General features: G+C 59.6%; 106 protein-coding genes and 2 tRNA genes (2 of these 108 cut by a window edge). 65 read left to right on the top strand and 43 right to left on the bottom strand.

The features are described from left to right. Window positions 1-732: the 5' portion of an FAD-binding oxidoreductase gene (locus tag DCC24_RS01120; protein ID WP_110098060.1), read on the bottom strand. 576 nt of this gene lie to the left of the window's left edge; 732 of the gene's 1,308 nt are visible here — the first part of the coding sequence; the start codon lies at window positions 730-732; its stop codon lies off the left edge, out of view. Between the two features lie 209 nt (window positions 733-941). Beyond that, window positions 942-1,856 (bottom strand): pyridoxal 5'-phosphate synthase lyase subunit PdxS, encoded by a 915-nt coding sequence (gene pdxS, locus DCC24_RS01115; RefSeq protein ID WP_110098059.1) that lies wholly within the window; start codon window positions 1,854-1,856, stop codon window positions 942-944. Window positions 1,857-1,954: 98 nt separating this feature from the next. On the opposite strand from pdxS, the gene DCC24_RS01110 reads away from it, so the two are divergent. Then, entirely contained in the window at window positions 1,955-3,346 is a 1,392-nt protein-coding gene (locus tag DCC24_RS01110; RefSeq protein ID WP_146206242.1) for a PLP-dependent aminotransferase family protein, read from the top strand. Window positions 3,347-3,453: 107 nt separating this feature from the next. On the opposite strand, the gene DCC24_RS01105 is transcribed toward DCC24_RS01110, so the two are convergent. Both DCC24_RS01105 and DCC24_RS01100 read right to left on the bottom strand, forming a co-directional pair. Further along, window positions 3,454-5,769 carry a LamG-like jellyroll fold domain-containing protein gene (locus DCC24_RS01105; protein ID WP_110098057.1) on the bottom strand — a complete coding sequence of 772 codons (2,316 nt, stop codon included), beginning with the start codon at window positions 5,767-5,769 and terminating at the stop codon, window positions 3,454-3,456. Window positions 5,770-6,447: 678 nt separating this feature from the next. Next, window positions 6,448-6,518, bottom strand: a tRNA-Gly gene (locus tag DCC24_RS01100). 150 nt (window positions 6,519-6,668) lie between these two features. Here DCC24_RS01100 and dcd point away from each other — a divergent pair. From dcd to mnhG, 8 genes are all read left to right on the top strand, one after another. Beyond that, complete coding sequence (dcd, locus tag DCC24_RS01095) at window positions 6,669-7,250, top strand: dCTP deaminase (protein WP_110098056.1); 582 nt, start codon at window positions 6,669-6,671, stop codon at window positions 7,248-7,250. Between the two features lie 14 nt (window positions 7,251-7,264). Then, complete coding sequence (locus DCC24_RS01090; RefSeq protein ID WP_110098055.1) at window positions 7,265-8,617, top strand: MFS transporter; 1,353 nt, start codon at window positions 7,265-7,267, stop codon at window positions 8,615-8,617. 289 nt (window positions 8,618-8,906) lie between these two features. Beyond that, the gene (locus tag DCC24_RS01085) at window positions 8,907-12,065 is read left to right on the top strand and encodes a Na+/H+ antiporter subunit A (protein WP_110098054.1); all 3,159 of its coding nucleotides are present in this window, start codon (window positions 8,907-8,909) and stop codon (window positions 12,063-12,065) included. Further along, window positions 12,065-12,571 carry a Na(+)/H(+) antiporter subunit C gene (locus tag DCC24_RS01080; protein WP_110098053.1) on the top strand — a complete coding sequence of 169 codons (507 nt, stop codon included), beginning with the start codon at window positions 12,065-12,067 and terminating at the stop codon, window positions 12,569-12,571. The genes DCC24_RS01085 and DCC24_RS01080 overlap by 1 nt, the downstream gene beginning before the upstream one ends. After that, the gene (locus DCC24_RS01075) at window positions 12,556-14,295 is read left to right on the top strand and encodes a Na+/H+ antiporter subunit D (RefSeq protein WP_110098052.1); all 1,740 of its coding nucleotides are present in this window, start codon (window positions 12,556-12,558) and stop codon (window positions 14,293-14,295) included. The genes DCC24_RS01080 and DCC24_RS01075 overlap by 16 nt, the downstream gene beginning before the upstream one ends. After that, the gene (locus DCC24_RS01070) at window positions 14,288-14,932 is read left to right on the top strand and encodes a Na+/H+ antiporter subunit E (RefSeq protein WP_110098051.1); all 645 of its coding nucleotides are present in this window, start codon (window positions 14,288-14,290) and stop codon (window positions 14,930-14,932) included. Before DCC24_RS01075 ends, DCC24_RS01070 begins: the two co-directional genes overlap by 8 nt. Beyond that, window positions 14,932-15,339 carry a monovalent cation/H+ antiporter complex subunit F gene (locus tag DCC24_RS01065; protein ID WP_110098050.1) on the top strand — a complete coding sequence of 136 codons (408 nt, stop codon included), beginning with the start codon at window positions 14,932-14,934 and terminating at the stop codon, window positions 15,337-15,339. Before DCC24_RS01070 ends, DCC24_RS01065 begins: the two co-directional genes overlap by 1 nt. Window positions 15,340-15,345: 6 nt before the next feature. Then, a complete protein-coding gene (gene mnhG, locus DCC24_RS01060; protein WP_110098049.1) occupies window positions 15,346-15,765 on the top strand; it encodes a monovalent cation/H(+) antiporter subunit G in 420 nt (139 codons plus the stop codon). On the opposite strand, the gene DCC24_RS01055 is transcribed toward mnhG, so the two are convergent. From DCC24_RS01055 to DCC24_RS01045, 3 genes are all read right to left on the bottom strand, one after another. Next, on the bottom strand, window positions 15,762-16,067 hold the full coding sequence (locus DCC24_RS01055) for a DUF4235 domain-containing protein (RefSeq protein WP_158278442.1): 306 nt from the start codon (window positions 16,065-16,067) through the stop codon (window positions 15,762-15,764). The genes mnhG and DCC24_RS01055 overlap by 4 nt on opposite strands. A 113-nt stretch (window positions 16,068-16,180) precedes the next feature. Beyond that, window positions 16,181-17,359, bottom strand: a complete 1,179-nt coding sequence (locus DCC24_RS01050) for a glycerate kinase (protein ID WP_110098047.1) — start codon at window positions 17,357-17,359, stop codon at window positions 16,181-16,183. A gap of 129 nt (window positions 17,360-17,488) precedes the next feature. Then, window positions 17,489-20,113 (bottom strand): MMPL family transporter, encoded by a 2,625-nt coding sequence (locus DCC24_RS01045; RefSeq protein ID WP_110098046.1) that lies wholly within the window; start codon window positions 20,111-20,113, stop codon window positions 17,489-17,491. Between the two features lie 238 nt (window positions 20,114-20,351). On the opposite strand from DCC24_RS01045, the gene DCC24_RS01040 reads away from it, so the two are divergent. Next, window positions 20,352-20,891 carry a TetR/AcrR family transcriptional regulator gene (locus DCC24_RS01040; protein ID WP_158524562.1) on the top strand — a complete coding sequence of 180 codons (540 nt, stop codon included), beginning with the start codon at window positions 20,352-20,354 and terminating at the stop codon, window positions 20,889-20,891. A 101-nt stretch (window positions 20,892-20,992) separates the two neighbouring features. Next, a complete protein-coding gene (gene cls, locus DCC24_RS01035) occupies window positions 20,993-22,492 on the top strand; it encodes a cardiolipin synthase (protein WP_183145593.1) in 1,500 nt (499 codons plus the stop codon). A gap of 48 nt (window positions 22,493-22,540) precedes the next feature. Here the strand turns inward: cls and DCC24_RS01030 are convergent, their stop codons facing one another. The 3 genes from DCC24_RS01030 to DCC24_RS01020 all read right to left on the bottom strand — a co-directional run bounded on the left by DCC24_RS01030 (window position 22,541) and on the right by DCC24_RS01020 (window position 24,081). Continuing rightward, complete coding sequence (locus DCC24_RS01030; protein WP_146206241.1) at window positions 22,541-22,735, bottom strand: hypothetical protein; 195 nt, start codon at window positions 22,733-22,735, stop codon at window positions 22,541-22,543. Between the two features lie 5 nt (window positions 22,736-22,740). Beyond that, window positions 22,741-23,355, bottom strand: a complete 615-nt coding sequence (locus DCC24_RS01025) for a hypothetical protein (RefSeq protein ID WP_110098043.1) — start codon at window positions 23,353-23,355, stop codon at window positions 22,741-22,743. A gap of 207 nt (window positions 23,356-23,562) precedes the next feature. Next, window positions 23,563-24,081 carry a Dps family protein gene (locus DCC24_RS01020; protein WP_110098042.1) on the bottom strand — a complete coding sequence of 173 codons (519 nt, stop codon included), beginning with the start codon at window positions 24,079-24,081 and terminating at the stop codon, window positions 23,563-23,565. Between the two features lie 506 nt (window positions 24,082-24,587). Between DCC24_RS01020 and dnaK the strand changes: the two genes are divergently transcribed. From dnaK to DCC24_RS00990, 6 genes are all read left to right on the top strand, one after another. Next, window positions 24,588-26,447 (top strand): molecular chaperone DnaK, encoded by a 1,860-nt coding sequence (gene dnaK, locus DCC24_RS01015; protein ID WP_110098195.1) that lies wholly within the window; start codon window positions 24,588-24,590, stop codon window positions 26,445-26,447. Between the two features lie 124 nt (window positions 26,448-26,571). Further along, entirely contained in the window at window positions 26,572-27,234 is a 663-nt protein-coding gene (locus tag DCC24_RS01010; RefSeq protein ID WP_110098041.1) for a nucleotide exchange factor GrpE, read from the top strand. A 121-nt stretch (window positions 27,235-27,355) separates the two neighbouring features. Next, window positions 27,356-28,336: a DnaJ C-terminal domain-containing protein gene (locus tag DCC24_RS01005; RefSeq protein WP_110098040.1), complete on the top strand. Its 981-nt coding sequence runs from the start codon at window positions 27,356-27,358 to the stop codon at window positions 28,334-28,336. After that, on the top strand, window positions 28,336-28,959 hold the full coding sequence (locus tag DCC24_RS01000) for a heat shock protein transcriptional repressor HspR (protein ID WP_110098039.1): 624 nt from the start codon (window positions 28,336-28,338) through the stop codon (window positions 28,957-28,959). The genes DCC24_RS01005 and DCC24_RS01000 overlap by 1 nt, the downstream gene beginning before the upstream one ends. After that, a complete protein-coding gene (locus DCC24_RS00995) occupies window positions 28,932-29,879 on the top strand; it encodes an alpha/beta hydrolase (RefSeq protein ID WP_110098038.1) in 948 nt (315 codons plus the stop codon). Before DCC24_RS01000 ends, DCC24_RS00995 begins: the two co-directional genes overlap by 28 nt. A gap of 90 nt (window positions 29,880-29,969) precedes the next feature. Further along, on the top strand, window positions 29,970-32,834 hold the full coding sequence (locus tag DCC24_RS00990; protein ID WP_110098037.1) for an ExeM/NucH family extracellular endonuclease: 2,865 nt from the start codon (window positions 29,970-29,972) through the stop codon (window positions 32,832-32,834). A gap of 186 nt (window positions 32,835-33,020) precedes the next feature. Here the strand turns inward: DCC24_RS00990 and trmB are convergent, their stop codons facing one another. Then, complete coding sequence (gene trmB / locus DCC24_RS00985; protein WP_158524561.1) at window positions 33,021-33,872, bottom strand: tRNA (guanosine(46)-N7)-methyltransferase TrmB; 852 nt, start codon at window positions 33,870-33,872, stop codon at window positions 33,021-33,023. A 122-nt stretch (window positions 33,873-33,994) separates the two neighbouring features. Between trmB and DCC24_RS00980 the strand changes: the two genes are divergently transcribed. Then, entirely contained in the window at window positions 33,995-34,642 is a 648-nt protein-coding gene (locus DCC24_RS00980; protein ID WP_110098036.1) for a hypothetical protein, read from the top strand. A gap of 78 nt (window positions 34,643-34,720) precedes the next feature. Here the strand turns inward: DCC24_RS00980 and DCC24_RS00975 are convergent, their stop codons facing one another. Beyond that, window positions 34,721-35,422 (bottom strand): bifunctional 2-polyprenyl-6-hydroxyphenol methylase/3-demethylubiquinol 3-O-methyltransferase UbiG, encoded by a 702-nt coding sequence (locus DCC24_RS00975; protein ID WP_110098035.1) that lies wholly within the window; start codon window positions 35,420-35,422, stop codon window positions 34,721-34,723. Window positions 35,423-35,425: 3 nt separating this feature from the next. Beyond that, window positions 35,426-36,721 carry a YihY/virulence factor BrkB family protein gene (locus DCC24_RS00970; protein WP_110098034.1) on the bottom strand — a complete coding sequence of 432 codons (1,296 nt, stop codon included), beginning with the start codon at window positions 36,719-36,721 and terminating at the stop codon, window positions 35,426-35,428. A 111-nt stretch (window positions 36,722-36,832) separates the two neighbouring features. On the opposite strand from DCC24_RS00970, the gene DCC24_RS00965 reads away from it, so the two are divergent. Continuing rightward, complete coding sequence (locus DCC24_RS00965) at window positions 36,833-37,720, top strand: hypothetical protein (protein WP_146206240.1); 888 nt, start codon at window positions 36,833-36,835, stop codon at window positions 37,718-37,720. A 99-nt stretch (window positions 37,721-37,819) separates the two neighbouring features. Next, entirely contained in the window at window positions 37,820-40,411 is a 2,592-nt protein-coding gene (clpB, locus tag DCC24_RS00960) for an ATP-dependent chaperone ClpB (RefSeq protein ID WP_110098032.1), read from the top strand. A gap of 125 nt (window positions 40,412-40,536) precedes the next feature. Here the strand turns inward: clpB and DCC24_RS00955 are convergent, their stop codons facing one another. Then, on the bottom strand, window positions 40,537-41,298 hold the full coding sequence (locus DCC24_RS00955; protein WP_110098031.1) for a septum formation family protein: 762 nt from the start codon (window positions 41,296-41,298) through the stop codon (window positions 40,537-40,539). A gap of 264 nt (window positions 41,299-41,562) precedes the next feature. Here DCC24_RS00955 and DCC24_RS00950 point away from each other — a divergent pair, with 264 nt between their 5' ends. Both DCC24_RS00950 and DCC24_RS00945 read left to right on the top strand, forming a co-directional pair. Further along, window positions 41,563-41,787, top strand: coding sequence for a DUF3073 domain-containing protein (locus DCC24_RS00950; RefSeq protein WP_110098030.1), 225 nt, complete (start codon window positions 41,563-41,565; stop codon window positions 41,785-41,787). Between the two features lie 54 nt (window positions 41,788-41,841). Beyond that, window positions 41,842-42,840, top strand: coding sequence for a Sir2 family NAD-dependent protein deacetylase (locus DCC24_RS00945; RefSeq protein ID WP_110098029.1), 999 nt, complete (start codon window positions 41,842-41,844; stop codon window positions 42,838-42,840). Here the strand turns inward: DCC24_RS00945 and purM are convergent. The 5 genes from purM to DCC24_RS00920 all read right to left on the bottom strand — a co-directional run bounded on the left by purM (window position 42,837) and on the right by DCC24_RS00920 (window position 46,381). Beyond that, a complete protein-coding gene (gene purM, locus DCC24_RS00940; protein ID WP_233242949.1) occupies window positions 42,837-43,997 on the bottom strand; it encodes a phosphoribosylformylglycinamidine cyclo-ligase in 1,161 nt (386 codons plus the stop codon). The genes DCC24_RS00945 and purM overlap by 4 nt on opposite strands. Window positions 43,998-44,023: 26 nt before the next feature. Continuing rightward, window positions 44,024-44,482 carry a hypothetical protein gene (locus tag DCC24_RS11920; protein ID WP_146206239.1) on the bottom strand — a complete coding sequence of 153 codons (459 nt, stop codon included), beginning with the start codon at window positions 44,480-44,482 and terminating at the stop codon, window positions 44,024-44,026. A gap of 110 nt (window positions 44,483-44,592) precedes the next feature. Beyond that, window positions 44,593-44,997, bottom strand: coding sequence for a sterol carrier family protein (locus DCC24_RS00930; RefSeq protein WP_110098026.1), 405 nt, complete (start codon window positions 44,995-44,997; stop codon window positions 44,593-44,595). Next, on the bottom strand, window positions 44,997-46,055 hold the full coding sequence (locus DCC24_RS00925) for an asparaginase (RefSeq protein WP_110098025.1): 1,059 nt from the start codon (window positions 46,053-46,055) through the stop codon (window positions 44,997-44,999). The genes DCC24_RS00930 and DCC24_RS00925 overlap by 1 nt, the downstream gene beginning before the upstream one ends. Continuing rightward, a complete protein-coding gene (locus DCC24_RS00920) occupies window positions 46,052-46,381 on the bottom strand; it encodes a hypothetical protein (RefSeq protein ID WP_110098024.1) in 330 nt (109 codons plus the stop codon). Before DCC24_RS00920 ends, DCC24_RS00925 begins: the two co-directional genes overlap by 4 nt. 147 nt (window positions 46,382-46,528) lie before the next feature. On the opposite strand from DCC24_RS00920, the gene purD reads away from it, so the two are divergent. Both purD and DCC24_RS00910 read left to right on the top strand, forming a co-directional pair. Further along, the gene (gene purD / locus DCC24_RS00915; RefSeq protein ID WP_110098193.1) at window positions 46,529-47,815 is read left to right on the top strand and encodes a phosphoribosylamine--glycine ligase; all 1,287 of its coding nucleotides are present in this window, start codon (window positions 46,529-46,531) and stop codon (window positions 47,813-47,815) included. Window positions 47,816-47,883: 68 nt separating this feature from the next. Then, window positions 47,884-48,819: a phosphoribosylaminoimidazolesuccinocarboxamide synthase gene (locus DCC24_RS00910; protein ID WP_110098023.1), complete on the top strand. Its 936-nt coding sequence runs from the start codon at window positions 47,884-47,886 to the stop codon at window positions 48,817-48,819. Here the strand turns inward: DCC24_RS00910 and DCC24_RS00905 are convergent. Continuing rightward, the gene (locus DCC24_RS00905; protein ID WP_369859658.1) at window positions 48,797-49,765 is read right to left on the bottom strand and encodes a metallophosphoesterase; all 969 of its coding nucleotides are present in this window, start codon (window positions 49,763-49,765) and stop codon (window positions 48,797-48,799) included. The genes DCC24_RS00910 and DCC24_RS00905 overlap by 23 nt on opposite strands. Before the next feature lie 18 nt (window positions 49,766-49,783). Then, window positions 49,784-51,976 carry a transglycosylase domain-containing protein gene (locus tag DCC24_RS00900; protein ID WP_110098022.1) on the bottom strand — a complete coding sequence of 731 codons (2,193 nt, stop codon included), beginning with the start codon at window positions 51,974-51,976 and terminating at the stop codon, window positions 49,784-49,786. Between the two features lie 158 nt (window positions 51,977-52,134). On the opposite strand from DCC24_RS00900, the gene DCC24_RS00895 reads away from it, so the two are divergent. Both DCC24_RS00895 and DCC24_RS00890 read left to right on the top strand, forming a co-directional pair. Beyond that, window positions 52,135-52,335 carry a hypothetical protein gene (locus tag DCC24_RS00895; RefSeq protein ID WP_110098021.1) on the top strand — a complete coding sequence of 67 codons (201 nt, stop codon included), beginning with the start codon at window positions 52,135-52,137 and terminating at the stop codon, window positions 52,333-52,335. Window positions 52,336-52,394: 59 nt separating this feature from the next. Further along, on the top strand, window positions 52,395-52,859 hold the full coding sequence (locus DCC24_RS00890; RefSeq protein ID WP_110098020.1) for a RidA family protein: 465 nt from the start codon (window positions 52,395-52,397) through the stop codon (window positions 52,857-52,859). 100 nt (window positions 52,860-52,959) lie between these two features. On the opposite strand, the gene DCC24_RS00885 is transcribed toward DCC24_RS00890, so the two are convergent. Further along, on the bottom strand, window positions 52,960-53,637 hold the full coding sequence (locus tag DCC24_RS00885) for a Crp/Fnr family transcriptional regulator (protein WP_110098019.1): 678 nt from the start codon (window positions 53,635-53,637) through the stop codon (window positions 52,960-52,962). A gap of 384 nt (window positions 53,638-54,021) precedes the next feature. Between DCC24_RS00885 and DCC24_RS00880 the strand changes: the two genes are divergently transcribed. The 13 genes from DCC24_RS00880 (at window position 54,022) to DCC24_RS00820 (ending at window position 65,014) form a co-directional block, all read left to right on the top strand. Further along, complete coding sequence (locus DCC24_RS00880) at window positions 54,022-55,203, top strand: MarP family serine protease (RefSeq protein ID WP_110098018.1); 1,182 nt, start codon at window positions 54,022-54,024, stop codon at window positions 55,201-55,203. A gap of 156 nt (window positions 55,204-55,359) precedes the next feature. Next, window positions 55,360-56,970 (top strand): sodium-dependent transporter, encoded by a 1,611-nt coding sequence (locus tag DCC24_RS00875; protein WP_110098017.1) that lies wholly within the window; start codon window positions 55,360-55,362, stop codon window positions 56,968-56,970. After that, window positions 56,967-57,128 carry a methionine/alanine import family NSS transporter small subunit gene (locus DCC24_RS00870; RefSeq protein WP_110098016.1) on the top strand — a complete coding sequence of 54 codons (162 nt, stop codon included), beginning with the start codon at window positions 56,967-56,969 and terminating at the stop codon, window positions 57,126-57,128. The genes DCC24_RS00875 and DCC24_RS00870 overlap by 4 nt, the downstream gene beginning before the upstream one ends. A gap of 228 nt (window positions 57,129-57,356) precedes the next feature. Further along, window positions 57,357-58,715 (top strand): hypothetical protein, encoded by a 1,359-nt coding sequence (locus DCC24_RS00865; protein WP_110098015.1) that lies wholly within the window; start codon window positions 57,357-57,359, stop codon window positions 58,713-58,715. Continuing rightward, window positions 58,712-59,509, top strand: a complete 798-nt coding sequence (gene nth / locus DCC24_RS00860) for an endonuclease III (RefSeq protein ID WP_110098014.1) — start codon at window positions 58,712-58,714, stop codon at window positions 59,507-59,509. The genes DCC24_RS00865 and nth overlap by 4 nt, the downstream gene beginning before the upstream one ends. A 53-nt stretch (window positions 59,510-59,562) precedes the next feature. Beyond that, window positions 59,563-60,372, top strand: coding sequence for a CoA pyrophosphatase (locus tag DCC24_RS00855; RefSeq protein ID WP_233491931.1), 810 nt, complete (start codon window positions 59,563-59,565; stop codon window positions 60,370-60,372). Between the two features lie 117 nt (window positions 60,373-60,489). Next, complete coding sequence (locus DCC24_RS00850; protein ID WP_110098013.1) at window positions 60,490-61,548, top strand: hypothetical protein; 1,059 nt, start codon at window positions 60,490-60,492, stop codon at window positions 61,546-61,548. Next, window positions 61,545-62,750 (top strand): CpaF family protein, encoded by a 1,206-nt coding sequence (locus DCC24_RS00845; RefSeq protein ID WP_110098012.1) that lies wholly within the window; start codon window positions 61,545-61,547, stop codon window positions 62,748-62,750. The genes DCC24_RS00850 and DCC24_RS00845 overlap by 4 nt, the downstream gene beginning before the upstream one ends. Further along, a complete protein-coding gene (locus tag DCC24_RS00840; RefSeq protein WP_110098011.1) occupies window positions 62,747-63,406 on the top strand; it encodes a type II secretion system F family protein in 660 nt (219 codons plus the stop codon). Before DCC24_RS00845 ends, DCC24_RS00840 begins: the two co-directional genes overlap by 4 nt. Then, window positions 63,399-63,848, top strand: coding sequence for a type II secretion system F family protein (locus DCC24_RS00835; protein WP_110098010.1), 450 nt, complete (start codon window positions 63,399-63,401; stop codon window positions 63,846-63,848). The genes DCC24_RS00840 and DCC24_RS00835 overlap by 8 nt, the downstream gene beginning before the upstream one ends. 62 nt (window positions 63,849-63,910) lie before the next feature. After that, a complete protein-coding gene (locus DCC24_RS00830; protein WP_110098009.1) occupies window positions 63,911-64,126 on the top strand; it encodes a DUF4244 domain-containing protein in 216 nt (71 codons plus the stop codon). A gap of 160 nt (window positions 64,127-64,286) precedes the next feature. Continuing rightward, entirely contained in the window at window positions 64,287-64,616 is a 330-nt protein-coding gene (locus DCC24_RS00825) for a TadE family type IV pilus minor pilin (protein WP_110098008.1), read from the top strand. Continuing rightward, window positions 64,613-65,014 (top strand): Rv3654c family TadE-like protein, encoded by a 402-nt coding sequence (locus DCC24_RS00820; protein ID WP_110098007.1) that lies wholly within the window; start codon window positions 64,613-64,615, stop codon window positions 65,012-65,014. Before DCC24_RS00825 ends, DCC24_RS00820 begins: the two co-directional genes overlap by 4 nt. On the opposite strand, the gene DCC24_RS00815 is transcribed toward DCC24_RS00820, so the two are convergent. Next, window positions 64,908-67,265, bottom strand: coding sequence for a DEAD/DEAH box helicase (locus DCC24_RS00815; protein WP_233491930.1), 2,358 nt, complete (start codon window positions 67,263-67,265; stop codon window positions 64,908-64,910). The genes DCC24_RS00820 and DCC24_RS00815 overlap by 107 nt on opposite strands. Window positions 67,266-67,399: 134 nt before the next feature. Further along, a complete protein-coding gene (locus DCC24_RS00810; RefSeq protein ID WP_158278511.1) occupies window positions 67,400-68,158 on the bottom strand; it encodes a GNAT family N-acetyltransferase in 759 nt (252 codons plus the stop codon). 92 nt (window positions 68,159-68,250) lie between these two features. Between DCC24_RS00810 and DCC24_RS00805 the strand changes: the two genes are divergently transcribed. The 6 genes from DCC24_RS00805 to proC all read left to right on the top strand — a co-directional run bounded on the left by DCC24_RS00805 (window position 68,251) and on the right by proC (window position 76,574). Then, window positions 68,251-69,189 (top strand): rhodanese-related sulfurtransferase, encoded by a 939-nt coding sequence (locus DCC24_RS00805; protein WP_110098004.1) that lies wholly within the window; start codon window positions 68,251-68,253, stop codon window positions 69,187-69,189. Continuing rightward, window positions 69,186-70,865 (top strand): methyltransferase, encoded by a 1,680-nt coding sequence (locus DCC24_RS00800; protein ID WP_233487900.1) that lies wholly within the window; start codon window positions 69,186-69,188, stop codon window positions 70,863-70,865. The genes DCC24_RS00805 and DCC24_RS00800 overlap by 4 nt, the downstream gene beginning before the upstream one ends. An 88-nt stretch (window positions 70,866-70,953) precedes the next feature. Continuing rightward, window positions 70,954-73,704 (top strand): type I DNA topoisomerase, encoded by a 2,751-nt coding sequence (gene topA / locus DCC24_RS00795; protein ID WP_110098003.1) that lies wholly within the window; start codon window positions 70,954-70,956, stop codon window positions 73,702-73,704. Window positions 73,705-73,761: 57 nt separating this feature from the next. Then, entirely contained in the window at window positions 73,762-74,799 is a 1,038-nt protein-coding gene (locus DCC24_RS00790; RefSeq protein WP_110098002.1) for a Ppx/GppA family phosphatase, read from the top strand. 1 nt (window position 74,800) lies between these two features. Next, the gene (locus DCC24_RS00785) at window positions 74,801-75,733 is read left to right on the top strand and encodes a sugar phosphate isomerase/epimerase family protein (RefSeq protein WP_369859708.1); all 933 of its coding nucleotides are present in this window, start codon (window positions 74,801-74,803) and stop codon (window positions 75,731-75,733) included. Then, a complete protein-coding gene (proC, locus tag DCC24_RS00780; RefSeq protein ID WP_208392142.1) occupies window positions 75,726-76,574 on the top strand; it encodes a pyrroline-5-carboxylate reductase in 849 nt (282 codons plus the stop codon). The genes DCC24_RS00785 and proC overlap by 8 nt, the downstream gene beginning before the upstream one ends. Window positions 76,575-76,615: 41 nt before the next feature. Here the strand turns inward: proC and DCC24_RS00775 are convergent, their stop codons facing one another. Together DCC24_RS00775 and DCC24_RS00770 are read right to left on the bottom strand one after the other, a co-directional pair. Further along, window positions 76,616-77,290, bottom strand: a complete 675-nt coding sequence (locus tag DCC24_RS00775) for a TrkA family potassium uptake protein (RefSeq protein ID WP_110098001.1) — start codon at window positions 77,288-77,290, stop codon at window positions 76,616-76,618. Next, window positions 77,290-78,714 carry a TrkH family potassium uptake protein gene (locus DCC24_RS00770; RefSeq protein ID WP_110098000.1) on the bottom strand — a complete coding sequence of 475 codons (1,425 nt, stop codon included), beginning with the start codon at window positions 78,712-78,714 and terminating at the stop codon, window positions 77,290-77,292. Before DCC24_RS00770 ends, DCC24_RS00775 begins: the two co-directional genes overlap by 1 nt. Window positions 78,715-78,816: 102 nt before the next feature. Between DCC24_RS00770 and DCC24_RS00765 the strand changes: the two genes are divergently transcribed. The 4 genes from DCC24_RS00765 (at window position 78,817) to DCC24_RS00750 (ending at window position 81,247) form a co-directional block, all read left to right on the top strand. Beyond that, window positions 78,817-80,070 carry an acetoin utilization protein AcuC gene (locus DCC24_RS00765; RefSeq protein ID WP_110097999.1) on the top strand — a complete coding sequence of 418 codons (1,254 nt, stop codon included), beginning with the start codon at window positions 78,817-78,819 and terminating at the stop codon, window positions 80,068-80,070. A gap of 226 nt (window positions 80,071-80,296) precedes the next feature. Then, window positions 80,297-80,512 carry a helix-turn-helix domain-containing protein gene (locus DCC24_RS00760; RefSeq protein ID WP_110098187.1) on the top strand — a complete coding sequence of 72 codons (216 nt, stop codon included), beginning with the start codon at window positions 80,297-80,299 and terminating at the stop codon, window positions 80,510-80,512. Between the two features lie 190 nt (window positions 80,513-80,702). Next, window positions 80,703-80,798 carry a 30S ribosomal protein bS22 gene (locus tag DCC24_RS00755; RefSeq protein ID WP_110097998.1) on the top strand — a complete coding sequence of 32 codons (96 nt, stop codon included), beginning with the start codon at window positions 80,703-80,705 and terminating at the stop codon, window positions 80,796-80,798. 140 nt (window positions 80,799-80,938) lie between these two features. Beyond that, window positions 80,939-81,247 (top strand): glutaredoxin family protein, encoded by a 309-nt coding sequence (locus DCC24_RS00750; protein ID WP_110097997.1) that lies wholly within the window; start codon window positions 80,939-80,941, stop codon window positions 81,245-81,247. Between the two features lie 23 nt (window positions 81,248-81,270). Here the strand turns inward: DCC24_RS00750 and DCC24_RS00745 are convergent, their stop codons facing one another. Beyond that, complete coding sequence (locus DCC24_RS00745) at window positions 81,271-82,224, bottom strand: hypothetical protein (protein WP_110097996.1); 954 nt, start codon at window positions 82,222-82,224, stop codon at window positions 81,271-81,273. A 108-nt stretch (window positions 82,225-82,332) separates the two neighbouring features. On the opposite strand from DCC24_RS00745, the gene DCC24_RS00740 reads away from it, so the two are divergent. The 7 genes from DCC24_RS00740 (at window position 82,333) to DCC24_RS00715 (ending at window position 89,128) form a co-directional block, all read left to right on the top strand. After that, a complete protein-coding gene (locus DCC24_RS00740; protein ID WP_110097995.1) occupies window positions 82,333-82,998 on the top strand; it encodes a histidine phosphatase family protein in 666 nt (221 codons plus the stop codon). Window positions 82,999-83,133: 135 nt separating this feature from the next. Beyond that, window positions 83,134-83,748, top strand: a complete 615-nt coding sequence (locus DCC24_RS00735) for a TlpA disulfide reductase family protein (RefSeq protein ID WP_110097994.1) — start codon at window positions 83,134-83,136, stop codon at window positions 83,746-83,748. 17 nt (window positions 83,749-83,765) lie between these two features. After that, the gene (locus DCC24_RS00730; protein ID WP_110097993.1) at window positions 83,766-84,572 is read left to right on the top strand and encodes a cytochrome c biogenesis CcdA family protein; all 807 of its coding nucleotides are present in this window, start codon (window positions 83,766-83,768) and stop codon (window positions 84,570-84,572) included. Continuing rightward, a complete protein-coding gene (locus tag DCC24_RS00725) occupies window positions 84,572-86,251 on the top strand; it encodes a cytochrome c biogenesis protein ResB (RefSeq protein WP_110097992.1) in 1,680 nt (559 codons plus the stop codon). The genes DCC24_RS00730 and DCC24_RS00725 overlap by 1 nt, the downstream gene beginning before the upstream one ends. A gap of 83 nt (window positions 86,252-86,334) precedes the next feature. Then, entirely contained in the window at window positions 86,335-87,507 is a 1,173-nt protein-coding gene (ccsB, locus tag DCC24_RS00720; protein WP_110097991.1) for a c-type cytochrome biogenesis protein CcsB, read from the top strand. 144 nt (window positions 87,508-87,651) lie between these two features. Next, on the top strand, window positions 87,652-88,053 hold the full coding sequence (locus tag DCC24_RS12250) for an alanine:cation symporter family protein (protein WP_233242919.1): 402 nt from the start codon (window positions 87,652-87,654) through the stop codon (window positions 88,051-88,053). Continuing rightward, window positions 87,971-89,128, top strand: coding sequence for an alanine/glycine:cation symporter family protein (locus DCC24_RS00715; protein WP_233242918.1), 1,158 nt, complete (start codon window positions 87,971-87,973; stop codon window positions 89,126-89,128). Before DCC24_RS12250 ends, DCC24_RS00715 begins: the two co-directional genes overlap by 83 nt. 19 nt (window positions 89,129-89,147) lie before the next feature. On the opposite strand, the gene DCC24_RS00710 is transcribed toward DCC24_RS00715, so the two are convergent. Further along, a complete protein-coding gene (locus tag DCC24_RS00710) occupies window positions 89,148-89,618 on the bottom strand; it encodes a PLD nuclease N-terminal domain-containing protein (RefSeq protein WP_110097990.1) in 471 nt (156 codons plus the stop codon). An 80-nt stretch (window positions 89,619-89,698) separates the two neighbouring features. Here DCC24_RS00710 and DCC24_RS00705 point away from each other — a divergent pair, with 80 nt between their 5' ends. Beyond that, a complete protein-coding gene (locus tag DCC24_RS00705; protein ID WP_110097989.1) occupies window positions 89,699-90,043 on the top strand; it encodes a DUF4229 domain-containing protein in 345 nt (114 codons plus the stop codon). Window positions 90,044-90,055: 12 nt separating this feature from the next. On the opposite strand, the gene DCC24_RS00700 is transcribed toward DCC24_RS00705, so the two are convergent. The 3 genes from DCC24_RS00700 to DCC24_RS00690 form a co-directional block, all read right to left on the bottom strand. Further along, window positions 90,056-90,925 (bottom strand): 1,4-dihydroxy-2-naphthoate polyprenyltransferase, encoded by an 870-nt coding sequence (locus DCC24_RS00700; protein ID WP_110097988.1) that lies wholly within the window; start codon window positions 90,923-90,925, stop codon window positions 90,056-90,058. Window positions 90,926-91,012: 87 nt separating this feature from the next. Next, window positions 91,013-92,233 (bottom strand): AMP-binding protein, encoded by a 1,221-nt coding sequence (locus tag DCC24_RS00695; protein WP_233487898.1) that lies wholly within the window; start codon window positions 92,231-92,233, stop codon window positions 91,013-91,015. 29 nt (window positions 92,234-92,262) lie between these two features. Then, window positions 92,263-93,270 (bottom strand): 1,4-dihydroxy-2-naphthoyl-CoA synthase, encoded by a 1,008-nt coding sequence (locus DCC24_RS00690; RefSeq protein WP_110097987.1) that lies wholly within the window; start codon window positions 93,268-93,270, stop codon window positions 92,263-92,265. Between the two features lie 99 nt (window positions 93,271-93,369). Between DCC24_RS00690 and DCC24_RS00685 the strand changes: the two genes are divergently transcribed. After that, window positions 93,370-94,071 carry a tyrosine-protein phosphatase gene (locus DCC24_RS00685; protein ID WP_110097986.1) on the top strand — a complete coding sequence of 234 codons (702 nt, stop codon included), beginning with the start codon at window positions 93,370-93,372 and terminating at the stop codon, window positions 94,069-94,071. On the opposite strand, the gene DCC24_RS00680 is transcribed toward DCC24_RS00685, so the two are convergent. The 5 genes from DCC24_RS00680 to DCC24_RS00660 all read right to left on the bottom strand — a co-directional run bounded on the left by DCC24_RS00680 (window position 94,068) and on the right by DCC24_RS00660 (window position 101,689). Beyond that, window positions 94,068-95,426 (bottom strand): MFS transporter, encoded by a 1,359-nt coding sequence (locus DCC24_RS00680; protein WP_110097985.1) that lies wholly within the window; start codon window positions 95,424-95,426, stop codon window positions 94,068-94,070. The two genes, DCC24_RS00685 and DCC24_RS00680, sit on opposite strands and share 4 nt — an antisense overlap. Window positions 95,427-95,581: 155 nt before the next feature. Next, window positions 95,582-96,541 carry a diaminopimelate dehydrogenase gene (locus DCC24_RS00675; protein ID WP_110097984.1) on the bottom strand — a complete coding sequence of 320 codons (960 nt, stop codon included), beginning with the start codon at window positions 96,539-96,541 and terminating at the stop codon, window positions 95,582-95,584. Window positions 96,542-96,709: 168 nt separating this feature from the next. Further along, window positions 96,710-98,911, bottom strand: a complete 2,202-nt coding sequence (locus tag DCC24_RS00670; protein ID WP_110097983.1) for a S9 family peptidase — start codon at window positions 98,909-98,911, stop codon at window positions 96,710-96,712. A gap of 40 nt (window positions 98,912-98,951) precedes the next feature. Continuing rightward, on the bottom strand, window positions 98,952-100,475 hold the full coding sequence (locus DCC24_RS00665) for an NCS2 family permease (RefSeq protein WP_110097982.1): 1,524 nt from the start codon (window positions 100,473-100,475) through the stop codon (window positions 98,952-98,954). Between the two features lie 41 nt (window positions 100,476-100,516). Next, the gene (locus DCC24_RS00660; RefSeq protein WP_110097981.1) at window positions 100,517-101,689 is read right to left on the bottom strand and encodes a phosphatase PAP2 family protein; all 1,173 of its coding nucleotides are present in this window, start codon (window positions 101,687-101,689) and stop codon (window positions 100,517-100,519) included. A 52-nt stretch (window positions 101,690-101,741) separates the two neighbouring features. On the opposite strand from DCC24_RS00660, the gene DCC24_RS00655 reads away from it, so the two are divergent. Then, entirely contained in the window at window positions 101,742-102,857 is a 1,116-nt protein-coding gene (locus DCC24_RS00655; RefSeq protein ID WP_110097980.1) for an o-succinylbenzoate synthase, read from the top strand. Window positions 102,858-102,876: 19 nt separating this feature from the next. Then, on the top strand, window positions 102,877-104,634 hold the full coding sequence (menD, locus tag DCC24_RS00650; protein ID WP_233491929.1) for a 2-succinyl-5-enolpyruvyl-6-hydroxy-3-cyclohexene-1-carboxylic-acid synthase: 1,758 nt from the start codon (window positions 102,877-102,879) through the stop codon (window positions 104,632-104,634). On the opposite strand, the gene DCC24_RS00645 is transcribed toward menD, so the two are convergent. Continuing rightward, window positions 104,621-106,024 carry an isochorismate synthase MenF gene (locus DCC24_RS00645; RefSeq protein ID WP_110097978.1) on the bottom strand — a complete coding sequence of 468 codons (1,404 nt, stop codon included), beginning with the start codon at window positions 106,022-106,024 and terminating at the stop codon, window positions 104,621-104,623. The two genes, menD and DCC24_RS00645, sit on opposite strands and share 14 nt — an antisense overlap. A 190-nt stretch (window positions 106,025-106,214) precedes the next feature. Between DCC24_RS00645 and DCC24_RS00640 the strand changes: the two genes are divergently transcribed. Continuing rightward, complete coding sequence (locus DCC24_RS00640; RefSeq protein WP_110097977.1) at window positions 106,215-107,267, top strand: polyprenyl synthetase family protein; 1,053 nt, start codon at window positions 106,215-106,217, stop codon at window positions 107,265-107,267. 9 nt (window positions 107,268-107,276) lie between these two features. Here the strand turns inward: DCC24_RS00640 and DCC24_RS00635 are convergent, their stop codons facing one another. The 3 genes from DCC24_RS00635 to DCC24_RS00625 all read right to left on the bottom strand — a co-directional run bounded on the left by DCC24_RS00635 (window position 107,277) and on the right by DCC24_RS00625 (window position 110,267). Beyond that, window positions 107,277-109,058, bottom strand: coding sequence for an HNH endonuclease signature motif containing protein (locus DCC24_RS00635; protein WP_110097976.1), 1,782 nt, complete (start codon window positions 109,056-109,058; stop codon window positions 107,277-107,279). 173 nt (window positions 109,059-109,231) lie between these two features. Next, window positions 109,232-109,750, bottom strand: a complete 519-nt coding sequence (locus tag DCC24_RS00630) for an HIT family protein (protein WP_110097975.1) — start codon at window positions 109,748-109,750, stop codon at window positions 109,232-109,234. After that, window positions 109,743-110,267: a hypothetical protein gene (locus DCC24_RS00625; protein ID WP_110097974.1), complete on the bottom strand. Its 525-nt coding sequence runs from the start codon at window positions 110,265-110,267 to the stop codon at window positions 109,743-109,745. The genes DCC24_RS00630 and DCC24_RS00625 overlap by 8 nt, the downstream gene beginning before the upstream one ends. Window positions 110,268-110,526: 259 nt before the next feature. Between DCC24_RS00625 and DCC24_RS00620 the strand changes: the two genes are divergently transcribed. Both DCC24_RS00620 and htpX read left to right on the top strand, forming a co-directional pair. Then, window positions 110,527-111,978 carry an FAD-dependent oxidoreductase gene (locus tag DCC24_RS00620; protein WP_110097973.1) on the top strand — a complete coding sequence of 484 codons (1,452 nt, stop codon included), beginning with the start codon at window positions 110,527-110,529 and terminating at the stop codon, window positions 111,976-111,978. Between the two features lie 97 nt (window positions 111,979-112,075). Then, on the top strand, window positions 112,076-112,972 hold the full coding sequence (gene htpX, locus DCC24_RS00615) for a zinc metalloprotease HtpX (RefSeq protein WP_110097972.1): 897 nt from the start codon (window positions 112,076-112,078) through the stop codon (window positions 112,970-112,972). A gap of 35 nt (window positions 112,973-113,007) precedes the next feature. On the opposite strand, the gene DCC24_RS00610 is transcribed toward htpX, so the two are convergent. Next, complete coding sequence (locus tag DCC24_RS00610) at window positions 113,008-113,514, bottom strand: hypothetical protein (protein ID WP_110097971.1); 507 nt, start codon at window positions 113,512-113,514, stop codon at window positions 113,008-113,010. Window positions 113,515-113,566: 52 nt separating this feature from the next. Continuing rightward, window positions 113,567-114,055, bottom strand: a complete 489-nt coding sequence (locus DCC24_RS00605) for a YajQ family cyclic di-GMP-binding protein (protein WP_110097970.1) — start codon at window positions 114,053-114,055, stop codon at window positions 113,567-113,569. Between the two features lie 140 nt (window positions 114,056-114,195). Between DCC24_RS00605 and DCC24_RS00600 the strand changes: the two genes are divergently transcribed. Together DCC24_RS00600 and trxA are read left to right on the top strand one after the other, a co-directional pair. Continuing rightward, window positions 114,196-114,280 (top strand) — tRNA-Tyr (locus tag DCC24_RS00600). Between the two features lie 132 nt (window positions 114,281-114,412). Next, a complete protein-coding gene (gene trxA / locus DCC24_RS00595) occupies window positions 114,413-114,772 on the top strand; it encodes a thioredoxin (RefSeq protein ID WP_110097969.1) in 360 nt (119 codons plus the stop codon). Here trxA and DCC24_RS00590 read toward each other — a convergent pair. Then, window positions 114,769-115,343, bottom strand: the 3' portion of a protein-coding gene (locus DCC24_RS00590; RefSeq protein WP_110098185.1) for a DNA-3-methyladenine glycosylase. 412 nt of this gene lie beyond the right edge of the window; the window shows 575 of its 987 coding nt (coding positions 413-987); the start codon falls outside the window, past its right edge — the gene reads right to left on this strand; it ends in the stop codon at window positions 114,769-114,771. The genes trxA and DCC24_RS00590 overlap by 4 nt on opposite strands.

Here is a 115,343-nt window from a genome sequence, read left to right as displayed (position 1 = left end):
GGATACGGTGGCAGTACCGTCCGAGATAGTGGTCAAGGTGGCGTGTTCGTGGATGGTGACCGACGACTTGCGCAACCAGCCGATCAACGAGTCGACAAAGATGTCCGGGTCCAAGAACCGTTCTGTTTCGGCCACGAATCCGGCACGCACCGAGGTTTTCAGGAAGGGCTCGTAGTCGTGAAGTTCGTCATCGAGCATGATCGGGCCCGGCTCGGGCGTGCCCAAATGGCGAGCCCGTGCCGCCTGGGCATCCCGGGCATCACGCAGTGCGTCGACGGAGTTGTGGGTGTTGAGGAAGCCGGTGCCACCACCGCCTAAGTCGATACCGTCTGTGGCCATAGAATCGAACGCGGCGATCATGCCGTTGACCAGCTGGTCCAAGTCCCGGGTGTTCCGTCGGACTGCTGCCGGAGTGCAGTTGGACATGAAGCCCAGACCGAAAGCAGACAACCACGGCAGAGCGGTGGGGTCAATCGACAAATAGTGCCTATTGGATGCCACGCCCCGGAAGATCTCCTTTAACTGCTTCGGCTCGGGCATGGGCAACACCTGCAGGGGCGTGACTTCACCGGCGTTACCACGGGCTGCGCCGGAGCCCAACGTCTCGTGATCAAAAAGTGTGACCTTATGTCCCGCGCGGGTGAGCTCAAAGGCGGTGCACAGGCCGATAAGACCGGCCCCAAAAACGGCGACATCCACGGAACGGGGTGTTGATGTAGCTGATTCAGCCATGAAAGACTTCAACCTCTCGTGCTCAGTGAGTGAAACCACCTCGTTGTTGTTTCACTCGTACCAGGTACCAGTTCTTCCACCATAGAACACCCACACCACCACCAGGGATGATCCGGGTGAGATGACCTGACACGGCACATCGGACCGGAGAGCCATTAGTGACTCCGGTCCGATGTGAGCAGTGCCAGGGTGCAATGGTGGTGAGGTTTTTACCAGCCACGTTCGGCTAAACGGTGCGGAGCCGGTAGGTCGGCGACGTTAATGCCGACCATGGCTTCACCCAGTCCGCGAGAGACCTCAGCAATCACAGAAGGGTCGTTGTAGTTCTGAACGGCCTTGACGATCGCTTGGGCGCGAGCCTCAGGGGTGCCGGACTTGAAGATCCCGGATCCGACGAAGACGCCGTCAGCGCCGAGCTGCATCATGAAGGCAGCATCGGCAGGAGTGGAGACCCCGCCGGCGACCAACAGCGGAACCGGCAATTTGCCGGTGGCGGCGACTTCTTGGACCAGGCTCAACGGAGCCTGCAGGTCCTTGGCTGCCGCGTAGAGTTCTACCTCAGGCAGGGCGGCCACCTGGGCAATTTCTCCGCTGATCTTGCGGATGTGTTTGGTGGCTTCGGAAACATCACCGGTGCCGGCTTCCCCCTTCGAACGGATCATCGCTGCTCCCTCAGCGATTCGACGAAGGGCTTCACCCAGGTTGGTGGCACCGCAGACGAACGGGGTCTTGAACTGGTGTTTATCAATGTGGTGGGAGTAGTCAGCGGGGCTGAGGACCTCGGACTCGTCAATGAAGTCGATTCCTAAATACTCCAGAACCTGAGCCTCAACCTGGTGACCGATACGCGCCTTGGCCATCACTGGGATGTCGACGGCTTCGATGATGCCGGTAATCAAGTCGGGATCCGACATGCGGGCTACGCCACCTTCGGCGCGAATATCGGCCGGGACGCGTTCCAAGGCCATGACGGAGCTGGCTCCTGCGTTGGCGGCGATGGTGGCCTGTTCGGGGGTGACGACGTCCATGATGACGCCACCGATGAACTGGTCAGCCAGGCCTCGGCGGACAGTGGCGGACGAAAAGGTCTGAGCATGGTGCTGTGTGGTGTTAATGTCAGTCATGATTCCTTACTGTAGGACCGTTACCGGACCAATCGTAGGTCCAGTTTTGTGTCAATTTTTCAGACCAGTTTGCGGGAAGGCGCTTAGACTGGGTGGTGATGACAGCCTTCCCGAGCCTGCAGATCGCATCCGATACCGCTGAATCCATCCCAGTTCAGCTCACCCGGCAACTGCGTGATCTCATCCTGTCCGGGGTGCTTCGCGCCTCCGATAAATTGCCCTCGACCCGACAGTTGGCTGGGGATCTGAACATCTCTCGTGGAAGCGTCGTGAGCGCCTATGAACAACTCGTTGCGGAAGGCTACTGCGCGAGCAGGCAAGGGGCCGGTACGGTGGTGCATCCGGATTTGCCACCGATGCCGGCCCGGCAGGTTGGTGCCGGGACCCAGCCTTCACAGCCGACGCTCCATCACATCTTGCCGCTGACTCCCGGCGTGACCCTCAGCGAGCTGTCGCACCGGCGCAGTTGGATACAAGCCTGGCGACAAGCGGCGCACGCTGCACCGGTCGGCGTGCACGGAGATCCGGGATTGCGCCATGCGCTCGCGGAATATCTGCGGTTGTCTCGAGCCACCGTTGTCGATCCTGACCGTTTGTTCGTCAGTGGTGGGGCTCGAGAAGGTCTCCTTTTGGTTTTGGCTGCCCTGGAAGACCGGCCCCGTCTCGGCGTGGAATCCCCGGGCTATGCTTCCCTACATCACCTGGCGGCGCGTTTCGGAGCTGAACTGACCGGGCTGGAGGTAGACCAGCAGGGGCTGGTCACCTCCCGGCTGCCCGACAACCTCGACGCGGTGATCGTCACGCCAAGTCACCAATATCCCTCCGGGGCATCTCTTCCGCTACAACGTCGTCTCGAACTGGTGGAATGGGCTCGTGCCACCGGGTCCTGGGTCATCGAGGACGACTACGACGCTGCGTTGCGCTACACCGGGGAACCGCTACCGCTGTTGAGTTCCTTGGACTCTGAACGGGTGGTGACCTTGGGATCGTTTTCCTCGACAGCTCCACAAGCGCTAGGTGGAGGCTTCGTGGTGGCTGGAAGTGGGCTGGCCGAAGAACTTCGGCGTGCCCGCCAAGATATTGGTCCTGCTCTAGGGTCCGGTATTCAAACCATCTGGCGGATTTTGCTCGATAGCGGAGAGTACTCTCGCGATCTGGCGCACCAGCGAAACCGAGCCATGAGACGCCGTGAGATCCTCGGGGCAGAACTACCTGTTACTGCCACCATGGACGAGCGACATGGTGGCAGTAACGCCATGGTTTACCTGGACGATGGTCTGCCCCTTACCTCTCTGGAGCTGACCGAACAATTCCGTCGCGCGCACCTAGGGGCGGTGGTGGACCCAGAGTACTGGAGCATTTCCGACCACAGAGGCAAGCCTTTACACGCCGATGTGTCCTCCAATATGGTGTTGGTCGGTCTCGGGGGAGGTCGTGATGAGAACTTTCACCAAGCCTGCCACGCCTTTGGGCAGATCCTGCGGGGATGAGGGCGACATGACGCTCTAATCACAGAGAAGGCGTCAGGCTACGGAGCAAGGGCTCCGTAGCCTGACGCTGATGAGATCACCGCGGTGACCTCACACGGGGGTGGCTTTTAGGAGACGTTACGACGACGCAATACCACCGTCAAAATGATTCCCAGAGCAATCGCAACAACACCTGCTCCAATGAGCCAGAACACGTTGGCACCGGTTCGGGCTAGATTGTCGCTAGTTGCTACCTCTTCAGTTGCGTCGGCCTCAGGTGATTCTGTCGCTAGGGACTCGGCGCTGGTTGGTTCAGCGGTCGGCTCAGTGGTGCTGTCGGTGGGTTGTTCGGACGGAGTGTCACTGTCACTGGGCTCTAGGGTTGGTTGTCCAGTACTGTTGGTGGGTTCTTCAGCGGGTTCCTTGGTGCCTTCAGATGGCTCCTCCGAGGGCTCCTCGCTCGGAGCAGGCGCCGAGGTTGCGGCGCGTGCCGTCAACCACTGGCGCTCTTCAAGGGGTTTGGTGACCAGACGCGTTTCGCCAACGCAACCGTTCCATCCGTCGGTCAGCTCCTCGCCCCATAGGCCAGCTCCCAGAATCCAGGGTTTGCCGTCATCGTGCTGAATACCGGTGGCGTTGATGACGTTACGCAGAATCGGTGCACCATCGACATACATCGTCACGGTTTGCTCAACCGGGTCATTGACCACAGCCACGTGGACCCACTCAGCTTTGGGTACTTCGTGGGACCAATTCGATGAGCTGTCGAGCTGGTTGGACATGGAAGACCACTGCAACTCCTGCAGATCGGAGAATGCCAGGTTGACGGGCATGTCCATGCCACCGCCTTGGGTGATGTTGTTACGCTCGCCCATGCGGCCGAACGCCGTCATGGAAGGGTTTCGGTCGGCAGACCAGGTTTCGTCGACGCGAATGAAGGTTTCGGCGGTATAACCGTTGTCGAAGGTTTCGCTGTTGATCGTAGCGTCATCGTCGGTGGTGAAGTAATTCAGTCGTGAGACGTCACGTCCACCAAAGTGCTTATCGGCGTTAGCAAAACACACCGCGGCACCGTCAGAGGACAGCGGGTGCGTGCTTTTGCTAAGGGTGACATCTAATTCTGTTGCCCCATTAATGCCTCTTTGACGGGTGAAGTGCTGGTCAGCGGTGATATCGGGAATAACGCCCCCAATACCAATGACGCTGCCATCTTCCTGATCGATGTCACCGGGTCGCCAGTGCGCCACCGTACCGTCAACCTCGGGATAGTCGTTCCGGTTGTCTGGCAGATCTGCTTCTCCCGGCTCATAGGGGACGTAGCCTTGAGAAACCAACGACACCGCGCGGTCAGCCAGAGGTTGCTCGTCGGGGGTGCCAGCGGTGAAATCAGGATTGAATCCTGCAAACCTCTCTGAAAAATCGAAGTCGAGGGTCCAGCTATCCGGTTCATCAGGAAGCAAGAGGTCGTCGAACGATGTCAGCGTCTCGTACGGCTTCACACTGACCCAGGGCGAAAACGCCTCGAGCTGGAGACGGTTATTGGTCAGGTCGAATTCCAGCACGCCCATCAAACCGTTGCCACCCTGGTAGGCCATCTGGTAGTCCATTAAGATGTCCACGACATCGTGGCCGGCATTGTTCTGCTGAACCCGGTAACCGGCACCGTGATTATGACCGGAGAGGGTCATAAAGATCTGATCGTGGTCAGCAATGAGAGTGTTCCAGAGGTGCTGACCGTACTCCGTATCGGTGACCTGGGTGCGTTCTTCGTCGAGTCCCAAGTACTCGTGGGTGGTCAGGATTGTTGGCAAATCTGGGTGTTGGTCGAGGACTTCAGATGCCCACTCCAACGTGGCATCATCAGCGTGATACATCAGGGCGAGGACCAAAAACTTTTGGCCTTCAGCTTCGAAAATGTGGTATTCGCTGTGTTCGTCCGGGGAGCGTCCGGCGAAAGTTTCCTGTTCAGCTGCGCGAGAGGTGGGGAAATGATCGAGATAGGGGGTTGACCCGTCAGAAGTCAGATCATGGTTGCCCGGAAGAACAGAATATGGAACGTTGGCATCTTCCAGGTTTTTCATCGCCGCGTCTGCGACGTCCCATTCTGCAGGAACATGGGCCTGGTCTACCACGTCGCCCAAATGGGTGACCAGTGGCATGTTGAGTTCATTGGCGTGCTCGGCCAACCATGCGGTCTGGACATCGTAGGGTTCGGACCCAAAACGGGCGTTGAATAGGTCTCCCGTTTCCTCAGTGGCGTAGCGTGAGTAAAACTGGGTGTCGGGAAGGATCCCGAGACTAAAGCGGGAAGCCAGGTCTTCGGACGCTGGTTCCTCAGAGGTGGTGGCGGTGGCGTGCGGAATGGCGATCAGGGACGCAGCGACAATGCTGATGCTTGCGCCGGCTACTGTCAGCCAGCGAGGCAACGCGTGATTCAACGGCACAGTACTCCTTAGGTGTGAGTAATTTTTGGGTACGTGTGCACTGTGGTCCGGGTACGTAAATACGAGGTAACGCCGGCCCTCCGAACACCGGAACTCTGATAAAACTCCTTGTCAGGCCGATGTGGTTTTGGTCATTGTGGACCTTGCATTGTGCGGTGCGGCCGTTAGCACGAGGTGCGAACAGCGGTGCTTCAAGCCCGGTCATTGGTTGAACGCGACACCGTCAGCGACTCTTCATCCCAGTGTCGAGTTCACGGATGGTATGCGCCACGAGGATCGGTCTGGACGTGATGAGTGTTTGTACATCCCGAAATTCCGGTAGTCCACTGGCGAGCAAAAGCCCCGGGCCAGGATGCGTCGGTGCCTCGATCAGTTCGTGATTTGCTCGTCAAACATCGCGTAGCATCGCGAAGAACTGATCAGCGACACCCCGCATTTATCGGGGTTCGGGTGTATCGAGCGACCCGGGGGATTGGTTGTCATTTCTAACTGCCCCGGAAAAGTTCCGGAACAAAAGTCCCGGCCACCTCGCCACCGGCAGGGACAACATGGTCGGCATAACCTTATTGTGAAGGGCGCAGGGCTCTCCGGGCCATCAATCGCTGTGGGTACCTATCGCGTCCGAGCAGATCTACCGCATTTTTTCTGCGTGCCCGGTGGCGACGGGAACGTTGAACGAGCGGGCGACGGGAATCGAACCCGCGTATCTTGCTTGGGAAGCAAGCGCTCTACCATTGAGCTACGCCCGCAGATCTCACATCAGAGACATATAGAGGGTACCAGATGTTGCCTTTCGATGTGCCATCACCCCGGTGTGGCAAAACCTGACATTGACCCGTGATATTGACATTGACACGTGCCATTAAGTCTGAAGTTGCTAACTGAGATAGGTTAGATTCGTGCTTCTCTCTGATCGCGATATTAAGGCCTCCTTGGATTCTGGCCGTATTCAACTCGATCCGCTGGACCGTGACATGGTCCAGCCGGCCAGTATTGATGTGCGCTTGGACCGATTCTTTCGTCTCTTTGATAATCACCGCAATGTGCACATCGATCCCTCGGTAGAGCAACCAGATCTGACCCGTTTGGTCAGCGTAGACCCGGATGAGCCGTTCATTTTGCACCCGGGGGAGTTTGTGCTGGGTGCGACCTACGAGCAAGTCACGCTCGCCCACGACGTGGCAGCGCGACTCGAAGGGAAGTCGTCACTGGGACGGCTCGGGCTGCTCACGCACTCCACCGCCGGATTTATCGACCCGGGCTTTTCCGGTCATATCACCTTGGAACTGTCCAATATGGCCACCCTTCCGATTAAGCTTTGGCCGGGGTCAAAGATTGGCCAACTGTGCTTCTTCAACCTCTCCTCGCCGGCCGAGGAGCCCTACGGTTCCGGCGGAAATCTCAACCGTTACCAAGGTCAGCGTGGGCCGACCGCGTCGCGGAGCCATCTGAATTTCTACCGCACCACGATCGAACGCTGACAGGATTCCAGACCATGAGCTCCGCCAGCCTCCAACACGTTCCTGACGGGTCCCGCCAAACGTCGCGGCGTCTGCGTGTGGTGGCGTGGTCGCTGTGGGATTGGGGGTCGGCGGCCTTCAATGCCGTGATGGTGACCTTCGTCTTCGGCACGTATCTGAGCTCTGAGGTTTTCGGTCCCGATGGCAGAGGCACCTCGTGGTTGGCAGCCGGCAACGCGGTCGCCGGCGCACTAATTGCGGTGACCGCACCGGTGATTGGCCAGCGGGGCGACCGCGGCGGGAAACGAACGCTCTGGTTAGGCATGAACACAGCGCTCGTGGTGGCGTGTATGGCGAGCTGTTTCTTCGTCCAACCGCAGGAAACCTACCTGGTGCTGGGAGTCATTCTGCTCTCAGCCGGCAACGTGTTCTTCGAATACGCCGAAGTCCACTACAACGCGATGCTGGTCGATATTTCCACGCCGTCCACGATCGGACGCATCTCGGGTATTGGCTGGGCTTGCGGATACCTCGGTGGAATAGTGCTTTTGGGTCTGCTCTACCTGGGCTTCATTTCCGAGGGGCCACACTGGTTCGGGGTCCCTGATGAGCAGATGCTCAACATTCGTATCGTGGCAGTCATCGCGGCCGGGTGGTTTCTCCTGTTTTCCTTGCCTGTGCTCTTCGCTCAACGGCGTGGCGTCGGGGCTGACCTCACCAACTCGGCTGAGTCGGCTCAGAAGAACGCACACGAACCCTCTCCTAGCGTGGTGGAATCCTACCGCCAACTCTGGGGCACTCTGGTGCGTATGTGGCGTGAAGACCGCAACACCTTAGCTTTCCTGATCTCCTCGGCGGTCTTTCGCGACGGCACCGGTGCAATCTTCGCCTACGGCGCAGTCTTGGGCACCACGGTCTATGGCATCAGCGCCAGCGACGTGTTGCTGTTCGGTATTGGCGCCAATGTTGTCGCAGCCATCGGCGCTTTTTCCGGAGGGTTCCTGGATGACAAGCTCGGGCCTAAGTGGGTCATCTGGATCTCACTGGCCGGTCTCTTGGTCTTGGCCGGAACGATTTTCTTCCTCGACGGTGCGGGAGCGTTCTGGGGCGGTGGACTATTGCTGTGTTTCTTCGTGGGCCCGGTGCAGTCGGCATCCCGCGGTTTTCTGGGAAGACTGGTGACTCCTGACACGGCCGGTGAAATCTACGGGTTATACGCCACCACCGGGCGGTCGGTTTCCTTCCTCTCACCCGCACTCATCACTTTGTTCGTCGGGATCGTGGGAGACTCCCGCGCCATGATTCCTGCCATCATGCTGGTTCTGCTAGCCGGAGCCTTGTTGCTGATTTCGGTCCGGGATCCGAAGGTGACTTCACGGACCCTGTGAAATTTTTCATAACCGTGAATTGGCAACCAGCGGTACTGGAACCTGAATGAAAGATGTATTTTTCAAGGCGATATGGCCGAGTTAATGGCGGTGCTACCCCAAAATGCCGGGGAACCCCGGGGTCTGTTCTGATGCTGTGGGCTGACTCGTTACGACCGGAATAACGTCTCTGTGGGCAGATTTAAAGCCCTCTGGCATCGTCGGTGACGACGTCCTGTGACAATCCACCACACCGAAAAGCGCTAAAGTAAGAAGGGTGCCTGCCCCATAATTGCTCTGGAGGACGACCGTGCTTATTGTGCTGATTGCACTGTTCGCCGTCGCATTGGTCGCGCCCTGGATTTTCCGAGTTACCGATCGGGCTGGTTTCTTTGTCTTGGCTGCGGTCCCAGCCGCAGGTTTCATCTGGGTTCTCACCCAGATGCCACATATTCTCCACTCCGAGCAACTCTTAGCCTCCGGAGCAGCCGCCGATGCCGCCAATGACCCGCTGGTGCGCACCTACCCGTGGTTAACCGAGATCGGCGTTGAACTCTCCTTCCGGATGGATACCCTGGCGGCACTGATGTCGCTGATCGTGCTCGGTGTGGGCGCTCTGGTGCTGGTCTACTGCTCTCGGTATTTCAGCGCCGGCGACCCGCGCAACGGTACCTTCGGTGCTCAACTTTTGGCTTTCGCCGGCGCCATGTTCGGGCTGGTCACCACCGATGATCTATTGGTGCTCTACATCTTCTGGGAAATCACCTCGGTGCTGTCCTTCCTGCTGATCGGTTACGCCGGGCAACGAATCTTCGCCCGTCGCTCCGCGATTACCGCGCTGATAGTGACCACTTTCGGTGGTCTGGCCATGCTGGTCGGACTGATGATGCTCGGTGAATCAGCCGGCACCTACCGGATTTCCGAGGTTGTCAACCGTTCCGAAGAACTTTTGACTGGCCCCTACTCGGGAGCCTTTATGGGCTGGGCCATCAGCCTGGTGCTACTGGGTGCGTTGACTAAATCCGCCCAGGTGCCTTTCCACTTCTGGCTGCCCGCGGCTATGGCAGCCCCCACCCCGGTTTCGGCTTACCTGCACTCGGCTGCCATGGTCAAAGCCGGTGTTTATCTGGTGGCACGACTAGCCCCCGGATACGCCGACATGCCAGTCTGGCAAGTGATGGTGCTCGGGGTCGGAATGTGGACCATGCTTGTCGGCGGCTGGCGAGCCCTACGTCAAACCGATATTAAACTCGTCCTGGCCTTCGGCACCGTCTCCCAGCTGGGATTCTTGATGATCGCCAACGGGTTGGGTGACCGCGACGCCGCCATGGCAGGACTGGCCATGCTGATGGCCCACACGCTGTTCAAAGCACCCCTGTTCATGCTGGTGGGCCTCATCGATAAGATGGCCGGAACGCGCGATGTGAACCGCCTGTCCGGGTTGGGCCGAAACCACCCGTGGCTTTTTGCCTTCGCCCTGCTGGCCTCGTTGTCGATGGCCGGTATCCCACCGTTCTTTGGTTTCGTGGCCAAAGAATCCGTGCTGGAATCAGCCCTGCACTGGGGCGAGGTCCACTCACAAGTCGCCACTGACGCGTATGCGGCCCCGAGCTTCTGGGGTATCGTCTGGGCGTGGCTGCCACTCGCCGTGGCGGTACTGGGTTCGGTCTTCACCGTAGCCTACACTGCACGGTTCCTCTGGGGTGGTTTCGCCACCAAAACCACCGTGGACGACCAGGGCGTTACCCAGCAGATGGACGACACCCCGGTCGAAAAGTCGGCCTCGATCCTGGGTACCACCCCAGCAGCGGTGCTGAGCGTGATCAGCCTGGTCGCCGCCTTCGTTCCCGGATTGATGGGTGCCCTGCCCGAGGCCTATGGCCAAACCGCCGAACCGTTAGCCGGTTTTGAGAACGATCCGGCCTACCTGGCGCTGTGGCACGGATTCACCCCGGTGCTGGCAATTTCTATCGCGATCATTCTCGTCGGTCTGGTGCTCTATGCCTTCAAAGACCGGGTCTGGCATGCACAAGATGCCGTACCGTCCTGGGTGGATTCGGCCAAAGTCTATCGTTGGACCCTGCAGCGTCTAGATGCCTTTGCCGTCTGGGTCACCGGTCGCACCCAGCGCGGTGACCTGGCTTTCTACCTGTTCATCATTCTTACCGTGGCCACCGTGGGACCGTTGCTGGCCATGCTGTTCCCGACCAATAACGATCCCACCACTGTCAGCCTGCCCAACGTGGCCTTCTTCGGCGACTGGCGACTGGAGCAATCACCGGGTCTGGTGCTGGCCTCGATTTGTATGATCATTGCCGTGGCTGGTGCCGTCTGGGCCCGTCGTCGTTTCATGGCCGTCATGCTGGTCTCAGCCACCGGCTACGTGCTGGCCGCCATCTTCGCGCTCCGCGGATCTCCGGATCTGGCCCTGACTCAGTTGCTGGTGGAATCCATCGTGCTGGTGGCCATGGTGTTGGGCCTGCGGGTGCTGCCACCGCGGGTTCCCACCGGGCTACATGGACGCAATAACCGCTGGGCGCGCGCGCTCTTGTCGATCGGATTCGGTCTGGTGATGATGTGGTTGGCTGCTACCGTGCTGGCCTCCCGTGTGCAGGACCCCATTTCACTGAAAATGCCGGAACTGGCCGCCGAAGAAGGCGGTGGCTACAACATCGTCAACGTCACCCTGGTCGATATGCGCGCCTGGGATACCTTCGGCGAAATCACGGTGCTCACCGCGGCCGCCACCGGTGTGGCCTCGCTGGTCTTCATCGCCACCCGGGAGCGTTTCCGCCACCACTCATTGGCCGATGTGGAACCCGGCTCGGTGGGACGTTATAACCATAAAGCCGCGTCGCTGAGCACCGGCGAAATCTCGGTGGTGCGTGGGTTCTCGACGGTTTCGCGTGACCCGTGGCTGATCGCCGGTCGGACCCTGGCGCCGGAACGTCGCTCCATCATCTTCGAAGTCGTCACCCGCCTGATCTTCCACATCATCATCCTGATTTCGATCTACCTGCTACTGGCCGGACACAACGTCCCCGGCGGTGGCTTCGCCGGTGGTCTGCTGGCCGGTCTGGCGCTGACCATTCGGTACCTGGCCGCTGGCCGCTATGAGCTGGCCCAAACCGTGCGCATCCCCGCCGGTGTGGTGCTGGGCTCCGGACTGGCGCTGGCCGCCATCTCCGGGATCATCCCGCTGTTCTTCGGCGGTGAGGTCTTCCAGCAGGTCGACTTTGAATTCACGCTACCGGTCTTCGGTTACGTCCACGCGGCCTCGGCATTGATCTTCGATATCGGGGTCTACCTCGTGGTGATCGGCCTGGTCATCGACGTATTGCGTTCCCTGGGTGCAGAGGTCGACCGTCGGTACGAAAAGGAATTGGCCGTCCGCGAAGAAGCTGAGGCCCGTCGCAAGCAGGTCAGTACTCAGTCCACAGCACAACCGCGAACCGGAGGTGGTCGCTGATGACGATCGATGCGATCTTGCTGATCATCATGGGAGCACTGTTCGCCGGTGCGGTCTATATGGTCATGGAACGGACCCTGACCCGCATTATGCTCGGACTGGTCATGTTCACCAACGGAGCCAACCTGTTGATCATCATCATGGCCGGCCCCGCCGGTTGGCCCCCGATCGTGCGCGACTCGGTCAGTGCCGATGAATACGCCGATCCGTTGCCACAAGCTCTCACGTTGACCTCGATCGTGATCTCATTTGCCACCACCTCCTTCTTGCTGGCGATGATCTACCGCTCCTGGGTGCTGGCCCGTCGCGATGAAGTCTCCGTTGACGTCGAAGACGTCAAGGTGGCCGAGCAACCCACCTACGACGCCGAAGATGATGCCGAGCTACGCGAGGAAGAATCCGAGTTTATTGACGACGACCAGGACCCGAACATGGCCTACGACGCGCCCTCGGCCGAGTCCGGCTCCACCACAGCAGGAGATGATCGCTCATGCAGCTCGATGTGATCTCCATGGCCCCGCTGGCCGTCGTGCTGCCCATCCTGGGCGCCGCGCTCGCCTTCACGTTGGTCCGACGTCCGCGTGGCCAAATCCTGGTGACCGTGCTGACCATTGTGGTTACCCTGCTCTTGGAGGTCGCGCTACTGATTGCCACCTGGAACGAGGGCGCCAACGCCGTCTTCCTCGGCGGCTGGGAAGCCCCCTGGGGCATCGTGATGGTGGTCGATCGGTTCTCGGCGCTGATGCTGGTGGTTGCCACCACTGTGGTGCTCGCGGTGTTGCTCTACGCCTCCGCACAGGGTATCGGCGATGACGACACGCCCCGGCCGGTCTCGATCTTCCACCCCACCTACCTGATCCTGACCGCCGGGGTGTCCAACGCGTTCTTAGCCGGAGACCTCTTCAACCTCTATGTGGGCTTCGAAATCCTGCTGACGGCTTCCTACGTGTTGCTGACCATGGGCGGGACCGGCCCACGGATCCGCGCCGGTGTCACCTACGTCGTGGTCTCAGTGATCTCCTCGGTGATCTTTTTGATCGCGATCGCGATGATCTATGGCGCGACCGGAACCGTGAACCTGGCCGATTTGGCGGTCAAACTCGCCGAACTCGACCCCGACCTGCAACAGGTGCTACACATCATGTTGTTGGTTGGGTTCGGGATTAAAGCCGCCGTGTTCCCGCTGTCGTTCTGGTTGCCTGACTCCTATCCCACCGCCCCAGCCCCGGTCACCGCGGTGTTCGCCGGCTTACTGACCAAGGTCGGTGTCTACGCCATCGTGCGCACCGAAACCCTGCTGTTCCCAGGCAACCGGCTCAACGATCTGTTGCTGGTGGTCGCCGGGTTGACCATGGTGATCGGTATCCTCGGTGCCCTGGTGCAGTCGGATATCAAACGTGTGCTGTCGTTTACTTTGGTCTCCCATATCGGCTACATGATCTTTGGGCTGGCCCTAGCCAATGTGGTGGGGCTGGGCGCCACCGTGTTCTACGTGGTCCACCACATCACCATCCAGACCTCGCTGTTCTTGGTCACCGGGCTCATTGAATACCGGGCCGGTACCGCCAATATCGACCGCCTGGGCTCGATGCTGAAGATTTCACCGTTGATCGGGGTGCTCTACATCATTCCGGCCCTGAACCTCGGGGGTATCCCGCCGTTTTCCGGATTTATCGGCAAGGTCGGTCTGCTACAGGCCGGTGTGGGGGAGGGCTCCCCGTTGGCCTTCGCCCTCGTCATTGCCTCGGTAGTCACCTCCCTGTTGACCCTACTGGTGATGGTCCGGATCTGGGCCCGCGTGTTCTGGCGCCGAGCTGAGGACGTCGAAGATGCCACCTTGCGCGTGTCCGAAGAAGCCGAAGCCGCCGAGAATAACCAGCCACCCATCCGCAAAAACCTAGCCGGCCTGGTGGCCCCCACCATCGGACTGGTCGCCGTGGGTGTAGGCCTTACCGTGGTCGCCGGCCCACTGTATAGCTTCGCGGACCAGGCCGCCGAAGATATGCTCGCTCGCACCCCGTATATTGAATCCGTGCTCGGCGATGAGGCAGCCGCCCAAGCCGCCGAAGACCTCCAGGAACTCAACGGATATGGCATCGAATTAGCTTCCGAGTCCTCGAATGGTGCCGGTGAAGACGACAATGACCCCGAAGAAGCCACCGATGTTGCCACCGGCGCATCGGATGCTACATCAGAGACTCTGGGCAGGAAGGAGGCTCGCGATGACTGATCAGGCACCCCCCGCGTCGACACCCAAGAACGACTCGGACGCGCGCGTCATTGAAAATAAGCCACCCTGGTGGACCCAATGGCCCATGTTCTTGCTCCTGGTGTTGATCTGGTGTGCGCTGTGGCAAGACTTCCGCATCGGACAAATCATCATGGGCGCGATCACCGCGGTGCTGGTGATGTTCATTTTCCGCCTGCCACCGATTCCCTTCGGCGACCGGTTCAACTTCTACTACGCGGTGAAATTCCTGTTCATCTTCCTGTGGAAGATCACCTGGGCCTCGATCGATGTGGGGATTAAAGCCATCGTCCGAGGCCCGCGGATCACCAATTCGGTGCTCGCCGTCCAGCTACGGAGCCACGACGACCTCGTGGTTACCCTGGTGGCTCACGCCTACGCGCTGATCCCCGGGTCCTTGGTCATTGACGTGGACCGGACCACCTCTACCCTCTACTTACACGTGCTGGATGTGCCCAATGATCAAGCCGCTGAAGACTATAAACGCGACTCACGCAATATCGAGAGCCACATCATCCGAGCCATCGGGTCTAAGAAGGACTACGCCTTGATTCGTGGGGAACACGAGGCCAGTGAGCGTGCTCCAGACCAAACGCAACACCGGGGAGGTGAGCGTTGATGCATGTCCTTCAGTTGGCAGGCTGGATTTGCCTGGTTTTCTTGGCGATCGGTGCGCTGGCCTCGGTCTACCGCATCGCGCGCGGGCCGGCGACCTTGGACCGTGCCATTGCCACCGACGTGCTACTGATTACGGTCTCTTCAGCGCTGGTGGTCATCATGGCCCTGACCGGGCTGACTGACTACATCATGTTTGTGGTTGTTGCTAGTGTGATTGGCTTCGTCGGATCGGTGACCCTGTCCCGCTTCACCGTGGACGGTACCACCGCCAACCCGGGGGCCTCCGAAGAACGGCTGGAGTCCCAAGACCACAAAGACACCTATGTCGGTCACGCACAGGGGCCGGGCCGACGCGCTTCCAAGATCGGGCCCCAGCAGTCGAAGCCACAGCAGGGAAAGGGGGAGTGATCGACTATGATCGAATTTGAGTCAGGGTGGGAGATCGCCGGCGCGATTCTCATTGTGGTGGGCTGTTCCCAGTCAGCCACGGCAGGAATCGGTCTGTTGCGCTTCCCGGATGTGCTCTCGCGTATTCACGCAGCAACCAAGCCACAGGTATTCGGTCTGTTAACGGCATTGGCCGGCCTGGGATGCATTTGGCAGTCGTGGTGGTGGGTTCCCGTCTTGGTCGTCGCCTGGGTACTACAGCTGGTGACCGCACCGGTCTCGGCGCACCTGGTGGGTCGAGCCACCTACCGTTCCCGGCATCTGGACCCGGAGTTGCTCTATGTGGATGAACTGGCTGAAGTGATTACTCGCCAGGATGAAAAAGATCAGCGCGCTGATCACGATCAACCTGACGAGTCAGCCCAGAAGCCAGCCCAGAACTCCTAGACTTCGGCGTCGCCGACTCGACGCGCGGTCCGCTTGGTTTTCTCCTGCTTCTTGGCGCGGGCTTCCATGGCCTTGCGGACACCGCGCTGAGAACCGGACGTAATCAGCGACGAGATCGCTGCCGAGATCGCCGCGAACGTCACGATTTTCGCGATCGAGGTTTGTTGCTCATCGTCTTCCGACGGAGCTTTCTCACCGGTCATAGCCTTCCAGCCCAGATCGACGATCTTGGTGCCGAGATAACCGCCGGCCAGCGAGACACCGGTGGTCAGAACCTTTTGCATTAGCTTATTGCTATCCATCACTCCTGCTTTCTTCTGTGTTGATGACCGGGTCCAGCGCATCCGGACCGAGCTCTCCTGCGGGAGAGGGTTGCCGACTACCAGCTTAGCGAGTCCACGGCCTTTTGAGACAACTACTGGCTTGCTTGCGGAACGCCGATCGTCCCGACGCGACGCAACAGCCGGAATAAGTTCTCACTTTCTCGTGTGAGATCATCGGTGGTCTGACGTATGGCCGCCTGCAGGCTCTGGGGACCGGAACCAATGGGGAACACCGCCGTCAGACCCTCGGCATAGAGGTCCTCGAGCTCATCGCCCAGTGCCCCAGCTAGGGCAATCACGGGGATAGCCCGGCCGGTACGTGCAGCCACGGTACGCGTCGCGCGAGCCACCCCGACCGGGACCTTACCGGACAACGACTGGCCATCAAGACGTCCCTCACCGGTGAGCACCACATCGCAATCGGTCAGCTGGTCTTCAAAAGCCAGCAGATCGAGCAAGGTTGCAATGCCCGAGACCACGCTCGCCCCGGCCACACTTGCTAACCCTGCGGCGAGACCTCCGGCGGCCGCAGCACCGGGCAGCTGAGCCACGGACACGCCGGTGTCGCGGGCGATCACCGCCTCGGCGTGAACCATTCCGGCTTCCAGGTCGATCAGTTGGCGGTCGGTGGCGCCTTTCTGTGGGGCAAATATCGCAGTCGCCCCCTGCGGTCCGGTCAGCGGGTTGTCAATATCGCACAGCACCTGCAACCGGGCGGAACCGAGAGTGTCGGCCACCGCCGAGACATCAACACGATCGAGCTCGCGCAATCGTGACCCGGTGGGGATGAAATCCTCGCCCTCAGCGGTATAAAACCGGGCCCCTAACGCCCAGGCTGCACCAAGTCCCAAGTCATGCGTCGCCGAACCGCCGGCACCGATCAGTAACTCAGTTGCCCCAGACTCGATTGCGTGCCGGATGAGCTCGCCCACGCCCCGGGTTGTGGTAGCTCCCGGATCCAGATGTCCGGCAGCCAAGGGTAGCCCGGCCGTGGCGGCCATCTCGATCACCGCGGTGGTCTCCGTTAGCAGCGCATAGCTGGCCCTGACAGTATCGCCGGGGAAGACTCCGGTGACCGTTGCGGTGACCCGTCGGCCACCTCGAGCAGCCAACACAGTCTCTACGGTGCCCTCTCCGCCGTCGGCCAGCGGAAGCTGGCGCACGACAATCGAGGGATCAGCACGGTGGATACCGGTAGCAATGGCGTGGCAGACCTCCGCAGCGGTGGCGGCTCCCTTATACGAATCGGAGGCAATCAGCACAGTTTTCATCCTGAGGTCCACAGTACTGGATACCGCGTGTCTAGATACCCCCTGTGCCCTTAAACGCCGGTGGCCCGGTAATTCCCCACAGAGGAACCACCGGGCCACCGGAAGAAAACGTGCTGACCGGATCAGTGCTTAGGCCTGAGCCGTTGCGTCGTCCTTTTCCTTGCGACTGATCTCTTCGTCCAGGGACGAGCCCTCGACGTCAACGTTCGGCACGATCTTGTCCAGCCACTTCGGGAACCACCAGGCACCTGCACCGACCAGGTGCATCAGAGCCGGCATGAGCAACAGGCGGACCACGAAGGCGTCCAGCAATACACCGAAGGCCAACGCGAAACCGATCGGGCGGATCATCACATCATCGGCGAAGATGAAACCACCGAAGACCGAGATCATAATGATCGCCGCTGCAGTGACCACCGAGCGGCCGGACTTGAAGCCCTGCATGACCGCGGTGCGTGCGTCAGATCCGTGGACGTAGGCTTCACGCATACCGGTAGAGATGAACAACTGGTAGTCCATGGCCAAACCGAACAACACACCGATCAGAATGGTCGGCAGGAAGCTCAGCACCGGGCCGGGGGTCGAGACCTGGAAAATGGTATCTAGCCAACCCCACTGGTAGATGGCGACCACGCCACCCATACTGGCCAAGCAGGAAAGCACGAAACCACCGGTGGCGATCAACGGGACCACCAAAGAGCGGAAAACCACGATCATGATCAGCAAGCTCAGACCCACCACGACTGCCAGGTAGACGGGCAGAGCTTCGGCGAGTTCATCGGAGATGTCGATGAACCCGGAGGTCATACCAGCCACACCCAGGTCGGAGGCATTGGTTTCCGGAGTGGTGTCGCGCAGTTCGTAGACCAAGTCCTCCGTGGAAGGCTCGTTCGGGCCTTCTTCGGGGACGACCTGCAGGGCCAAGATGGAGTTGTCATCATTGGTTCCCGCCGGAACTACCTGGTCCACCCCATCCATCTCGGAGATTTGGGTGGCCAATTCCGCGGTAATAGTCATCGCATCATCATCCGAGGTGTCCTCTTCCAGATCCGCGGTAACCACCAACGGGCCGTTACGTCCGGGACCGAAGGCATCATCGATGGCCATGTAGGACTCATACGCGGCCGATCCTTCAGGTTCAGCCGAACCGTCGGGAAGGCCCAGTCGCATCTGGGAAGCCGGGATGGCCAAGATGCCCAGCACAGCGATCGAAGCCACAGCGGTGACGATCGCACGAGTCCACGACATGGGCTGGGTTTGGGGGTCATGGTGACCGGTAATCTGCGAGGAGGAGCCTTCATCAGATTCCTCGGCAGAGTGCTTGGCTTGGCTTGAGTGCTGTTCGTCTCGCTTCCGGCGTTCCTTCTTGCTCAAGGCACGCGGGCCGATGAAGGACAGCATTGCCGGGGTCAGCGTCAGAGCCACCAGCACAGCCAGTAGCACACAGACCCCACCGACAAGACCCATCAGGCCCAAGAACGGAATACCCGTAATGCCCAGGGCTAGCAGGGCGATGACCACGGTCGACCCAGCAAACAGCACTGCGGTACCAGCAGTTCCGTTGGCCAAACCAATCGAGGTACGCACATCCATGCCGGATTTGAGCTGTTGGCGGTGCCGGTTGATGATAAACAGCGCGTAGTCGATACCCACGGCCGAGCCGAGCATGATGCCCAGGACAGGGGTGATGGAGACCATCTCCACCACGGAGGAGAAGGCCAGGGAACCGACGGCACCCACACCGACGCCGACCAGTGCGTTCAGCAACGGCAGACCTGCGGTGACGAAAGTACCCAACATAATGAACAGCACAATGGCCGCCACCACCATACCGACGATCTCAGTCGGGCCAATAATTTGCGGGATCGTCTGGGACACCTGCTGAGTGGGAAGGATTTCCACCCCGTCAATCTCGGCTTCCTCGAGGGCGGCCATGACGCCCTCGCGGTCCTCCTCTTCAATATCGAGCGGAGGCTTATTGAACATGATGATCGCTTCAACGGTGGTACCGTCTTCTGAGACCAGTGAGAAACCTTCTGAGGCATCGAGAAGGTCTTGGGCATCCTGAAGTTGGTCGCGATTGGTCTCGATCTCTTGCTCCGCCTCGTCCAGCTCGTCCTCTTGAGTCGCTAACTCAGAACGGGCTTGTTCGAGCTGTTCGCGGCCCTGATCAATCTGCTCTTGCAGCGGGGCAGCCTGTTGCTCGGCGGCTTCTTGCGGAATGCCTTGAGCCACGGCCTGCTCGATGCCGGCGTCAACCTGTTCTTGGCCTTCGTCCAGCTCCTGTTCAGTCGCACTCAGTTGCTCGCGAGCGTCGTCAAGCTCCTGGCGACCGGTGGCCAGCTTCTCCTCGCCGTCGTCGAGCTGTTGTTGACCATCTTCGATTTCTTGAATCTGGTCCTGTCGTTGCTCTTCGGTGTCGAAAGGATTCACCGTTTCGTTCACCGCGTCGAGCTCATCGAGATCAGTGAGCAGGTCCCCGATCTCGTTCTTTTGCTCGTCGGTAAATTCCGAACCATCCTCGGTGCGGAACACGACCGGCCCGGTGCCCTTGGCGGCATCGGGGAATTCTTCCTCGAGTCGGTCGGTGACCTGCACGGTCGGAGTATCGGGAATGGTGATGGTCGATTGTAGCTGACCACCAAAAGTGAAAAAGCTAATCACGGCAATGGCGACAAGCGCCAGCCAGGATATTAAGACAGTCCACGGGCGAGCGGCGGCGCCCAGCCCAAGTTTGTTCAGAAGTTTAGCCACAGTACATAGTCCTCAAGTTCGAGATATTTAGGCTCGATCGCTACTATAGTTGACGGAGCGTCTCGAAACTAATGGTGAGACTCTTTTCGGCACCGTAAAGATCATCACCTCGGCTCATTCAAAGTCCTGCTTTCGCTTGGGGAGCGGGCAGAATAGGGCTGATGGCCATCCATCTGGTCCGGAAGCAAGTAGGAATATGACCGAAGAACAGAAATCGCGAGGCGGCAGACCACGGTCAGTGGCATCGCATGAAGCGATCTTGCAGGCGACATCCGAACTGCTGGCTGAAGGCGGACACCATCAAGTGACGATGGAAAGCATTGCCGCCCGCGCCGGGGTGTCCAAACAGACCATTTACCGCTGGTGGTCGTCCAAAAATGATGTGGTCCTGGAAGCGATCTCGCAGGGAAAGGTCACCTACTATCCGGCACCGGCTCCTCACACTGATCAGCTCAAAGCCGATCTGCTCGCGTGGATGTCCACAGAGTTGGACAAAATCTTCGACGATGCCGATACCCCGCAACTCGTCCAAAACCTGATCTCGATGGTCGCTGCTGCCGGAGAAGATGCTGAACAACTCTTCCGTCCGATCTCCGATCCACTGATGAATGTGCTGATCGGTCGGCTCCGACATGCTGAGCGAGAGCAACCCGGAACCTTGCGATCCAGCCCCGAGATCATCGCTGAAATGGTGGCCGGAGCACTGCTCTGGCGACTTCTGATCAAACGCCCGGTCCCCGAGCACTGGGCTGAATCCATCCTTGATGCGGTCCTGTAGGTTGAGTGCCTGTAGGTTGAGTGTTATTGACTGTTGACCGACCGCCGTTTCCGAGCTGGCGTCACGGTACTGAGCCCGCTCGATGAGTAGAATGTCACCCTATGTACTGGACCCTTTCCGAGATTGCTGATTGGCCGATCTGGCTTGCGATCCTCGTGGTGATTCTCGACCTGGGCATTCGTATTTTGCTGCTGGGAATTGTTCCGGGTAATCGGCGTCCCGCGGTGGCGATGGCCTGGCTGTTGGTGATTTTCTTCCTGCCCTGGATTGGGGTCTTGCTCTTCTTGTTGCTGGGCTCGTTCAAACTCGGCGGTCAGCGACGCTCGCGCCAGAAAGCCGTTAATGAGGAACTCCGGCGTGCTACCGCGCACTGGACGCTCCCTGACCAGATCCACGAGGTACCCCAGTACGTCGAGTCCTCGGCTGCGTTGACCCGTCAGCTGACGGGGTTCCCCATGCTGGATGGCAATAGCTTCCAGTACTACACCGACTACCGCAATTCCTTGCACGCCATGGCCCAAGATATCGACCGGGCCCACGACTATGTGAACATGATGTTCTACATCTGCGCGGTAGACCCCGTAGACCGACAGGGTTATAGCTCAGTGGTTTTTGATGCGTTGATCCGTGCTAAACAACGTGGCGTGACGGTGCGCGTCTTATTTGACCATATTGCCTCGCTACGCGTGCGCGGCTATCGGGACTTGTTGAAACTCTTGCGGGAGCACGACATTGAGTATTACCGGGCCATGCCGGTGCGTCCCCTACGCGGCCAGTATCAGCGACCCGACCTACGCAATCATCGAAAGTTGATGGTGATTGATGGAACCGTGGCCTACACCGGATCTCAGAACCTGATCGAACCCGGGTATAAGAGGGCCTCGGCTCACAAAATGGGTCGAGAATGGGTCGATGTCATGGCCCGGATTACCGGGCCGATCGTGGCTTCACTGGACATCGTTTTCGCCACCGACTGGTACTCCGAGACCGGACAACCCACTCAAGAAAATCTGCGTGATCTCACCACCGAAGAGATTGAAGATCACCGGGGTATCTCCGCGCAGGTTATCCCCTCCGGCCCGGGTTTTGCGAACGAAAACAACCTGCGGGCCTTCAACCATCTGTTCTACTCCGCCACCCGCACTCTGCGGGTGGTGACCCCTTACTTGGTGCCGGATGATTCCATGCTTTACGCGCTCACTACCGCAGCCCAGCGCGGAGTGGATGTCGAGATGATCGTGTGTCGTCGCGCGGACCAGTTCATGGTTCACCACGCCCAGCAGTCCTACTACGAGGCGCTCCTACGCTCCGGGGTGCGGATCTTGCGCTATCCCGACCCCAATGTCTTGCACTCGAAAATGTTCACGGTCGATGACGATGTGGCCGTGTTTGGATCGTCGAATATGGATATGCGCTCGTTTTCGCTCAACGTGGAAGTTACTGTGCTGGCAGTGGGCGCGGAGATCGTAGCGGCGACCGAACGTGTCATGGACGAGTATCGGGCCGAGTGCGAGGAACTCACCTTAGAACAATGGTTGGCCAGGCCACGATATAAACGATGGTTGGATAACGTCTTCCGCCTGACCTCGGCCTTGCAGTAACGCTAGGTCGCCACGTATTTTGTGCTGGTCCTCGCTGGTCTCAGCTGGCTAGTCTAAGTCGGAATCCACGTCGTCTTGTTGGTGTTCCTTGCTCAAAGCCGGCCACAGCAGGATGATGAAACCGATGGCCAACAGAGCAAACCCCAGCGGATAGCTAAACGGCGTTGAGGGTGCAAAATTCAGCACCGACATGCCGAGGGCGATAATGAGTAATCCGCCGTAGATCTGCAACTGAGTCATCACGGGAGCTAGTTTAGTCCCTGTGCTGAGGAGCTAGCGGCTCCGTTGGTGGAGATTTCAAGGCGCAACATCGTATAGGCGGCCTCTTGGACCGACTCGGCGGGACCTGAGGTGTCTAGGACCAAATCGGCAACCGATTCGACTCGGTCGCGGTCGGTAAAGTCTTGCTCTTGAGATGACCACCGTTCCCAGTTTGGCCCGTAGTTCTCCCCGCCTCGACCCACAGCGCGGTCCCGGCGGGATAGTTCGGGGGCATTCAACCAGATCAGAGAGTTGAGATGTTCCCGGGCCGCGCGAGCGCCGGTTCCAAAACCCTCAATAATGGTGATCTGGCCTGGAGCGAAGGTCCTCTCCGGCCCCAATGCTCCGTCGGGGGCATTACTTGACCAGTCCCAGTCTCGGTAGGTGACGGTTTCACCCTGTGCCAGGGCTGGGAGCAATTCGTGGGTATACAGGGTAACTCCAGCCTCCAACCCGTCCCAGCCACGGTAGAGCTGGTCGAGGCCGAACACCGCAACGGAGAGTTCGGGGTGTTCCGCGTGGATCCGTTGTTCCAAGGCGTCGGCGAGTTCGGTCTTGCCGGCCCCGGAACGGCCGTCGATACCAAGAATCAGGGGTTTCATGGCTCCATCCTAGTCTCCGGGCTGAGAACAACCCAGAGGTTACTTCTGAGCCGTTCACATCAGCAGGCCACCGGGTGCGACCTCCGATATGACAGACGTGACGCCAAGCGATCATCGCTTGACGACACGTCGTCGAGTCGTGTCTCAGTGCGCTAGGCCCTCACGGTAACTTGCGCACCGGCCGGTGGCAACCGACTGAGCGGGTCATTAGTCCTGCACGTGTTCGATGTCGCCCTGGGGGGAGGTGATGAACGAGCGCAGGAACCAGTGGAATAGCTCTAGGCCACGTGCCTGCTCGATCAGGATGTCCTCGGACATCGGGTCAACCTTGCCGACCTCGGAGATCGCAGCGCGCAGGTCAGCGATAATTCCGGTGTAGACCTCGTCCAGAGCGGAGATATGAGCCAGGGTCGAACCGCGCAACAGGGAGTAGTCTTCCCAGGTACGCTCGGAGACGATCGCGCCCGGGGTGCCCTTCGGAGCAACACCCAGGGTGGCGATGCGCTCAGCGAGGGTGTCGGCGTAGTCGCGGACCAGGTCGATCTGCGGGTCCAACATTTCGTGCACGGAGATGAAGTCGCGACCCACAACGTTCCAGTGAGCCTGCTTCAGGGTCAGCTGCAGGTCGTTCATTGCGTGCAGACGAGTCTGAAGAACCTCAGCGACGCGGTGGCCTTCTTCAACTTCCAGGCCGGGGGTGGTGTAGTTTGCGTTTGCTTCAGTCATGTTGCTCCCTTTCTTCAGAAAGTGCCCGGTGAGTGCATCTCACTCACGGCGGTTTCTCCGGTCGGGGCCACGATTCCGGCGGAATCCTGGTGCTCCCTGCGACCTTGGTTATAACTAAACCGTGTTCTCAGATCGCCGGCAAGGTACGTAAGGCTACCCTAGGTAATTATGAATGGCTCAAAATAAGGGCTGTTGCGAAATCCTCAGATCTAAGTTCACTCCCGGCGAAAAAAGAGGCGCAACGAGAGGGCTCCAGCTAGTTTTCTGCGGGTTTTCTGCGCGCACTCCAGGTGTTAGGGGCCGTGATGTCGGGCCTCTGGTCCGTTTCTCCAAAAAATTTTCCCACCCGGGAATGTTTTTCGAGATGGCATGGTTGCACAGAATAAGAAAACTTGAGTCTCTGTCGCTCAAGGTTATTTGACCGGATGAGCGATGATGGTTATCTTGAGTGGAGAAGGCTCAAGGAGCCACAAGGGATTGATAATCCGATGGAAAGGATGACTGGAATGGCACGTGCAGTAGGTATTGACCTCGGAACGACGAACTCTGTCGTTGCCGTGTTGGAAGGTGGCGACCCCACCGTTATCGCAAACGCTGAAGGCGCTCGCACTACCCCGTCGGTGGTGGCGTTCTCCAAGTCTGGTGAAGTTCTCGTCGGTGAAATTGCCAAGCGCCAGGCTGTGAACAACCCCGATCGCACCATTTCCTCGGTCAAGCGTCACATGGGGACCGACTGGACCGTCGATGTTGACGATAAGACCTACACGCCGCAGGAAATTTCAGCGCGCATCCTGATGAAGCTCAAGCACGACGCTGAAGAGTACTTGGGCGAAGACGTGACCGAGGCCGTGATTACGGTTCCGGCGTACTTCAACGACGCAGAGCGTCAGGCCACCAAGGAAGCCGGTGAAATTGCCGGGATGAAGGTCTCACGCATTATTAACGAACCGACCTCGGCAGCTTTGGCCTACGGTCTGGACCGCGGTAAGGAAGAAGAGCAAATTCTGGTCTTCGACCTCGGCGGTGGTACCTTCGACGTCTCCCTGCTGGAAATCGGCAAAGATGAAGACGAGTTCTCGACCATTCAGGTTCGGGCTACCGCAGGCGATAACCGCCTGGGCGGTGACGACTGGGATCAGGCCATCGTGGACTGGTTGCTAGAGAAGGCCAAGGCCTCTGGTGCGGATCTGTCCAAGGACAAGATCGCTTTGCAGCGTCTGAAGGAAGCCGCTGAGCAGGCCAAGAAGGAACTGTCCTCGGCTACGTCAACCAATATCTCCCTGCAGTACCTCTCGGTCAACGAAAACGGTCCGGTGCACTTGGACGAGCACCTGTCTCGGGCGAAGTTTGAAGATCTCACCTCGGACTTGTTGCAACGGACCAAGAAGCCCTTCGAAGATGTCATCAACGAAGCCGGCATCACCGTGGGCGATATCGACCACGTGGTGCTGGTTGGTGGCTCGACCCGTATGCCCGCGGTGGCCGATTTGGTCAAGGACCTAACCGGTAAGGACGCCAACAAGGGTGTCAACCCCGATGAGGTCGTAGCGGTCGGTGCTGCGATCCAGGCCGGCGTGCTCTCGGGTGACCGCAAGGATGTGTTGCTGATCGACGTCACCCCGCTGTCGCTGGGTATTGAAACCAAGGGCGGCGTGATGACCAAGCTGATCGAGCGCAACACCGCCATCCCGACCAAGCGGTCCGAGACCTTCACAACCGCTGAGGACAACCAGCCTTCGGTGTCCATTCAGGTCTTCCAGGGTGAGCGGGAGTTCACCGCCGACAACAAGCCACTGGGCACCTTCGAGTTGACCGGTATTGCTCCGGCTCCGCGGGGGATGCCACAGATTGAGGTCACCTTCGACATCGACGCCAACGGTATTGTCCACGTCTCGGCGAAGGACAAAGGTACTGGCACTGAGCAGTCGATGACCATCACTGGCGGTACCTCGCTGTCGGATGAGGACATCGACCGCATGGTCAAGGACGCGGAAGCTCACGCTGAGTCCGATAAGAAGCGTCGTGAAGCAGCGGAGCAACGCAACGCTGCCGAGCAGAGCGCCTACTCGGTTGACAAGCTCATCAAGGATAACGACGAGAAGCTTCCGACCGATGTGAAGGAAGAAGTCCAGGCCGACGTCGATGCGCTGAAGGCCGCATTGGAGAAGGAAGACAACGACGACGAGGTCAAGGCTGCCTTCGAGAAGTTGCAGGCTTCCCAGACCAAGCTGGGTGAAGCGCTGTACGCTTCCAGCCAGGATGAAGCCGGCCAGGCTGCCGGTGGTGAGGATGCAGGATCCTCCGACGATGAGGATGTTGTAGATGCCGAAGTTGTCGACGAAGATGACGACAATAACAACAAGTAAATCCTGCGCCCAATCACTAGCGGTGTCAGTCCATCCGGGCTGAGGCCGTGTGAGCCAGCGATGGGCCGGCCAACCGGCCGGCCCATCGCGCTACCGCCCCGGCTTTGTAGAAAAGGAATGTGTGATGACAGACCAGCACAACTCCCAGGATCCAGACCCAGACAAGGGTCGCGACGAGGAAATCCGTTTCACCGATAAGCGCAAAATTGACCCGGAGACCGGAGAGGTTCGTGACCCGGTCACCCAGGCAGAAGACATTCTCAGCCAGGCCACTGACCAGCAAGGCACCGATGCGGGACAGGGCATCGACAACGAGCACAGCGAGCCGGCAGACAGCTCTGGCGAGGCCTCAGCTGAAGCCGCCGAGTTGCGCGACGATCTGCAGCGTTTACAGGCGGAGTTTATTAACTACCGTCGTCGTGTCGAACGGGATCGGGACGTGGCGAGGGATAACGCCACGGTGGCCATGCTTGAAGCGCTGTTACCAGTGCTTGATGACCTCGATGCGGCCCGTGAGCACGGTGATCTTGTTGACGGCCCCTTCGCCGCGATTGCCCAAAAACTAGACTCAGTGTTGAGCCAGTTTGGCCTCCAGCGCCAGGACCAGCAGGCTTTGGCAGGAGAAGAGTTCAATCCCGCGCACCACGAGGCCATGTTGCGGCAACCCTCCGACGAGGTACCTGCCGAACACATTGTGCAGGTCTTCCGTAACGGCTACGTGCGCCATGATCGAGTGATTCGGGCAGCGCAGGTGATGGTTTCGGCCGGACCGGCCGACGAACAGTAGGGCGCGCAGTAGGACGCGCAACAGGACGAGACGACAACGATTCGAGACCACATCGAGACCGGCCGGAGGTGACAGCATGGTCGGTCGTGATGGTCACTGATGATGAGCGAAAGGAGGCACCATGGCCTCACAGGATTGGGTGGATAAAGACTTTTACGCCACCCTGGGTGTCTCCAAAGACGCCTCTGAATCCGATATTAAAAAGGCCTACCGGAAACTGGCCCGCAAATACCACCCGGATCAAAACCCCGGTGACGAAACCGCGGAGAAAAAATTCAAGGACATCACCGAGGCCAACGCGGTCTTGAGTGATCCGGAGCAACGTCAACAATATGATGCGATTCGGGCCATGGGCTCTGGCGCTCGGTTTACCGGCGGACCGGCCGGTGGTACCGGTGCCGGAGGAGCCGGGACTAGTGGTGCTGGATTCGAGGATATCTTTGGCGGCCTGTTCAATCGTGGCGCTTCGGGAGGATTCTCCCGGGGCGGGGCACAGGGCCCGGACTTTTCGGACCTCTTTGGTGGATTTGGAAATTACTCGCCACCCCGGCAAAAAGGCGCTGACCGCAAGGCCGAGACCAGTATTTCCTTTGGCGGAATGGTGCGTGGCACCACCGTGCAACTACGGGCCGCCGACGGGGAAATCACCGAGGTTAAAATTCCCGCCGGCATTAAGGATGGGCAGACGGTGCGCGCTCGCGGTAAGGGCCAGCCGGGCTCGGGCGGACGCGGGGACCTGTTGGTCACCGTCCACGTCACATCTCACCCCTATTTTGTCCGCGACGAGCGACACCCGGAAAACGTACGCGTGAGGGTACCGATCTCCGTGGACGAAGCGATCCTCGGGGCGACCGTGGAAGTACCGACTCTGGATTCTTCCGTGAAGGTGAAAGTCCCAGCCGGATCGTCCTCGGGTAAAATTCTGCGACTGAAGAAGCGCGGTATTAAAACCAAGAAGACGGAAGGTGACTTGCTGGTCGAGCTGGAGATCGCCGTTCCGGATCAGCCCAACGATGAGGTTAAGGCCGCCGCTGAGGCCTACGCGCAAGCAACCCAGGGCAATAATCCCCGAGCCGGGCTAGCACAGAAAGCGAGCCTGTGATGACAGCCCGCTCCGGACGGAAAGATTGGGAGAACCTGTTCGCAGAGTTTGAACAATTCGACCCCGACCACCCGGCAGCCGCCGACCCGATCTTTGTAATCTCGGTGGCTGCCGAGCTGGCTGATATGCATCCCCAGACCCTGCGCCAATATGATCGTCTGGGATTGGTGGTCCCGCACCGCCAGGGTGGGGGACAGCGCCGCTACTCGGTGAGCGATGTGCACCGGTTGCGTCGCATTCAACAGCTCTCCCGCGATGGTATTTCGCTGGAAGGCATTCGTCACGTAGTGGAGTTGGAACGTGAAGTCCACTCGCTCCGGCAAACCATTTCCCACCTGGTTGATCAGGTGAACCTCTTGCACGCCTACGGTCGTGTTCCCCGGACTTTCACTGCAGCGGCCGGGGGAGACGTTGTGACAGACTTCCGCTCGGCAAACATGGATGTGGAACCGGAACAAACCCAGTCTCCACCAGCACACCGGCAGTCGCCACAGCGTCGCGGTGATCACGATCAGCGACGCGAAGTGACAACCGTGCAACGCGCTCGCGTTTTGCGGGCCCTGGATTCCCGCCTCTCCAGCTCTAAAGCACTGCCATGGCGCCCCGTGGATTACGTGGATTAATAGAGCGCCACGAGCAGGCCTCAGCCCGGCTCAAGACCATTCAGCGTCACCGGGAACGCCTCTCGCCCGAGGAACGGCGCGTCCTGGACGGAATCGTCCACGCACTGAAACCGGACTCCATGAAAGACCTGCTCGCCCCGCGCCATCTGCTGGACTTTGACCTGGCCCGGGAACGGGTGCTGATCGGGGTTGGCGAGCTCGACGAGCCCACCCACGTCAGTTGGCAAATCTCCGGGATGAGAATTAGCGCCTCGAACAACACCTGGGGTGCTGCGCGGGAGGCGGCCCAACTGCACCTAGCTCAAACCATGGTGTTACCCCATGCTCGTCCCCTGGTGATTAGCTGGCTGGGGCACCCGGCCACCTCGGCGGTCGATGTGCTCGGGGTGCGGGCGGCCTATACCGTCGCGGACCATCTCGCCACGGACTTATGGGACTATCTGGGATACTGCCCACAGATCACTCCGGATGTTCACATCGGGTTAGAAGCCCACTCCTACGGTGGATTATTCACACTGAAGGCTGTCCACCGCATCGCGTTGTGGGCACAAACTCGTAGCGACCGAATTCACCCGTGGTACTGGTGGAGAATCAATAGCGTTATCTTTTCCGGCCCGGTGGGTATTCCTCAGTCATTACATGTGCAATTGAAAAGACTCCGAGAACTTCAGGTGCCGGTGATTCAACAGGCCTGGCAAATCCGTGCTCGCGGCGACTGGCTGTCAGTCATTGGCCGGGTATTCTCGGGACGCCGACGCCTGAAAGTGCCCTCACTTTCATCCGGCGCAGCTCGCGAGGTTCCCGAACTGGTCGTGGCCACCGGGCATAACACCACCAGTGGGACCGGGTATCGAGATCTGGGGACTAGCACGCTATACCGGCTGGCACAGGCCAGCCTGGGAATTGTTGAGAAGACTTAATCCGTTGTTCAGTGAAACTTCTGTCGCCGTCTAGGTGTCCCTCCTAAGGTCGGTATGTCTCAACACCATTACTTGCCTTGAGGAGGGTACATGAGCGTGCGCAACAAAGTTGTTGCTGTTCTGACAGCATCAGCACTGAGCGCCTCGGCACTGGTGGGGTTATCCCAGATCAGCCAGGCAGCCGTCGTTGACGAACCGGTGATCAATGAATTTGTCACCGATGAACAGGGAACAGATACCTACGAGTTCGTTGAAATCCTGATCCCTGAAGGATTCGACACGACCGAGCTACGCATCCTGGGCGTTGAGGGCGATAGCAATAATAACCAGGGCAACGTCGTGCACAACTACGACGCCAGTGGTCTTGACTATGACGCCGACGGCCGCGGGTTGCTCACCGTTCCGCAGAATGGCTTGCAGAACGGGTCACTGAGCTTGTTGCTGGTACGCGGCAACCCGGGCACCAACGCTGTGGTCGACGCTGACCGCAACGGTGAGATTGACGCCGACGTCAACTTTGAGGTTCTGGACGCTGTCGGAATCCACGACGGAGATCATGGCGACTTGGCCTACGGAACTGAATTGCGCGCCTCGACCTTCGAGGGCTACACCGGTGCACTGGGTGGCGCCTCCCGGGTTCCTGATGGATCTGACACCTGGGTGCCGAACGCCTACAACGGTGCTGGTCTGCCCGGTAACACCGACCAGCCTCGGGGTGACTTTGAAGTGGCCAGCACCCCGGGTGAACCAAACGGTGAACAACCCTCCGAAGACCCGACGGAAACTTCGACGCCGACCCCGACCGATCAGCCCACCGAGGTTTGCCAGGCGGAGGCCACCCCGATTAACCAAGTGCAGGGTGAAGGCACGGAAACGCCGCTCAAAGGCCAGAACGTGACCGTCCGTGGTGTGGTTATCGGTGACTTCTGGAATAAATCTGGGGGTTCCAACGGTTTCTGGATCCAGTCGCTCCCCGATGATGTCGATGACAACGACCAGACCTCCGAGGGCCTGTTTATTCACAATCCCGGTCACGATGCACCCGAGAACGGCACCGTGGTGACTGTGGCCGGCACCGCCGGTGAGTACTATGAGCAGACCCAGCTCTCGAAGACCACTGTCACCGAGTGCGATACCGCTGAGCTTCCCGAGCCGGTCGAGATCACCTTCCCGGTGGAAGACGACCTGGAGCACCTGGAGGGCATGCGTGTCAATGTTGCTGAATCGGTCGTACTGGAGACCTACCAGTTCGCTCGGTTCGGTGAGATCGTCGTGGGACCGCAGCGCCAGTATACGCCGACCGCTATTCATGCCCCGGATTCTGCCGAGGCCGAAGAGCTGTACGAATCCAACCAGGCCAACCGCCTCACCATTGATGACCGCAACTCGATCCAGAACGTGCACCCGGCTATGCACCCCAATGGCGAGCCCTTCACCGTGGACAACATCTTCCGCGGTGGGGATCAGTTCAACAACATCACCGGTGTGATGGATTACCGCAACAACAGCTGGAAGATTCAGCGCACCGAGGCTGCCGAGCACCTTGCCGCGAACCCGCGTGACACCGAGGTACCCGAGGTGGGTGGAGACATCAAGGTTGCTGCCTTCAACGTGCTGAACTACTTCACCACCTTCAATGAACGTGGGGCTCGCAACGAGGAAGAGTTCCAGCGCCAGAAAGAAAAGCTGGTAACCGCTATCGCCAAGATGGACGCCGACGTTGTGGGCTTCATGGAAATCGAGAATAACTCGAATGTGGCATTGCAAAATCTTGTTGACGGTGTCAACGAGTACTTGGGCGAAGAGCGCTACGTCGCCGTGGAAACAGGCAAGCTGGGTACCGATGCGATCACCACTGCCATGATGTATAAGCCCGATGTGGTCACCCCTTTCGGTAGTCACCAGGTGCTAGATACTAGCGTGGATGCCCGGTTTGACACCCGTCGTAACCGCCCCGCTTTGGCTCAGACCTTTACTATCAACACCGAAGACGGTGCAGATAACGAGCTAGGCGAGTTCACCGTGATCACCAACCACTTGAAGTCCAAGGGCTCCGAGTGCGGTAACGAAGCTGATAACACCCACCTCGTCGGTAACTGCGATCCGGTACGCACCGAGGCCGCCAAGGCGCTAGTGGACTGGTCCAAGGACATGCCCAAGCCGGTCATTATGGGCGACCTGAACGCATACGACCATGAGAACCCCATTACCACCCTCACCGATGGCGGAATCGTGGACCTCAAGAAGAAGTACGAGGGTGAATACGCTTACTCCTACGTCTTCGACGGCCAGCTGGGCTACCTGGATTACGCACTAGCACACGACTCCTTGGAGCCATTCGTCACTGGCGCTGCGTCCTGGAACATCAACTCCGACGAGGTGCCAATTCTCGGTTACGAAACCCGATACAACACCGATCCTGCACAGTCGGAGATCTACGAGCCGAACGAATTCCGTTCTTCTGATCACGATCCTGTAGTCTTCGGGCTGCGGTTGACTGCTACCGATGAACCGACTGAAGAGCCCACCGAGGAGCCGACTGAAGAGCCCACCGAGGAGCCCACTGAGGGTACCGAGGATCCGACGGAGGGCACTGAGGAGCCGACTGAGGGTACTGAGGATCCGACGGAGGGCACTGGGGAGCCCACTGAGGTGCCTACCGAGGCTCCGACTGAGGGTACCGAGGGTCCGACTGAGGGCACTGGGGAGCCGACGGATGCTACCACCGAAGACTCGACCGAGGACACTTCCGACGGTGCTCAGGATCCATCCAAGGATGGCGACGAGTCAACTGAGAACCAGGGCGACCAGGTCGCTGGTGAGGATCAGTCCAAGTCTGACTCGGACAAGGGTGGTGCACTGGCATCCACCGGTGCCGGCGTCGTAGCGATCATGCTACTGGCAACTGGACTGGTATTGGCAGGCATCTTGCTGACCCGTCGCCGGGCTCACTAATCACTGACCCGGTACTCTAAATAGTCCGCCCGCGGGGCCACCTGATGCAGGTGACCTCGTGGGCGGACTGCTACCTGCTCCGTAAAACGAAGTGGCACGACGTCGCGTGAAGAGACTAGGCGGGATCAGCGAACAACAGCTACGCGAGCCGTGCGATGGCCGTTAGCCGCCGAGAGCAGACGTTGGTTAGTGATCTGCCACGCGTTGATAGCACAAGTCGAAAATATAGCGACCTGCCTCAGTTGCTTTCCGCTCGAAACTAGTGACCGGACGGGTTGTAAATCGTGGTGCCCAGCCACCGATGGTATCCAGAGCTTCGGCTTCTTGTACGGGCTGGTTATTATCAGTGCCCTCACGCTTCGCACGTGTCAACGGAGAGTCTGGGCCGCGCAAACGGTGCGGATGAAGATTCGTGAATTTCGGGTGCTGGTCCATGACGGCGCGCATTTGCTCGGCGTAATTGGACCAATCAGTGGCCAGCCGTAGAGTGCCTCCTGGACGTAGCACGGTGGCAAGTTTGGTGACGAAACCGGTCTGAATCAGCCGACGCTTGTGATACCGGGCTTTTTGCCACGGATCGGGGAAGAAAACCCAGACCTCCTGGGCCTGGCCTTCTATAGCGTCAATGACCTCCGGGGCGTTGGCCTCAATTCCCCGGATATTGTCGAGCCCCTCGTCCACCATCGCTGCGAGGAGTTTACCTAATCCTGGCGTATAGACCTCCACGGCCAGAAAATCACGTTCCGGGTGGGCCTTCGCGCCGGCGATGGTGGATTCCCCGTGACCAATCCCGATGTCGATCACGAGCTCAGCGTCACGGCCGAAGAGTGCAGACGGTGAAATCACAAAATTAGGGTCTACCGACATCGAGGTGTGATGCCGTGGCACATCGACGATCCACTGGCCCAGCGATTCATCCCAGAGCTTTTGGCGGTTAGGGGAGAGCTTCGTTGAACGACGTACAAAAGACACCGGAGTCCGATGATATTTCTCCGGAATAGCGTTGTCAGAGGTACGTGAAGAGTCTGAAGAGGTCATCCCCATCAGTTTAGGCCGGTTAATATCCTCGCTCAGCCGAAATTGTGAGAAGGGTCGTGATATTTCCAGTGCAAACCCTATAAAGTGGGATCCGGAAAACGTTTCTTGAGGAAGGACTTCCGATGAGCATTGTTCAAATCCCTCTCCGCCTAGCGGCCGGCGCATTTGTGCTGAACTCCGGGCTGAATAAGCGCAAGATCTCCGATGAACAAGCTGAAGGTCTGCGCGACATGGCTGCCCGCGGTGTCCCTGCTGTGAAAGATATGTCCGGCGAAGAGTTCAAGAAGTTCATTACCACCACCGAGATTGGTGTGGGTGCTTCGTTGCTGGTTCCGATGGTTCCTGGTTGGGTCGCTGGTGCTGCCCTGTCCGCCTTCTCCGGTGGTTTGGTTTCGATGTACCTGAACACCCCAGAAATGACTGAATCCGACGGCATCCGTCCTTCCGAGTCGGGTACTGCGGTTGCTAAGGACATCCTGTTCTTGGGTAGCGGTATCGCCATCACTCTGGACTCGCTGTTCAACCGAGGCGGTAAGAAAAAGAAGGCCGCGGCCAAGCGGGCCAAGAAGATCTCGGCTGCCAAAGACGATCGAGTAGAAGCTATCCAGGAAGCCACCGACCAGAAAGTCGAAGCGATCGAAGAAGCTCGCCAGAAGTTCAAAACCGATCGTAAGCAGGCCCGTCAGGAGCAGAAAGAAGCCCTGAAGAAGGCTGCCAAAAAGGCGAAGAAAGGCTCCAAGAAAGTTGCTAGCAACCTGAATCTTGGCTAAGTCTGAGAGACTCTTGCTGTGATAGGCACAGCAGAGGTGTAGTTGTCACCGGTGCGGGATGGGACTTCTGTGGAGGTCTCATCCCGCACTGCTATTCTGGCACTTGGCTGTGGCTGACTGATCGGATCGAGTCAGCACCGCGACCAAGAAATCGGAGTCCTCGTTAAAGGGGTGGGCTTGCCAGGAGGAGAATAGTTGCTCGATGTCAAAGCCACAGGCTCTAGCCTCGGTAAGAAAATCTCGGAAGTCCCAGCCACGGCCGGCGCCGAAGCCAATGATTGCGCGCGAGTGTGCCTGCGGTGCCAGTAGCTGACAGAGGCTCGTGAGAGCGGGGTGCCGACCGTTCTTCGACAAAAAGCCCATAACGTTGCCCGCCGAAACGATGAGATCAAACGGTTCAGACAGATCGAGTCGAGCTTGTGCTGACAGGCTGGCCGGTAGTTGCTCCAGATCGGCTACATGCCAGCGACCATTCGGGAAATCCTCACGGGCCACGTCAATCAAGTACTCGTCCAGATCAAGGCCAATGACAGTATGCCCGCGGGTGGCAAGATAGCCTCCGGTCCGTCCGGTCCCACACCCAGCATCCAGGATTCGGCTGGATCGATCGGCTAACGCATCCACCAGTCGGGCCTCACCGTCAAGGTCTTTCCCCTCACGGTCGAGGTCACGCCATCGTTGCGCATAGCGCACCGAATGTTCCGGGTCGCGAGCGATCATAGAACGCCAGGTGTTGTGGTCGGGTAAAGGGCAGCCGGATGATTCAGCCAAGAGGTTCATGAACTAGTCTCCTGTTCTTTCTTCGAAGCCGCTGGAGTCTTCTTGAAGTTGCTGGCGACGTTCGTTGATATTGGACCGGGTTGGTCGCTGGGGCGGATAGACCAACCGTGCCCCGGTCTCTGGATGAACTCGTTGACCCTCATAGATGTTGTCTCCGAAATCCTCGGGAACAAAGACGGACCGGTAGGGCTTTCCGGTCGAGCTGGACCTGCGGGGCCTATTGATGGCGAAAATACTTTTATTCTCGGCTAATTGCGCGGTCTTCAAAGTGGTGAAGGGTTCTTCAGTGTGCACCGAATGAACCACGACGTGGCCGACATAGTCGGTGAACCGCGACCGGTAGTCCAGGACCTCGAGCTGTCGAGTGTGTTCGGGAGACAACTGCAGCCGGTCCCATGCGGGCAATCCCTCGGCCAACTGCTTGGCGCGCAGATACTCAGCATCCCAGGCGGCCCCAGCAATCATCACGATCGCACCGACCCAGAGAAACAGGATCACGTAAATCGTTCCGTAGAAGGTGTCGAGTACTCCGTCAAAGATGGAGAAGTTCTCTAGCAACCATCCGGTGAGGACTAGTCCGGCGAACAGTGTGAGCACGGTGAATGCCCCGCCCGCAGTGATAAACCGGTAACGGGGCAGATTCACATTGGGCCCGCGGTAGTAGGCGGCTGTAATCAGCAAGATCAACACCAGCAGGAGGATGGGCCATTTGATCGTATTCCAAGCATTGACCGATTCTTCGGAGAGGTTCAGCATCCCACCGATGCGACGGGAGAAGTCGCCTCCAATAATGATCAAACCGACCAAGGCCAGTGAGGACACCATCAGCACAATGGTTTCGACGAAGACCACCGCGCGCATCATGAAGAAGTTACGTCCCTCGCGGGTCCCGTAGAGGGTATTCATGGCGCGGTGGAAGGCGGCAATGACTCGTCCGGCTGAGAAAATCGATCCCAAAATGCTGATCACAATCGTCAGGACAGAACCAGATGTTTCTGAAAAAGCCATCAAGGTCGTGGTAATGACCTCGGTATCTAGTGTCGGAATCAACTCGTGAATGAGCTCGGCGACCGTCCCGATGGTTTCATCGGCCAAACCGAGAAGTGAGACGACCGAGACCAAAACAATCAGGGCCGGCAGGACCGAGAGCAACAGAAAGAACGTCATCGTGGCAGCAACATCCCACACCTGAAGTTCGAGTAGTCGCGTGATCGTACAACGCAGTACGAACCAGACGGTGGGCCGAGGGTTTTGATACGTCTGACGTTGTTTCCTGGCCAACCGGCGGGTGAGAGGCATAATATGAGCCTATCGAATCATCGCCGGTCAGCCGAGAGAACGTGCAGGGCCAAGGACAGGTACCGCGTCGATACTGCTGGGGGTATGGGATAAGACGGTACGATATTGACTATGAAATTGACTATGAAGAAACGCGGTCACGTTCCCTCCTCACCGTTGCATCCTATGGTGCTGAGCGCCCTGTTCCTGAGTCTTGGGCTGGCCCTGAGCGGTTGTCAAACAGAAGAAGGCGGTCCGGAACCGGAGGACTCGGCCAATACGTCTAGTTCTCCCAGTGATGAATCGTCTGTCGAAACCAGCCGTGATGACCTATCGGAAATCCTGATTCCGGCAGAACATTTGCCTGAGGGGGGAGCTACCGAGTTTTCGATTGAAAGTTTCCAGAGCCAGCCATTGAGCCTCTACCTGACACTGACCGGTTTTGAACCCGAGGGTACATGTGGTGAGGCGATTGATGCGGTCAACTCCTACACCTCACAGGTATCGCACGGTGTAACCGGCGTATACGACTATGGCGCCGACGCCTCTGACTCCCCGTCGCCCTCCGAATCTGAGGAAACCTCGGATACTAGCTCCGACGGTCCCGAGACCCAGGAGCTCTCCGGAGAACCACACGTGGAGATCATGGTGTTTGAAACCGCTGAGGAAACCCGGCCAATGAAGTTGTTCTCCGAGGTTGCCGAAAGTTGCGACACCATCGAATCCGATAGCGTCGACGGAGCCGAAGCGACCTTCGAACAACTGGAATCCTTGCACGCGGTGCACGTGGGCATTAAAGCCAGTCGTGATGATGACCTCGAGAACCTCTATCTCGGTGGTGGTTCCGTGGGTGGACAATACCACGTCTATATTGTGGCCAATAACATCAGCCCCGACGACGCGTTGAGTCTCTATACCGAGCAGATTCAACGTCTCGAGCAGCTCGTGGACCCCGCAGAAGTTGACGATACCTCCTCAGCAACAGAGTCTGCCTCGCCGGACGAAAGCTCCAGTATCTAACGGCTGCAACCCGGAACCTGTGGAATAAAACCTCCCACCGCAGGGTTGAGTTAATTAGACTCAAGTATTATTCGTGAATGAATCAAGGGAGGAGATGTGATGGACGCGCAGTTCACCACAAAATCTCAAGAGGTGCTCTCGGCGGCGTCGATGAACGCTTCGACAGCCGGTAACCCCCAAATCGAACCGGCACACGTTCTCAAAGCACTCATGGACCAGCGCGGTTCCATTGCAGTGTCCATCCTGAAAGCAGCCGGGGCTAACCCCGATGTGGTGTCCACCGCTGCTTCGACAGCAATCCAAAAACTCCCGAAGACCTCGGGTAATTCCGTGGCTCAGGCGAAGCTCTCTCGTGCCGGCTTACAGGTGATCCAAGCGGCTCAGAATGAGGCCAGCTCACTGCAGGACGAGTTCATCTCGACTGAACACCTGTTGCTGGGCCTGGCGGCTGACACCGGTGAAGCTGGAGTGGCCCTGCGGGACGCCGGTGCACAGATTGACGCGTTGCGTGCAGCGCTGACAAGTGTGCGTGGCGATCAGCGGGTCACCTCTGCTGATCCGGAAGGCACGTTCCAGGCACTGGAAAAATACGGCACCGATATGACGAAACTAGCCGAGTCTGGCAAGTTAGACCCGGTTATTGGTCGTGACGCCGAGGTCCGACGGTTGATTCAGGTGCTCTCGCGCCGGACCAAGAACAACCCGGTGCTGATCGGTGAACCCGGTGTGGGTAAGACCGCAGTCGTTGAAGGACTGGCCCAACGCATCGTGGCCGGCGACGTTCCTGAGTCCCTGCGAGGCAAGAAGCTGATCTCTCTCGATCTCGGCTCGATGGTGGCCGGTGCGAAGTACCGCGGTGAATTCGAAGAACGTCTCAAAGCCGTCTTAGAAGAGATCAAGAAATCCGACGGTCAAATCGTGACCTTTATCGACGAGATCCACACGGTGGTCGGTGCCGGAGCCTCGGAAGGATCGATGGATGCCGGCAACATGCTCAAGCCCATGCTGGCCCGCGGTGAGTTGCGCTTGATCGGGGCGACCACGCTAGATGAGTACCGAGAGAATATTGAAAAAGACCCGGCACTGGAACGCCGGTTCCAGCAGGTGTACGTGGGCGAACCCACGGTGGACGACACCATTGCGATTCTCCGTGGTCTCAAAGAGCGCTACGAAGCCCACCACAAGGTCGCGATTTCCGACAGTGCGTTGGTGGCTGCCGCGAACCTCTCGGATCGATACATCACGGAGCGTCAGTTGCCTGATAAGGCCATTGACCTGGTGGACGAGGCGGCCTCCCGATTGCGGATGGAAATCGACTCAGCCCCGGAAGAAATCGATCAGTTGCGCCGTGCGGTCGACCGGTTGACGATGGAGGAAATGGCCCTGGACGGCGAAACGGACCAGGCCTCGGTGGAGCGTTTGGCTGCCCTGCGTGAGGAGAAAGCCAATGAGCAGGAAAAACTCACCGCGCTGACGGCCCAATGGGAGAACGAAAAGGCCTCCCTGAACCAGGCCGGTGACCTGCGTGCTCAGCTGGACGAATTGCGCTCGCAGGCCGAGAAGGCTCAACGTGAAGGCGATCTGGGAGAAGCCTCCCGGATACTCTACGGTGAGATTCCTGATGTCGAGCAGCAATTGCGTGCCGCAGAAGCCAGTGAGCAGGACCAAAAATCCGAAGAGACCATGGTCTCTGAGCAGGTCTCAGCTCACGATATTGCCGATGTCATCGAATCCTGGACCGGCATTCCAGCTGGACGGATGATGACCTCCGAGCAAGAAAAGCTCCTGCAGATGGAGGACGTGATCGGCAACCGGTTGATCGGGCAACAGTCCGCGGTCACTGCTGTGGCTGATGCTGTGCGACGTAGTCGGGCAGGAATCTCGGATCCGAATCGGCCGATCGGTTCGTTTATGTTCCTGGGACCCACCGGTGTCGGCAAGACCGAGCTGGCTAAGGCGCTGGCGGAGTTTCTCTTCGATGACGACCGAGCCATGGTCCGGATCGATATGAGTGAGTACTCCGAGAAGCACTCGGTGTCCCGACTGGTCGGTGCCCCTCCGGGGTATGTCGGTTACGACGAAGGTGGTCAGCTTACCGAGTCAGTCCGACGTCGGCCGTATTCGGTGGTATTGCTCGACGAGGTGGAAAAAGCTCACCCGGAGATCTTCGACATCCTCTTGCAGGTTCTCGACGATGGGCGCTTGACCGATGGTCAAGGTCGGACCGTGGACTTTCGGAACACCATTCTGATCCTGACCTCGAACCTGGGGTCGCAGTATCTGGTGGATTCCGCGCTGTCGGAGGAGGAGAAAAAGACGTCCGTGGAGGCAACAGTACGGGCGGCTTTCAAACCCGAATTCCTCAACCGGTTGGATGACATCATCCAGTTCGAGCCACTCTCGCTGTCGGACCTGACCAAGATCGTGGATCTGCAAGTCAAAGACCTCGGCGAGCGACTGGCACAACGTCGGCTCACTTTGCAGGTCGCCGACGCTGCCCTGACTTGGCTGGCCGATACCGGCTACGATCCTGCCTTCGGCGCACGTCCGTTGCGTCGGTTGGTGCAACGCGAAATTGGTGATCAACTCGCCAAGAAGATTCTGGCCGGGGAGATCACAGACGGCGACACCGTGGCAGTGGACCGGACCCCGGACGGGCTTGACGTCCACGCGGTGAGTGCCGAGAACTGATCCTGGTCTCTGCGGTGCTCAGCAACCACCGCAGAGACCAGCGACAACGGCCAGCTAGCCTGTACCAAGCAGGGTAGCTGGCCGTTTGCGTCGCTGAGGCTACGGTGCCCAGGAGGCTACAGAGATTAGCCCTCAGAGGTTTCCTCCTGGGTGGCAGCGCTGGTTTCTTCGCTGGTAGTTTCTGCGTCGTTGCTGTCGCGGGAGGGCTGCTCGGAGAGGTTCTGATCCTCGGCGACATCCAACACCGGCTGGCCGATCAAGGAATTTGTCAGAGTCCCAGATTCTTCAGCTTCGACGAAGCAGTCAATTCGGCGGTCACCGGTCTCATTCCAGGACGCCTCCGAGGGGCTGGAGACTCGGGTGACGACGCTGGCATCGGTAGAACCGGTCAGCTCAATAGCCGCGCAGAATTCGTCGGCACGGGTGCGCATCTGATCCGCACCGGGATAGGTCTCCGCTTCGGACAGAATCTGACGTCCCACCAGCTGTGCGTCGTGAGCGTAGTCGCAGTCCACGATCGTCGAGACAGACTCAGTATCGGTAAAGTCCGTCAAACAATCTCCGGGCTCCAGGTCTTCGGGCCACACCTCGGTGGCAACAACACCATCCAAGCCAGGGGAGGGGTTGCGGGAGACGTCCTCGGAGGCTTCCGGAGAGTCATCTCCGTCGAAGACACCGGATCGGATCAACCAGCTGGCCCCGATACCGATGAGGAGAATGACCAGCACGATCACGCCGGTGAGAATCCATCGGCGACGGCTTTGACGACGCCGACGCATCTCACGACGCGAGGGACGCTGTGACCGAGGCGAGCGTTCAGAACTGGTCTCGGACGGCACTGCTCTGCTACCCCGGCGGGACGGTTCCTCGTTGACCGGCTCTGTCATGGGTTATCCAGTCCTTTCGTCAAAACCGAAGACGGCAGTGCTCAGCGGTGGATGAGTAGTTTAGCGTGACGTAATTGACACATGTGACAGTCTACTGCCAATGCTTCGCTATCGGTTGAGCACCACGATAGGTGGCGGCACAACACCTGAAAACATGTTAAACTGGTGAGCACGAACCAGTTTGAACACATGACCTCCGGCACCAGCATGAGCCTTATGTTGTGCCCATTGGAGGGCTAAGAGACCGCGAAGGGGGTCACGCTCATGGGGCGCGGCCGTCAAAAGGCAAAAGCAGCACGTCAGGCTCGGGATATCAAGTATTTTTCCCCGGCAACCGATCTCGCAGCACTGGAGCGAGAACTCTCTGGGAAGAAACATGACGAACCCACGGTTAGCGACGAATACGCTGACTACGCGGATAAGTACAACGTCTACGAGGACGAAGACGATCACGACGAGGATGACTACGGGCACTCGTCACCTCGGTAGTTTGTGTGGCGTCGGTGTTCCACGCCCAGCGCGCTTGATAACCGATCGGATCCGATGAACTCTTCATCAGACCGATCGGTTCCTTACGTTGATGAGGCGATCTCTGTTGATCATCCGGCCTACGCAACCCACCAAGCGGCCCTGCGTTCCATCGCTCGCGTCGTCGACGATTCCCGACCGCTACAAAATGACCGGGTGGCCTCAGCAGGAATCGGGCAACTCCTCCGTTTGCGCCCAGCGGTGCTGACCGGAGCCGGGATTTCGACCGGTTCTGGCATCCCCGACTATCGGGGGCCCAACGGTTCGTTGCGCCACCACCGCCCGATGACCTATCAGGAGTTCCGATTCGACCCCGTTGCCCGCCACCGGTATTGGGCTCGATCGTTCGTGGGGTGGCGTCACCTGGAGTATGCCCAACCCAACCCTGGACATCAGGTCTTGGCCCAATGGGCTCAAGCCGGCATCATTTCCGGCATCGTGACTCAGAACGTCGACGGGCTCCATCAGCGAGCCGCTCAAGAACTCGGCGATGATTACTCCACCGTGGTTGCTCTGCACGGTGATATGAGTGAGATCCAGTGCCTGAACTGCGGGGCCGTGGAATCACGAGCGAGCTTGGACCGTCGGCTGGAAGAGGCGAATCCAGGTTTTCTGCAACGAGCCGATACCGGCACAGAAGACATCAACCCGGATGGCGACGCACGCCTAGAGTTGCGGTGGATCAACGAGTTCCAGATGGTTGGTTGTCTGCGATGCGATTCCACCGCGTTGAAGCCCTCGGTGGTCTATTTCGGTGAAGCCGTTCCGGCTGAGCGTAACCATCGCGTCAACGAGCTGTTGGCTGGCTCGGGAGCGCTGTTGGTGGTGGGATCCTCCGTGGCGGTCATGTCGGGCTACCGAATGGTGCTCGATATGGTCCACCGCCACCAACCGGTGGGGATTATCAACGCCGGCCCCTCCCGAGCAGATGCCCGGGCGACCTTCCGGTGGCGGGCCGATACCTCCCAGGCCTTACAGTGGCTGGATGACCAGGTGAAAAAAGAGTTCCCCTAAGCGACGGCGTAGGTACCCTGCAACACGACCGTGCCACCGTCAACACCCTTTGCACCCTGCACGAGGTCTTCGGCGACAGTGTTGTCGATGAGTTGTTGGTCGAGCGTATCGACAGTACCGATCTGCCAGGATGGCACCTCGTGGTCGCGTAGATATGCCAGTGCCTTTTCAACGTGATCCGCCTCAACCACGGCTACCATGCCCACCCCCAGGTTTAGGGTCCGTTCCGCATCGGCCTGGGGCACACCGCCGGCCTCGGTGAGCACCGAGAACACCGGGGGAATGGACCAGGTTCCGCGGTCCACGATCGCCATCAGCCCAGCAGGTAACACACGTGCGAGGTTTGCGGCTAGCCCGCCCCCGGTGACATGCGAGAAGCCGTGCAACGGTGCTGGCTTTCCGGCGCGGTGAGCTTCACCATTGAGGTGATCGACCAGTCCGGCACAGACCGAAGCATAGATTCTGGTGGGCTCGAGGAGCTCTTCACCTAGGCTCCGACCAAATTCGGGCAGGTGCTGGTGATAATCCCACCCCTGAGCGCTGACAATCCGGCGCACCAAAGAGTAGCCGTTGGAGTGAATACCCGAGGAGGCCATGGCAATGATGGCATCCGAGGAGGTGACCTTCTCTGGCCCGAGGATGTGGTCAGACTCGACCACTCCGGTCACAGCTCCGGCCACATCATATTCATTCTCCGCGAGTAGTCCGGGGTGCTCTGCGGTTTCACCACCGATCAGTGCAGTTTCGGCCAGTGAACAACCGGTGGCGATGCCCCGGACAATATCGGCGATACGCTCTGGGATGACCTTACCGGTGGCAATGTAGTCGGTCATGAACAGTGGCTTGGCCCCGACCACCACAATGTCATCAACGACCATGCCTACCAAATCTTGGCCGATGGTGTCGTGGATGTCCAGCGCCTGGGCAATGGCAACCTTAGTGCCGACCCCGTCGGTGGAGGTGGTCAGCACCGGACGCGAATAGCTGGTCAGCGCCGAGGCATCCCACATTCCAGCGAAGCCACCGAAACCGCCAAGGACGTGCTCACCGTGGGTGGCTTTGACGGCATCCTTCATCAAAGCCACGGCAACATCACCGGCTTCGACATCGACACCTGCGCCTGCGTAGGTGATGTGTTGATCATCTGGGCTGGTCACGAGTTCTTCCCTTCCCGGTGAGCTAATCAGCTGGATTTCTTCTGGTTTTTGCGTGCCTGTTTGCGGGCTTGAAATTGTTCGTCGGCTAACCGCCGGGCAGTTTGGGAGCGCCATGCCGACCACTCGTCATCGGTGACCGCATAATCAGCTTGGCGGGGATCATCGACAGGACGCGAATAGTAGGTGCGGGTATGTTTTTTCGATTGGCGATCCAAGACCAGCCACAACAGGCCACCGAGAGCAACACCGGGAACGGCGAACAGCACCGCGAAGAACCCGAGGGTGGCCATCAGCGTGTAATCCTCGCTGGTGCCTTGGATCCCGACCATCACCAAAGCAACCAGGACTCCCAGCAACGCTCCGCCGACGAGAAATGGGGCGATCTTGGGTGCCCGACGAAACACGACAGTTTCCTGCTCGGGTTGTGGGGATCCGTCGGGCTGGTCAGGATCCGGCGCGGATTGTGGAGAAACTGGTGAGGACATCGGGACCCAGTTTAGCGAGAAAAACCTCTGCGCCGGTTCGTGTGTAGCCGGCAACAGTCAGGATCGAGTTGGCGCACAGCGCGATAGGACAAGGCGGTCAACAGTTCTGACTAGGTGCGGTCTTCCGAGGGTGGCGCAGTGCGGGGCGGGTGAAATAGTGGCAACCAATCCGTGAGGTCGGCTCGTGAACCGGAGGCCTGCAGCCGGCCCGAGGCCACCGCTTGGTCCCAGTCGATTTCCCCGGTGATGAGCTCCATCCAGGTCTCAGGATTGGTTTCGATCACGTTCGGGGGAGTGCCCCGTGTGTGCTCGGGGCCGTCGATGCACTGGGTGACCCCAAACGGCGGGACTCTGACCTCTACGGTTTTTCCCGGGGCACGATCGGCCAACTCCTCGAGGCTGAACCGGATGGCCGTGGCTTGTACCGCACGGGGGAGGCTGGCGTAGTCGGCATGGCTAAATAGCTCATCGACGGCTGCTCGCCCCTGGTGAAGATCAATTTTGCGACGTGCCATCAGGAACCGATCACCCTCAGGACTTCATCGGAGAGTCGGGTGCGACCGACTTGGCGGCCGGCAGAGGTGATCTGGGGAGAGACCGTCTCTAACACCTGTGTCAGTGCGGAGACGTCCGGTCGCGGGTCGCTGAACTGGGCTAGCAACACGGCCGCGACGGTATGGGCTGCCCGGGAGGAACCGGACAGCATCTTCACCGCTACCGCGGTGCCGTCGCCACTGGCCATGGCCACGACCCCTTCGGACCCGGTCTTACACAACACCTGGAGTTCTTTGAGCACCACCGAGTCGAACCCGGTGGGGGACTGCACTGCATCAGGGGCCTCCAACATTGAGCGGGCCACCATCACTGCCGTCCATTCCGCCGTCCGGTCATGCACCGAGGCTGCCAACTGCGAATACCCACGGGCCAGGGCCGTCAGTGAGGTGATAGCCGCCGGAGCGCCACACCCATCGGCGCCGTGCCGTGCGATGGTGGTTTGCAAGTATTCTTCCAGCACCCGGTCCACTTCGTGTTGTATCGGATGTCCCGGCTCGCAATAGGATTTCACAGGGTCACCGGCGGCGACGCTGGCCGCGAGGAATGCGGCGTGCTTTCCCGAACACGGGTGAGCAATCCGTCGCGGATTCAAGTGCACTGGTGCTTGAGCGGCTGCCATGCGGGCGACTTCTTTCGGGGAAGACGGCCACGACGGTGGGCACTGTAGTGCGGAACTGTCTAACTCGTAGTCGGACAGCATCGACGCTGCCAGTCGCTGGTGGTATTCCGTGCCGGTATGCGATCCAGTTGCCAGGGCTAACTGTTCGGTATCCAGCGTTGCCCCGTGGCGCAGACTGGCCAAGGCCTGAAACGGTTTCAGTGCCGAACGCGGGTAGATCAATGCCGCCGGATCACCCAGCTTGGCCTGGATAGCCCCGGTGCGATCGACGACCACCGCGGAGCCGATAAATCGGGTCTCAATAAAGTCGTTGCGAATCAGCTGGGCCAGCTCCACGGAATCCGAGCCCAGCGCAGTACCGGCTAACGGTTTTGAGTAGTTCGAGGTCCGGGAACTCATCGTGCCCTGCTTTTGCGGAAGAGGATCAGCGCTACGGTGCCAATAATCAGCCCACACACGATGCTGATTGTCGCTTGCGTCATATCGCCACGTTGGGCGCCAGTAAACAACCGGAATAAAAACCACGGGACGATCGAACCGGCTAGGGCACCCATGACCCACACGAACAGGGACGCTGCCCAGTCCGGCAACATCGATTCACCGGGGGCGAGCTGGTTGAATAAATCGGCGCGGTGTTGCACCCAGCTTTTTGATCGGGACTCGTCTCCGGGCCGGCGTGAGCGGTCATTGGAGGGCTCGTGGTGGGGATCGTGCTGATCTGCCATACCTTCCAGTCTAAAGCCATACTGCCGTCGCGGGGCGAATTCTTGGCAGCTACTCTGGCGGGCTTTTCTCGGTGGATTTCTCCCGGTCTGCCCGTCGCAGTCATTGCACCGCGACGGCAGGGACGGGAAACGACTACCCTGGGAACTGTGAAAATTCTTGTGCTAGGCCCCGGCGGGCGTGAACATGCGTTGGTCCGTACCCTGTTGGCAGACCCCGACGTCACCCAGGTTGATGCTGCTCCCGGTAATGCCGGAATTGCGGCCGAGGTCCCCGTGCACCAGATTGACGCCAATGACCCCGAAGAGGTCGTGGCACTGGCGCAACGGCTCGGCTCGGACCTGGTCGTCATTGGCCCCGAAGCGCCTCTGGCAGCCGGGGTTTCCGATGCTCTGCGAGCTGTGCACATCCCGGTCTTCGGCCCCAGCGCCGCCGCTGCGCAACTGGAATCCTCCAAGGTCTTCGCCAAGCAAGTCATGACCGTTGCCGGAGTGCCCACCGCTGCCTCGGTGCACGCGAAAACCGCCGAGCAAGTCCGGGCCGCTTGTGTGGAGTTCGGTGCCCCCTACGTGATCAAGGACGACGGGCTGGCCGCTGGTAAAGGCGTGGTGGTGACCGAGGATCTCGCGGCTGCTCTGGCTCACGCAGAATCCTGTTTCGCCTCCGGCTCCACCGCGGTGGTCGAAGAATTTCTCGACGGGCCCGAAGTTTCGGTATTCGTGATCGCCGACGGTACCCCGGACGGGGCAGTTGCGCTCAGTCCGGCTCAAGACTTCAAACGCATCCATGACGACGACCAGGGTCCCAATACCGGGGGAATGGGGGCCTACACTCCGTTGGACTGGCTGCCGAAGAACTTCACCGAGCAGGTGCTGGACCAGGTTGCCCGGCCGGTGCTGGCTGAGATGGACCAGCGTGGCACCCCGTTTTTGGGTGTGCTCTACTGTGGACTGGCTGTGACCACCCGGGGGATCCGGGTGATTGAGTTCAATGCTCGCTTCGGTGACCCCGAAACCCAGCCGGTATTGTCTCGATTGACCACACCGCTGGGACAGCTGTTACTCGCCGCGGCACGCTCGGAACTGGCCGAGCGTCCGGAGCTGACTCCGCGGTTTACTGATTCCTCCGCCGTTGCAGTGGTGCTGGCCTCCCCGGGATACCCGGGAACCACTCGCACCGGTGCGGTGATGACCGGAATTGCGGATGCTGAGGCTCTGGAGAAGGTCGCCGTCTTCCACGCCGGGACAGCCGCCAACGACAGCGGTGAGTATCTCTCCGCCGGTGGACGAGTGTTGGCTGTTGTCGGTCAAGGTGACACGCTCGCGCAGGCACGGCAACGGGCCTATCAGGGCCTGGAGCTAATTCACCTTGAAGACGGCCAGTACCGCACCGATATCGCCCGCCGTGCCGTGGCTGGCGAGATTCAGCTTCCCTAACTAACGCCGTGCCCGCCCGGGCTACTGTTGTCCACGTGAACCGTCAATCCGTCCGCGATGAAAGTTAGATGATGACCTCTCACGACGTCCTTGAACTTGCTGACTGGCGCCACATCTATTCCGGCAAAGTCCGTAACCTCTACGAGCCCAGCGATCAGCCCAGCGGTGAATCAGACCGCCTGCTGGTGGTCGCTACCGACCGGGTTTCGGCCTTCGACCACATCCTCAGCCCCGGTATCCCCGATAAGGGCAAAATCCTCACCCAACTGTCGTTGTGGTGGTTCCAGCAGCTCGCCCAGCCAGCCGAAGACCTGGATCCGATTCCGCATCATGTGATCTCTGTGGACGTCCCGGAGCAAGTCGCCGGACGCGCCATGATCGTCAAGCGTTTGCAGATGCTACCGGTCGAATGCATTGCCCGAGGCTATCTGACCGGCTCCGGGCTGAAGGAATATCAAGCTTCCGGTGCCGTCACCGGTATCCCACTACCCGATGGGCTGGTGGACGGCTCTCGTCTAGACCCACCTCTTTTCACCCCTTCCGCCAAGGCAGCGGTGGGCGAGCACGATGAAAACATCACCTTCGAGCAGCTGAGTGAACGCGTCGGTTTGCTACGGGCCGCCCGCTTGCAGGAGATGACCCTGCAGCTCTACCGTCAGGCCGAGGAGATTGCTCGCAACGCCGGGATCATCCTGGCCGATACGAAGGTCGAATTCGGTATTGATGTCTCCACCGGATTGATCACCTTAGGTGATGAGGTGCTTACCCCGGACTCCTCACGGTTCTGGGACGCCGGAGATTACGAACCAGGACGCCCCCAGCTCTCCTTTGACAAGCAGTTTGTCCGTGACTGGCTCAGATCCGAAGAGTCCGGCTGGGACCCGGCCTCTGGGCAACGGCCTCCCGCATTGCCTGAGCATATCGTGGAGAAAACTCGTCAGCGGTACCTGGAAGCCTACCGTCGGATCACCGGGGAAGAATTCAGCGCGACACCGCAGGGATAAGATCCAGCACCACCGCTTCGGGGCGGCAGGCAAAACGGACCGGAACTTTGGGGGCCGCCCCGATACCGGCGGAAATATTGACGATGGTCGTAGCAGATTCGACGGGTGCGTTCCGCCCTGGCACGAGATCAGGCCATCCGAACAGGCCTGCGGCTTGCCGGGGTGGTAAATCACAGTTAGTCACCAGCGGTCCCACCACGGGTAGAGCAATTTGTCCCCCGTGGGTGTGTCCGGCCAGAATCAGTTGCGCGCCGTCGGCGGCCATGGTATCGAGTACCCGGGTATAGGGGGCATGAGTGACCCCGAGGGTGAGATCTGCTGTTCTCGCCTGAGAACCAAACCCGGGCCAGCGGTCACGGTCGAGGTGGGGGTCATCGGTGCCGGCCACCGCGAGGCGATGACGGGCGAGGTGCAGATCGTGATGTGCGTTAGTGAGGTTCACCCAGCCCCGGTGCTCAAATTCGCTAAAAAGCTCCCGGTAGGGCAGGACCTCGCGGTCCGCTAAACGTGCTGCGGATCCGTGCTGGCTAGAGGGCCCACGGAAATACTTCAGCGGATTCGCTGGCTGAGGAGCGAAATAGTCGTTGGAACCGGGAACAAAAACTCCGGGGAGATCTAAGAGCGGACCCAGTGCATCAAGCACCGGTTTCAGACCGTCACGGTGACCGAGATTGTCACCGATATTGACCACCAGATCGGGCTCTAGTTCAGCCAGCGAGCGGGTGAAGTCGATCTTGGCACGGTTGGATGGGACCATGTGCAGATCGGCAATATGTAATACCCGCAACCGAGGACGACCAGCGGGCAAGACCGGCACCTGTTCGTGACGGATTTTAAACCAGCGAGCCTCCAGACACGCGCCGTATACCAGGCTCGCAACACCCGCGACGGCCGTAACGGCTGTGGCACCGGCGAACCGGCGCCACAGCTTCGCGGATGTGATCACCTCTACCACCCCAGGGTCTTAGTTCGAAGACTCTGCGGACTCTGCTGAAGGGTCGTCCGAGGACTCGTTGTTCTCGTCGTCATCGGAGGAGTTTGAACCACCCTTTTTGGCTGAGGAAATGCTTCGCGGGCTCGGCGACCCATCATCACGGATTTCTCCATGCGGGTAGTCCTCGGCGACCTGTTTCATGTAGTCGATCCACATCGGACCGGCGATCAGCGAGCCCCACACGTCTTCGTAGTAGGTGCCACCGATGGTGTTACCCTTCAACGTTTTGGCCACCGACTGGTAGTTACCCACCCAAGCGGCGGTCGTGAGGCCTTCGGTGTAGCCGACGAACCACGTGGAGGATTCGTTGTTGTTTGTACCGGTCTTGCCAGCAATGTCAAAGTCAATATTGCCTTCGGCGATACGGTCCTTAGCGATGGGTTTCAGCGTGGAATTCAGCTGGACGATGTGGTCCTCATTCAGCACATTCTCGTTACACTGCACCGGTGGCACTTCATACTCGTTGCCGGCGGCATCGGTGACCTCGGTCAGGGCACGCGCTTCACAGTAGTTACCGTAGGAGCCCATGGTTGAGAAGGCCGAGGCCATCGTCAGCGGGGAGACTTCCTGCGCACCCAACAAGAACGACGGGTGTTGCGGGTCCAAACCTTCTTCACTCACTGCGCCGTGAACACCGGCAGCATCGGTGATATCGGTAATGGAGCACAGATCGGTGGCGAAGGCGGCACCGACGGTAGCGGTGTTAATCGACCAGTACAGACCGTAGTTCATCGGCATCGGTTTCTTCATGTTGCCAATGGTGTTATTGATGTTCCAGCCGTCTGTTCCGATCTGGGCTTTGCCTCCGTCGAGGCAGTAAGCGGGGAATTTCGCTCCCGTGTAGTCATCGCGGGAGGCGTTGACCGTGTCGGACATGGAGTGACCGGCACCGAGCCAGGCCAGTGACACAAACGGCTTCAGAGTCGAACCGGCCTGGAATCCCTGGCCACCACCGTCGGCGTGGTCGACAGAATAGTTGATCTGCGTGTTACCGGCTCCATCCTCGGGGCTATAGACAGTGTTTTGAGCCATGGCCCGGATATTTCCGGTGTCCTGCTCAACAGTCACAATGGAGGAGCCGAAGCCCTGAGTCTCTTCGCGAGGGACGGCCTTATTCGCTTCTTCGGCAGCTGCCTTCTGCATTTTCGCATCAAGCGTGGTCTTGATGGTCAGGCCACCGCGGTCCAGTAATTGCTGACGCGACTCCGGGTCCGGGCCGAACGCTGGATCGTTGAGGATCTGGCGTTGCACGTAGTCGCAAAAGTAACCCGAACTGTGTTGCGCTGCGATGCAGCCGGAGTTCTTTGGAGTGATATCCAACCCGAGATCTTGGGCCTGAGCTTCCTCTTTCTCTGCCGTGGTAATGAATCCTGCATTCTCCATTGATTGCAGGACAACGTTGCGACGGTTCTGTGTGGCCTCCGGATTGGTTTCGGGGTTCAACGCATTGGGTGATTGCACCATACCGGCCAAAATCGCCGCGTCCGACAGGTCCAACTCTGAGGCAGACTTATTGAAGAAGTGGTTGGCTGCAGCTTCAACGCCATAGGTCCGCCCGGAGAACAACACAATGTTGAGGTAGCCCTCGAGGATCTGCTCTTTAGACATCTTCTTCTCTAGCGCTACAGCCAGCTTCATTTCACGCAATTTATCGGCCGGTGTCTTGGTGCCCGACACTGTGGTGCGCAGGCCGTTGAGGTTCTGGTAGTTCACCAGCACGTTGTTGACGTACTGCTGGGTCAAGGTTGAAGCACCCTGACGGGTATCGGAGGTGGCATTATTGACCACCGCGCGTGCCAGACCCTGAGGGTCCACACCAGAGTGCTCGTAGAAGCGCTCATCCTCAATGGCGATAATGGCCTGCTGCATTTCTTCAGATATCTCATCCAAGGACACCGGTTCGCGGTTTTCCGCATAAAACGTGGCCAATTCGGTACCGTCCTTGTCAACGATCCGAGAGGGAACCGACATGGGCTCTTCCTGTAGTTCAGCAGGAAGCTCATCCAGCAGTTCTGTGCCGGTCGTTGCGGCAGCGCCGGTAACCATTCCCAAGGGTAATGCCAGTCCCGCTGCCAGCCCCCCGCAGAGAGCAGAGACGCCGAAGAAGGCAAAAATCTTACCCATAGTGGTCGCCATGTCGAACATTGCAAATTTTTTGGCCATGGTGCAATTCTATCTACGTCAGGTGATCTACTGACCCGGGGCCACCGGGGTGGAGGCGTGACAATCCCCACCGGTTTCGCGTTTTGTGTCCGGGTGTGGTGCAAACAGTGCGAGCGTCATGTCTATTCTTGACGGCCTTTCAATTATAGCCTGGGGAGATGACCGAAACCCAAAAAACACCAGAACCCGCGTCGGCTCCGGAACCAACTCGCTGGGAGTACGCCACGCTACCGTTGATTATTCACGCCACCAAACAGATCCTGGATCAGTGGGGCGATGACGGATGGGAACTCGTCACGGTATTGCCGGGACCAGATGGTAACGCTCCGGTGGCTTATCTCAAGCGTCCCAAACGCTAGTCACCCAGATCGTGGCCGTGCTCTACCCCTGAGATGTTGAACGATACCGAGGAGGATTTATGTCCGCAGTTGAAGACCGTCTCCAGGACGCTGGATTCACCCTTCCCGAGGTTGCCACCCCGCTGGCTGCCTACGTGCCCGCTTTACGTGAAGGTCAGTTGATCTACACTTCTGGTCAGTTGCCCCTGCAGAACGGGGAGCTGGCTGCCACCGGAAAACTGGGCGCTGATGTCAGTGTCGAGGAAGGCCAAAAGTTGGCACAGCTGTGTGTGTTGAACGCTATGGCTGCCGTGAAAAACCTGGTCGGCGACCTCGATCATGTTGCTCAGGTGGTCAAGGTGACTGGTTTCGTCGCTTCGGCCCCGGATTTTTACGGGCAACCGCAAGTCATCAACGGCGCCTCAGAACTGCTGGGCCAGGCTTTCGGTGCGGCTGGTTCCCATGCTCGTGCTGCCGTCGGGGTGGCTGTTCTTCCCATGAACGCCCCCGTCGAGGTCGAAATCACCGTCAAGGTTCAGGACTAATCAGCGCACAGTCCTACACAAGACATGGGTGGAGCCGGAACATGCTAGGTGTTCCGGCTCCACCCATGAGGAAGAGACGAAGAGAAGAAGAATTCTCCGGTTAACGTGCGCGCTGTCGTAGTCGTTGCAGGTCCAGAATGACCACGGCTCGGTTTTCCAAGCGCAACCAGCCACGCTGGACGAATTCGGCCAAAGCCTTGTTCACCGTCTCGCGGGAAGCACCGACCAACTGGGCCAGCTCTTCCTGAGTTAGATCGTGAGCAACGAGCAGGCCGTCGGAGGCGGTGCGACCGAAACGGTCGGCCAAATCCAGGATGGCCTTGGCAACGCGACCTGGCACATCGGAGAACACCAGGTCAGCCATCGACTCGTTGGTGCGCGTCAGGCGCTTAGCCAAGGCGCCCAGCAACTGCATGGAGACCTCCGGGGAGGAGTAGATGACCTTGCGAAGGTTTTCGTGACGCAGACCGGCCAAACGGGTTGCGGACACAGCAGTGGCGGTTGCGGTGCGTGGGGCGGGCTGGAAAAGGGCCATCTCGCCGAAGACCTCGCCGGGACCGAGGATGGCAAGCAGGTTTTCACGTCCATCCGCAGCGGCGCGACCAAGTTTGATCTTGCCGGAAATAATGACGTAGAGCTGATCACCATCGTCGCCTTCGTGGAAAGCAGACGCCCCGCGAGACAATTCAACTTCGGTCAGCTCTGCAGTCAACGCATCAAAGACTTCATCGTCAAGATGGGTAAAAAGCGGAGCATTGCGCAGAACATCCAAATCCATATGCGAGATCTTCCTAACTGGCCAAAACGGCCGGGTAAACGTTTTTCGGCGTAAGCTCGTTGTTAATTCTGCATCATCGGGATCACACTGTGAATACCTCGAGTGCAGTTACTCACATAATTATTCTACAGGCAGTAGAAATTGCCGGATGATCTGCTGATATTCATCTGTGAGCGATCAATGTGGTCGTCAACCGTTCCACCGAGAGATGGCTACAACGCTGGATGATGCAAGTCTTCACGGCATTTTTCCAGTCGTAGGGTTTAGGGTGGAGACACTGCGGGGATACGCGACGGTTTAGAAGACGCCACCGGATGCGCGTCGGGACGCGTAGCACGGAGAGAGTCGGGACGCGTAGCACGGAGAGAGGGGTGGCGCAGCGTAGTGTTCTTAACCTGGCTGGATTGGGTTCTTCTTGTCGTACTGGTCATCGTGTTCATCAATGGCATTCGACAGGGTCTCTGGGTGTCGGCCGGACGGATGCTGGGATTCGTTCTCGGCACCATTGCTGCCTTCTTTTTGATGCCCGAAGTCAACCGTTTCGTGGATTCTCCGATGTGGCGCATCGTGGCTATGGTGGTGTGCGCAGTTGTCCTCGTCGGCATCGGGATGGCCATTGGAGTGGCCGTTGGTCGAGCCGTACGACTACGGGTTAACGCTCCGATTGCCCGACGTGTGGACAAGGTGCTTGGAGGAATTGTCAATACCGCCATCGCCTCGGTGTTGATTGCCCTATTGGCCTTCTCTTTGTCATCGATGGGTATGCCACAACTAACGCAGACCATTAAGGAATCCCGGGTCATCGCTTTCGTCACCAAATTGACTCCTGAGTCTGGACGGACCTTCGTGGCTTCATTGTGGACCGATTTCTTGGATTCAGGGGTGATTCCCGAGTTGGGGCCGATGCTCCAGTCGCAAGGCCCGGTGGAGGACAATGCTGTCCGCCCTCCCAATGATGCCGTGCAACAGGCCGGACAGGCTACGGTCCGTATCACCGGAACTGCATTTGAATGCGGTCAGAACCAAACCGGTTCAGGATTCGCCGTGGAGCCGCAACGAGTGGTGACCAACGCCCACGTTGTTGCCGGAGTTGAGGGACCGACCGTCGAAGATCTCGACGGAAACGTCTATCGTGCTTCGGTGGTCTACTTCGACCCGGAGACCGATCTTGCGATTCTCCAGATTCCCGACGCCGATCTTCCAACGTTGGAGGTCGGTCGTGGATTAAGCATCGATGATGATGCCTACGCTCTCGGGTTTCCCGCCGGTGGTCCATACCGCATTACGACTGGCAAAGTGCAAGCTGAAGGTCCGGCCACGCTGAATAACATCTATGGTCAAGATCCGCATTTGACCGGCATTTATCAGTTGGCCTCCGATATCCGTGAGGGGAACTCGGGCGGCCCACTCGTCGATGACGCCGGCCAGGTTGCCGGCGTCATCTTCGCCAAAGCTCCCGATGCCCAGGTCGGCTACGCAATCACCGCCGAGGAAGCTGGGTCGGTGCTGATTTCAGCGCAGAGCTACACCGAACCGGTATCAACGGGGCAGTGTTTGGCTGATTAATTCATCACCGATGAACTAACGGTTGCATGCCTGCTGTTTCCGTGCGAGGCATGGTTTTCGGCGCGTTGCTCTTGTGAAATTTCATGTTTCGTCATACTCTTGTGATCACTATCACACTCATCACGCTGGTAGGCCCTGAAGATAAAGGAGTTGGGCATGGCCCTGACACAAGAATCACTCACCGCGGGGAGACAGCAACGCGAACAATTCAGTACCCGCTGGGTCTTCCTGTTGGCGGCAATCGGATCTGCCGTGGGACTCGGAAATATTTGGCGCTTTCCCTATGTCGCCTACGAAAATGGTGGTGGCGCATTCATCCTGCCGTACATGGTGGCGCTACTGACCGCAGGTATTCCGCTGTTGTTCTTTGACTACGCCATTGGACACCGCTTTAAAGGATCCCCACCACTGGCCTTCCGTCGGCTCAACCGGTGGACTGAAGCCATCGGCTGGTGGCAGGTGATGATCTGTGCCGTGCTCGGACTGTTCTATGCCGCCATCCTGGCCTGGGCCACTTCCTATATTTGGTTTTCGGTGACCGAAGCCTGGGGAGATGACCCAGAAGGCTTCTTCTTCGCGGAGTACCTGCAAGCCACAGAACAAGCCGAAGTGAGCTTCCAGATCGTTCCAGGAGTCTTCTTCCCGCTACTAGCTCTGTGGATCCTGGTGCTGATCATCCTCGCACGCGGGGTGGGCAAAGGCATCGGAGTTGCTGCCACGATCGGTATGCCTCTGCTGGTGATCATGTTCGTGATCTTGGTCGGCATTGGTTTGAGCCTGCCGGGCGCAGCCACCGGTTTGGATGCGCTGTTCACACCGGATTGGTCGGCACTGACAAGACCAGAAGTGTGGGTGGCCGCCTACGGTCAGATCTTCTTCTCCCTTTCGGTCGGCTTCGGCATCATGCTGACTTACGCTTCCTACCTGAAGCGACGCTCTAACCTGACCGGATCAGGTCTCGTTGTTGGATTCTCCAACTCCGGTTTCGAGTTGCTTGCCGGCATCGGCGTCTTCTCGGTACTGGGCTTTATGGCCCAGGCATCTGGGCTTCGGGTCGACGAGGTCGCTAGTTCCGGCATTGGTCTGGCTTTCGTGGCGTTCCCCGCCATCATTTCCGAAGCCCCCTTGGGGCTGGGCCCGATTATCGGCGTCCTGTTCTTCGGGTCGCTGCTGTTTGCGGGAATCACCTCGCTGATCTCGATTACCGAAGTGGTGATCTCCGGCATTATGGACAAAACTGGTTGGTCCCGCGCACGGGTGGTGGCTATTGCTGGTGGGCTCTCCGCCGTGGTCTCGCTCCTGGCCTTCAGCACCACCTCCGGAGTCCACCTCCTTGACGTCACCGACGCCTTTGTGAACAACATCGGTATTGTCGGGGTCAGCCTGGTGGCGGTCTTCGTGGTCTCCTGGGTGCTGTTCCGACTCAACGAACTTGTCGGGCACCTGAACTCGGTGTCTTCCTTCCGCCTGGGCTGGATCTACAAGATCTTGATCTCCGTGGTTATGCCAGTCGTGCTGGGTATTACGCTAGTCCAGTACATTCTGCAGGTCGTCAATGAAGGCTATGGGGGAATGCCCTCCTGGTATGTCGGCACTTTCGGATGGGGCATGTCAGCGCTACTGGTGGTGCTGGCCGTCGTGGTCGCACTGATCCCCTGGGCGAAAAACTCCGGGATGCAAGACGATCAGCACGAGCAAGATTTCGACATCAAGAACACACCCCGGCACGCAGACCAACCGGTCACTACTCAGGAGGTCAACCAGTGAGCACCATAGCAATTGTGATGATGATCATCTGCCTCGGGGCCGTATGGGGTGGCCTGGCCGTGGCGATCGTCCACCTGCGAGGCAACCCGGATGAGACCTCGGGAGAGCTCGGCGCCGACGGAGCTGTTCCCCTCGCCCAGCAGATCAACCAGAGCTGACGCGCAGGTTGTCGCATCCCCATCTGTTGCGGCCTGAACCCGCTGAACCACCGGTTCTGAGAGTTACCCAGGACCGGTGGTTCAGCGGGTTCAGCAGTTAAAAGCAGATGAGGAGCAGATTTTTACCCAAAAGATATCCCGCATTCTCGACAGATGTGGTTCACTGGGAGAAGATCTTCAGGAGCAAACCTGAGACCTGAGAGACCTGAGATGTTAAGAAGGGTTACCGTGTCGAATCAGAATTACCAGCCACCGCAGGGATATCCACATCAGCAGCAACCCGGTGCTGGTGCTTCGCAACAGTACTCGGCGCCTCGTCCGGGCGTGCAGAATCTGCAAGGCGGCTCCTCCATGCCGGTCGTGGCCGTGATGATCACGGCAGCCGCCGCCCTGGTAGCTGGTGCCGGTCTGTGGGCGATGATCAACGACATTACGTATTACAACCAAACACGTGGATACATCGGTGATCAGGCGGCGAGCTTCAATATCCTCTGGAATACGGAGTTTTTGCTCAACCTTGTTCTGAACATCGGTGGTGGAATCGTGGTGATGGTCCTGGTGCTCAGGGCCAAGGGATTGGACGGATCTCGTCCCATGTTGGGGTCGTTCACCTCCAAACACCTGGTGCAAGCCATTTCCTGGGCCATTGGCGTTTACGCGCTCTTGAACTTCATTGCTTTCGACTACTTCTACTGGGCGTCTGAAGCGTTGATGACAATCTTGCTGTTCTTGGTGGCAACAGCCTTGGTGTTGTTCGTCACCTGGTCACAGCTATTCAACGGCTCCGCTAGCGCACAGCCTGCAGGAGTACAGCCAGCAACGCCACCGTACCAGCGCCATGCTTACATGGGGTCAGCCCAGCCTGTCCGAGCACAACAGCCCGTCGCCTACCAGGACTTCGGTCAGCCGGTAGCGTCTCAGCAGACCGGCTATCAGCAATTCCAACAGGGTGGCCCCGACCAGGTCACACCGGGGGCACCGTCTCAGCAACAACCCGAACCGGTAGACCCCTTTGTCGCCGCCGCGTCTGCACAGCAGAACCAGACTCAGGCCCCGCAGCAGGTTCACCAGGAGGAAGACAAGCCGTCCGGCCGTCGGGCTGCCCAGCCTTCGACTGAACAGCACGGCGAACAGCCCGGAGGCCAACCCGCTCCGACTGAAGCCGAGCCCGTAACACCGGCACACCCTAACCAGGATGCCTCCACCGAATCCCACGACGAGACCGAACCTGACCAGAGCTGGAAACGTCCTGAAACGTCTGCCGAAACCCACGAGCCAGCAGTCGGTGTCGACCCAGTGGCCGATGCGCAGGTGGAAACCGGTGGTCGGTCCTCGACAGTCGGGGCCGACTCAGCACCTACCTCGGGCGGATTGACTCCCGCCGACACCGCCCAGCCGTTCTGGTTTGCGGTCTACACGCCCCGCCGGGCCGTGACTGAGCAGGGCGAACCGGCATTCGCGCTGGAACCGGGCCAGTGGATTCTGGCCTTGGAAGACCGTGGACACGAATTCCTCGTGCAATCCTACGATGGACAGCGTGGTCTGTTGCGTGAGCTCGAGGGGATTGAACGGGCACCGCAACAGTGACCGCTCGTGATCCCGAGGATGAAACACCACTAGCTCGAAAGCGTCGCGCTCGGAAAATCAATCGGGTGCTGGCGGAGTTCTTCCCTTATGCGGTCGCGGAACTGGATTTTGACAATCCCTTTGAGTTGCTGGTGGCCACCGTCCTGTCAGCCCAAACCACCGATGTGCGGGTCAATTCCGTTACCCCGGACCTTTTCGCCCGATTCCCGGATGCCGAAGCGCTCGCTATGGCCGATGAACGCGAAGTCCAAGAGTTGATCCGGCCGACCGGTTTTTATCGGTCCAAGACGAGCTCGATTATGAAACTCTCCCAAGCGCTGGTGGAGAAGTTCGCCGGATCGGTCCCGGACAATCTCAAGGATCTGACTAGCCTGCCCGGGGTGGGACGGAAAACCGCCTTCGTTGTGTTAGGCAACGCTTTTGGCAAACCCGGTCTGACCGTCGATACCCACTTTGGTCGAGTGTCCCGCCGTCTAGGCTGGACCACCGCTGAAGACCCCGTCGCTGTGGAAACCGCGGTGGCAGAGCTGTTCGAACCCCGCGACTGGATCATGCTCTCCCACCGGCTGATTTTTTTGGGCCGGCGCATCTGTCACGCGCGAAAACCGGCCTGCGGGGCCTGCCCGGTCGCCCGCTGGTGCCCTTCGGCCGGGATCGGCCCGTTGGACCCCTACAGTGCCAGTAGGCTGTTGAAGTATGAGTTAGCACCTGGGCGCGAAGAACTCCATCAGCGCATGCTCGAAGGAGCAACCCGTCGCCAGCTCCGTGCCGAGGGGTACTCGCTACAGGCCTAACTCCGCCACGATGACAGTCTGCACCACCCGCACCTCAGGAGGCGACCCAGCCCGTGCAGCCCGAGAAGACCACCCTGGAGACCGTCCAACAAGATTTGGTGGACCTGGTCAGTCGCTACGGCACGCTCAACGCGGAGCTTCCCGAGTGCGGATTTAGCACGCCCACTAAGGAACTCGATCCACGGGGTTTCCGATTTCCCCGCATGACCACCGAGAACGCCACACCGTCGGCGGTGCTGATTCTCTTCGGCGCCCTCGACGACGTGCCGGCCGACTATCGGAGCGAGACGGTGCCTAGTTCACTGGATGTCTTGCTCACCCAACGCGCCGTGACCTTACGCAAACACCCCGGCCAGATTTCCTTCCCGGGTGGTCAGCGCGATCCTGCCGATGCCGATGACACCGCCTGTGCATTGCGGGAAGCTAGCGAGGAAACCGGCCTCGATCCATCCTCCGTCACCGTGTTGGGACAACTACCCACCGTGGGACTGCCCGTGACCAATTTTTCGGTCACCCCAGTCATCGGATGGTGGTCCACCCCCGGCAGTGTTGACGTGGTCGACGATCATGAAGCGACCCGCGTCTTTCGCGTCCCCGTCGCCGATCTGATCGACCCCGATCACCGAGTCTCGGTGCTGATGACCGCACCGGAGACCGGAGAACTTCTCCGCCCGGTCATGCCCGGATTCCTCGTGGCCGACACGCTGGTGTGGGGGTTTACCGCCTTGCTCATCGACCGCATTCTGGATCTTCTGGGATGGACGCATCCTTGGGATCGGGCCCAGTGCGTAGACGTCACCGGGTGGGACGCGACGCAACCCGCCCCGAAAATTTTTACCTGCCACGAGCACCTGTCTGACTAGCTGGGGCCGTCACGGCGCGACCCGCCCGTCCACAGTTGGACGGCGAGCGACGATCCTGTTCCACAGTCGCGGGCACCTGCTGGGACGGGCCTGACTGTGCCAGGCACAGTAGAGGGCATGAGAGCACTCCCGAAACGTCCGCGTCACCAGCGCGCTATCGCAACAGCGACGATAGACCGCCCGAGCAGGCTCAGTGCCGAACAGCAACAGACCTACCGTTACCTGCTGGGGTTATTAGCCAGCCTGGGTATTGAGATTCTATCCGGTGACACCGCCACAGCACCCCAGCCGTCCTCGGCGCGACAGATGCAACCACGCCAGCTCCAAATCCGGCTGAACTCAGGTCATCACCGCAGGGTGAGTATTGGTCCATTCAGCTGGAGGCTACCCGACGACACCGAGGCGCTACTCGAGCATTTACACCACGACCCCGCCGACCCCGGTCACCCGCCAGGTGCTCACGCCAAGCACCCAGACCAGGTGGTACTGGTGCGGACCACCACCGCCCCGGCAACACCCTGGGCCGGATGGAACCTCGCTCGGGTGACCCGCTACGGCGCTCCCACACTGCTGGTCGACGCCGACCCTCAGGCCGCCTGTTCGCGCGCGCTCGTGCCCCGGTTGCATCACCCCTCACGGCGGGGCTGGGTGTGCTGGGCTACCGTGCAGGACGGGCTGGCAGTAGGAGAACGATGTTTTACCGGGCTCAGCTCGCGACATCGGGACACACCGCTGGCCTTCCTGGGCTTCGAGGTCCCCGATGACACGGACTCTGTCGTGGGGGCCATGCCAGATCAGCACGATGTGGTTCAGGTTCTTGAGGCAACCGCCCGCATGGGTATCACCACGGTCACCGATGTTGGGTTCGACGCCAATCGAGCAACCGAGTTGCAGTCCCGTGGCGCCACCCTGGTTACTCTCGCCACCACCGGCGTCTCTCCCGCTGGGCTGACTCCCGACATCGTGGTGCGCTTCCCGGGCCCGGGAGGGGTGGTGCCACGTATCCGTCACCGGGTACTGCGCCTGCTGACTACCTCGCTACCCTCGACAGACCCTCCGGCCATCTTCCTCCCGCTCAGTTGGGGATACCGTCCCCGCAATCTGGACATCACACCGCAACGAAGCGACCGACGCCTCTACACCACCCTGTTTGGCCACCGGAGGTGGCCTCGATGAGACATTTCGTCCCTGACCTGCCTCCGGCTCCAGCGACTGACCGGTGGGCCCAGGCAAAACTCTGGCTGGCTTCACGCCTGGCCGGCGCCGGGGAACAATCCCAGGAGGAGCACACCGCCGAAGCCATTGGCCGACATGTCGAGTCGTTGGGACCGCAACACGCCCGGCATTTGATGACCCGGCTGCTCGACGACCTGCAAGGACTCGGGCCGCTGGCCGACTATCTCCGCCAGGAAGGCGTCTCCGACATCATGGTGACCGGAGAGGGGCACGTCTGGCTTGACTGCGGGCATGGGGTCGAACCCACCGAGCACAGACTGCCCCGGGCAGAGGTCATGAACCTGGCCCGTCGGCTACTTTCTCAAGGCGGACGACGCCTGGATGAGGGCCAGCCCTTCGGTGACGTGTTTCTGGCTGGGGCTCGCATTCACGCACTGATCCCACCGGTCGTGGAGCACCCTCAGCTCAGTATCCGCTTGCCCCATCCGGACACCCCGCGACTTGAGCAACTCAGTCAGCAATGGCCCCACCGCGAGTACTGGTTACGCGTGTGTGAATTCCTTGTCCAATGTCGCGCAAATGTCCTGATTTCCGGAGCCACCGGCTCGGGCAAAACGACGCTAGCCTCCAGCCTGCTCTCCACGGTGGACAACCACGAACGCATCATCACTATTGAGGACACCCCCGAACTACGTATTGACCACCCACATGTGGTCAACCTGCGCACCCGGGAAGCCAATATTGAAGGGGCCGGCGCCATCGAAACGCGGGAGCTGATCCGACAGTCGTTGCGTATGCGACCCGATCGGTTGATCGTCGGAGAGTGCCGCGGAGCCGAAATCGCCGAATTCCTCACGGCGATGAATACCGGGCATCAAGGCGCGATGGGAACCCTGCACGCCAACTCTACGGCCGATGTCCCAGCCCGCCTCCACGCGATGGGCGGTTTAGCCGGGCTTTCCCCAGAGGTCCTCACCCTGCAAGCCCGGTCAGGCGTCGACGTGCTGATGCATATCTGCCGAGACGAATATGGCCGGCACCCCGCCGAATTAGCCGTGCTGGCGCCGGAAGAACGAGCCGGTCAAGCCTTGACGGTACTACCGGCTCTGACGCAACGCGGTAGCACCCTGTATGAAGGCCCGGGCCTGGCCGTCGTCGAACAACTGGGCACCAAACCAGAATGGAAGGGGCTGCCCCGATGAGCCGAACACCAACCACGCTCGCCCACCGTAGCAAAAACCTCCTCGCCACTACCCCGCTCGGCCCATTGCTGGGCCTAGCCGAACCAGGAGAACTGTCCGAAATTATCGAGATGCTCCGCCAAGCCGCCGCGTTGCTGGATGCCGGACGCGACCCCCAACGTGTCTGGAGCGAACTAGCCCTAGGTTACCCGGCGTGCCCACGCTCCGTAGCTACCGACGATACCGACCCGGGATGTTGTCTGCACCATACCTTGGCAGCCCAGCAGGGATTGGAAGTCCTCGCCGAAACCCCACTACAACACGTCACCGGTCCAGGAGAACCACACTATTGGCAACAGATCAGTGGCAGCCTCGAACTCGCCAGAGATACCGGAATGAAACTCTCCACACTGCTCAGCCGACTTGCCGATGCTCTTGAAGCCGGAGAAGATGTCCACCAAGCTCGGCAGACCGCGGCCGCCGGGCCACGTTCGACAGCCACACTTTTGGCGTGGCTTCCCGTAGCGGGCATGGCCCTGTCCGCGATGATCGGGGTCACTGTCTTCCACCTGTTACTCGAACCGATCGGGTGGGTGCTGTTGGCCACTGGCATAGGGCTGGCCACGCTAGGTCGGTGGTGGAGCCAACGGCTGGTGAAAGAGGCCCAGAATGTCTGAAAGGTCTCGCGATTACCTGGACCCCGCTCTAGCCATGGACCTGTTAGCTGCGTTGTTGTCCTCCGGCATCGGTCTGGCGAGCGGTCTGCAGCACATCGGTACGCGTTTTCCCCAAGCCCGCGAGCTCTCCGAGGTCGGGCTCCGGCTCCATCACGGATTCAGTTGGCAGCAAGCCTGGGAACCGGTCGCCGGTATCACTGAGTACCAGACCCTGGCCGAACACCTGTATTTCCCGTTTACAGCCGCCGTCCCGAGCGCCACCGTGATTCGCGGGGCGGCCTCCAGCCTGCGTCGACACCGACAACGAGCCGCTGAGAAACGCGCAGCCGAGCTGGGCATCAAACTCGTGGTGCCCATGGGCGTTTGTCTGCTTCCCAGCTTTATCTGCCTGGGCGTGATGCCACTGGTGATCACCCTGTTTCCCGACGTGATGAACCTATAACTGAATAGTCCCTGTCCGTCAAACAACATCACAACATCCCATACCACAGAAAGGAGCTCGTCATGAGCGACCACATCCTGTCCTCGCACAACACTGCCGCTGTTTCCGACCAGGAATTTCAGGTTGATCTCAGCGACGAATCTGGAGCTCAAACCGCCGAATACGGCATCGTGATGCTCGCCGCCGTAGGATTCGCCGGCTTGCTGGCCGTCATTCTCTCGGGTGGGGCCGTCCAAGACCTGCTGAATGGTCTGGTTGAGCAGGCCTTGCAGTTCTAAAACGGCGGTGTGAATCGGGTTGCCGTGGCATTCAGCGGTGAGTGCCACGGCAACCCGGCCACCATATCTCCATCTGACAACCAGCCACGATGTGGCCCGGAAGGTAGGGACGACGATGTCTCAGGCATTTAGATACCGAGTAGGCCGTGATACTGGGTCGGTGACCGCGGAATTCGCGGTGGTGCTCCCAGTGGCCATGATAGTGGCGGCGATGCTGGTCAACGCCGTGGTGATCGGTGTCCAACAAGTTCGGCTCGAGCAAGCTGCCGCCGCGGCAGCTCGAGAACTGGCCCGTGGGGAGCCCGCCGATGGGGTGACAGCTACCGTATCGCGGATGGCGGGAAGCCAGGCCTCCGCCCAGCAGGAGATCTCCGGTTCGTGGGCCAGCGTTACCGTGTCGAGGCCCACCCCGGGTCCGGTTGGCTGGCTCAACATCGGCACGTTGGAAGCTCGTGCTCATGCACCGTATCAGTGGGTGATTTCCCCATGAACACCCCACCAGTGCCATGGGACGACCAGCAGGGTTCTGGCACCGTTGTGGTGGTTGGCATCATCGGCTGTTTAGCCACACTGCTTATAGGAGGGTTGATGCTCGTCCAAGCCACGGTCGCTTCCTCGCGGGCGGCTGCGGTCGCAGACCTAGCAGCCTTGGCTGCCGCCGATGCTGCCCGGTCACTGATTCCAAGCGAACCGTGTCAGATTGCCGAACAGACCGCAACGCGCCATCACGTCAGGATGGAATCCTGCCAGTGGGAATCCGACGATACGGTGCGGGTCTCGGTTACCAATGAGCTCGTCGCCGGTTCCGGGCCCCTCGGGTTGGTCGCAACAGCGGAATCACGGGCCGGCCCTGACCGGATGATGGCAGGTACCGCAACAGATGAGTGAGTACTGCCACGGCCCCGGGTTTATCCAAGGGCGAGTTACGGTTCCCACATTTAGGTGATTGCACGCAGGAAGGGCATCCTTGCTCGCATTCACAGGCCAGAATTGCGTCACGGGTGGCCTTGACCCACATCCGCGCCGTGTTAAAGCCACGACGAGCGAATCCCGCCCCACCGGGGTATCCGTCGTAGATAAAGACCGTGGGTTGGGAGGTGTCCGGGTGCAACACCATCGAGACCCCTCCGATATCCCACCGGTCGTTGGAGGCCACCAGTGGCAACATACCAATCATTGCGTGTTCAGCAGCGTGTAATGCTCCAGGCATCCGGTCGGTGGTCAGCCCTGCGGCGATCAGCTCGTCGGAGCTTGTGGAAAACCACACCGCTTCGGTGAACAGCTCTTGTGCGGAAAGTTCGAGTGGTTCTTCTCCGAGTACTTGAGAAGTGATCACTTCTCGCCGCTGGTAGGACACGACTCGGGTCGTGACCTTGACGTTGCCGAGGTTCCAGGTCAGTCGGGTTGGTTGTGTCGCCGAGTCCGGAACGACTTGTTCGAGCGTGTTGAGAATCGCGACCTGTGTGGTTTCTCGAGCCTGGGTGTAGAAATTGGGTTCAGCACGAACGACGAGCACCACCCCGTTGTCCTCATCGAGGACAGTAACCAGCCACGTGCGCCCCTGGTGAACATACACCGCTCCGGGGTGGGCTTGGGAATGTGATTGTTCGGCGCTGATGGTACCTAAAACGGTGCCGGTCTCTTCGTCGACGATCTCCAACGGTGCTCCGCCGATATCGCGCAACCCGATCGTTGCGGCCGGCCGGTCGGGGTGGGTCCAGAACCAGCCGGCGGGACGGCGCCGCAGATAGCCTTCTGCGGTGAGGTCCTCAAGGAGGCGGTGAACGTGTTCTTCGGGACCAAAATCTGGCAGATCCTCGGGGGTGAGTGGAAGTTCAGCGGCCGCCGCGCCCAGGTGTGGACCGAGAATATAGGGGTTCGTGGGATCAATAACCACGTCTTCGACCCCAATGTCGAAAATTCGTTCCGGGTGATGCACCAGGAAGGTATCTAGCGGATCCTCACCGGCCACATAGATAGCCAAAGAATCTTGACCGCTACGACCGCTACGTCCCAGTTGCTGGAAAAAGCTGGCGCGGGTGCCAGGCCAACCGGTAATGATCACCGCATCCAGCCCCGAAATATCAATGCCAAGTTCCAAAGCGGGCGTGGTGGCCACCGCCAGGAGCTTCCCATTGTCTAAGGCTTGTTCCACCTCGCGCCTTTCCTCCGGCAAGAGTCCAGAGCGGTAGGCTGCTACCCGCGAGACAAGATCCGTCTTTACCTCGCTGAGCTGTCGCTTGGTCGATTGCGCCATGGCCTCCGCCCCGCGACGGGAACGGATGAAGGCCATGGATCGAATCTGCTGGATGGCGAAATCAGTGAGAAAGTCTGCTCCAGTAGAGATCAGCGAACGACGCCGTTGAGCACCGTGTTCTCCGGTGTCATCGGAGAATTCGGGCTCCCAGAAGCCCACTGAGACGGCGCCGTGCCCGGATGTATCACAGGTGACTGCTCGCACCGGTGCACCAATGAGTTCTGCGAAACTCGTCGCGGGATCCGAGGAGGTCGCAGAGGCACCGATGAAATGCACGTCGGTGTTGTGATAGTGAGCGCAGACTCTGCGCAGACGGCGCAACACTACCGCCACATGAGAACCAAATACGCCGCGATAGGAGTGGGCCTCGTCGATGATCACCCACCGCAATCGCCGGAAAAACCGGGTCCACTGGTGGTGCTGGGGCAAAATCCCAAGATGCAACATGTCCGGGTTCGTGAGCACAATATTGGCGTGGTCGCGTACCCACCGTCGAGTCTGCGGATCCGTATCGCCGTCGTAGGCTTCAGGGCGTAAGCCGGCCTGGAGCCGATCTGCCAGCTGGGACCAGGACACCAATTGGTCGGCACCCAGCGCCTTGGTTGGAGCGAGATACAGTGCCGTCGCTGTCGGGTCCGCGAGAATGCTGGAAGCCACCACGGCCTGGTATGCCAATGATTTTCCCGAGGCGGTTCCGGTGGCCAGAATGGTGTGCTCAGACCCGAGAGCTATCTCGATGGCCTGAGCTTGGTGTAACCACGGGCGGTGAATCCCGCGGTGTGCAAAGGCCTCACGGACCGCTTCAGCAATACCCTGTGGCCAGTGGGCATAAGTTGGTTCGCGTGCGGGAATGTAACGACCGTGGACGAACTGGGCCGGCACTGTGGAATATCCCAGGGCCTCTCGCAGCTGATTGAGCGCAAGACGTTCTGCCGCCTGCCCAGCACTATCCGGGCAACCAGACAGGTCGCGGTCAGCGGAGTCGGGATCGTCGAGCGGGTGGATCCTGTGTGCTCCTAGACCTGGAAATGCTCGTGAGTCTGAACATGGTCATCGGAGACATCAGGGTGAGCTAACACCACGACGTCGGCGAGCGGAGTCCAGCCCAGGTGCTTGTACAGTGCCTGACCATCGGCCCCGGCAATGAGGAGGCCTTCTTCGACGGCTTCTTCCAAGGCCAGGGAGCCAAGGTAACGCATCACCAGTGAGCCCAGTCCCTGACGACGGAACTCGGGGTTGGTCCAGATCCGGTCAAAGACGGCGTGTTGACCGACGACACCCACACGTCCGCGAGCGGCGGTGTGGTCCGGACCGGTGGGGTGCTCGTCGGTGGTGATAAAGCTCAGTGAGTACCACCCGTCCTGCCGACGGACATCGGCGATGAACTCGTCGGGGACAACAGGTTCTTCCACATCGTGGCTGGCCATGTCAGTGACCATCAGCTTCTCACCCACACCGATGGCCTTCAGGCCGGTTTTTTCAGCCAGGCGTTGAGCGGCGGCCTCGGCGGGCTCAGGTTGCGCGGGCAGATCGGAAGCAACGATCAAACGACGGGTGGGGTGCTGTTTGATTTCATCGGCCACAGTATTCAATACGTGGTCGTCGGTGTTCGCGATGACGTACTCCCACAAGTCTTCGGTCGCATCATCAGAGATGGCCGGTCGCAACGCAGCGTGGATTTCTCCGTGGGACGTCAGGTGGTGGTTCCGGATACGGGCGCGCCCTGTCAGCCAATTGGTGACAAGTTCGTCAGTCAGCGATGAGGAGATAGCCATGACATTAAGCATACCTGGCAGGGCCGGCCAGGCCCACACACGTAATCAACTTGAGATGAAAAGATTTGTCGTTGTGTCTTACCCTGAGACATGTGAGTTCCGTATCCGCTAGCCCCCAGACCAAGATCGCGCTGTACTATCATTTTGCTCCGATTCCCGATCCGCAAGCAGTGCAACTGTGGCAACGAACCCTGTGTGCGTCATTGGGGCTCACCGGTCGCATCATTATCTCTGAACACGGCATTAACGGCACCGTGGGCGGACCCATTCGAGACGTGAAGGCGTATGTGAAAGCCACCAGGGAGTATGCGCCGTTTACATCGTTGACCGTGAAATGGTCGGATGGTTCGGATGAGGATTTTCCGCGCCTTTCGGTCAAGGTTCGTCCCGAGCTGGTGGCCTTTGATGCTCCCGATGAAATTGAGGTCAACGACCAGGGAGTGGTCGGCACTGCTGAACATCTCTCACCGCAACAGCTCCACGAGCTGGTGGAGAACCAGAAGCGGGCCGGAGAAGACGTGGTGTTTTTTGACGGTCGCAATCGGTTTGAGGCCGAGATTGGTCGGTTCAAAAACGCGGTGGTGCCCGATGTGGACACGACCCGTGACTTCGTGGCCGAACTCGACTCCGGTAAGTATGATCATCTCAAAGATCAGCCGGTGGTCACCTACTGCACCGGGGGGATCCGGTGCGAGGTGTTGACCGTGCTGATGGCCAACCGTGGATTTAAGAACCTCTACCAACTCGATGGTGGCATCGTGAAATATGGCGAGGCCTTCGCTGACCGTGGCCTGTGGGAGGGCTCGCTGTATGTTTTCGACCAGCGGATGCACACCGAATTCTCCTCAGCAGCCAAAACCATCGGGCACTGCATCTTGTGCGAGCAACCCTCGAGTCAGCTACGGAATTGTCACGCCCCCGGATGCCGGCACTTGCAGGTGGTGTGCGACCAGTGCGAGGCAAACCACCCCGACCGAATCTGTGAGGTCTGCGCCTCAACCTTTGAGGACTCGCAGGAGTCTTCAGCATGACTCACTCGAAGCAGCCGGCCCTGGGGCCGATGCCGACAACACCACGGGCCGACCGGGACCTGATCGGTGCGCTGGCGGCAGACCTTGACCAGGTCAACTACCGGGCTGATCCCATCGCCGAGTTGCTGGGGCCGTGGGCGATTGCGGCCTTGGACCGAGAACAGGCAGAACCCGCCCGTGTCGTGGTGGAGACGATGCTGAAAAACTCGACAGAGCAGATCAGCCCGGAACAGGGTTTGGCAGCGGTCATCAGCGTGTGGATGCTCGGCGATGCCGTGGCCACCGAGTATCTCGAGGCTGCCTTGCCGACCCTGGGTGTTGCCGGGGCAGTGCAGCTGGGGCTGGGCACCGTCGTGGAGGGGCGCTTCGTGCCGGGCGTGGACCTGTCCGTCTACGACGCTGATCGTCCCGGACAGCTCTGGGTGGCCAGCGATCAGACCGCGTTGCAACTACGCCAGCCCCTACCGGGCGGACACGTGCTGGGCGCAGGTCGGGCGTCGCTGACCTTGGCGGGGCTCGTTCCGCGCGAACCGGTGGCTACCGCCCTGGATCTTGGAGTCGGGTGCGGGGTGCAGACCTTTCATCTGTTGGACCACGTCCAGCACGTTACCGCTACTGATATTTCCGACCGAGCGTTGGCCTTTACCTTATTCAATGTCCTCCTGAACGCGTCGATGTTGGGCGTTGATCCAGCACACCCGCAGCACCGCCTGACTCTGCGCAACGGATCAATGCTCGAGCCGGTGGCCGAACAGCGGTTTGATCTCATCGTTTCTAACCCGCCCTTTGTGATTGCACCCGCCGGCGGCCCTGCCGGTGCAGAACATACCTATCGGCAAACCGGCGCCACCGGGGACGCGGTGACCGAACAACTTATCCAAGAACTTCCGACAGCACTGACCGACGGTGGGACCGCGGTGTTGATGGCCAACTGGGAAATTCATCACGACCAGCAGTGGGACACTCGGATCCGCCAGTGGTTACCCGGCCCACCGGCCGATTCCGGCTCGGATGCTGTGCTCGTGGACGCCTGGGTGATTCAGCGCGATCAGCAAGATCCGGCTGGATATGCCGAAACCTGGTTGGCCGATTCCTCTGACCAGCTGGATCCGGCCCTGTTTGCCAGCGGATATCGTCGCTACCTCACCGATTTTGCTCAGCGATCCGTGACCGGGATCGGTTTCGGTTGGGTGCGTCTGCGGCGACGGACTACCGGGGCAGCGACCCCGTTACGCCGGCTCGAGTCATATCAGGGTGAGGTGCACCAGCCCGTGGGGCGGGCATGGACTCAGGCTGTGAAGGCCTGGGACACGCTGCAAACCACCGACTGGACGCAACGCCACGCCCGGGTCCCGTACCATGTGACCGAAGAACGGTATCAACACTTTGGGGCTGAGGATCCAGAGGTTATCATGGCCCGGCAGGGTGCCGGCTTCGGGCGGACTGCCATTCTGGACACAGCAACGGCTGCGGTATTGTCGGTAGCAGATGGGCAACTGAGCTTGCGCCAGATCTTTGCGGCGGTTTCGGGGCTCTTAGGCCTGGACAAGACCGCCAGTACCGCATTAGAACGGGCGGTTGCACAGCTGATCGTCGAAGGGTTCGTCGTCTTAGCGGATGACGGTGATTCCGTCACAAACCGTGACGAGCAGACGCAGAGCCGTGGTGAGAATTGAAATAATCGGATAGTCACAAACATTCCGGGTAGTGTGCCTGTCAGTGCATTAGTTGGCGTCATGCCTGGGAAATTATTGGAGGAACCTCGTGCCAGAGAAGTCATCCCCGACCACCGGCGGTACTCACTTGGTGATTGTGGAGTCCCCGGCGAAATCTCGGTCGATCGCCAAATATTTAGGTGACGGTTGGGTTGTGGATGCTTCAGCTGGTCACATTCGAGATCTCCCGCGTCCCTCGGACCTGCCGGCCGAACTGAAAAAGGGCAACTACGGAAAATTCGCGGTCGATACCGAGAATGGGTTTGAACCCTATTACGTGGTCTACCCGGATAAGAAGAAAAAGGTCACCGAGCTGAAGAAATTGCTCAAAGACGCCGATGACCTCTACTTGGCCACTGACGCCGACCGAGAAGGGGAAGCTATCGCCTGGCACCTCTACGAGGTGCTCAAGCCCAAGGTTCCCGTCTACCGGATGACGTTTACCGAAATCACCAAAGAAGGTGTGGCCCGCGGTTTAGACAATATCCGGGAGATCGACCACGACCTGGTCGATGCTCAAGAAACCCGTCGCATTCTGGACCGATTGTTCGGATACGAAATTTCTCCGGTGCTTTGGCGTAAAGTCGCCCCTGGGCTCTCGGCCGGACGGGTGCAGTCGGTGGCCACCCGCCTGGTCGTGGAGCGAGAACGGGAACGGATGGCATTCATCCCGGCCGGCTATTGGGACATTGACGGTCAGTTCGCCACCCAGAGCGAGGAATCCTTTACCGCCCGACTGAGTGCCGTTGATGATCGACGGGTCGCCACCGGCCGTGACTTCACCGATCGCGGTGAGCTCAAATCCTCGGCCACAGACCAGGTCGTGCACCTGGACCAATCCTCGGCTACTGCTCTGGCCGAAGGACTGGCCGATGCCGAATTTCGGGTGACTTCGGTGAAGGATAAGCCGTACCGGCGTCGTCCCGCCGCCCCGTTCACGACCTCCACATTGCAACAAGAAGCCTCCCGTAAATTGCGGTTCTCCTCACGGGTGACCATGCAGGTGGCCCAGCGACTCTATGAGAACGGGTTCATTACCTATATGCGTACTGACTCGGTGGTGCTGTCCACCGAAGCCATCAACGCCGCCCGAGGACAAGCCACCGAACTCTACGGCCAAGATTCCGTGCCCGAGACTCGGCGCTACTACACTTCCAAGAACACCGCAGCCCAGGAGGCCCACGAAGCGATCCGTCCAGCTGGGGACCACTTCCGCACTCCTGCCCAGGTCTCCTCCCAGCTCTCCGGCGACGAATACCGGCTCTATGAGCTGATTTGGAAGCGCACCGTGGCCTCGCAGATGATCGATGCCACCGGGTATACCGCCACCGTGAAGTTGCAGGCTAGCTCCGCTGAAGATACCCCGCGAGTAGCAGAGTTCAGCGCCTCCGGCACCGTGATTACCGTGCCCGGTTTCTTGGCGGCCTATGAAGAGGGCCAGGACGAGTCCAACCAGCAACAACAAGTGCGGCTACCGGATCTCAGTGTTGGTCAGCACCTGGATGCCTCTGAGGTCACTGCCAACGGCCACGAAACCACCCCGCCGGCCCGATACACCGAAGCTTCGATCGTGGCCGAACTCGAAAAGCGCGAGATCGGTCGACCCTCCACCTATGCGCCGACAATCTCGACCATCATGGATCGCGGATACGTCAAGAAACGAGGCACCGCGCTGGTGCCCTCCTGGACCGCCTTTTCGGTAATCCGGTTGCTCGAAGAACACTTCGACCGTTATGTGGATTATGACTTCACCGCTCGGATGGAAGATGACTTGGATAAGATCGCGGCTGGGGAAATGGAGCGGGCTGCGTGGCTGGAAGCGTTCTACTTCGGTGCCGAACACGCTGCCCAGACCGACGATGACCAAGCCGCCGACGGACTGAAATCTGTCGTGGAAAATCTCGGTGATATTGATGCTCGTGCGGTGAACTCGGTACATCTCACCGATGACATCACCCTGCGAGTCGGACGCTACGGGCCCTATCTGGAAAAGGCGCTACCGGCTGATGCCTCCGAAGGGACCGACCCCGAACGGGTCAATGTTCCCGAGGATTTGGCCCCGGACGAGCTCACCGCGGACAAAGCCCGGGATTTGATCGATAACGCCGCCCCGTCGGAGCGGATCCTGGGCGTGGACCCTGAGTCTGGGTATGAGATTGCCGCCAAGGACGGTCGGTACGGGCCCTATGTGACGCAAGTGATTCCGGAACCAACCCAGGAAGAAATTGACGCTCAGCCGACCGAATACTATAAAAACGGCAAGCCCAAACCGAAGAAGAAGCCCAAACGACCGAAGCCCAAGACCGCGTCCTTGCTGAAATCGATGGACTTGGCCACGGTGACCTTGGAGGATGCCCTCACGGTGCTCTCATTGCCACGCGTGGTGGGTACTGCCGACGATGGGACCAAGATCACCGCCCAGAACGGCCGATTTGGTCCGTATTTGAAGAAGGGTACTGATTCTCGGTCCTTGGAAACCGAGGAGCAGATGTTTACCATCACCCTCGAAGAAGCCGAAAAGATCTATGCCCAGCCTAAAAAGCGCGGACGTGGTGCAGCCAAGCCACCACTGGCCGAACTAGGGGAGGACCCGAACTCCGGTGGCAAGGTGGTGGTCAAGGACGGCCGTTTCGGCCCCTACATCACCGACGGTACCACCAATGTCACAGTGCCACGCGGTACCGATCCGCAGGCGGTCACCGCAGAGCAGGCCTATCAGTTGCTCAGCGATAAGCGTGCGAAAGCCCCGGCAAAGAAAAAGCGTTCACCGCGGAAAAAGACCACCGCGTCCAAAAGCTAGTAGGGCTTCACCCACCTAGCTCACCGGCGGCCGCCGCAGAGAGAGTAGGCTAGAAGCATGCGCCTTGGAGTACTGGATATTGGATCCAATACAGTTCATCTGCTTTTAGTCGACGCTCACCCCGGAGCTCGCCCCAACGCCTACGCTGATCACAAGCAACAACTGTCGTTGATCCGGCATCTCGATGACCAGGGTGCGATCACTACCGAAGGCGTCGACAAGCTTCTGTTATTCATTCGGGAGGCGGTGAGCTTTGCTCAGCGCAACGGTGCAGAAGACATGATCGCCTTTTGTACCTCGGCGATCCGTGAATCGGCCAACGGCCCAGAGGTCCTGGCCAAAGTCACCGACGAAACCGGAGTGCATCTGGCCGAACTCAGTGGCGACCAAGAAGCAGCGATGACATATTTCGCCGTCCGGCGCTGGCAAGGTTGGCACGTGGAACACCTACTGAACTTTGACATCGGTGGCGGTTCCTTCGAAATTGCCTATGGCACCGATGAGTTGCCCTCCCGTGCAGTCTCGGTCCCGTTGGGTGCAGCCCGGTTAACCCGTGAATTTCTGTCCTCGGACCCGCCGAAAGGCAAGCAACTCAGAAAGCTCTCCGGCCACATTGAGGCGGTTTTAGACGACACACTGGGACATTTGGGGGATTCGATTCAGATGCCCGAGCACACTGTGGTGACCGGCACCTCCAAGACGTTCCGTTCCTTGGCTCGTGTCGCCGGGGCCGCACCCAGCTCGGAAGGTCCCTTTGTCACCCGGACGCTGAAGCGCAAAGACCTGAAGTATTGGATCGGCAAAATGTCGAAGATGACGGTCGACCAACGAGCCCAGTTGCCCGGCGTGTCCGAAATCCGGGCCCCGCAGGTTTTGGCCGGAGGCATGGTGGCCCATGCGGCGATGAAATACTTCGGCGTCAAACGCTTGGTGATTTGCCCCTGGGCGTTGCGCGAAGGGTTAATGATGGGACGGCTCGACGCGTTGTTGATGGAAGGCGTCGTCGGTCGTGATCTGGACCCGTGGGTGGGCTCGCTGAATCTTTCCTCTGGTGCCGAAACTCCCGGGTTCTCACTGGGGGTCGTCAGTGCCTGAGATTCCGGCCGACGTGGCGCCCATACCCGTCACGCTATCGTCTTCCTCAGTGTTTGCGCTCCCGCCACAACACGTCTTCGGAATGGCCGAAGATTTGGGCTATGACGGCGTAGAAATCATGGTCACCCAGAACTCGTGGACGCAAGACCCGAGGAAACTAGACCAACTGTCGGAAAAATACTCCATGCCCATTCATTCGATTCACGCCCCGACCTTGCTGTTCACCCAACAAGTCTGGGGCTCGGCGTGGAACAAAATTGCCCGCTCGGCCGACATGGCCCGCGAACTGGGCGCTGATATCGTGGTTGCTCACCCGCCCTTCCGCTGGCAGGGACGCTACGCCAAAGGCTTCAAAGACGGGATCCGCGACATCATGGATGCCACCGGGGTGATGATTGCGGTGGAGAATATGTACCCTTGGAAGGTCTCCGGGCAAGAAATCAAAATGTACCTGCCGCACTGGGACCCCACCCCGGAAGATTATGACCACATCACGTGGGACTTCTCCCACGCTGGAATCTCTGACGCCGACTCGCTGGCGGTCTTCAAATTGCTCGGGTCGCGGCTGAAACATGTCCACGTCACCGATGGGACCACCAGTGCCGGAGACTCCCACTTGATTCCGGGCCAGGGTGAACAACCGGTGGCCGAATGCCTGCAGTATCTGGGAGCCACCGGATGGGACGGAGCCGCCTGCGTCGAGGTTTCCACCCGTAAAGTCTCCTATGCCGGGGAACGTGAAGAAATGCTTGCCGAGGCCCTGAGATTCACTCGCTTCCACCTGGCCGTCGGGCAAACTGCCCAGTGCCAAGCTCAGGCCACAGGGCAGTGCAACGGCCAGCACATCGCCTCACTTCATGAACAGGCTCAGACCCAACCAATGCAGATTATTTCCAACCACCAAAGAAAAATGCCCCGAGGTGACGATGACTAACGCAGCACACCAGCCCGCCGATGTGAAACTAGCCGTGATTGGACTGGGTCATATGAACACCGCCATTGTGGCCGGCTATGTGGCCACCGGCGCTGCGCCGGCGGCCATCCAGGCCACCACGCACTCTATCGCCAGCGCCACCGCCAAAAGCGAGAAACTGGGCATCACTGTCGTCTCCCTAGACAGCAACCCCGAAGCTAACCGCCAAGCCGTGGCTGAGGCAGACGTGGTACTGGTCGGGACCAAGCCGGCCGATATTGTGCCCACCCTCAGCGACCTGGCACCAGCTCTGCCGGACCGGGCTGTCGTGGTCTCCGTGGCAGCAGGTATCACCCTGCAGGCGATCACCGAGGCCGTCGGAGCCGACCAGCCGGTGGTGCGGTGCATGCCGAACCTACCGCTGACCCTGGGCAAAGGCGTGGTGGGTATGGCCGGTAATCAGGCGGTCACTGACCGAGGGCTGGCCCAAGCGGAGGCGATATTCTCCGGTTCGGGGCGTGTCTTCCATGTGCCCGAAGACCAGATCAACCTGGTTGCTGCCATTGCCGGATCCGGGCCGGGGTACATTTTCCATATCACCGATGTGCTGGCCCAGGCTGGTGCCCAGCTCGGCCTGGACCCTGAGACCGCGGTGGAGCTGGCGCGTTTGACCGTATCCGGTGCGGGGGCGATGCTGGGTGAAGACGGAGCCGACCCCAAGGCGCTCACCGACCAGATTTGCACCCCGGGAGGTACCACCGAAGCTGCGGTGAATGCCATGGATGACTCTGGGCTTCAGGAGTTGCTGGTGACGGCTGTGCACGCCAATATTGCCCGCAGCGAGCAGATCGCCAACTCCTAAGGTTAACTCACGACAGAACCGCTCGTCCCGGTCCCGGCCGCCTAAGATCGGTCGGCGAAATTCTCAAGGTCTTCGATCGGACCGGCCACAATGAGCTCATCCCGGGTGCGTAGCACCGTCTCCGGCAGGGCTGTGGTGTAGGTACCGGAGTTGCGACGATAGGCCACAATGGTCACCCCGTACCGCGAGCGGGTCTTCACATCAACCAGTGGTTTGTGTGTGATTCGTTCGGGGGCCTGCATTTGCGCAATAGCCCAGCCACCACGGAACTCGATGAACTCCATCATCGTCCCGGTCAAAAGGTGTGCGGTGCGCTCGCCGGCATCTTGTTCCGGCAAAATGACGCGGGAGGCCCCGATCCGTTCCAAAATGGTCCGGTGCGAGGGTGTGACCGCTTTGGCTAAGACTTTATCGATGCCTAGCTCCACCAAATTCACCGTGGTCAGCACCGAGGCCTCGATCGACGTGCCGATACCGCACACAGCAATGTCGAACTCGGCGGCACCGAGCTGTTCCAACGCTTCCGGATCGGTCGTATCGGCCTGGACCACGTGAGTCAACGCGGGCGAGTATTTCTGCACCAAAACCGGATCACGGTCAACGGCCATGACTTCTTGGCCCCGCGCGGTCAATTCCAGCGCCAGGGCGGCGCCGAAACGGCCCAAACCGATCACCAGCACGGGGGCGTGGGAATCAATGGTGCGTTTAGGAGACATCAGCCGATCACGGGCCTTTCTTCGGGATAGTTATACAGCGTGGGGGCATGGCGCGTTGCCAGCCCGGCGGCGAAAGTAATGGTACCGACCCGGCCGAGGAACATCATCACACACAGCACCAGTTGCCCCCAGGCCGGGGCCTGCTCCGACAGACCGGTGGACAGCCCGCAGGTTCCGAAAGCCGAGAGAACTTCAAAACCCACCTGCTCCACACTGGCGCCAGTCAATACCGACAGCACAATCATCGCTGTCAGCACCGCGACTCCGGAACCGACCAGCAGTGCAATCGCCACTCGGATGGTATCAGCAGGAATGGTGCGATGGAAGACCGTCACATGTTGACGTCCGCGGGCCTCGGCGACAATGGCTAAACACAGCACCGCCAAGGTGGTGACTTTGATACCTCCGGCCATGGATCCGGATCCGCCTCCGATAAAGATCAGGGCATACATCAAAAACATGGAGGCCGGCGTGAGCTCTTCGACCGGATAGACGGCATAACCTCCCGAGCGAGGCATCACCGTCGAAACCACCAAGGTTTGGAATTTTTCCATCGTGTTGAACTCACCCAGGGTATCCGGATTATTCCATTCCAACAGACCGAACCCGATAAAACCCACTATCAAGAGAATTCCGGTGGCCCACAAGGTGAGCTTGGCGTGCAGGTTCAGTCGCGCGCGACGTCTCATCACCTGTTGCAGGACCAGCAGGGTGGGGGCTCCCAGTGACCCGATGATCACGCCGAGACAGACGGTGAGAATGATCCACGGGTCATGTGCGTAGGCCGTTAATCCCATCGGGTGAAGCGAAAATCCGGCGTTGCAGAAAGCAGAGATCGCGTAGAAGATGCCGTACCAGATGCCGGTAAGCCCATCGTCGGTGTAGTCAATAAATCGGGGAATCAGCACCGCGGCGAGAACAGTCTCAATGGCGAATGTGGTGACCAGGACGGTAAGAATCAGTCTGCGGGTCGTACCGATGCTGGATGAGCCGGTTGCTTGCATACTCAGCAATCGCGAGCTGAGTCCGATCCGTTCTGACACGGCCATCGCGAGCATCCCGACCATGGTCATCACCCCAATGCCACCGACTTGGATGGCGATCAGAATGATAATTTGTCCGGTCAATGACCAGTGTTCTGCGGTATTGACCGAGGACAGCCCCGTGACTGTGATCGCCGAGACCGCAGTGAACCCGGCATCGTTGAGCGCGGTCGGACGATGGTTGGCTGCCGCGACCGGCAACGACAGCAGTGCGGTGAAAACCAGAATGACCAGCATGAACAGCCCGATGGCTACCCGTGCTGGAGACAGCACAAGTAAGGAGGAGACCATGCCACGCATGGTGGAGTATCCGGGGATGGTTCGTGCGGGATACTCCCGGTCCTGCTGGGTGGGGAACCTACCGGAGCGTTGATGAATCATAGCGACACCATCATGCTCCGGAAACGGTGAAATGCCTAGTCTTTTCCGTTGTATGTCATCACAAACTACCGCCCGGGCCTCGGAGCACTTACCCTAAGAGTGATGACTGACACAGACAAGACCCCGGTGCCCACCGCTGTGATGTGGGATGAAGAGTTACTGAAGTACCGTTTCAGTGATACCCACCCGATGGCCCCCATTCGCCTGGAGCTGACCTACCACCTGGCCGAACAACTTGGCGTGCTGGACAACGACCAGCTGAGTATCATGTACCCGCCGGTGGCCACAGATGCCGAGCTGGCCCGCGTCCATACAGCGGACTACATTGCCGCGGTTAAACACGCCTCGGACTACGATGACGTGGCCCAGCTCGAGACCGATCCTTCCCGCCACCAGGACAAGGAACGCTTCGACCGGGCCGGTCTGGGAACTGAAGACTGTCCGATTTTCGCTGATATGCACACCTCCTCGGCGCGTATCGCCGGCGGTTCCTTGCGAGCAGCCCAAGCCATCGCCTCCGGGGAGGTCTCTCGCGCGGTCAATTTCGCCGGCGGACTCCACCACGCCCACCGGGCTCAGGCCTCCGGGTTTTGTATCTACAACGACGCCGGGCTGGCCATTGCACACCTGCTGGATTCCGGGGTCGAGCGAGTCGCTTATGTTGATCTGGACGCCCACCACGGTGACGGCGTGGAAGCGCTGTTCTGGGACGATCCGCGGGTGCTGACGATCTCCATCCACGAATCCGGACTGATGCTGTTCCCCGGCACCGGTTTTGCCCGGGATTTCGGCGGCGATGACGCCCAGGGGTCAGCGGTGAACGTTCCGATTTCAGCTGGAGCCGGCGATGCCGCGTTTCTGCGGGCGGTTCACGCGGTGGTTCCGCAAGTGCTGAAGGCCTTCTCTCCGGAGGTATTGATCACCCAGCACGGTTGCGACGGTCACCGGCTGGACCCGCTGGCCGACTTGAACCTATCCGTCGACGGCCAACGTCAGATGATGTTGGATGCTGCGATGTGGGCCGAAGATTTCGCCGATAACCGGTGGCTGGCCCTCGGGGGCGGAGGGTATACCCCTTATCAGGTGGTGCCACGTATTTGGGCACATTTGATTGCGATCGTCGCCGGGAACCCGATCCCGTTGCGCACTGGCATTCCGCGCCAGTGGCGGGAAAAAGTTGCCGAAGTCTCCGGGTTGGAGTTGGAAAAAATACCGGAGCTGATGACAGATAATGTCGATGTGTGGTGGAGGTCGTGGGAAGTTGGTTATGATCCGGCTGACCATAACGACCAGTCAGTGATGGCCACCCGCAAGGAGATCTTTCCACTGCACGGACTCGATCCCTGGTTTGACTGATCACAAAGTCATCACAATTCACTTCGGAACCGAACTGAACTTCTGTAACCGGAGTGGATGCACTACAATTTCCAAGGTGACCCAAATCAGGGATGATCACGCGATCACCCCGAACTTCCCCTCGGGTATCACGGCACGGAAACGTTGATGGCAACGCCATCGCGCTGTTCGTCACAACACCGTTTATTTATTAATCAATGTTGAACACCGTGGAGGGGTGCACAACGTGGCACAGGGTGAAAACTTCGCCGATGCGAAATTCATGACCGTCACTGAGGTTGCTGAGATGATGCGAGTCTCCCGCATGACGGTCTACCGGATGATTCATGCCGGTGAACTCCCCGCCGTCCGGTTCGGACGTTCTTATCGTGTTCCCGAAAACGCTGTCGAACAAATCTTGTCGACTGGTTCAGCCGATCAAGCAACGGGCACGGAGGCCTAGCGGGCACGGAGGCCTAGTCTGCTGTCGCGAGCCCGCCGAGAATCCTCTGCTAGTGTTGTCATTCGTTAACACCTAGATCGCCGAAACGTTAGTCTTCGGTAAAATAGCTGGGAATCTGTACGTGTTGTGGTGTTGAGAGTTCTCCACTGTGGCGCGTTGCGGGAAAGACGAGACGACAGGAAGGAAGCCCATGGGCTCAGTCATCAAGAAGCGCCGTAAGCGCATGTCCAAGAAAAAGCACCGCAAGATGTTGCGTCGCACCCGCCACCAGCGCCGCAACAAATAGCATCCCGGCGCGTAGGGTCTAGTTGCCGTGGTGCGCTGATTCAGACGCACAGAGCCACCTGATTGTTCGGGTGGCTCTTGGTGTTTGAGCTGAACATTCCTTCTCCGCCCCAAAGCGCTATGGAAGGTTAGGCGATACCGATGTCCACTGACGACTGCGCACCAGACACACCGCCACCGGTATTGCAGGTGCTGGTGAAAAGCGGATGCCACCTCTGCGAGGAGGCAATTGCCACTGCCGAACAAATCGCAGAGGAATTCCACGTGGACTGTGGCGTGATTGATGCTAGTCTCCGCCCGGATCTGGCTGAGCGCTTCGTCGAAGAAATCCCGGTGCTGTTCGTTGACGGGTTACAGCGCGACTTTTGGCGCATCGACACTGTCAGGCTCCGAGCACTCTTGAGCGCCAGGAGACCGTCATCGGACAGACCATCGATAGAGGCCGAATAGCGTGCACCCGCTTGACGACGTGACTAGTGGTCCTGCGGAGGCTGTGGTGGCAACTGCATGGCCTGTAACCGCTGGACCTTCTCCCAGGCCTTAAACCGGAAATACTCCTGCGAAGTGGGCGTGAAGGTCAAAATCATCGCCACCACACCCAGTACCACGCTGACGACGGTAAACAGCGAAAACAGGTTGATTAACGACAACCCGGCGAAAACACATCCGATGATGCGGGCGATATTCGACCCGCGTCGCACGCCCCGGGCCACGAGCCAGTACAGCAGACCGGTCACCAGCGCTATGACGATCATCGTGGTCCGGGTCGCCATGCCCATCGGCCCGGCAATCATCTCAGAGAAACTTCCCATTTCTCCGGTGGTATCCATGGCGGCCATCATACTGTCTAGTTGAGCGATCTCTTGCGAGCTCAAACCAAAGTTCGGTAACAGCGCTTGAATAATGGAGGTGAGCACATACAGCAGGCCTGCGATGAGGATCATCCAATACGACCACACCACGTGCTGCGGTGCGGGCATGGTGGCTTGTTGCGTGCTCTGCTGAGCGGTCGGTGGCTGATTGAAACCGGCCGGAAAGGGATACTGTTGTGCGGGCAGCTGTGACTCGGTCGGGGGAGTGCCGTACTCGGAACCGTAGGCCTGCTGGTTGTCCTGCTGTTCAGGCTGTGGCTGGTGTGGAGTGAAAGTGCCGTAGCGGGGTTTGGTGTACCCAGCGTGATGCTGGGCGTTCGATGTCTGGTCGGAAGATCCTGCCTGTGCGCTACGTTCCTGTTGCCATCGCTGGAACTCTTCACCGGTGAGTCGGACACCGTACCGGGGCTGGTCGGATTGATCTTCTTCAGCCGCACCGGAGGTTTTTCGATCCTGATGCTGCTCGTCCTGGGGATACTGGGAGCCGTGGGTGGGCTCTGAACCGGAGGATTGCTGATTCTGCTCATCCGGATCCCGACGGTGGTTCTCACTCACAAGGTTGTCCTTATCTGTTGACTGATACCGTGCATACTCTGGTTGTTATCCTAACGATCCGGACGTCATCACGGCGATCTTTCAGCAAGATCTGAGAGACTAGACAGCATGAGTGTTGCCACGATCCACATGGTCCGTCACGGGGAAGTGCACAACCCCGGTGAGGTGCTGTACGGCAGATTACCTGGATTCCATCTCTCGTCGCTGGGATACCAGATGGCAGATGCGATCGCTGACTGGTTTGTCGACCGTGCCACCGAACGCGGCGAAGCCCCCAAGATTCTGGTCTCATCCCCGCTATTGCGGGCCCAAGAAACCATCCAGCCCTTGGCCGAAGCTCTGGGTTTGCCGGTGCGTATCGAGCGTCGTGTGATTGAAGCCGGCAATAAATTTGAGGGTCGCTCCGATATGTCAAGCCAGCTGAAAAAACCCTGGAATTGGCCCCTGGTGCTGAACCCGTTCCGCCCGTCCTGGGGCGAGCCCTATCGGGCCCAGGTACAACGGGTTAGCTCGGCCATGTTTGACCTGCGCGATGAATTGCTGGCTCGGCACGGTGGGGGCGAAGCTGTGGTGGTGTCCCACCAGTTGCCCATTTGGGTCACTCGGCTTAGTGCTGAGCGCGCCAGACTCTGGCACGACCCCCGAGAGCGAGAATGTTCCCTGACCTCGGTGACAACCTTCCATTTTGATCCCGGCTACCACTTGCCGCGGATCGAGTACCGGGAGCCGAACGCCGAGCTGACCGGCTCAGCCGCGGCACTGCCGGGGGCTTGATCGTGAGCATCGCGATATCGGCACCTGAGACCGTGAATGCGAATCAGACCGCCGGGCCCCGTTAGAATAGACGGACCCGTTTGTCAGCGTCGCAACACACCTCGAGTCCTTCGTTCGCGTAGGAGAAACCCAACGATGAGAGATCCTCGCTTGCACACTTCTGCCACCAGTCGCCGTGCGGTCCTGGGTGGCCTCACCGCTGTGCTGGTTGCCCCGGTGCTGGCCGCTTGTTCTTCCACCGATCCGCTAGCAGAACAGGCCGGGAACGCCGACGGCAAAAACTACATTGCCGGTGACGGTTCAGTGCTGGAGATCAGCCCGGAAGACCGTGGCGAACCGATCGAGTTCACCTCCACTACCTTCGATGGCACGCCGGTGAGCACCGCGGATTTCGCCGGATCGCCGGTGATGCTTAATTTTTGGTACGCCGCCTGTGCCCCATGTCGGGTTGAGGCCCCCGACCTGGTGGCGCTCCATGATGAATTTGGTGACCGGGTCGCCTTCTACGGGGTCAACGTCCGCGACACTGCCGGCACCGCCGAAGCTTTCGAGCGCAATTTCGAGATTACTTACCCGTCCCTGGAAGAACGGTCCGGGGAGGTGTTGCTGTCGCTGTCTGACTTCGTGCCGCCCCAAGCAGTACCGACCACACTGGTCTTGGACTCCCAAACCCGCGTGGCCGCCCGCATCCTTGGTATTGCTGAGCGCGCCACGTTGCGTTCCTTGATCGATACCGTCGTAACCGAGTAAACCTAAACTGTACCTTGATGACCCCGCATCTGCCCCTTGCCACCCACTTGACCGGTCTGGCACCGCTGTCTCAGGCCAACTCCTTCGCCGAAATTGCGCTGGACGGCTCGCTGCTATTAGCAATTCCGGTGGCTTTATTGGCCGGTCTGGTCTCGTTCCTTTCTCCCTGTGTGCTACCACTGGTTCCCGGCTACCTCGGCTACGTCACCGGTCTGTCAGGGGCCGATCTCGCCGATGAGAAACGTGGCCGCATGGCCGCCGGCATTGCCCTGTTTGTCGCCGGATTCACCCTGGTCTTCGTGCTATTGGGGCTGGTGTTCTCACAGGTCTTTGTCTGGGTACAAGGCGAGGGACAATGGCTGACCCAAATCCTCGGGGTGGTGGTGATCTTGATGGGGATTGTGTTCATGGGCGGATTCTCCTGGTTCCAGCGCGACCGCAAGATCACCTACCAGCCCTCCGCCGGGCTGGCAGGTGCCCCGGTATTGGGGATGATCTTCGGGCTCGGGTGGGCTCCCTGCATCGGTCCCACCATGTCGGCTGTACTCCTGCTATCCACCGCTGGATCCCCCAACCCCTGGCGTGGCGGTATTCTGGCCTTCGCCTATTGTTTGGGACTGGGTATCCCGTTCCTGCTGATTGCCTTGGGATTCAAGAAATCTCTGGGGGCACTGAAATTCTTCCGCACCCACCGGGTCGCCGTGATGCGTTTCGGTGGGGGCTTGCTGATTGTGTTGGGCCTGCTGATGGTCTCCGGTTTGTGGAGCGCTTGGGTCAACGAGTTGCAGGTGTGGTTCAGTAACGAAGTGAGATTACCGATCTAATGACATCAGAACAGACGAAAAAACCACAGCTTCCGAAACTGGGTGTCACCGGAACCCTCCGCTTCATCTGGACCCAGCTGACCTCCATGCGCACCGCGCTACTGTTGCTGTTGCTGTTGGCAGTGGCTGCCGTGCCGGGATCGATCTTCCCCCAGCGACCGGCCGGCCCCGAAGTTGTTGAGCAATGGATCGAAGACAACCCCGGAATTGGCCCGGTGCTGGATTCCCTGCAGTTCTTTGATGTCTACTCCTCGGTGTGGTTCTCCGCCATCTACCTGTTGCTGTTCATCTCATTGGTGGGCTGTCTGATTCCCCGGGCCAAGCAACACTGGAAACAACTGCGCTCTCAACCTCCGCGGACGCCGCGCCGGCTATCCCGCCTTCCGGAGTACGGTCGCCTCTTGTTGCGCGAGCAGGGGCCAAACCCTACCGAGGCGATCGACCAGGCCACCGCGATCCTGTCAAAGCGCGGGTACCGGGTCGATGTTCGTGACGAATCCGCCGGTAAGGGACACACCAAAACCCGGGCCGCCTCGGTGGGAGCCGAACGTGGCTACCTGCGAGAAATCGGAAACCTGATCTTCCACTTCGGACTCCTCGGCGTGCTGATTTTCATCGCTGTGGGTGGCATGTTCAGCTATAACGGCCAAAAAGTTCTCGTTGAGGGGGAAGGGTTCACCAATAACCTGGTCGCCTACGACTCCTTCACCCCGGGCACCGCTTTCGACGAAGAGATGCTCTCGCCCTTCTACGTCGAGCTTGACGACTTCGAGATCGAGTACGACCGCACTTCCACCTCCCACTACGGGCAACCGCTGACCTACACTGCGACGATGACAGTCCAGAGTTCGCCCGAGGCCGAGCCGTATCACGATACCCTGAAAGTCAACGACCCACTGACCGTCGACGGGGTGCGGATGTTCTTGGTCGGTAACGGCTATGCGCCCACTATTGTGGTCCGAGACGGCGAAGGGAATGTCGCCTTTGACGGGCCGGTGATCGCCCAAATCCAAGAGCCGGGCACCAACACCTCCTTGGCGGTCATTAAAGCCCCCGATGCTCAGCCGGACCAGCTGGGCTTTGTGGGATTGTTTTTGCCGACCTCCTACACCGGCGAGGATGGAGTCGCCGTCTCGGTCGATCCCGATGCGGGCAATCCCGAATTGATCCTGAACTCCTACTACGGCGACCTCGGCCTGGATAGTGGCGAACCGCAGAACGTCTATGTGCTCAACACCGAGAACATGACGGAGCTGAACTCACGCACCAACGACAACGGTGGGATCACCTTAGGACTGGGAGAAACGTACGAACTGCCCGACGGCAAAGGGTCGATCACCTTTGAATCCTTAGATCGCTACGTTGGGCTCGATATTCACTACGATCCGGCCAAATGGGGTGTGGGTATTTCTGCGGTGCTCGCGTTGGGCGCACTGGCGGTGTCACTGTTTGTCCGTCGCCGTCGTGTTTGGGTGCGCGCCACCGAGGATCCCATCACGGGGTCCACTGCGATCGAGTATGGTTTGTTAGCGCGCGGAGAGTCCTTCGGATTGCGCGAAGAAAACATCAAGATTCGGCTGGCCATGGAAGAGATCTGGCCGGTGATTCCACCTGAGGAATCTGGACCGGTACCTGAGGAATCGGCTCGTGGGGCAAAGCGATCTGGCCCTTCGTCATAACTGCGCGTGGTGTGGGAAGAAACGTAGAATACCGGTGACAACTCCCCACCGCGAGTTCGACCATCGACTAACGGAGACCCTCGATGAAACCAGTCAATGAGACCCTCGGCGAGTACAGCGATCTCTTTATGCTCATCGCTGCCCTGGTCTACCTTGTCGCCTTTTTCTTATTCATGTGGGACATGGCCACTGCCTCGAAGACCATTCGCCGCGTCGAGAACGAACTCTATGATGATCACGTGCGTGAACTGGAAGAAGTTGGGGAGCGCAAGGCCCAGAAAACCGCCAACGCGGAGGTGAGCGCACCGGCGCTGGTCGGTGCCGGTGGTGGTAGCTCCACCGCCGCGTGGGACGACACCGGGCGGGAAGACACCGATGTTTCGGGTCCGGCCGACCGTCTCGACCAGCGTCAGACGTCAGGACACACAGCTGATATGTTCGGTGACCACCGGGTGGGTGCTCGACTGGTCTCCGACGATATGGACTATTCCGGCCACACGCGCCGGCCCTGGGCCAATGTGGCCGTTGCGATCACGGTTTTTGCTGCGGTGATCCACACAGCCGCTGTGATCTCTCGTGGCGTGGCAGCCAACCGTGTGCCCTGGTCGAACCTGTACGAATTCATGACCACCGGAGCGTTGGTTATCTCGCTGGTCTACCTCGGGTTCCTGATCCGCAAAGACCTCCGCTTTGTGGGGACCTTCGTCACCGCCGTCATCGTGCTGATGCTCACGGCAGCCACGATTGGTTTCGCCACGCCGGTCGCCAACGAGCAACCGGCGTTACAGTCCTGGTGGCTGGTTATTCACGTCTCGGTGGCGGTGATGGCCACCGGAATCTTCTCCCTGACGTTCGCCATGTCGGTGTTGCAGCTGATCAAACAGCGCGCCGAGGTCAAAGCCAAAGCCGGACAGCAACCCTGGTCTTTCTTGCGCCTGGTCCCCTCCTCCTTCGCCTTGGAGAATTGGACGTACCGCTTGAACGCTGTGGCCTTCGTGATGTGGACTTTCACGCTGATCGCCGGTGCGATCTGGGCCGAGCAGGCTTGGGGGCGCTACTGGGGCTGGGACGCCAAAGAAGTGTGGACTTTCGTGATTTGGGTGGTCTATGCAGGCTACCTGCACGCGCGCGCCACCCGCGGCTGGACCGGGACCCGTGCGGCCTGGTTGAACATCATCGGCTTCACCTGCCTGGTCTTCAACTACACCATCGTCAACCTCTACTTCCCCTCGCTACACTCTTACGCTGGAGTCTAAGCCTCAAAAAGCCCGGACATGGTCGGTCACGAAAGCCTGCATATGACGTATCATGACATGCCGAACAGCGATGTTTTTCCGGATCTCCGGGATTCTGGGAGGGGCACTCGGGACGTGGCCTAAGATCCGGTAACCTCACCTTCTATGAATGCAGAGACCATCTCCGAGATGCTCGGTCAGGTAGAGGACATGGCCTGGCAACTTCTGGGCATGCCTGTGATCATCCTGCTCGGCTTTTATCTCACCGTGCGTACCGGAATGGTCCAGATTCGACATTTGCCCGATATGTTCCGGGCGATCACCGACCGTGCCACGCGCGACGATACGGGACGCACCCGGTCTCTGTCGGCCTTCCAAGCCTTCGCAGTGACCGCCTCGGCCCGAGTTGGCACCGGAAATATCGCCGGAGTGGCCGGTGCCATTGCTATGGGAGGCCCGGGCGCCGTTTTTTGGATGTGGGGTCATGGCGATCCTCAACTCGGCCGCGTCTTTTGTGGAGTCCACACTAGCCCAGCTGTACAAGACCCGTCGTTTCGACACTTTTAAGGGCGGACCGGCCTATTACATCGAACGAGGTCTCGGTTCTCGCGCCGGTGGCATTGTCTTTGCCGTGATCTTTATCTTCTGCTTCGCCTTGAGCTTCACCTCGCTACAGGCCAATACCATCGTGGACTCTGTGACCGGTGCCGCGACCGAACTCGGCGTGGAGGATACCACCGCACTCACCTGGGGTCTGGCCGTGGTGCTGGTGATTCTCACCGGCCTGATTGTCATCGCCGGTTTGCGCCGCGTGGCAAGGGTGGCTCAAAACGTGGTGCCCGTGATGGCGATGCTATACATTCTGCTCGGGCTTGCGGTGATGATCATCCATATTGACCAGCTTCCCACCGTCATGGGCCTGATCTTTGGTGAGGCATTCAATTTTGAGGCGGCCGCCGGTGGCGCATTTGGCACGGTGCTGATGGCCGGTATCCAACGTGGCATGCTCTCCAACGAGGCAGGCATGGGGTCGGTGCCGAACGTGGCCGCCACGGCCGATGTCTCTCACCCCGCGAAACAGGGTCTGGTGCAGTCCCTGGGGGTTTACCTGGACACCGTTGTCATTTGCTCAGTTACGTCTTTCATTATCCTGTTTACGTACCCCGATCCAGTTGCGACCGCAGACGCCAATCCGGGGGTCGAACTGACTCAGATGGCGTTGACCTCAACGTTCGGTGCGTTGGGTGCTGTTGCCCTGGCCGTGATTATTCTGCTGGTGTCGTTCACCTCAATCCTGGGCAACTACTCCTATGGCGAGGCGAACATCTTGTTCCTGTCGGATTCAGAGAAACTGCGCAAGATCTACGCGGTGGTGCTGACCGGCGTGGTCTTCGTGGGATCGACGATTTCGGTGGATATCGCCTGGGCGATTGCTGGAGTCACCATGGTCGTCATCGCGCTGTTCAATTTTGTGGTGATCACTGAGATGTCTGGTACCGCGATCCGCCTACTCAAACACTACACAGCACAACGACGTGACGGTAGAGAACCGATCTTTCTCGCCTCCGATATGCCTGACCTGGAAAACATCGAATGTTGGACAACGGAAGACATCTCAGGACACCGGCAACCCCATACGTAGCGGTGCTTCTGGCTTGTGGCTAGGACCGTTGCGATCCGGTCGAGTCGCCAGGGAAATCCTCGTCGTCGGGATCGTCTGGAGTCTCGGAGCTGTCATTGGTGTGAGCAGAATCGTGCCGTTCTCTGAGCTTCCGCTCGTAGGCGTCTAACTTGGCTTCTCGAGCGTCGAGCTGTTCTTCACGAGCTTTCTGGCGACGCTGAATATCGAGACGACGCAAGAATTCGTCATCATCGTCTGGGGACTTCGGCCGGGCCGGCTGTTGTTTGCTACGTTGTGGACTCGACCCCAAACTGCCGGGCTGTGGCAGTGTACGACGGTGGCCAAAGAACAGCCACAGCAATGCTCCCACGGCAGGAACGAGAGCGATTATCACTAGCCAAGCCGGTTTTGCCAGGGTGCGGATGCGCTCTCGGGGAGTTTGCATGCACTCGACGAAAGCGTAGATCATCACGCCGAGGGCGACGATCGCTAGTGGAATCAGAAAACGCATGGTACCAGTCTACGAAGGAACGGGTCATCGCGCGTGCTCGTTTCTCCGGAAGAACGATCCCGGGTTTAGACTGGGACACTATGAAGTTTCTGGTCTATGGTGGCTTGCGCCTGTTGCTGTTCGGGTTGGCCTTTGCAATCACCGCCTATGTCACCTCGTCGTGGCCGTTGGCTGCCTCGTGGATCTTTGCCACGGTGATCGGTCTCATCGTCAGTTTCGCGGTGGGATACCTCCTGTTGGACCGGCTACGCAATGCAGCCGGACAGAACCTGGCAGATATTTTCTCGCCGAATCGCAAAGAAAATGGGGTCCAAGAACTCAAGGACGCCGAAGCCGAGGACAGCTTTACCGCCGGCCGGTTCCACGACGCCCAGCAGCAACGTGGCGAAGCCGAAGCCGAAGCGCAACGGGCCGAGAAGCGGTAGGGCACCAGCGCTCTAGAGCAGAACGCCTGCGGTGAACAACATCGCATACATTAAGCCCAGGATACCGGTGAGTTTCAAGACGGGAATCAGGTCTCGGCGGTCCGTGGACTCAATCATGATGATGGAGGGGCGGATGCAGATGCCCAACACGATCAGTAACAACAGCAACCACGGGTGGATCGGGACGAAGAGTAGCGGGAGTACCACGGCGATGAATAGCATCACCGGATAGCTCCAGCGTGCAGCGGTGTCACCTAGTCGCACGGCCAGCGTCATTTTTCCGGTCTCGCGGTCGGTGGGAATATCGCGGACGTTATTGGCCATCAGCAGTGCGGTGGAGATCAGGCCACACCCGATCGCTCCCATCCACGCCAGCCCGGAGAGGGCGAGCGCCTGAGTGTAGGTGGTACCCAATACCGCGACGAGCCCGAAGAAAATGAAGACGAAGACTTCGCCTAATCCCACGTACCCGTAGGGGTGTTTGCCCCCGGTGTAATACCAGGCGGCCAACACGGCCAGCATGCCGATGACGATCAGCCACCAGGTTCCTGACAGGCCGATCAGGATCAGACCCGCGAGTCCAGCCACGCCGAAACATCCGAAAGCCGCCAGCTTGACTCGACGCGGTTCGGTGGATCGTGAACCGGTCAGCCGGAAGGGACCGACTCGGTTGTCATCGGTGCCACGGATGCCGTCGGAGTAGTCATTGGAATAGTTGACCCCGATCTGCATGGCCAGCGCCACGATGAGAGCAAGGACAGCGCGTAGTGGGTTGAAGGAGTCCAGCTCTGCAGCTGCGGCCGAGCCAACCACGACCGGAGCGATGGCCATGGGAAGGGTGCGCAATCGTGCAGCTGAGACCCACTGAGAAAATGTTGCCACCTGGTGTGTTACTCCTTGGTCTGACTCGAGGCATCACGGGATGCAGTGCCTTCCGGTGCCGATGATGGCACCCCTTCACTGTAGTACTCACTCGGAGAGCAACTGTTGAAGATAACGCCGGTCGGGCTTGCCGTTGGCGAGCAAGGGGATCCGCTCCAGAACGGTGAAGGACTTGGGCGCGGCCGCCTCACCTAGCTGCGCACGTACCCAACGACGAAGGGCTGTGTCTCGTTGGCTCCCCGACTCGATGGCCGCATCCTCAGCCGGCACGATACCGGCGACAATACGTTGTCCCCAGTGGTCATCGGCCACCCCGGTCACAAAAGCCTCGCGAATTGTTGGATGTGACTCCAGCACCCGCTGGATTTCGGCGGCGGAGACCTTGACCGCTCCCGAGATCAACACATCATCCACCCGTCCCAGCACACGCAGTTGCGGAGTCTGCGAGGTTGAGGCGGTGAGGATTTCCCCGTAGTCATCGGTGAGGTAGGTGCGGGTGCCATCCGGGCCGGTCCGAAAGTGCTCGGCGGTGAGCTTGGGCTGGTCGAGGTAGCCGGTAGCGACCATGGCGCCGGTGAGGGTGACCCGGTCCACCGCGGCCCCGCCGGCGATGGTGTGCCGGGCCACCCCCAGGTCCACGCCCGGTAGCGGACGGCCGTTGTAGACGCACCCACCACACGTTTCCGAGGAACCATAGGTTAGCATCAGCTTGATGCCGTGCTGGCGGGCTGCCTCGACGCTGGCCTGCGGCGCGCGAGCGCCACCGACCAACACGGCGCTGTAGGACCGCAGGCCATCGATCACCTCGGGGATCGCCTCCCCGGCCTCCAGAAGCCGGGTCAGTTGCGTGGGGACCAGCGAGACGTACCGGGGTTGGTCCACCGGGGTGCGCTCGTTGAGGCCTGCGGTGGTAGCAACGAACTTTTCGGCCGTAAAGGGTCCGGAGGGCAGCACCAGTGGCGTGGTTCCGGCCATGATCGATCGAGACAGCACCGCGAGACCGGCCACGAACTGGGCCCCGACCGCCAGCAGCCAGCGTCCCTGACCGGCCAGCGCTTCCGCGGTGGCGGTTGCCGAGGCTTGCAACGCGGAGGTAGACAACAGGGTTTGTTTGGGCTTGCCGGTGGACCCGGAGGTGCGAACCACCGCGGCGATGTCGGGGCCCCCGCCCCGAGCGGGGTCTCTGGCCTCGGGGCGGAAGATCACCTCGCCGGAGCCGGTGAACTCCACCGGATCACCGGTGTGGTCCATCGCGCGTTGCAGCGCAACGAGCATCTGGTCGAGCTGGTGCGGTGTTGGTAAGTCCATGCCGTGACGACCCTATCGCGGGGACGGGATTAGAAATAGCGAGGGAACGCCGACCAGTCCGGGTCCCGTTTTTGCAGAAAGGCGTTCTTGCCTTCGACCGCTTCATCGGTCATATAGGCTAGGCGGGTTGCCTCGCCGGCGAAGACCTGCTGGCCCGCCATCCCATCGTCGGCCAGGTTGAAGGCGAATTTCAGCATGCGAATGGCTTGCGGAGACTGAGCATTGATATCGGCGGCATACTGGAGTGCCACGTCTTCGAGTTTCTCGTGCGGGACCGCTTCATTGACCGCACCGGCGTCAACCATATCTTGGGCAGAATACTCACGCGCGGTAAAGAAAATTTCTCGGGCCTTCTTCTGGCCCACCATCCGGGCGAGCAGGGCTGAGCCGTAGCCGGCGTCAAAAGAGCCCACGGTCGCATCGGTCTGCTTGAACTTTCCGTGCTCGGCCGAGGCCAATGTCAGATCAGCGACAACGTGCAATGAATGGCCACCACCGGCTGCCCAGCCATTGACCAGGGCGATGACCGGTTTGGGGGTGGTGCGGATCAGGCGTTGGACTTCCAGGATGTGCAGGCGTCCGGCACGGGCGGGGTCGATCGTTTCAGCGGTATCCCCGCGGGCATAGTGGTAGCCATCCCGGCCACGGATCCGCTGGTCGCCACCGGAACAGAAACTGTGGCCACCATCCTTGGGCGAGGGGCCGTTACCGGTCAGCAGGATGCACCCCACGTCTGAGGACATCCGGGCGTGGTCCAGGGCCCGGTAGAGCTCGTCGACGGTGCCGGGACGGAAAGCATTGCGTACCTCGGGACGGTTGAAGGCGATGCGCACGGTCGGCAGATCGCCCACCCAGTCCCCGTTGTCATCGCGGAGCACCTGGCGGTGGTAGGTCAGGTCGGTGAAATCACATCCTGGCACCACCCGCCACTGGCTCGGGTCGAAAATATCTGAGACCTTCTCAGGAACGGAGGTATCGGCCGGTTGGGGCCGGGCAGGGTAAGGCTGTGCAGAGTGCGTGGGCGAAGACTCGGTCATGGAACCCAGTCTAGTCATCATGGTCGCTGGTTAGACTGGTGAGCACAGCAACAGCCAGTAACTACTTCACGGTGTCGAGACCTCAACAGAGAGCACATCATGACTACATACTCGTTGCAACGACTGGATTGGGATGGAGCGGTCAATGCCTGGCAGATTCGTCCAGGGTTCTTCCGGATGGGACGGGCTGAAGCGCTGACTTCTCGTGGCTGGGACCAGATGGTCGATGCCGGCGTGGGGACGGTGGTTGATCTGCGTAATACTCCCGAGATGCGCAGACGGTCCACCGATCCGGTAGCTGGGCAGCGTCCCGCAGCGCTCACTCGGGTCAACACGCCTGTCCACGAGCTGCAGCGCGAGGAGTTTTGGGCCCGGTATGACCCCTACCCGCGGGACCCGAGTAGCTACCAGGACATCATCGAGACCTTCCCGGATATGGTTGCCACCGCGGTGGAGGCGGTGCTGGCTCCGCTGGAGCGTGGGGAATCGGTGGTGGTGCACTGCTCGGCAGGTCGCGACCGGACCGGGTTGGTGGTTACCCTCGCCCTGCAATCCGGCCGCGTTCCCGGCGGTGGTACGACCCTGCACGAGCTTCTCGCCGTGCACGAGGCCGCCTTACGTGGCATCAACGACCACCACTTGCACTCGGCGGTTCCGCATCCGGTCGAGCGTGGGCTCACCGGTGAGGAGTTTGAGCGCGACCTAGCTTTTCGTGCCAGGGCTCTGGAAAAGTTTGTGCGACAATGGACACCGCGCCGGGTTGCGGAGTTCTTGGACCTCGCCGAGCAGGACCGCACCTAGTTCTCCAGCTTGCGTCCGGTGGTTTCCGGTGCCAGGACGAACATGACGATCACGGCCACCACCACGGTGCCGGCTCCCACCAGGAAGCTTCCCGGCAGACGCAGGACCGGGACCAGCGCGGTGATAAAAATGAGCGGTCCAACACCGGCGGAAATACGGGAGATGGTTGAAGCCCAACCGAAACCAGAGGCCCGTAGCTCGGTGGGGTAGATCTCGGAGGCATAGGCATACATGACTGGGATCGCGACCTGAATGACCATTCCGTAGGTCAAGATCACCGGTAGTACCGCGGAGGGGATGTCCAAGACCATCGCCAGTAGCACCAAGAGTAGCGAGCCGATGATCGCCGAGATGGCCAGCAGCGGTCGACGACCGGTTCTTTCGATCAAGTATGTGGCAATCAGTGCGCCCACCAGACCGAAGGCGGCCATACCGCCGGTGGTGATAAAGGCCTGGGACTCGATGTACCCGGCCTCGATGAGGAAGGTCGGCAACCACTGCAAGGAAACGTAGTAGACGAACATGATGGTCAAGAACAGCAACCAGATCGACAGAGTGATTTTCCACGAGTACGCCCAAACACGACGGAGCTGGTCGAAAATCGCCCCCGAGGACATCGTGGGAACATCCGTCATGGTTTCCAGCTGATAGGGTTTCGGTTCGGCCCCGGTGGCCTCGACCAGCCGGTCAATGACGCGGCGAGCCTTGTCGTGTTGGTTAGTGCGAATCAGATACATCGGTGATTCCGGGACCCAAAGCCGCACGAAGATCAGCAGTATGGCTGGCAGTACCATGACCAGCATGGTCGGTCGCCAGTCAGCAAAAATCCCCACGAGCCAGGCGGAGACGAACCCAGCCAGCGCGGCACCGATCGGCCACCACGCGTCCATGGCCGCCAGTACTCGGCCACGTTGTCGACGTGGCGTGAATTCTCCGACCAGGGCGTAGTCGACCGGAATCGCGCCCCCGAGCCCGAACCCGGCAATGAATCGCAGAATCGCGAAGGTGACGATATCGGTAGCAAACACTCCGGCAATGGTGAACAGTGCGAAAGTTGCAATGGTGGCGGTAAAGGCGGCTTTGCGCCCGATGCGGTCAGCGATGGTGGACCAGACAAAGGCACCGACGGCCATGCCCAACAGGTTAGCGGTGCCGATCCAGGCAGCTTGACCTGGCTCGAGATTCCATTCCTCGGAGAGCAGCGGGATTAGCACACCGTTGAGTGAGACGTCCCAGGCGTCAAACATGAATCCCAGACCGCCGATCAGGAAGATTCGTCCCTGAACGTTCCATTTCCAGGGCAGATTCTGGACGACATCGCTACCGGTGAGAGTGTGTGGTGATGAGTGAGCCATGCCATGATGCTAGGACAGTGCGTCGCCGATTGCATGCCCAGGCCCTGAATGAGTCGTCAGCTGAGGACTGCGGACGTAACACCCGTCGCGTCGGTGGAGCAGGGACCGATGCTACGCCCGTTGGTCACACGGTGGCTACTACCTGAGGCGAGCGTTTAGACCTCGCGGGCCAGCAACGTGTCGTGGTCCTGGGTAGACAGCAGGTACAGGGGAATCTCCAGCACCGAACGTGCGCCAGTTTCACCGGCTTCGGCCAGCCGTGATGCGGCACGAGCGAAGGCCACCATGGCAGCGGCAGTGAAATCCGGGTTGGACTCGAGCTCGAGCGTGAACTCCACGCTTTGCTGGGAACCGCCCAGATCGCCGGTGGTGATCACATGACCGCCGTGTGGCATGCCGAGGTGGTCACGTTCGAATTCTTCCTCAGAGATGAAGTTCACGGTGGTCTGGTATGGGGCGAAGTAAGCCGGCATGTTCACAATCTCTTCGCGAATCCGGTCGTGATCGGTCTCATCGGCGACGATGTAGCACATCCGAGCGTGAGCCTCGGTGGAGACAATGTCCTCGCCTTCACCGGCGCGAGCCTCGGCGATGGCATCTTCGCGGGGCACGGTGTATTGCACCCCGCGCTTGACCCCTTCCACCCGGCGCACCGCATCAGAATGACCCTGCGACAGTCCCTTACCCCAGAACGTATTCTGCACCGGCTGAGGGAATAGTGCCTGGCCGAGCACGCGGTTCATCGAGAAGAGGCCCGGGTCCCACCCAGTGGAGATGATCGACACGTGGCCGGAGCTTTCAGCGGCTGCGTTCATCTTCTGATAGTGCTCGGGGACCTTCGAGTGGTTGTCGTAGGTGTCCACGGTGGTGAAGTGCTCGGCGAATCCAGTAGCTTGTTCCGGGATATCGGTGGCTGAACCCAGGCAGAGCAGGAGCACATCAACCCGGTCGGCATACTGGGCGGCATCGGCGACGGGGTAGACAGGAGTCTGCGTGTCAAGATTGTCCCGACGAGAGAAGATGCCGAAGAGCTCGAAGTCCTCGGTAGCCTTGATGAGTTTTTCAGCGGAACGGCCCAGGTTGCCGTATCCAACAATGGCAGCGGTGATGGTCATGAGTACTCCTTGATCTGGTGCTTTTCACGGTTCTCTGGCCTGACACCCTGCTGATGCCGGGCCGGCTAGAATACACCCCAAGCCTAACAGCAATTGCTCGTGTCTAATAGGAGTGGATACTATGTCTTTGCTGTAGATGTGCTGATAGTGCGTACCTGGCGATTTTTCTTACCTCCGCCGTTCGGTGGCGTTCAAGGCGGTGAGCAGAAACGCGTACTCCCAGGCCTGGTCTTCCCACATGCGATAGCGTCCGGAGGCTCCGCCGTGTCCGCCATCCATTTCAATCTTGAGTAACACCGGCGATCCGCCGGCCTCCACAGGGGCGTCGTGGCGGCTGGTGACGGTTTGGCGCAGTTGCTGGACCCACTTGGCCGGTTCCACATACAGCACCCGGGTATCGTGCAGTGAGGTCACCGCAGCGATGGCCGGATAGTCCACGGGCCGAACATTGGTATAGGGCGTATAAGAGGCCATATAGTCATAGGCCTCGGCATCCTGTAGGGGATTTCCCCACTCATCCCATTCCAAGGTGGTCAACGGCAAATCCGGGTCCAGCATCGAGGTGAGCACGTCCACGAAGGGCACATCGGCCAAGATGGCCCGGTAGAGCTCGGGAGCGAGATTGGCGACCGCACCCATCAGCAGTCCACCGGCTGAGCCACCCATGGCTGCAATCCGGTCGGGGTCGACCCACCCGGAGGAGGCGACAAATCGGGTGGCATCGACGAAATCGGTGAAACTATTTTTCTTATGTAGCTTCTTGCCGTGCTCGTACCAGGGACGTCCCAGTTCCCCGCCGCCGCGGACGTGGATGACCACGAAGACCACGCCACGGTCCAGCAACGACAGTCGGGACGGGGCAAAGAATGGATCCATGGAGATCTCGTAGGAGCCGTAACCATACAGCAGAGCGGGATTGCTACCGTCCCAGGCCACATCACGGTGACGGATGATCGAAAGTGGAATGGCCACGGACTCTTCGGGGCGGGACGTGGGCGCCCACCAGCGTTCCACCAGATAGGCGCTCGGGTCGTAGTCGGGGACCTCTTGGCGGCGTCGCACTGACAACTCGCGGGTGGTGGGGTCATAGTCCAGGACGTGAACCGGGGTGACCCAGGAACTGTAGCTCAGCCGGACCAGCGGTGATTGGTAGGGAGCCGAGACCAACTCACAGCTAAAAAGCTCTTCGGGAAACTGCGGTTCCACGGCCGGCTGTTGATTTTCGGTGCCTAACCCCTCCAGCGGGATCACCATGGTGCGCGGGGTGGTCTCCACCCGGGCGGAGACGATCGCGTGAGTGCGGTTGACGTCGACCTCATCAATCTTGGTCGCGGTCGAGTGCGGCATCACGGTTCGCCAGGTCTCGGGTTCGGTGACGGTCTGCGCGGCCACCATCGAGACCGTGTTGTTCGGAAGCGGTGTGCCATCCAGTGGGTTCCGGTCATGAACAATGAGGTAGAAGCGCTGATCGTCGATGACGACCGGGGTGAGCGTGTGCAAACTGTTCAGCTGGCGACTGACGGCCAGCTGCGGGGCGGGAATACTCGGGTCGGTCTCCGACAGTGCAAGCACTCGGGTCTCGGAGATCTCTGAGGTCCCAGAGGAGATGATCAGCTCGGTGCGGTCGGCTGAGAGGCTGAACCCGGTCCAGTACATCTGGTCGGGTTCCTGATAGATCAGCTGGTCCGCACTGCTCGAGGCGCCCAGCCGGTGGACCATGACCCGGTTGGGGCGCCAGGAATCATCGGGCAAACAGTAGAAGACCTGCTGGCCGGTGCGGTCGAAGCTCAGGCCGGCGAAGACACCGGTGAGATCCTCCTGGTGGTCCTCACCGGTGGTTAGATCACGGACCAGCAACCGGTAGAGCTCATTGCCGGTGGTGTCGACCAGATAGGCCAGCGTGTTGCCGTCGGGGGAGACGCTCATCCCACCCAGCGAAAAGAACGGATGGCCCTCGGCGGCTTCATTGACGTCAAGAATTACCTGTTCACCGGACAGGGGCTGGTCACGTTCCACCACCGGCGGGGTCCAATCGGCTACCAGATCACCGGTGTTCTCGGCTGCTACCCGGCAGTGAATGGGGTACTGACTACCTTCGCGCGTGCGGACAAAATACCACCAGTCATCCCGGCGTATTGGCACCGAAAGATCTGTTTCGATGGTGTGGGATTTGATCTCGGCGAAAATCTGCTCCCGCAACGGTTGTTGATCGGCAGTGAGCTGTTCGGTGTAGGAGTTCTCCTCCCGCAAATGGTGCAACACCTCGGGATTATCGGCATCACGTAACCACTCGTAGTGGTCCGTGAGGGTCCGGCCGTGGTGAGTGACCGTGTGGGGACGTTTGGCTGCGAGGGGTGGATTAAAGCTCATAGCCCCATGCTACGCAACCGAATGGACCGAGTCTGGTGGGCTAGTTCAGCCCTAATAATCCGCGGAAGACGCCCATACCGAAGAAGAGTACGAAAGCCACCGCGACCACCCACATCAGCGGGTGGACTTCTTTGATGCGTCCTTGACCGGTGCGGATGACCGCGTAGGCAATCATGCCGGCCCCGATGCCGTTGGCGATCGAGTAGGTGAAGGGCATCAGGATGAACGTCAAGAAGGCCGGGATAGCAGCACCCCAGTCGGAGAAATCAATATTGGTGACCTGGGTGACCATCATGAAACCGACCACCACCAAGGCGGGGGCGACGGCTTCGAAGGGCACCAGGTAGATCAGTGGGGAGAGGAACATCGCCAGGATGAACAGCAAGCCGGTAACCACTGACGCGAAACCGGTGCGGGCCCCTTCACCGATGCCGGTGCCCGATTCGACGAAGATCTGGTTGGAGGAACCGGAGCCAGCACCACCGGCGGTGACCGCAATGGCATCGGCCATCAGTACCCGGTTCAGATGCGGAATATTGCCCTGGGCGTCCACGTTGCCAGCCTCCCGGGCCAGACCGGTGGAGGTGCCCATGGCATCGAAGAACACCGACAGTAGGATCGCGAAGACCAGCAAGGTGGCCATCACCGCGCCCACGGAATCGGCGGTAAAGGCACCGAAGGAGATCTTGCCTAGCAGGCTCAGATCCGGTGCGGTCCATTCCGGTACTGAGGGGGCCACCAGCGACCAACCGACCGGGTTGACGTTACCATCATCATCCACGGCGGGGCCGATCTGGAAGATGGCTTCGAAAATATTGGCCAGCACCGTTCCGGCGACAATGCCGATCAAGATCGCTCCGGGGACCTTGCGAATGACCAGTAGCGCGGTGATGACCAGTCCAATCACGAAGACCAGCACCGGCCAGCCCTCGAGTTCTCCGCCGGTTCCGAGACCAACCGGCACGGTCGTACCGGCCTCATCGGGTAGACGGCGCACGAAACCGGCGTTGACGAGCCCGATCAGGGAAATGAACAGGCCGATTCCGACCACGATGGCGGTTTTCAAAGAGTCCGGAATTGCACGGAAGACCGCTTCACGGAAACCGGTAGCAACCAGGATGATCATCACCAGGCCCGCGACCACAATGAGGCCCATGGCCTGGGGCCAGGTCAGTTCCGGGGTGGTCGCCACGGTAATGGCGATAAATGCGTTGATTCCCAGTCCCGCCGCCAGCGCGAAGGGGTGTTTGGCCCACAAGCCCATCAGGATGGTGCTCAGCCCGGCCAACAGGGCAGTCACGGCAGCAACGCGAGGAATGCCAAGCACCTCCCCGGCGGCATCTTCCCCGGAGAGTACCAAGGGATTGAGCACCACAATGTAGCTCATCGCCAAAAAGGTGGCGATCCCGCCTCGAACTTCGCGTCCGAGCGTGGAACCACGTTCGGTGATTTTGAAGTAGCGATCGAGAGCGTTGCGAGGACGGGCATCGGCGACCGAATTGACGGTCACGAGATGGTCGGAATCGATCTTGGCAGAGCCGTGTTCAGAGCTGTTGTTGGCCATGCCGATTATGTTATAGCGCTCAGCCTTCAGCAGAAAATTGTTTATCGACTTCCGCGCTGGCCGGTCTCAGCGCGGAAGAACGTGGAGAGCACTCCGTAGATCACAAAGCAGGACCCGGCAATAAACAGTGCGCCATAAGCCAGGTACCACATGCTGGCCAAGGACTTGGGGTTGAACTGTTCGGGGACCATATTCAGTCCGGTGGCAATCGCCACGGTGGCCGCGGCTCCCAGGAGCACCATGATCCCCAGAGTCCACAGCAAAGCGTTCCACCCCAGATCGCGGGGGCGGCCCCGAGCTGAGAAAGCATTCCACTGCGGTTCGACACGGAAAATGATCGCTCCGCCGATCAGCCCCCAAATGCCCGAGACCAGCAAGGCCGCGACCATATCGGCGGGACGGTGCCAGGCCTCGAGGAAGGTGGCTACTCCCACCGCCGAGACAAAAACCGCGCCTAAGAACGCCACCAGTGACCGCCAGCGTGGTGCCACCACCAAAAAGATCGCAATCACCGCAGCGGCAGCGAAGGTGGTGTGTCCCGAGGGCATGGAATTGCCGGTGTAGTAGGGCACGCCATTGGCGAGATCGGGACGGGTCAGCACGACATTCTTGAGCACTTGTGTGCTGATGTTGGCCCCGGCAAATACCACTACCGCGATCAGTGACGCCAGCCAGCGCCGGCGGAATAAGGTGATCACCACAAACGTCAGCACCGCCAAGACTGCGACCACGGTGGGCAACTCGCTCAGCACCATCTGGGAGTAGCTGTGCAAGGACTGCAGGTTCTGCGTGGCCGAGTTAATGGCGGCCTGTTCGATGATTTGGCCGGTATGTGAGGTCACGAAGAAGGTATAGATGCCCCACAGCGCCAGTGCCATCACCAGCGCCCAAAGGGCCCAGAGTCCCAGACGGGAGGCCGGCTGGATGGCCATCGGAGCGTGCCCCGGCTGGTGTTGAGGGTGGCGTTCGCGTCGGCGTGAGCCAGCCGATTCATCCGAGACATGGGAGACGAGGCCGGGCTCGGATAGCCTGTCTGGTGAGGCAGGGGAGGAGGCGGCGTTCGGATGTAGCTCATCCACCTGAAAAATGTCGGTTTCCCCGTATGGGTTATATGTTTTCTTCGGATCAAAGGGCACCTGTTTTTCGGCGGAGATCGGTTCAGATTCGGGGCCCTGTTCCGGGTCGTGCTGGGATGATCGATGCCGAAAGTTCACAGCGCCATTATCCCGTACCTATCTGGGAATTGACGCAATTACACTGGAGAGGATGAAGACTGTCGGTGATCACACACCTTGGAGCGATGACCGGTTACCCGATTTGATCTCACCGGTGGGGCTGGTTTCGCGGGAGGAACTGCACCGTGTGGCAGTGGCGGTTGGGCTTCCGATGCGGACCCGTTTCCGCGGGCTGACGGTGCGGGAAGCGATGCTGATCAAAGGGCCACTAGGGTGGGCAGAATTTTCACCCTTCGCCGAATACGGGCCTGTGGAATCCTCGCGCTGGCTGTCGGCCACTCTGGAAGCTGGCTGGCTGGGTTTTCCCACGCCGCGGCGTAGCACGGTGTTGGTCAATGCCACCGTGCCAGCTATTGCCGCCGAGCAGGTTGAGACTGTGTTGCGTGGTTTCACGACCGACGGTGATCTATCGAGCCTTTCGGCGGTGAAGATTAAGATCGCCGAAAAACTCCCGGCCGATCCGGCCCAGCTCGATCGACACATACACGGTGTGCAGGCCGACTACGAGCGGGTGATGCGGGTCCGGGAGTTGTTGCCCGAAGCACAGATCAAGGTTGATGCGAACCAGGCGCTGACCGTCGACGAGGCGGTCCACCTATTGGGCGTCCTGCAACAGGCCGGGCTGGAATATGCCGAACAGCCGGTGCCCGGTCTGACCGCCATGGCAGAATTACGTTCCCGGCTGGCTCGAAATGGTATCGACCTACCCCTGGCCGCCGATGAGTCGATCCGCAAAGCCGAAGATCCCTTCGCCGTCGTTGTCGCCGAAGCTGCCGACATCGCGGTGGTCAAAGTCCAGCCACTGGGCGGGATTCGTCGCGCGCTGGCGGTCGTCGAGGCCACCGGTCTGCAGGCCGTGGTCTCCTCGGCACTGGATACCTCCGTGGGAATGAGCGCTGGGCTGGCCCTGGCCGGGGCGTTGCCCGAACTGCACTATGCATGCGGTCTGGGGACGGTGGCGTTGTTCTCCGAGGACGTCTGTTCGCCTCGGCTCATCCCCGAGCACGGAGAGCTTACCGTTCCGGCGTCTCATTCCGAGGTGCCTGAGCCTGACCCAGACAAGCTGGCTCGCTTTCGTCTCCCAGAAGACCGCCAACAGGTATGGCACCAGCGCTTGGAGGAGGCCTATTCCGTGCTGGCAGGTTGATCGGTCTACCATGGTGAGCATGGACTCCATGCTGACCGCGCGCACCATTGTTGGTACTTTGCAACAGGCGGGTGTTCGTCACGTCGTGATCGGGCCCGGCTCTCGTTCGGCCCCAATGGTTTATGCCTTGGCCGAGGCCTCCCATCTGGAAGGGTTCAAGCTCTACGTTCGCGTTGATGAACGGGCAGCAGCTCATACTGCCTTGGGGCTCAGCCTTGGTTCTGGTGCCCCGGCAGCGGTCCTGACCACCTCTGGGACGGCGGTTGGCAACCTGATGCCGGCGGTGATGGAAGCCGCCCACGCCGACGTGGCACTTATTGCTCTGACTGCAGATCGTCCCGCCGAACTGCAGGGAACCGGGGCAAACCAGACCACCGATCAGCGCAATATTTTCGGTGTCCATGCCCGCGCGAGCGTGACGATCGACTCCGAAGACTACGATCCCGCCAGCCTGCGAGCCACCGTGAAGGCCATGGTATCCCTGAGTACCGGGACCGCCTCGGAACCGGCCGGACCGGTCCATCTAAACCTCAGGTTCCGTGAGCCGCTGGTCCCGAGCCCGGATAGCCTTGCCCCGACCGATTTCGCGACCGGACCACTGCCACTGGTTCACCGGATTGCCGACGAACAATGGGATCCCAGAGACCACGACCCCGGTCGGGCTCTGATACGGCAACATACGCTGGATGTTTCCGAGCTACCCGAACACCACAGTGTGGTCATCGCCGGGCATACAGCCGGCCCCGTTGCCGCCGAATTTGCTCACGCACTCGGACTGCCGCTGTTCGCCGAGCCCAGCTCAAATGCCCGCTACGGACGTAATGCGGTCGCCGGCTACCCGCTCCTGCTGGGCACCAGCTCCGGTCAGGACGCTCACCCGCTGGCCGAACATATTTCTCACGCCGTCATCTTCGGGCGCCCCACCCTGTCGCGACAAATTGCCGCGCTATTGAAACGGCCCGATGTGAAAGCTGCCATGTATTTGCCCCGCCCGGTCGGATGGTTCCACCGCTCCCGCCGGCGGGAAACCATGATTAAAGAGCTCCCCCAGCTGGCACGCTTCGCCGGCCAAGGAGCACCCGGATGGTTGGCCGCCTGGCAAGCGGCTTCCAACCACGCCCAAGCTCGAATTGAATCAGCGTTGGAACAGGTTGCCGAGGACCGGCACCGCGAATGGTCCGCACTGACCGCCATGCGGGCAGCCCAAGTCGTGGCCGCCACCGCCCGCGGAAACCTTGTGATCGGATCCTCCTCGGTGATCCGCGATATCGACATCGCCTGGCGACCGCCGTTCACCCCGCACTCCACCATTTACGCCAATCGGGGGCTGGCCGGAATCGACGGGACTCTTTCGGTGGCCTCAGGAATTGCTTTGGCCACCGATCTTCGCACGGTGGTGTTGTGCGGAGACTTGACCTTCCTCTATGACTCCCTGGCTCTCGGGTCGTTAGAAACCGAGCCGGATCTGGACATCGTCGTCATCAACGACACCGGTGGGGCCATCTTCGCCGGTCTGGAACACGGCCAGGTGGCCCAGTATCCCGGGATGTCCCCGGTTGTCGAACGTTTCTTTGGGACGCCGCACGGCACCGACATTTCCGCGCTATCTCAAGCCTTTGACATCGACTACCAGCTGGTCAACAACGAGTTTCAGCTGATGGCGTTGCTGGCAGAACCCACCACGGGACGTCGCGTGATCGAGGTCCGTTCCGATCGCGAGCTGCGTCCCAGCACCCGGAAGGCAGTCCAGGAAGCGGTACGGGCTAGTTTTGTGTAGGTCTCGATGTGCTGTCTCGAAGCTTGACACCCAGAGCCTGCAACATAGGTTCTAGCTTTGCGGTCGTCTCCTCTAATTCCTGATCGGGAACCGATCCAGGCACAATCCCGCCACCGGCAAAGAGTCGCATGGTTTGGGCGGTTTCTTGCACCCCGCCACGAAGTGCAATACCGAACTCACCGTCTCCGGTGGCATCACACCAGCCCACCGGCCCGGCATAGCGCCCGCGATCGAGACCGTGAGCACGGTATTCCAGATCATGGATGACTTCGCGGGCCTCAGCGGTCGGGACACCATTGACAGCCGCGGTGGGATGAAAGATCTCGACCAGGTCCAGTACCGAGGTGTTTTCCGTCATCGTCGCGCTGATATCAGTGGCCAGATGCCATACATTGGGTAACTCGAGAATGTAGGGCGTGGTATCGGCCTGCACTGTCTCAGCCAGTGGGCGGAGCCGACCTAACAGGGACTCCACAGCAGCCTGGTGCTCAAATCGCTGTTTACGATCCTCCAAAAGCTCCCGGCCCACATCGACCGGTTCGGTTGACGTCTGAGCCAGGGACTCGACCTGTTGTCGGGACAGCGTTCCAGCCAGGACCCGTGCGGTCATCCGTCCATGGGTCCGGCCCACCAGTAATTCGGGGGTAGCGCCTACCAGCCCATCGATCAGATAGGTCCACGCTTGCGGATAATTTTGAGCCAGTGCGGAGGCAGTCGTGGGTAGGCGGAAGCCCTCAGACCGCGAGACCACCACCAGGTCCCGACTTAATACCACCTTGTCCAGGTTCGTGGTCTCAAGGTGGTCCAGGGCCCGGCCCACAGCGGTCCGGAACGTTCCGCGGCTGATACGTGACGCCGAGACGGTCTCGGCGTCACGGGTTGCCGACCAGCCCTCGGGCGTCTGTATCGGCAGGTGGGCTGTGCCCTGTAGCTCACGCCACCGGGCACGGAGTTGCTCTATCGATAGGCTGAATTGTGAGCCTTGATTCAGACGTGAATCTGAGTCATCAAGTTGCCACACCAGTGTGCTTGTTCCAGGCGTATGAATCAACAGGACCTCTGGAACGAGTGCAACGGTGTCGGTGGCCGAGCGGGCATCGAAGGTGGCAGAAATCATCGCCCGCGGGGGGATCATCCCCAACGATAAGCCCGGGGTACGGGGGACTGGGTAGTGGGTACCAGGTGCCGGGGTGTGTGCTTGCTGAGACCACCACGACGCTAAACTCTGAAACCGTTGCGCATCATTGGTGTGGTGCTGGGCGGTGATGCCCCACCCGACGGTGCCGTAGCCCTCACGCACCCAAGCGGCCGAAACATCCGTGGCTAATAAGGCAGACAGATCAGAGGAAAACTCGGCGGGGTCGATCGCAACAGACAGAGTATAAAGCATGGCATCTTTCAAGATACCGGATTCTATGCACCGGTAATCAGCTCACGGTCTGGACGGTGATCGACCATCCCCGGAGGTGTTCGTCACATCGGGTCCGAGGATGTCCGGAGTATACTCCAGACAGAACCGTTCGCGACATGTGGACTGACCAAGTGCCAACAATCTCAACGCATGGGATAGGGTTGAACGAGTGACCGAACCATCCATTGCTTCATTACCGGCAGGCTTCTCGGTACTAGACGACTACCCTGACCTGGTGGCGGTGCTCGTCGAGTCTCTCAGCGCCATTGAAGAGGAACTTGCCGAGGCGTTGCGCAATGCAGATGAGCTCGCTGAAGCAACCACCCGACACCTGCTCGATGCGGGCGGAAAACGGTTACGTCCCCTGCTGGCGGTGCTGGCCAGCATGTTGGCCGATCCCGGAGTTGCCAACGGTCAAGTTCGTGCCCCGTCAGAGAACATTCGAAGTGCCGCGGTGGCGTTGGAGCTGACCCATTTAGCGACGCTTTATCACGATGATGTGATGGATGAAGCCGATATGCGTCGTGGGGTGCCGGCAGCACATAAGCAGTGGAATAACTCTTTGGCCATTTTGGCCGGTGACCTGATCTTTGCCCGCGCGTCGATGCGAATGTCGCAGATGAGTGCGGAAGTAATCCGGGTCCATGCCCAAACCTTTGAAAGTTTGGTCATGGGCCAGATGTGGGAGACTGTCGGACCGCGCGCAGACCAAGATCGGTTGGATCATTACCTGGCGGTGATTGATGGTAAGACCGCTTCTCTGATTGCTACCACCGCGCACATTGGCGCGTTGCTCGGCGGGTGCTCGTCCGAGGTCGTGGCCATGATGCGCAACTACGGTCATAACGTTGGCATGGCATTCCAGCTGGCCGATGACATTATTGATCTGGTTTCTCCAGGTGAGAAATCAGGAAAGGTCCCCGGCACTGATCTGAAAGAACGCGTCCCGACTTTGCCGACCCTGCTGCTGCGTCAGGTAGCTGCGGAGGGTGATCAGTCGGCACAGCAAGCTGTGGCTTTGATTGATGGCCCGCTGGACACCCAAGAACAGGTTAACCAGGCCTTGGAAGCCATCGCCACGCACCCGGTGCTTGAGCGGGCGTGGGAACTGACCCGGGTCTGGGAGCGTAAGGCTTTGGAATCTATCGAAAACCTCGACGACTCTCCGATTAAACAAGCCCTGATTGCTTTTGCCCACTACGTCGTGGAGCGCCAAAACTAGCCTGGAAGGCTAGTGTTTCCAATAGCGATTTCGCTGCGGGGTGGAGTCCGGATTTACCCACGGGGCTGGAATAAACCACGCGCCGTGGTGATCGAGCGCGACGAATCGCCACGTGCCGTGATGGAGATCGGCGTGGTGGGCTGCGCAGACCAGAATGGCATTATCCACCGCGGTTGAACCCCCGTGACTCCACGGCTGACAATGATGGATTTGGCACCATAGGGCCGGGATCGTGCACCCCGGAACGGTACACCCTCGATCTCGAGCAACCACGGCCTGATACTGCTTGAGCGAAAACTGACGCCGAGCCCGCCCGATATCTAAAACCTCCGAACGACCACCGAACACCACGGGAATGAGTTCTGCCTCACAACTGGCGATCCGCAGTTCCGCTGCAGATAGTGGCCCCAGGAACTGGCCCTGGCTTACGCGTTGTTCCGCCATGACAGTAGGCACCCTGTGTGGTGCGTTGTGATGGTTGCGGTAGGTGGCCAGTAGCGACTGGTAATCCATCAGGGTCAAAATTCTGGTTGAGCTACCCCGGTGGCGGGGGAGGCCGTTGGTTTCGGCGTTGAGCCCGACAGCTGCCAAGAGTGCTGCTACCACCACATCCAAGGTCCGTCGGGTGCGTTTGCGTGTATCGAACCACGTATGGTGATGCGCAGTCAGGGTGTTGCCGTGGCGGTCCTCGACCATAACCGTGTTTGGATCCAAAGTTGGGAACGCAACGCGCAATGCGGTGCGGATGGGGTGGGGAATGGAATCTGGTTGTTCGGGGAATTCCAGGCGTTGCTGAATACCGCCCCCGGTAGCGTGAGCGAATTGATTAGCTGCAGCGTCTAGTGTCAGCAACAGTTCGGCGCCCAGCCCGAAAACGGTGCCACCAAAATCAACGCCACGGTCGGATCGTTTGGTAACCCAAAGGCGTTGTTCCGTCCGGGGAGATAGCACTTCGGCAGGTTCTGGCCCGTCCTGATCGATCGTGGATGCTATGGTGTGCAACCATCGCCGGCACATCCTAGCGAAGACGGCGGGGTTCACGGTTTGTGCGGATTCCACCAGTTCTGGTTCGACCGCCTCGATCACCCGGTGTACCAGTTCCGGATCAGTGGCTGTCTGCTGGCCGTATGTCCGCACGTCGTAAATCAGCCGCACCAGCCGATCAACGTTGGCTGTGGGTACCCGACCGGCGTGAAAAGATCGCGCCAAGAGCGGAAGGACAGGAGCAGAAGGGGGTCGTCCTAATCGGGCCGGGCTCGGTTCGAGCAGATCCGCTCGCCGAGAACGTTTTGAGGCCTCGGCTCCGGCAACACCGAGTGTTTGGCTGAGATACCGTCGGACCTGAGTTATCCCTGTCTGCTGTTCTGGTATGCCAAGTAGTCTCTGGCGATCGACACTAGTTTCTAAGGCGTGCTGGGTCACCTGCGTGAGTCCGGTCTTGATGGCGTCGCAAAGATACGAGATCTTCTCCAGCCGATGGTGCATCTCTGGCAACGCATTGTCCAGATCTTTCGGTGGGGTGATAACTCGTGACTGCACCGGATCATCGGCTACCCGTTCCGCGCTCGCCCACAGGGTGTTCCAATCTGTGGCCGGTTCCGTTCCGAAGTGCGCCAGTTGTGCCGAGACGCTGGGGTTTTTCGCTTGTTCTGAGGCCAGCAAGACGAGGTGCTCGATGGTGGTTAGTAACTCGCCCAGACTGACACTCGGGGCCCCCTCGGTGTCGACAAACCAACTTTTCCAATCTGGCCCCTGGCTTTGGTTAGCCTGGAAATTCTGCGTTTTTGCCATGACACACCGCCTGGTCGTGGTCGAGGATCTGGTCAACGTGCGAGGCGTGACCCGTTTGTTGCACCCAGACTAGAACCGCCTCTGGCATCGGGAGGACTCGCTCAGGAGCAACTGTGGATAAGGACAACGCTGTCCACAGGTGGCTGTCAGCCGGTGACGCCAGGGAGCACGAGTCAGGAGCAGGCCAGGTTCAACCGGGTGGCCGAGGCATTGAGATGCGGGCGTAGGCCCTCGGCGATGCGCTGGCGGTCAGCTACTTCGACCGGCTGACGGAGCTGACGATACAGGCTGTCGTCGGAGTAGCGCGGGAAAATGTGGAGGTGGTAGTGCCAGACATGTTGGTTGCCGGCCGGCTCATTATGCTGTCGCGTGGAGATGCCCTCAGGATTCCAAGCACGCTTCATCGCCAGGGCGACCTCACGGGCCATCAGGGCAATGCGGGTCAGCACCCGGTCCGGGAGGACATACAGTGATTCGTAATGTTCGGCCGGGGAAATCATGACGTGTCCTTTATGTGGGCCGAAACCGTCAACGGCAACAAAGACGATCAGATCATCGTCTTGATAGACGACATCGGAGGCTTCACACCGGTTATTGGGATCAGCCACGTCTCCGGAGACCAAACCGCAAAACGGGCAGACGTAACCCTCTGGGGCATGGGAGGTGAGGGGAACATCGTGGAAATCAGGCATGGTCCTCGGCATCTTCGTCGGGATCACTCAGGGCCCAGGTGATGACGTCAGTAACGACTTCTGAGATCGTGCCATCTTCACAGAGCCAGTCACCTTCACCATCTGGTGTGTCTGCACCGACGGTACGTCGCCAGAGCAACGGGTCGGGCAGTGGTAACTGATCGACGGGGATCCCCCAGGCTGCAGATTCTTCCTCATCTTCGAGAAATACCAGGTGGTCATCGACGATGAAAAACTCATCCGGGTCGAAAAAGAAATGGGTCGTTTCCAGTAGCTCCGGACAGGACCCTAAACACAGATAGAACTCAACGAGAGAAATCGGTAGGTCGTTGACGCTGAGAACCGGCTCATGTGCGTCGCGCAGTTCGGCGGAGATCGGTCCAGCAGCCAGCCGTTCGGCCAGTGTCTGCAACGGCATCCCGTCGGCAGGCGACCAGGCTCGCCCTAACAGATTGTGGGGTAGCTGTTGGTAAAGCTCGGTGAAGACCCCGGTGCTCGTGGAAGATTCATCGGCCATGCCCTTTAGTCTAATCATCTGCGTCATGTGTGTAAGGGCCCACTGGCCTGATCCGGTCCGTTGTGAATCCACCCACACGGGTGTTCGCCCTGGGCCAGTGTGGCGGATTTAGCGTCGGGGTAGCGTTCGGAAATCGGTAGAGTGAGCTCATGACTTGGGGTGTACCCGCCGAGCTGGGCACGGGGCGTGCGTCGTAATGCTCACCGGTGAGTCAGCCGACCGCATGCTCTCATAGTGAGCTGGCTACACCCCGTGGCAGATGGGTGAGACGACTCAAACTGAAGGATGGCTTGTGACTGCTAGTGATAACCGACCGTTGCGCGTAGCGATTATCGGCGGAGGGCCAGCTGGAATTTACACGGCGGATCTGCTGACTAAGGCAGAACGAGATTTCGAGGTCAGCATCGATATTTTCGACCGCTATCCGGCCCCATTTGGTCTAATCCGTTATGGAGTGGCTCCTGATCACCCGCGTATTAAGGGCATTATTAAAGCCCTCTACCGGGTGATGGACCGTGGCGATATTCGTTTCTTTGGGCACGTTGACTATGGCACTGACCTCACATTGGCCGACCTGCACCGCTACTACGACGCGGTAGTCTTCTCGACCGGTGCGGTACACGATGCAACGTTGAACATTGCTGGTGCTGAGTTGGAGGGCTCTTTCGGAGCTGCGGAATTTGTCAACTGGTATGACGCCCACCCGCATACACCTCACGAGTGGGATCTGTCTGCAGAATCTATTGCAGTGATTGGCAACGGCAACGTGGCCCTGGATATCTCTCGTGTATTGGCGAAATCCGCCGATGAAATGCTGACGACAGAGATCCCAGACTACGTCTACCAGGGCCTGAAAAACTCCCGGGCGAAAGACATCCATATCTTCGGTCGTCGTGGTCCGGCCCAGATGAAGTTCACGCCTTTGGAATTGCGTGAATTAGCGCACTCGCCCAATGTGGACATCGTGCTCTACCCGGACGACTTTGAATTCGATGAAGCCTCAGAACAGGTTGCGCAGAGCAATAACCAGATCAAGAACATGGTGGGAACGCTCAGCAACTGGATGTTGGAGCAAGAAGAGCGTGAGGAATCCGGAGAAGACACCGGGGCAACTCGTCGATTGCACCTGCACTTCTTACAAGCACCGCAGAGAATTCTGTCGGATGAGTCCGGCACGCATGTCGCCGGAATTCGAATGCAACGCATGGAACTGACCGGAGACGGCAACGTACAGGGCACCGGGGAGTTCATCGACTATCCGGTGCAGGCCGTCTACCGGGCCATCGGCTACTTCGGTTCCCCGTTGGTTGGGGTGCGGTTCAACGACAAAACCGGCACGATTGTTCACCGCGAGGGTCGGGTGCTGGATGAGAAGGACCAGCCGGTGGTCGGGCTCTATACCTCTGGATGGATTAAACGCGGTCCCGTCGGGCTGATTGGTCATACTAAAGGCGATGCCCTGGAGACCATCGGGCACATCATCGAAGACGAACCGCACCTTTATACCGCCGAGCAACCGGATGAACACGCCATTATTGACCTGTTGGAGTCTCGTGGAATCCGCTACACCGACTGGGAAGGATGGCACCGGCTGGATGCGCACGAGGTGAAACTGGGAGAAGAGTTCTCGCAGACCGCAGGGATTAGTCGGGAACGGGTTAAAGTCTTCTCCAATGAGGAGATGGTCTCGATCTCCCGTCAACACAAATAACTGCTCTCACCAGCACGGAAGATCAGTTACCACTCAGGATGGGCGCCTAAGCTGGGCATAATATTAATGTTAACGCGGTCTACACAGGGGGTCACCGGTGCATAGTCACAACAACCGCTTGAAAACCTTTGTGCTGTTCATGGTCTTGGTCGTGATCCTGCTGGCAATCGGCTGGCTGATTGCACTGGCAACCGGGAGAATGATATGGATCGGAGTCTTTGGTGCCATGTCGTTGATTTCGATCGCGATCTCTTACTGGAATTCCGATAAGATCGCGCTGAAATCGATGCACGCCTACTCGGTGTCGCCACAAGACCAACCCGAGATGTATCGAATCGTGGAAGAATTGTCGCAACGGGCCCAGCAGCCCATGCCTCGGCTTTATGTCTCGCCGACCTCATCTCCCAATGCTTTTGCGACCGGACGGAACCCGCAGAACGCCGCGGTGTGCTGTACTGAAGGGATCTTGCACACGCTCAATGCCCGAGAACTCCGTGGAGTGTTAGGGCACGAGCTGATGCACGTCTACAACCGCGACATCCTCACCAGCTCGATCGCTGCGGCCATGGCCTCGCTGATTACCTCGGTGTCTCACATGTTGCTGTTCGTCGGGGCCGGTCGTGGCGGTCGGGATAACGGCGGTAATCCCTTGGCAATCATCGGGCTCATCCTGACGATGATCTTGGCGCCTTTGGCGGCCAGTCTGGTCCAATTGGCCATCTCCCGGTCGCGCGAATACGATGCGGACCAGGATGGAGCCAGCCTGACCGAAGATCCCCTCGCTCTGGCCTCGGCGCTGTACAAGCTCCAGCACGGTGTCCAGGCCGCACCACTGCCCCAAGAAGACAATAAGTTGGTCAGCTCAGCTCACATGATGATCGCTAACCCCTTCGGTGGTCAAAGCGCCAGAGCCTGGTTCTCCACGCACCCGCCGATGGAAGATCGGGTGCAACGTCTCGAAGGAATGGCGCGGTCTTTGGGGCAGCTCGATTAGTTGACTAACTAGCCGAAACACAGCCTCTCTCGTCGTTAGTCATGGTTACTGGGCTCCGGATAGGTTTCCACCGGACGCTGAGTAACCGCGATCCAGTGCTGTTGTAGCTCGTCTTTGATGGGTTCAGCCACGAATTCTTGTTTGGCTGCCACCGCAGCCTTCAGAGTGGCCTCACGGGTGGAATCAGCGCGCTCATCGATCTCGGCCTGGTGGCGGCGAGCCTGTTCGTAAGCAGGCTGGTTTCCCGTCCGGCGCACCGAGGCCAACTCGTCCTGTAGAGCACGTTGTTGTGCGCGGGCATCCTCGAGGACATCGGCGGAAATGAAGGTCTTGACGAAGCCCTCGTCGACAATCAGCCCGCGACCGGTCTTAATACCGCGACGGAGCGCGGCGGGCAGAACCTCCGAAGGTTGGTAATCGTCCGTGGTTTCCCACTCGAGCGTGTCCAAGCTACGGTTTTCGACATTGCGACGCACCAATGCCCGGCCGACGGTCATATCGACATAACGTACCGGGTGATGGGGTTCCACGAGCAACAGCATGATTCTCCTTGCGTGATCGTCTCTCAGGCTTTGTCACACTAGCGTTGAGCGGTTAACGGAAATTGACGAATTGCAGATCGGCATCTTCGAAGTCTTTGAGCAAAGCAATGGTGGCCTGAAGATCGTCGCGGGATTTCGAGGTCGCCCGCAACTCATCACCCTGGATCTGTGTTTTGACAGACTTGGGTCCCTGATCGCGAATGAGCTTAGAAATCTTCTTCGCCGTCGCCTGGTCGATGCCCTCTTTAATGGTGGCGGTGATCCGGTACTCTTTACCTGAGGCAAAGGGCTCGGAAGACTCAAGAGACTTCAGTGAAATACCGCGACGGACCAACTTGGACTGGAACACATCCAGCACAGCCTTGACGCGATCCTCTGAGGCAGCGTGCATGGTGATCACCTGATCATTGTGTTCAATCGAGGCAGCCGCATCCTTGAAATCGTAGCGTTGTGCGATCTCTTTGGTCGCTTGATTCAGCGCATTCGCGACCTCCTGCGGATCGACTTTGGACACGATGTCGAAGGTGGCATCCTTAGCCATAACGGTCTCCTCTGAACCATGGTGGGGACATGCTGTCACGGTGATGGTGAACATCACGGTGACTCTAGCTTAGTAAGATTAGGGTTTTTTTCGCATCTGCGGTAGGGTGGGTTGTCGTTCGCGAGAAACGCGGACCTTGCGGCAGGTTACCCAAGCGGCCAACGGGGGCTGACTGTAAATCAGCTGGCATTGCCTTCGGGGGTTCGAATCCCTCACCTGCCACCATCCAGACACATACGATGTTTTTTCCGCGTGGTATCCGGTGTCATTGCGGTCTGTGGGCGTAGGTTGTCCACAGGTTTCAGGCCTAGAGCTGAGCCTGGCCAACCAGATATCCCGATCCTTTAGGCTGGGACCATGGCAACTATTGATCTGACTGAATCCACGTTTGAGCAGACCGTTACCGACAATGACATTGTGTTGATCGATTTCTGGGCTGAGTGGTGCGGGCCGTGCAAGATGTTTGGCCCGATCTATGACAAGGTCTCGGAAAACCACCCCGATATCGTTTTCGGCAAGGTCGACACCGACGCCGAACAGGGGCTGGCTGCCGCGGCCAATATTTCCTCGATCCCAACCCTGATGGCCTTGCGCGACCGGACCCTGGTCTTCGCTCAGCCCGGCGCTATGCCGGCAGAACAGCTTGAGGATCTGATTTCGAAGGTTCGGGATCTGGATATGGACCAGGTGCGGGCCACTCAGAACCAGGACTCCTAAAAACCTCGAAAATCCATGGGCGCAAGCTTCGGCCCGAAACGCGAAAAACGCAGCCCTGAGAGGTGAATTAAACGCACCACACGGTGCCGGTGGCCGGCGAAAGGTGCTAAGAGTTCCAGCATCTGGTGGTCATCCACTCTGCGCCCGATGAGTGCTTCGCCGACGTGGTGAGCCAGATGATAGTCCCCAACCGAGACCAGATCAGCGGCCCCATGAGTCCGTTGCAACGTCTCGGCGACAGTCCAGGGGCCGATACCAGGTAGGGCGGTCAGCCGGGACGCAAGTTCGTCGATACTCACTGTCTGGCCCAGCGTGGCGAGTGTGTCGGCTCGGGAAGCAACCACAGTCATCGTCCGTGCCAGCGGCGGTTGCACACCACCCCGGTGCCATGACCAACTCGGTATCTGCCATACACGCGATGCGCTGGGCGGAACCATTAGCCGTGGTGCGCCTGTCAGGGGCACCTGCGGAGCAGGCGTCCCATAAGAACGCACCAACCATCGCCAGCTCGCCCGGGCCTGATCGTGGGTGACTTTCTGTTCTAGCACCACCCGAAATAGCTCGCCCACCA

This window comes from Auritidibacter sp. NML100628 (genome assembly GCF_003185985.1).
Lineage (GTDB): Bacteria > Actinomycetota > Actinomycetes > Actinomycetales > Micrococcaceae > Auritidibacter > Auritidibacter ignavus.
The sequence above is the reverse complement of the archived record's forward strand: the minus strand, read 5'-3'. Positions and strand labels throughout refer to the sequence as shown.

What these genes read in the sequence shown, in the direction of transcription:
- pdxS (WP_110098059.1), bottom strand. Translation starts at nt 1,856, where the DNA reads ATGACTGACATTAACACCACACAGCACCATGCTCAGACCTTTTCGTCC.
- DCC24_RS01110 (WP_146206242.1), top strand. Translation starts at nt 1,955, where the DNA reads ATGACAGCCTTCCCGAGCCTGCAGATCGCATCCGATACCGCTGAATCC.
- DCC24_RS01090 (WP_110098055.1), top strand. Translation starts at nt 7,265, where the DNA reads ATGAGCTCCGCCAGCCTCCAACACGTTCCTGACGGGTCCCGCCAAACG.
- DCC24_RS01080 (WP_110098053.1), top strand. Translation starts at nt 12,065, where the DNA reads ATGACGATCGATGCGATCTTGCTGATCATCATGGGAGCACTGTTCGCC.
- DCC24_RS01075 (WP_110098052.1), top strand. Translation starts at nt 12,556, where the DNA reads ATGCAGCTCGATGTGATCTCCATGGCCCCGCTGGCCGTCGTGCTGCCC.
- DCC24_RS01070 (WP_110098051.1), top strand. Translation starts at nt 14,288, where the DNA reads ATGACTGATCAGGCACCCCCCGCGTCGACACCCAAGAACGACTCGGAC.
- DCC24_RS01065 (WP_110098050.1), top strand. Translation starts at nt 14,932, where the DNA reads ATGCATGTCCTTCAGTTGGCAGGCTGGATTTGCCTGGTTTTCTTGGCG.
- mnhG (WP_110098049.1), top strand. Translation starts at nt 15,346, where the DNA reads ATGATCGAATTTGAGTCAGGGTGGGAGATCGCCGGCGCGATTCTCATT.
- DCC24_RS01055 (WP_158278442.1), bottom strand. Translation starts at nt 16,067, where the DNA reads ATGGATAGCAATAAGCTAATGCAAAAGGTTCTGACCACCGGTGTCTCG.
- DCC24_RS01050 (WP_110098047.1), bottom strand. Translation starts at nt 17,359, where the DNA reads ATGAAAACTGTGCTGATTGCCTCCGATTCGTATAAGGGAGCCGCCACC.
- cls (WP_183145593.1), top strand. Translation starts at nt 20,993, where the DNA reads ATGTACTGGACCCTTTCCGAGATTGCTGATTGGCCGATCTGGCTTGCG.
- DCC24_RS01025 (WP_110098043.1), bottom strand. Translation starts at nt 23,355, where the DNA reads ATGAAACCCCTGATTCTTGGTATCGACGGCCGTTCCGGGGCCGGCAAG.
- DCC24_RS01020 (WP_110098042.1), bottom strand. Translation starts at nt 24,081, where the DNA reads ATGACTGAAGCAAACGCAAACTACACCACCCCCGGCCTGGAAGTTGAA.
- dnaK (WP_110098195.1), top strand. Translation starts at nt 24,588, where the DNA reads ATGGCACGTGCAGTAGGTATTGACCTCGGAACGACGAACTCTGTCGTT.
- DCC24_RS01010 (WP_110098041.1), top strand. Translation starts at nt 26,572, where the DNA reads ATGACAGACCAGCACAACTCCCAGGATCCAGACCCAGACAAGGGTCGC.
- DCC24_RS01005 (WP_110098040.1), top strand. Translation starts at nt 27,356, where the DNA reads ATGGCCTCACAGGATTGGGTGGATAAAGACTTTTACGCCACCCTGGGT.
- DCC24_RS01000 (WP_110098039.1), top strand. Translation starts at nt 28,336, where the DNA reads ATGACAGCCCGCTCCGGACGGAAAGATTGGGAGAACCTGTTCGCAGAG.
- DCC24_RS00995 (WP_110098038.1), top strand. Translation starts at nt 28,932, where the DNA reads ATGGCGCCCCGTGGATTACGTGGATTAATAGAGCGCCACGAGCAGGCC.
- DCC24_RS00990 (WP_110098037.1), top strand. Translation starts at nt 29,970, where the DNA reads ATGAGCGTGCGCAACAAAGTTGTTGCTGTTCTGACAGCATCAGCACTG.
- trmB (WP_158524561.1), bottom strand. Translation starts at nt 33,872, where the DNA reads ATGACCTCTTCAGACTCTTCACGTACCTCTGACAACGCTATTCCGGAG.
- DCC24_RS00980 (WP_110098036.1), top strand. Translation starts at nt 33,995, where the DNA reads ATGAGCATTGTTCAAATCCCTCTCCGCCTAGCGGCCGGCGCATTTGTG.
- DCC24_RS00975 (WP_110098035.1), bottom strand. Translation starts at nt 35,422, where the DNA reads ATGAACCTCTTGGCTGAATCATCCGGCTGCCCTTTACCCGACCACAAC.
- DCC24_RS00970 (WP_110098034.1), bottom strand. Translation starts at nt 36,721, where the DNA reads ATGCCTCTCACCCGCCGGTTGGCCAGGAAACAACGTCAGACGTATCAA.
- DCC24_RS00965 (WP_146206240.1), top strand. Translation starts at nt 36,833, where the DNA reads ATGAAATTGACTATGAAGAAACGCGGTCACGTTCCCTCCTCACCGTTG.
- clpB (WP_110098032.1), top strand. Translation starts at nt 37,820, where the DNA reads ATGGACGCGCAGTTCACCACAAAATCTCAAGAGGTGCTCTCGGCGGCG.
- DCC24_RS00955 (WP_110098031.1), bottom strand. Translation starts at nt 41,298, where the DNA reads ATGACAGAGCCGGTCAACGAGGAACCGTCCCGCCGGGGTAGCAGAGCA.
- DCC24_RS00950 (WP_110098030.1), top strand. Translation starts at nt 41,563, where the DNA reads ATGGGGCGCGGCCGTCAAAAGGCAAAAGCAGCACGTCAGGCTCGGGAT.
- DCC24_RS00945 (WP_110098029.1), top strand. Translation starts at nt 41,842, where the DNA reads ATGAACTCTTCATCAGACCGATCGGTTCCTTACGTTGATGAGGCGATC.
- DCC24_RS11920 (WP_146206239.1), bottom strand. Translation starts at nt 44,482, where the DNA reads ATGTCCTCACCAGTTTCTCCACAATCCGCGCCGGATCCTGACCAGCCC.
- DCC24_RS00930 (WP_110098026.1), bottom strand. Translation starts at nt 44,997, where the DNA reads ATGGCACGTCGCAAAATTGATCTTCACCAGGGGCGAGCAGCCGTCGAT.
- DCC24_RS00925 (WP_110098025.1), bottom strand. Translation starts at nt 46,055, where the DNA reads ATGAGTTCCCGGACCTCGAACTACTCAAAACCGTTAGCCGGTACTGCG.
- DCC24_RS00920 (WP_110098024.1), bottom strand. Translation starts at nt 46,381, where the DNA reads ATGGCAGATCAGCACGATCCCCACCACGAGCCCTCCAATGACCGCTCA.
- DCC24_RS00910 (WP_110098023.1), top strand. Translation starts at nt 47,884, where the DNA reads ATGATGACCTCTCACGACGTCCTTGAACTTGCTGACTGGCGCCACATC.
- DCC24_RS00900 (WP_110098022.1), bottom strand. Translation starts at nt 51,976, where the DNA reads ATGGCCAAAAAATTTGCAATGTTCGACATGGCGACCACTATGGGTAAG.
- DCC24_RS00895 (WP_110098021.1), top strand. Translation starts at nt 52,135, where the DNA reads ATGACCGAAACCCAAAAAACACCAGAACCCGCGTCGGCTCCGGAACCA.
- DCC24_RS00890 (WP_110098020.1), top strand. Translation starts at nt 52,395, where the DNA reads ATGTCCGCAGTTGAAGACCGTCTCCAGGACGCTGGATTCACCCTTCCC.
- DCC24_RS00885 (WP_110098019.1), bottom strand. Translation starts at nt 53,637, where the DNA reads ATGGATTTGGATGTTCTGCGCAATGCTCCGCTTTTTACCCATCTTGAC.
- DCC24_RS00875 (WP_110098017.1), top strand. Translation starts at nt 55,360, where the DNA reads ATGGCCCTGACACAAGAATCACTCACCGCGGGGAGACAGCAACGCGAA.
- DCC24_RS00850 (WP_110098013.1), top strand. Translation starts at nt 60,490, where the DNA reads ATGAGAGCACTCCCGAAACGTCCGCGTCACCAGCGCGCTATCGCAACA.
- DCC24_RS00845 (WP_110098012.1), top strand. Translation starts at nt 61,545, where the DNA reads ATGAGACATTTCGTCCCTGACCTGCCTCCGGCTCCAGCGACTGACCGG.
- DCC24_RS00840 (WP_110098011.1), top strand. Translation starts at nt 62,747, where the DNA reads ATGAGCCGAACACCAACCACGCTCGCCCACCGTAGCAAAAACCTCCTC.
- DCC24_RS00835 (WP_110098010.1), top strand. Translation starts at nt 63,399, where the DNA reads ATGTCTGAAAGGTCTCGCGATTACCTGGACCCCGCTCTAGCCATGGAC.
- DCC24_RS00830 (WP_110098009.1), top strand. Translation starts at nt 63,911, where the DNA reads ATGAGCGACCACATCCTGTCCTCGCACAACACTGCCGCTGTTTCCGAC.
- DCC24_RS00820 (WP_110098007.1), top strand. Translation starts at nt 64,613, where the DNA reads ATGAACACCCCACCAGTGCCATGGGACGACCAGCAGGGTTCTGGCACC.
- DCC24_RS00810 (WP_158278511.1), bottom strand. Translation starts at nt 68,158, where the DNA reads ATGGCTATCTCCTCATCGCTGACTGACGAACTTGTCACCAATTGGCTG.
- DCC24_RS00800 (WP_233487900.1), top strand. Translation starts at nt 69,186, where the DNA reads ATGACTCACTCGAAGCAGCCGGCCCTGGGGCCGATGCCGACAACACCA.
- DCC24_RS00790 (WP_110098002.1), top strand. Translation starts at nt 73,762, where the DNA reads ATGCGCCTTGGAGTACTGGATATTGGATCCAATACAGTTCATCTGCTT.
- proC (WP_208392142.1), top strand. Translation starts at nt 75,726, where the DNA reads ATGACTAACGCAGCACACCAGCCCGCCGATGTGAAACTAGCCGTGATT.
- DCC24_RS00775 (WP_110098001.1), bottom strand. Translation starts at nt 77,290, where the DNA reads ATGTCTCCTAAACGCACCATTGATTCCCACGCCCCCGTGCTGGTGATC.
- DCC24_RS00770 (WP_110098000.1), bottom strand. Translation starts at nt 78,714, where the DNA reads ATGATTCATCAACGCTCCGGTAGGTTCCCCACCCAGCAGGACCGGGAG.
- DCC24_RS00765 (WP_110097999.1), top strand. Translation starts at nt 78,817, where the DNA reads ATGACTGACACAGACAAGACCCCGGTGCCCACCGCTGTGATGTGGGAT.
- DCC24_RS00755 (WP_110097998.1), top strand. Translation starts at nt 80,703, where the DNA reads ATGGGCTCAGTCATCAAGAAGCGCCGTAAGCGCATGTCCAAGAAAAAG.
- DCC24_RS00750 (WP_110097997.1), top strand. Translation starts at nt 80,939, where the DNA reads ATGTCCACTGACGACTGCGCACCAGACACACCGCCACCGGTATTGCAG.
- DCC24_RS00740 (WP_110097995.1), top strand. Translation starts at nt 82,333, where the DNA reads ATGAGTGTTGCCACGATCCACATGGTCCGTCACGGGGAAGTGCACAAC.
- DCC24_RS00735 (WP_110097994.1), top strand. Translation starts at nt 83,134, where the DNA reads ATGAGAGATCCTCGCTTGCACACTTCTGCCACCAGTCGCCGTGCGGTC.
- DCC24_RS00730 (WP_110097993.1), top strand. Translation starts at nt 83,766, where the DNA reads ATGACCCCGCATCTGCCCCTTGCCACCCACTTGACCGGTCTGGCACCG.
- DCC24_RS00725 (WP_110097992.1), top strand. Translation starts at nt 84,572, where the DNA reads ATGACATCAGAACAGACGAAAAAACCACAGCTTCCGAAACTGGGTGTC.
- ccsB (WP_110097991.1), top strand. Translation starts at nt 86,335, where the DNA reads ATGAAACCAGTCAATGAGACCCTCGGCGAGTACAGCGATCTCTTTATG.
- DCC24_RS12250 (WP_233242919.1), top strand. Translation starts at nt 87,652, where the DNA reads ATGAATGCAGAGACCATCTCCGAGATGCTCGGTCAGGTAGAGGACATG.
- DCC24_RS00715 (WP_233242918.1), top strand. Translation starts at nt 87,971, where the DNA reads ATGGCGATCCTCAACTCGGCCGCGTCTTTTGTGGAGTCCACACTAGCC.
- DCC24_RS00710 (WP_110097990.1), bottom strand. Translation starts at nt 89,618, where the DNA reads ATGCGTTTTCTGATTCCACTAGCGATCGTCGCCCTCGGCGTGATGATC.
- DCC24_RS00705 (WP_110097989.1), top strand. Translation starts at nt 89,699, where the DNA reads ATGAAGTTTCTGGTCTATGGTGGCTTGCGCCTGTTGCTGTTCGGGTTG.
- DCC24_RS00695 (WP_233487898.1), bottom strand. Translation starts at nt 92,233, where the DNA reads ATGGACTTACCAACACCGCACCAGCTCGACCAGATGCTCGTTGCGCTG.
- DCC24_RS00690 (WP_110097987.1), bottom strand. Translation starts at nt 93,270, where the DNA reads ATGACCGAGTCTTCGCCCACGCACTCTGCACAGCCTTACCCTGCCCGG.
- DCC24_RS00685 (WP_110097986.1), top strand. Translation starts at nt 93,370, where the DNA reads ATGACTACATACTCGTTGCAACGACTGGATTGGGATGGAGCGGTCAAT.
- DCC24_RS00680 (WP_110097985.1), bottom strand. Translation starts at nt 95,426, where the DNA reads ATGGCTCACTCATCACCACACACTCTCACCGGTAGCGATGTCGTCCAG.
- DCC24_RS00675 (WP_110097984.1), bottom strand. Translation starts at nt 96,541, where the DNA reads ATGACCATCACCGCTGCCATTGTTGGATACGGCAACCTGGGCCGTTCC.
- DCC24_RS00670 (WP_110097983.1), bottom strand. Translation starts at nt 98,911, where the DNA reads ATGAGCTTTAATCCACCCCTCGCAGCCAAACGTCCCCACACGGTCACT.
- DCC24_RS00665 (WP_110097982.1), bottom strand. Translation starts at nt 100,475, where the DNA reads ATGGCCAACAACAGCTCTGAACACGGCTCTGCCAAGATCGATTCCGAC.
- DCC24_RS00655 (WP_110097980.1), top strand. Translation starts at nt 101,742, where the DNA reads ATGAAGACTGTCGGTGATCACACACCTTGGAGCGATGACCGGTTACCC.
- menD (WP_233491929.1), top strand. Translation starts at nt 102,877, where the DNA reads ATGGACTCCATGCTGACCGCGCGCACCATTGTTGGTACTTTGCAACAG.
- DCC24_RS00645 (WP_110097978.1), bottom strand. Translation starts at nt 106,024, where the DNA reads ATGCTTTATACTCTGTCTGTTGCGATCGACCCCGCCGAGTTTTCCTCT.
- DCC24_RS00635 (WP_110097976.1), bottom strand. Translation starts at nt 109,058, where the DNA reads ATGGCAAAAACGCAGAATTTCCAGGCTAACCAAAGCCAGGGGCCAGAT.
- DCC24_RS00630 (WP_110097975.1), bottom strand. Translation starts at nt 109,750, where the DNA reads ATGCCTGATTTCCACGATGTTCCCCTCACCTCCCATGCCCCAGAGGGT.
- DCC24_RS00625 (WP_110097974.1), bottom strand. Translation starts at nt 110,267, where the DNA reads ATGGCCGATGAATCTTCCACGAGCACCGGGGTCTTCACCGAGCTTTAC.
- DCC24_RS00620 (WP_110097973.1), top strand. Translation starts at nt 110,527, where the DNA reads ATGGGTGAGACGACTCAAACTGAAGGATGGCTTGTGACTGCTAGTGAT.
- DCC24_RS00610 (WP_110097971.1), bottom strand. Translation starts at nt 113,514, where the DNA reads ATGCTGTTGCTCGTGGAACCCCATCACCCGGTACGTTATGTCGATATG.
- DCC24_RS00605 (WP_110097970.1), bottom strand. Translation starts at nt 114,055, where the DNA reads ATGGCTAAGGATGCCACCTTCGACATCGTGTCCAAAGTCGATCCGCAG.
- trxA (WP_110097969.1), top strand. Translation starts at nt 114,413, where the DNA reads ATGGCAACTATTGATCTGACTGAATCCACGTTTGAGCAGACCGTTACC.